This window comes from Mycobacterium sp. ITM-2016-00317, assembly GCF_002968295.1.
Taxonomy (GTDB): domain Bacteria; phylum Actinomycetota; class Actinomycetes; order Mycobacteriales; family Mycobacteriaceae; genus Mycobacterium.
On sequence record NZ_CP134399.1, the window covers coordinates 3,258,038 to 3,371,522 of the forward strand.

General features: G+C 66.8%; 110 protein-coding genes and 5 pseudogenes (2 of these 115 cut by a window edge). 44 read left to right on the top strand and 71 right to left on the bottom strand.

Features of this window, described 5'->3' with window-relative positions; genetic code table 11:
- From C6A87_RS15490 to C6A87_RS15515, 6 genes are all read right to left on the bottom strand, one after another.
- Positions 1 to 995, bottom strand: the 5' portion of a protein-coding gene (locus tag C6A87_RS15490) for a hypothetical protein (RefSeq protein WP_311113095.1). 106 nt of this gene lie to the left of the window's left edge; only the first 995 of its 1,101 coding nucleotides appear in the window; it begins with the start codon at positions 993 to 995; its stop codon lies off the left edge, out of view.
- 14 nt (positions 996 to 1,009) lie between these two features.
- Entirely contained in the window at positions 1,010 to 1,414 is a 405-nt protein-coding gene (locus C6A87_RS15495; protein ID WP_311113096.1) for a FixH family protein, read from the bottom strand.
- The gene (locus tag C6A87_RS15500) at positions 1,411 to 2,748 is read right to left on the bottom strand and encodes a hypothetical protein (protein ID WP_311113097.1); all 1,338 of its coding nucleotides are present in this window, start codon (positions 2,746 to 2,748) and stop codon (positions 1,411 to 1,413) included. Before C6A87_RS15500 ends, C6A87_RS15495 begins: the two co-directional genes overlap by 4 nt.
- A 448-nt stretch (positions 2,749 to 3,196) precedes the next feature.
- Positions 3,197 to 3,412 carry an alpha/beta hydrolase fold domain-containing protein gene (locus C6A87_RS15505; protein ID WP_311117952.1) on the bottom strand — a complete coding sequence of 72 codons (216 nt, stop codon included), beginning with the start codon at positions 3,410 to 3,412 and terminating at the stop codon, positions 3,197 to 3,199.
- Between the two features lie 663 nt (positions 3,413 to 4,075).
- Positions 4,076 to 4,792: an RES domain-containing protein gene (locus C6A87_RS15510; protein WP_311113098.1), complete on the bottom strand. Its 717-nt coding sequence runs from the start codon at positions 4,790 to 4,792 to the stop codon at positions 4,076 to 4,078.
- Positions 4,793 to 5,401 carry a hypothetical protein gene (locus tag C6A87_RS15515; protein ID WP_311113099.1) on the bottom strand — a complete coding sequence of 203 codons (609 nt, stop codon included), beginning with the start codon at positions 5,399 to 5,401 and terminating at the stop codon, positions 4,793 to 4,795.
- Positions 5,402 to 5,714: 313 nt separating this feature from the next.
- Here C6A87_RS15515 and C6A87_RS15520 point away from each other — a divergent pair.
- The 3 genes and pseudogenes from C6A87_RS15520 to C6A87_RS15530 all read left to right on the top strand — a co-directional run.
- A pseudogene (locus C6A87_RS15520) lies at positions 5,715 to 5,891 on the top strand (acetyltransferase); the annotation flags it as partial.
- Between the two features lie 533 nt (positions 5,892 to 6,424).
- Positions 6,425 to 7,948 (top strand): apolipoprotein N-acyltransferase, encoded by a 1,524-nt coding sequence (gene lnt, locus C6A87_RS15525; RefSeq protein ID WP_311113100.1) that lies wholly within the window; start codon positions 6,425 to 6,427, stop codon positions 7,946 to 7,948.
- The gene (locus C6A87_RS15530) at positions 7,945 to 8,148 is read left to right on the top strand and encodes a hypothetical protein (RefSeq protein ID WP_311113101.1); all 204 of its coding nucleotides are present in this window, start codon (positions 7,945 to 7,947) and stop codon (positions 8,146 to 8,148) included. The genes lnt and C6A87_RS15530 overlap by 4 nt, the downstream gene beginning before the upstream one ends.
- A 135-nt stretch (positions 8,149 to 8,283) precedes the next feature.
- Here C6A87_RS15530 and C6A87_RS29200 read toward each other — a convergent pair whose 3' ends face one another.
- A complete protein-coding gene (locus tag C6A87_RS29200) occupies positions 8,284 to 8,850 on the bottom strand; it encodes an alpha/beta hydrolase fold domain-containing protein (RefSeq protein ID WP_396836877.1) in 567 nt (188 codons plus the stop codon).
- A 96-nt stretch (positions 8,851 to 8,946) separates the two neighbouring features.
- On the opposite strand from C6A87_RS29200, the gene C6A87_RS15535 reads away from it, so the two are divergent.
- A complete protein-coding gene (locus tag C6A87_RS15535) occupies positions 8,947 to 10,299 on the top strand; it encodes an aminotransferase class V-fold PLP-dependent enzyme (protein WP_311113102.1) in 1,353 nt (450 codons plus the stop codon).
- Positions 10,300 to 12,080: 1,781 nt separating this feature from the next.
- Entirely contained in the window at positions 12,081 to 12,332 is a 252-nt protein-coding gene (locus C6A87_RS15540) for a tyrosine-type recombinase/integrase (RefSeq protein WP_396836878.1), read from the top strand.
- Positions 12,333 to 12,480: 148 nt separating this feature from the next.
- Here the strand turns inward: C6A87_RS15540 and C6A87_RS15545 are convergent, their stop codons facing one another.
- The 3 genes from C6A87_RS15545 to C6A87_RS15555 all read right to left on the bottom strand — a co-directional run bounded on the left by C6A87_RS15545 (position 12,481) and on the right by C6A87_RS15555 (position 15,856).
- On the bottom strand, positions 12,481 to 13,881 hold the full coding sequence (locus C6A87_RS15545) for a GntP family permease (RefSeq protein WP_311113103.1): 1,401 nt from the start codon (positions 13,879 to 13,881) through the stop codon (positions 12,481 to 12,483).
- Positions 13,882 to 13,950: 69 nt separating this feature from the next.
- Positions 13,951 to 14,913: a 3-hydroxyacyl-CoA dehydrogenase family protein gene (locus C6A87_RS15550; protein WP_311113104.1), complete on the bottom strand. Its 963-nt coding sequence runs from the start codon at positions 14,911 to 14,913 to the stop codon at positions 13,951 to 13,953.
- Positions 14,914 to 14,935: 22 nt separating this feature from the next.
- Entirely contained in the window at positions 14,936 to 15,856 is a 921-nt protein-coding gene (locus tag C6A87_RS15555; protein WP_311113105.1) for a sugar phosphate isomerase/epimerase family protein, read from the bottom strand.
- Positions 15,857 to 16,052: 196 nt separating this feature from the next.
- Between C6A87_RS15555 and C6A87_RS15560 the strand changes: the two genes are divergently transcribed.
- From C6A87_RS15560 to lerI, 4 genes are all read left to right on the top strand, one after another.
- Positions 16,053 to 16,724, top strand: a complete 672-nt coding sequence (locus C6A87_RS15560) for a GntR family transcriptional regulator (RefSeq protein WP_311113106.1) — start codon at positions 16,053 to 16,055, stop codon at positions 16,722 to 16,724.
- Between the two features lie 100 nt (positions 16,725 to 16,824).
- Positions 16,825 to 18,555 (top strand): L-erythrulose 1-kinase, encoded by a 1,731-nt coding sequence (gene lerK, locus C6A87_RS15565; RefSeq protein WP_311113107.1) that lies wholly within the window; start codon positions 16,825 to 16,827, stop codon positions 18,553 to 18,555.
- A 25-nt stretch (positions 18,556 to 18,580) separates the two neighbouring features.
- A complete protein-coding gene (locus C6A87_RS15570; protein ID WP_311113108.1) occupies positions 18,581 to 19,039 on the top strand; it encodes a ribose-5-phosphate isomerase in 459 nt (152 codons plus the stop codon).
- Positions 19,032 to 19,823: an L-erythrulose 1-phosphate isomerase gene (gene lerI, locus C6A87_RS15575; RefSeq protein WP_311113109.1), complete on the top strand. Its 792-nt coding sequence runs from the start codon at positions 19,032 to 19,034 to the stop codon at positions 19,821 to 19,823. The genes C6A87_RS15570 and lerI overlap by 8 nt, the downstream gene beginning before the upstream one ends.
- Positions 19,824 to 19,918: 95 nt before the next feature.
- Here lerI and C6A87_RS15580 read toward each other — a convergent pair whose 3' ends face one another.
- Together C6A87_RS15580 and C6A87_RS15585 are read right to left on the bottom strand one after the other, a co-directional pair.
- Positions 19,919 to 20,461: a hypothetical protein gene (locus C6A87_RS15580; RefSeq protein ID WP_311117954.1), complete on the bottom strand. Its 543-nt coding sequence runs from the start codon at positions 20,459 to 20,461 to the stop codon at positions 19,919 to 19,921.
- Between the two features lie 62 nt (positions 20,462 to 20,523).
- Positions 20,524 to 21,825 (bottom strand): TrpB-like pyridoxal phosphate-dependent enzyme, encoded by a 1,302-nt coding sequence (locus C6A87_RS15585; RefSeq protein ID WP_311113110.1) that lies wholly within the window; start codon positions 21,823 to 21,825, stop codon positions 20,524 to 20,526.
- A 372-nt stretch (positions 21,826 to 22,197) separates the two neighbouring features.
- Between C6A87_RS15585 and C6A87_RS15590 the strand changes: the two genes are divergently transcribed.
- Positions 22,198 to 22,827, top strand: coding sequence for a VOC family protein (locus C6A87_RS15590; protein ID WP_311113111.1), 630 nt, complete (start codon positions 22,198 to 22,200; stop codon positions 22,825 to 22,827).
- Positions 22,828 to 23,057: 230 nt separating this feature from the next.
- On the opposite strand, the gene C6A87_RS15595 is transcribed toward C6A87_RS15590, so the two are convergent.
- Positions 23,058 to 23,819, bottom strand: coding sequence for an IclR family transcriptional regulator (locus C6A87_RS15595; RefSeq protein WP_311113112.1), 762 nt, complete (start codon positions 23,817 to 23,819; stop codon positions 23,058 to 23,060).
- 169 nt (positions 23,820 to 23,988) lie between these two features.
- On the opposite strand from C6A87_RS15595, the gene C6A87_RS15600 reads away from it, so the two are divergent.
- Positions 23,989 to 25,266, top strand: coding sequence for a DUF6986 family protein (locus C6A87_RS15600; RefSeq protein ID WP_311113113.1), 1,278 nt, complete (start codon positions 23,989 to 23,991; stop codon positions 25,264 to 25,266).
- A gap of 8 nt (positions 25,267 to 25,274) precedes the next feature.
- A complete protein-coding gene (locus tag C6A87_RS15605; RefSeq protein WP_311117955.1) occupies positions 25,275 to 26,090 on the top strand; it encodes a bifunctional allantoicase/(S)-ureidoglycine aminohydrolase in 816 nt (271 codons plus the stop codon).
- Positions 26,091 to 26,099: 9 nt separating this feature from the next.
- Here the strand turns inward: C6A87_RS15605 and C6A87_RS15610 are convergent, their stop codons facing one another.
- Entirely contained in the window at positions 26,100 to 26,822 is a 723-nt protein-coding gene (locus C6A87_RS15610; protein WP_311113114.1) for an aspartate/glutamate racemase family protein, read from the bottom strand.
- Between the two features lie 9 nt (positions 26,823 to 26,831).
- Positions 26,832 to 28,337, bottom strand: coding sequence for an NCS1 family nucleobase:cation symporter-1 (locus C6A87_RS15615; RefSeq protein WP_311113115.1), 1,506 nt, complete (start codon positions 28,335 to 28,337; stop codon positions 26,832 to 26,834).
- Positions 28,338 to 28,560: 223 nt separating this feature from the next.
- Between C6A87_RS15615 and allB the strand changes: the two genes are divergently transcribed.
- Entirely contained in the window at positions 28,561 to 29,928 is a 1,368-nt protein-coding gene (gene allB / locus C6A87_RS15620) for an allantoinase AllB (RefSeq protein WP_311113116.1), read from the top strand.
- A gap of 54 nt (positions 29,929 to 29,982) precedes the next feature.
- Here the strand turns inward: allB and C6A87_RS15625 are convergent, their stop codons facing one another.
- Positions 29,983 to 30,969 carry a tetratricopeptide repeat protein gene (locus C6A87_RS15625; RefSeq protein ID WP_311113117.1) on the bottom strand — a complete coding sequence of 329 codons (987 nt, stop codon included), beginning with the start codon at positions 30,967 to 30,969 and terminating at the stop codon, positions 29,983 to 29,985.
- 425 nt (positions 30,970 to 31,394) lie between these two features.
- Here C6A87_RS15625 and C6A87_RS15630 point away from each other — a divergent pair, with 425 nt between their 5' ends.
- Together C6A87_RS15630 and C6A87_RS15635 are read left to right on the top strand one after the other, a co-directional pair.
- Entirely contained in the window at positions 31,395 to 32,819 is a 1,425-nt protein-coding gene (locus C6A87_RS15630; protein WP_311113118.1) for an SDR family NAD(P)-dependent oxidoreductase, read from the top strand.
- Between the two features lie 343 nt (positions 32,820 to 33,162).
- Complete coding sequence (locus tag C6A87_RS15635; RefSeq protein ID WP_311113119.1) at positions 33,163 to 33,906, top strand: nitroreductase family protein; 744 nt, start codon at positions 33,163 to 33,165, stop codon at positions 33,904 to 33,906.
- 47 nt (positions 33,907 to 33,953) lie between these two features.
- Here the strand turns inward: C6A87_RS15635 and C6A87_RS15640 are convergent, their stop codons facing one another.
- The gene (locus C6A87_RS15640; protein ID WP_311113120.1) at positions 33,954 to 34,943 is read right to left on the bottom strand and encodes a patatin-like phospholipase family protein; all 990 of its coding nucleotides are present in this window, start codon (positions 34,941 to 34,943) and stop codon (positions 33,954 to 33,956) included.
- A gap of 210 nt (positions 34,944 to 35,153) precedes the next feature.
- Here C6A87_RS15640 and car point away from each other — a divergent pair, with 210 nt between their 5' ends.
- The 4 genes from car to C6A87_RS15660 all read left to right on the top strand — a co-directional run bounded on the left by car (position 35,154) and on the right by C6A87_RS15660 (position 42,431).
- Positions 35,154 to 38,606 (top strand): carboxylic acid reductase, encoded by a 3,453-nt coding sequence (gene car, locus C6A87_RS15645; protein WP_311113121.1) that lies wholly within the window; start codon positions 35,154 to 35,156, stop codon positions 38,604 to 38,606.
- 27 nt (positions 38,607 to 38,633) lie between these two features.
- Positions 38,634 to 39,107: a hypothetical protein gene (locus C6A87_RS15650; RefSeq protein ID WP_311113122.1), complete on the top strand. Its 474-nt coding sequence runs from the start codon at positions 38,634 to 38,636 to the stop codon at positions 39,105 to 39,107.
- Between the two features lie 194 nt (positions 39,108 to 39,301).
- Complete coding sequence (locus tag C6A87_RS15655; RefSeq protein WP_311113123.1) at positions 39,302 to 40,243, top strand: MBL fold metallo-hydrolase; 942 nt, start codon at positions 39,302 to 39,304, stop codon at positions 40,241 to 40,243.
- Positions 40,244 to 41,132: 889 nt separating this feature from the next.
- Positions 41,133 to 42,431 carry an MFS transporter gene (locus C6A87_RS15660; RefSeq protein ID WP_311113124.1) on the top strand — a complete coding sequence of 433 codons (1,299 nt, stop codon included), beginning with the start codon at positions 41,133 to 41,135 and terminating at the stop codon, positions 42,429 to 42,431.
- Positions 42,432 to 42,466: 35 nt separating this feature from the next.
- On the opposite strand, the gene C6A87_RS15665 is transcribed toward C6A87_RS15660, so the two are convergent.
- From C6A87_RS15665 to C6A87_RS15675, 3 genes are read right to left on the bottom strand one after another with little or no spacing between them, the layout of a single operon-like run.
- Entirely contained in the window at positions 42,467 to 43,147 is a 681-nt protein-coding gene (locus tag C6A87_RS15665) for a GntR family transcriptional regulator (protein WP_311113125.1), read from the bottom strand.
- Between the two features lie 57 nt (positions 43,148 to 43,204).
- Positions 43,205 to 44,164, bottom strand: coding sequence for a PDR/VanB family oxidoreductase (locus C6A87_RS15670; protein ID WP_311113126.1), 960 nt, complete (start codon positions 44,162 to 44,164; stop codon positions 43,205 to 43,207).
- A gap of 59 nt (positions 44,165 to 44,223) precedes the next feature.
- Complete coding sequence (locus C6A87_RS15675; protein WP_311113127.1) at positions 44,224 to 44,922, bottom strand: hypothetical protein; 699 nt, start codon at positions 44,920 to 44,922, stop codon at positions 44,224 to 44,226.
- Positions 44,923 to 45,304: 382 nt separating this feature from the next.
- Here C6A87_RS15675 and C6A87_RS15680 point away from each other — a divergent pair, with 382 nt between their 5' ends.
- Positions 45,305 to 46,036, top strand: coding sequence for a cutinase family protein (locus tag C6A87_RS15680; protein ID WP_311113128.1), 732 nt, complete (start codon positions 45,305 to 45,307; stop codon positions 46,034 to 46,036).
- Positions 46,037 to 46,040: 4 nt separating this feature from the next.
- Here C6A87_RS15680 and C6A87_RS15685 read toward each other — a convergent pair whose 3' ends face one another.
- From C6A87_RS15685 to eltD, 9 genes and pseudogenes are all read right to left on the bottom strand, one after another.
- Positions 46,041 to 46,739: a VOC family protein gene (locus C6A87_RS15685; protein WP_311113129.1), complete on the bottom strand. Its 699-nt coding sequence runs from the start codon at positions 46,737 to 46,739 to the stop codon at positions 46,041 to 46,043.
- Between the two features lie 36 nt (positions 46,740 to 46,775).
- On the bottom strand, positions 46,776 to 47,258 hold the full coding sequence (locus tag C6A87_RS15690) for a ribose-5-phosphate isomerase (protein WP_311113130.1): 483 nt from the start codon (positions 47,256 to 47,258) through the stop codon (positions 46,776 to 46,778).
- A gap of 14 nt (positions 47,259 to 47,272) precedes the next feature.
- On the bottom strand, positions 47,273 to 49,024 hold the full coding sequence (gene derK / locus C6A87_RS15695; RefSeq protein WP_311113131.1) for a D-erythrulose 4-kinase: 1,752 nt from the start codon (positions 49,022 to 49,024) through the stop codon (positions 47,273 to 47,275).
- Positions 49,021 to 50,151: an ABC transporter ATP-binding protein gene (locus tag C6A87_RS15700; protein ID WP_311113132.1), complete on the bottom strand. Its 1,131-nt coding sequence runs from the start codon at positions 50,149 to 50,151 to the stop codon at positions 49,021 to 49,023. Before C6A87_RS15700 ends, derK begins: the two co-directional genes overlap by 4 nt.
- Positions 50,148 to 51,264: pseudogene (locus tag C6A87_RS15705) on the bottom strand (ABC transporter ATP-binding protein). The gene C6A87_RS15700 and the pseudogene C6A87_RS15705 overlap by 4 nt, the downstream one beginning before the upstream one ends.
- Positions 51,264 to 52,145 (bottom strand): carbohydrate ABC transporter permease, encoded by an 882-nt coding sequence (locus C6A87_RS15710; RefSeq protein WP_003932540.1) that lies wholly within the window; start codon positions 52,143 to 52,145, stop codon positions 51,264 to 51,266. The pseudogene C6A87_RS15705 and the gene C6A87_RS15710 overlap by 1 nt, the downstream one beginning before the upstream one ends.
- A gap of 3 nt (positions 52,146 to 52,148) precedes the next feature.
- Positions 52,149 to 53,105, bottom strand: coding sequence for a sugar ABC transporter permease (locus tag C6A87_RS15715; RefSeq protein ID WP_311113133.1), 957 nt, complete (start codon positions 53,103 to 53,105; stop codon positions 52,149 to 52,151).
- 14 nt (positions 53,106 to 53,119) lie between these two features.
- Positions 53,120 to 54,547 carry an extracellular solute-binding protein gene (locus C6A87_RS15720; RefSeq protein ID WP_311113134.1) on the bottom strand — a complete coding sequence of 476 codons (1,428 nt, stop codon included), beginning with the start codon at positions 54,545 to 54,547 and terminating at the stop codon, positions 53,120 to 53,122.
- A 14-nt stretch (positions 54,548 to 54,561) separates the two neighbouring features.
- The gene (eltD, locus tag C6A87_RS15725) at positions 54,562 to 55,650 is read right to left on the bottom strand and encodes an erythritol/L-threitol dehyrogenase (RefSeq protein WP_311113135.1); all 1,089 of its coding nucleotides are present in this window, start codon (positions 55,648 to 55,650) and stop codon (positions 54,562 to 54,564) included.
- A 92-nt stretch (positions 55,651 to 55,742) separates the two neighbouring features.
- Here eltD and C6A87_RS15730 point away from each other — a divergent pair, with 92 nt between their 5' ends.
- Positions 55,743 to 56,804: a sugar-binding domain-containing protein gene (locus C6A87_RS15730; RefSeq protein ID WP_311113136.1), complete on the top strand. Its 1,062-nt coding sequence runs from the start codon at positions 55,743 to 55,745 to the stop codon at positions 56,802 to 56,804.
- Positions 56,801 to 57,592 (top strand): glucose 1-dehydrogenase, encoded by a 792-nt coding sequence (locus C6A87_RS15735; RefSeq protein ID WP_311113137.1) that lies wholly within the window; start codon positions 56,801 to 56,803, stop codon positions 57,590 to 57,592. The genes C6A87_RS15730 and C6A87_RS15735 overlap by 4 nt, the downstream gene beginning before the upstream one ends.
- Positions 57,593 to 57,596: 4 nt before the next feature.
- On the opposite strand, the gene C6A87_RS15740 is transcribed toward C6A87_RS15735, so the two are convergent.
- A complete protein-coding gene (locus C6A87_RS15740; protein WP_311113138.1) occupies positions 57,597 to 59,078 on the bottom strand; it encodes an FGGY-family carbohydrate kinase in 1,482 nt (493 codons plus the stop codon).
- A 115-nt stretch (positions 59,079 to 59,193) separates the two neighbouring features.
- Between C6A87_RS15740 and C6A87_RS15745 the strand changes: the two genes are divergently transcribed.
- On the top strand, positions 59,194 to 59,970 hold the full coding sequence (locus tag C6A87_RS15745; RefSeq protein WP_311113139.1) for an SDR family NAD(P)-dependent oxidoreductase: 777 nt from the start codon (positions 59,194 to 59,196) through the stop codon (positions 59,968 to 59,970).
- Here the strand turns inward: C6A87_RS15745 and C6A87_RS15750 are convergent.
- The 27 genes from C6A87_RS15750 to C6A87_RS15880 all read right to left on the bottom strand — a co-directional run bounded on the left by C6A87_RS15750 (position 59,913) and on the right by C6A87_RS15880 (position 84,321).
- On the bottom strand, positions 59,913 to 60,728 hold the full coding sequence (locus C6A87_RS15750) for an urease accessory protein UreD (RefSeq protein ID WP_311113140.1): 816 nt from the start codon (positions 60,726 to 60,728) through the stop codon (positions 59,913 to 59,915). The genes C6A87_RS15745 and C6A87_RS15750 overlap by 58 nt on opposite strands.
- Positions 60,725 to 61,330 carry an urease accessory protein UreG gene (ureG, locus tag C6A87_RS15755; protein WP_311113141.1) on the bottom strand — a complete coding sequence of 202 codons (606 nt, stop codon included), beginning with the start codon at positions 61,328 to 61,330 and terminating at the stop codon, positions 60,725 to 60,727. Before ureG ends, C6A87_RS15750 begins: the two co-directional genes overlap by 4 nt.
- Entirely contained in the window at positions 61,327 to 63,033 is a 1,707-nt protein-coding gene (gene ureC / locus C6A87_RS15760; protein WP_311113142.1) for an urease subunit alpha, read from the bottom strand. Before ureC ends, ureG begins: the two co-directional genes overlap by 4 nt.
- The gene (ureB, locus tag C6A87_RS15765) at positions 63,030 to 63,692 is read right to left on the bottom strand and encodes an urease subunit beta (protein ID WP_311113143.1); all 663 of its coding nucleotides are present in this window, start codon (positions 63,690 to 63,692) and stop codon (positions 63,030 to 63,032) included. Before ureB ends, ureC begins: the two co-directional genes overlap by 4 nt.
- A gap of 8 nt (positions 63,693 to 63,700) precedes the next feature.
- Positions 63,701 to 64,366 carry an urease accessory UreF family protein gene (locus tag C6A87_RS15770; protein ID WP_311113144.1) on the bottom strand — a complete coding sequence of 222 codons (666 nt, stop codon included), beginning with the start codon at positions 64,364 to 64,366 and terminating at the stop codon, positions 63,701 to 63,703.
- Positions 64,359 to 64,805: an urease accessory protein UreE gene (locus tag C6A87_RS15775; RefSeq protein WP_311113145.1), complete on the bottom strand. Its 447-nt coding sequence runs from the start codon at positions 64,803 to 64,805 to the stop codon at positions 64,359 to 64,361. The genes C6A87_RS15770 and C6A87_RS15775 overlap by 8 nt, the downstream gene beginning before the upstream one ends.
- A gap of 1 nt (position 64,806) precedes the next feature.
- On the bottom strand, positions 64,807 to 66,213 hold the full coding sequence (locus tag C6A87_RS15780; RefSeq protein ID WP_311113146.1) for an amidase: 1,407 nt from the start codon (positions 66,211 to 66,213) through the stop codon (positions 64,807 to 64,809).
- Positions 66,214 to 66,228: 15 nt separating this feature from the next.
- Positions 66,229 to 66,426, bottom strand: coding sequence for a hypothetical protein (locus tag C6A87_RS15785; RefSeq protein ID WP_311113147.1), 198 nt, complete (start codon positions 66,424 to 66,426; stop codon positions 66,229 to 66,231).
- 42 nt (positions 66,427 to 66,468) lie between these two features.
- On the bottom strand, positions 66,469 to 67,824 hold the full coding sequence (locus C6A87_RS15790; RefSeq protein ID WP_311113148.1) for an amidase: 1,356 nt from the start codon (positions 67,822 to 67,824) through the stop codon (positions 66,469 to 66,471).
- 9 nt (positions 67,825 to 67,833) lie between these two features.
- On the bottom strand, positions 67,834 to 68,646 hold the full coding sequence (locus tag C6A87_RS15795; protein WP_311113149.1) for a dipeptide/oligopeptide/nickel ABC transporter ATP-binding protein: 813 nt from the start codon (positions 68,644 to 68,646) through the stop codon (positions 67,834 to 67,836).
- Complete coding sequence (locus tag C6A87_RS15800) at positions 68,636 to 68,950, bottom strand: hypothetical protein (RefSeq protein ID WP_311113150.1); 315 nt, start codon at positions 68,948 to 68,950, stop codon at positions 68,636 to 68,638. The genes C6A87_RS15795 and C6A87_RS15800 overlap by 11 nt, the downstream gene beginning before the upstream one ends.
- Complete coding sequence (locus C6A87_RS15805) at positions 68,881 to 69,516, bottom strand: ABC transporter ATP-binding protein (RefSeq protein ID WP_311113151.1); 636 nt, start codon at positions 69,514 to 69,516, stop codon at positions 68,881 to 68,883. The genes C6A87_RS15800 and C6A87_RS15805 overlap by 70 nt, the downstream gene beginning before the upstream one ends.
- Positions 69,516 to 70,457, bottom strand: coding sequence for an ABC transporter permease (locus tag C6A87_RS15810; protein WP_311113152.1), 942 nt, complete (start codon positions 70,455 to 70,457; stop codon positions 69,516 to 69,518). Before C6A87_RS15810 ends, C6A87_RS15805 begins: the two co-directional genes overlap by 1 nt.
- Before the next feature lie 5 nt (positions 70,458 to 70,462).
- Entirely contained in the window at positions 70,463 to 71,422 is a 960-nt protein-coding gene (locus C6A87_RS15815; protein ID WP_311113153.1) for an ABC transporter permease, read from the bottom strand.
- On the bottom strand, positions 71,419 to 73,011 hold the full coding sequence (locus C6A87_RS15820; protein WP_311113154.1) for an ABC transporter substrate-binding protein: 1,593 nt from the start codon (positions 73,009 to 73,011) through the stop codon (positions 71,419 to 71,421). Before C6A87_RS15820 ends, C6A87_RS15815 begins: the two co-directional genes overlap by 4 nt.
- Positions 73,012 to 73,205: 194 nt before the next feature.
- A complete protein-coding gene (locus C6A87_RS15825) occupies positions 73,206 to 73,913 on the bottom strand; it encodes a response regulator transcription factor (RefSeq protein ID WP_311113155.1) in 708 nt (235 codons plus the stop codon).
- A 143-nt stretch (positions 73,914 to 74,056) separates the two neighbouring features.
- Entirely contained in the window at positions 74,057 to 74,710 is a 654-nt protein-coding gene (locus tag C6A87_RS15830) for a hypothetical protein (protein WP_311113156.1), read from the bottom strand.
- A 646-nt stretch (positions 74,711 to 75,356) separates the two neighbouring features.
- Positions 75,357 to 76,055 carry a phosphonatase-like hydrolase gene (locus tag C6A87_RS15835; protein WP_311113157.1) on the bottom strand — a complete coding sequence of 233 codons (699 nt, stop codon included), beginning with the start codon at positions 76,053 to 76,055 and terminating at the stop codon, positions 75,357 to 75,359.
- Positions 76,056 to 76,155: 100 nt separating this feature from the next.
- Positions 76,156 to 77,265 carry a zinc-binding dehydrogenase gene (locus C6A87_RS15840; protein WP_311113158.1) on the bottom strand — a complete coding sequence of 370 codons (1,110 nt, stop codon included), beginning with the start codon at positions 77,263 to 77,265 and terminating at the stop codon, positions 76,156 to 76,158.
- Between the two features lie 17 nt (positions 77,266 to 77,282).
- Positions 77,283 to 78,590 (bottom strand): MFS transporter, encoded by a 1,308-nt coding sequence (locus C6A87_RS15845; RefSeq protein ID WP_311113159.1) that lies wholly within the window; start codon positions 78,588 to 78,590, stop codon positions 77,283 to 77,285.
- 25 nt (positions 78,591 to 78,615) lie between these two features.
- The gene (phnA, locus tag C6A87_RS15850) at positions 78,616 to 79,947 is read right to left on the bottom strand and encodes a phosphonoacetate hydrolase (RefSeq protein ID WP_311113160.1); all 1,332 of its coding nucleotides are present in this window, start codon (positions 79,945 to 79,947) and stop codon (positions 78,616 to 78,618) included.
- 116 nt (positions 79,948 to 80,063) lie between these two features.
- Positions 80,064 to 80,957, bottom strand: coding sequence for a LysR family transcriptional regulator (locus C6A87_RS15855; RefSeq protein ID WP_311113161.1), 894 nt, complete (start codon positions 80,955 to 80,957; stop codon positions 80,064 to 80,066).
- Positions 80,958 to 81,549: 592 nt separating this feature from the next.
- Positions 81,550 to 81,765, bottom strand: a complete 216-nt coding sequence (locus C6A87_RS15860; RefSeq protein WP_311113162.1) for an ester cyclase — start codon at positions 81,763 to 81,765, stop codon at positions 81,550 to 81,552.
- A gap of 136 nt (positions 81,766 to 81,901) precedes the next feature.
- Complete coding sequence (locus C6A87_RS15865) at positions 81,902 to 82,117, bottom strand: hypothetical protein (protein ID WP_311113163.1); 216 nt, start codon at positions 82,115 to 82,117, stop codon at positions 81,902 to 81,904.
- A 176-nt stretch (positions 82,118 to 82,293) separates the two neighbouring features.
- The gene (locus tag C6A87_RS15870) at positions 82,294 to 83,379 is read right to left on the bottom strand and encodes a M4 family metallopeptidase (RefSeq protein ID WP_311113164.1); all 1,086 of its coding nucleotides are present in this window, start codon (positions 83,377 to 83,379) and stop codon (positions 82,294 to 82,296) included.
- 132 nt (positions 83,380 to 83,511) lie between these two features.
- Positions 83,512 to 83,802 (bottom strand): protealysin inhibitor emfourin, encoded by a 291-nt coding sequence (locus C6A87_RS15875; protein WP_311113165.1) that lies wholly within the window; start codon positions 83,800 to 83,802, stop codon positions 83,512 to 83,514.
- Positions 83,803 to 83,928: 126 nt separating this feature from the next.
- Positions 83,929 to 84,321 (bottom strand): ester cyclase, encoded by a 393-nt coding sequence (locus tag C6A87_RS15880; RefSeq protein WP_311113166.1) that lies wholly within the window; start codon positions 84,319 to 84,321, stop codon positions 83,929 to 83,931.
- A 169-nt stretch (positions 84,322 to 84,490) separates the two neighbouring features.
- Between C6A87_RS15880 and C6A87_RS15885 the strand changes: the two are divergent.
- From C6A87_RS15885 to C6A87_RS15920, 8 genes and pseudogenes are all read left to right on the top strand, one after another.
- A pseudogene (locus tag C6A87_RS15885) lies at positions 84,491 to 84,793 on the top strand (winged helix-turn-helix transcriptional regulator).
- A gap of 88 nt (positions 84,794 to 84,881) precedes the next feature.
- Positions 84,882 to 85,841: an ABC transporter substrate-binding protein gene (locus tag C6A87_RS15890; protein WP_311113167.1), complete on the top strand. Its 960-nt coding sequence runs from the start codon at positions 84,882 to 84,884 to the stop codon at positions 85,839 to 85,841.
- The gene (locus C6A87_RS15895; protein WP_311113168.1) at positions 85,838 to 86,707 is read left to right on the top strand and encodes an ABC transporter permease; all 870 of its coding nucleotides are present in this window, start codon (positions 85,838 to 85,840) and stop codon (positions 86,705 to 86,707) included. The genes C6A87_RS15890 and C6A87_RS15895 overlap by 4 nt, the downstream gene beginning before the upstream one ends.
- Entirely contained in the window at positions 86,704 to 87,441 is a 738-nt protein-coding gene (locus tag C6A87_RS15900) for an ABC transporter ATP-binding protein (RefSeq protein WP_311113169.1), read from the top strand. The genes C6A87_RS15895 and C6A87_RS15900 overlap by 4 nt, the downstream gene beginning before the upstream one ends.
- Complete coding sequence (locus tag C6A87_RS15905) at positions 87,425 to 89,032, top strand: FAD-binding protein (RefSeq protein WP_311113170.1); 1,608 nt, start codon at positions 87,425 to 87,427, stop codon at positions 89,030 to 89,032. Before C6A87_RS15900 ends, C6A87_RS15905 begins: the two co-directional genes overlap by 17 nt.
- Positions 89,029 to 89,436 carry a ferredoxin family protein gene (locus C6A87_RS15910; protein ID WP_311113171.1) on the top strand — a complete coding sequence of 136 codons (408 nt, stop codon included), beginning with the start codon at positions 89,029 to 89,031 and terminating at the stop codon, positions 89,434 to 89,436. The genes C6A87_RS15905 and C6A87_RS15910 overlap by 4 nt, the downstream gene beginning before the upstream one ends.
- Positions 89,437 to 89,488: 52 nt before the next feature.
- A complete protein-coding gene (locus C6A87_RS15915; protein WP_311113172.1) occupies positions 89,489 to 89,782 on the top strand; it encodes a metalloregulator ArsR/SmtB family transcription factor in 294 nt (97 codons plus the stop codon).
- A complete protein-coding gene (locus tag C6A87_RS15920) occupies positions 89,779 to 90,168 on the top strand; it encodes a VOC family protein (RefSeq protein WP_311113173.1) in 390 nt (129 codons plus the stop codon). The genes C6A87_RS15915 and C6A87_RS15920 overlap by 4 nt, the downstream gene beginning before the upstream one ends.
- A gap of 13 nt (positions 90,169 to 90,181) precedes the next feature.
- Here the strand turns inward: C6A87_RS15920 and C6A87_RS15925 are convergent, their stop codons facing one another.
- Both C6A87_RS15925 and C6A87_RS15930 read right to left on the bottom strand, forming a co-directional pair.
- A complete protein-coding gene (locus C6A87_RS15925) occupies positions 90,182 to 92,179 on the bottom strand; it encodes a phosphotransferase (RefSeq protein ID WP_311113174.1) in 1,998 nt (665 codons plus the stop codon).
- 67 nt (positions 92,180 to 92,246) lie between these two features.
- Positions 92,247 to 92,666 (bottom strand): hypothetical protein, encoded by a 420-nt coding sequence (locus C6A87_RS15930; protein WP_311113175.1) that lies wholly within the window; start codon positions 92,664 to 92,666, stop codon positions 92,247 to 92,249.
- A gap of 163 nt (positions 92,667 to 92,829) precedes the next feature.
- Between C6A87_RS15930 and C6A87_RS15935 the strand changes: the two genes are divergently transcribed.
- Complete coding sequence (locus tag C6A87_RS15935) at positions 92,830 to 93,819, top strand: SDR family NAD(P)-dependent oxidoreductase (protein WP_311113176.1); 990 nt, start codon at positions 92,830 to 92,832, stop codon at positions 93,817 to 93,819.
- On the opposite strand, the gene C6A87_RS15940 is transcribed toward C6A87_RS15935, so the two are convergent.
- Entirely contained in the window at positions 93,816 to 94,628 is an 813-nt protein-coding gene (locus C6A87_RS15940) for an N-acetylmuramoyl-L-alanine amidase (RefSeq protein ID WP_311113177.1), read from the bottom strand. The genes C6A87_RS15935 and C6A87_RS15940 overlap by 4 nt on opposite strands.
- A 101-nt stretch (positions 94,629 to 94,729) precedes the next feature.
- Here C6A87_RS15940 and C6A87_RS15945 point away from each other — a divergent pair, with 101 nt between their 5' ends.
- Together C6A87_RS15945 and C6A87_RS15950 are read left to right on the top strand one after the other, a co-directional pair.
- Positions 94,730 to 95,218, top strand: a complete 489-nt coding sequence (locus C6A87_RS15945) for an SRPBCC family protein (RefSeq protein WP_311113178.1) — start codon at positions 94,730 to 94,732, stop codon at positions 95,216 to 95,218.
- The gene (locus C6A87_RS15950) at positions 95,208 to 96,815 is read left to right on the top strand and encodes an NAD(P)/FAD-dependent oxidoreductase (protein WP_311113179.1); all 1,608 of its coding nucleotides are present in this window, start codon (positions 95,208 to 95,210) and stop codon (positions 96,813 to 96,815) included. Before C6A87_RS15945 ends, C6A87_RS15950 begins: the two co-directional genes overlap by 11 nt.
- Before the next feature lie 8 nt (positions 96,816 to 96,823).
- Here C6A87_RS15950 and C6A87_RS15955 read toward each other — a convergent pair whose 3' ends face one another.
- Together C6A87_RS15955 and C6A87_RS15960 are read right to left on the bottom strand one after the other, a co-directional pair.
- Complete coding sequence (locus tag C6A87_RS15955) at positions 96,824 to 97,159, bottom strand: hypothetical protein (RefSeq protein ID WP_311113180.1); 336 nt, start codon at positions 97,157 to 97,159, stop codon at positions 96,824 to 96,826.
- An 11-nt stretch (positions 97,160 to 97,170) separates the two neighbouring features.
- Complete coding sequence (locus C6A87_RS15960) at positions 97,171 to 97,557, bottom strand: hypothetical protein (RefSeq protein ID WP_396836879.1); 387 nt, start codon at positions 97,555 to 97,557, stop codon at positions 97,171 to 97,173.
- Positions 97,558 to 97,595: 38 nt separating this feature from the next.
- Between C6A87_RS15960 and C6A87_RS15965 the strand changes: the two genes are divergently transcribed.
- On the top strand, positions 97,596 to 97,757 hold the full coding sequence (locus C6A87_RS15965) for a hypothetical protein (protein WP_311113181.1): 162 nt from the start codon (positions 97,596 to 97,598) through the stop codon (positions 97,755 to 97,757).
- Between the two features lie 3 nt (positions 97,758 to 97,760).
- Here C6A87_RS15965 and C6A87_RS15970 read toward each other — a convergent pair whose 3' ends face one another.
- The 3 genes from C6A87_RS15970 to C6A87_RS15980 all read right to left on the bottom strand — a co-directional run bounded on the left by C6A87_RS15970 (position 97,761) and on the right by C6A87_RS15980 (position 100,510).
- Positions 97,761 to 98,339 (bottom strand): hypothetical protein, encoded by a 579-nt coding sequence (locus C6A87_RS15970; protein WP_311113182.1) that lies wholly within the window; start codon positions 98,337 to 98,339, stop codon positions 97,761 to 97,763.
- A 19-nt stretch (positions 98,340 to 98,358) separates the two neighbouring features.
- Entirely contained in the window at positions 98,359 to 99,507 is a 1,149-nt protein-coding gene (locus C6A87_RS15975) for a zinc-dependent alcohol dehydrogenase (RefSeq protein WP_311113183.1), read from the bottom strand.
- A gap of 91 nt (positions 99,508 to 99,598) precedes the next feature.
- Positions 99,599 to 100,510 (bottom strand): manganese catalase family protein, encoded by a 912-nt coding sequence (locus C6A87_RS15980; RefSeq protein WP_311113184.1) that lies wholly within the window; start codon positions 100,508 to 100,510, stop codon positions 99,599 to 99,601.
- Positions 100,511 to 100,702: 192 nt separating this feature from the next.
- Here C6A87_RS15980 and C6A87_RS15985 point away from each other — a divergent pair, with 192 nt between their 5' ends.
- The 3 genes from C6A87_RS15985 (at position 100,703) to C6A87_RS15995 (ending at position 103,037) form a co-directional block, all read left to right on the top strand.
- Complete coding sequence (locus C6A87_RS15985) at positions 100,703 to 101,203, top strand: GAF domain-containing protein (protein WP_311113185.1); 501 nt, start codon at positions 100,703 to 100,705, stop codon at positions 101,201 to 101,203.
- A 73-nt stretch (positions 101,204 to 101,276) separates the two neighbouring features.
- Complete coding sequence (locus tag C6A87_RS15990) at positions 101,277 to 101,672, top strand: nuclear transport factor 2 family protein (protein ID WP_311113186.1); 396 nt, start codon at positions 101,277 to 101,279, stop codon at positions 101,670 to 101,672.
- A 78-nt stretch (positions 101,673 to 101,750) separates the two neighbouring features.
- Complete coding sequence (locus C6A87_RS15995) at positions 101,751 to 103,037, top strand: HNH endonuclease signature motif containing protein (RefSeq protein ID WP_311113187.1); 1,287 nt, start codon at positions 101,751 to 101,753, stop codon at positions 103,035 to 103,037.
- Positions 103,038 to 103,129: 92 nt separating this feature from the next.
- Here C6A87_RS15995 and C6A87_RS16000 read toward each other — a convergent pair.
- A pseudogene (locus tag C6A87_RS16000) lies at positions 103,130 to 103,344 on the bottom strand (alpha/beta hydrolase); the annotation flags it as partial.
- Between the two features lie 76 nt (positions 103,345 to 103,420).
- On the opposite strand from C6A87_RS16000, the gene C6A87_RS16005 reads away from it, so the two are divergent.
- Positions 103,421 to 103,708, top strand: a complete 288-nt coding sequence (locus tag C6A87_RS16005) for a hypothetical protein (protein WP_396837102.1) — start codon at positions 103,421 to 103,423, stop codon at positions 103,706 to 103,708.
- A gap of 39 nt (positions 103,709 to 103,747) precedes the next feature.
- On the opposite strand, the gene C6A87_RS16010 is transcribed toward C6A87_RS16005, so the two are convergent.
- The 4 genes and pseudogenes from C6A87_RS16010 to C6A87_RS16025 all read right to left on the bottom strand — a co-directional run.
- Positions 103,748 to 104,584, bottom strand: coding sequence for an acyl-CoA thioesterase domain-containing protein (locus tag C6A87_RS16010; RefSeq protein ID WP_311113188.1), 837 nt, complete (start codon positions 104,582 to 104,584; stop codon positions 103,748 to 103,750).
- A 54-nt stretch (positions 104,585 to 104,638) separates the two neighbouring features.
- Positions 104,639 to 105,157 carry a phosphate-starvation-inducible PsiE family protein gene (locus C6A87_RS16015; protein ID WP_311113189.1) on the bottom strand — a complete coding sequence of 173 codons (519 nt, stop codon included), beginning with the start codon at positions 105,155 to 105,157 and terminating at the stop codon, positions 104,639 to 104,641.
- A 13-nt stretch (positions 105,158 to 105,170) separates the two neighbouring features.
- Positions 105,171 to 105,653, bottom strand: coding sequence for a TspO/MBR family protein (locus C6A87_RS16020; RefSeq protein ID WP_311117958.1), 483 nt, complete (start codon positions 105,651 to 105,653; stop codon positions 105,171 to 105,173).
- A gap of 90 nt (positions 105,654 to 105,743) precedes the next feature.
- A pseudogene (locus C6A87_RS16025) lies at positions 105,744 to 107,123 on the bottom strand (purine-cytosine permease family protein); the annotation flags it as partial.
- Positions 107,124 to 107,281: 158 nt separating this feature from the next.
- Here C6A87_RS16025 and C6A87_RS16030 point away from each other — a divergent pair.
- Positions 107,282 to 108,763, top strand: coding sequence for an MFS transporter (locus C6A87_RS16030; protein WP_311113190.1), 1,482 nt, complete (start codon positions 107,282 to 107,284; stop codon positions 108,761 to 108,763).
- A gap of 13 nt (positions 108,764 to 108,776) precedes the next feature.
- On the opposite strand, the gene C6A87_RS16035 is transcribed toward C6A87_RS16030, so the two are convergent.
- On the bottom strand, positions 108,777 to 109,208 hold the full coding sequence (locus tag C6A87_RS16035; RefSeq protein WP_311113191.1) for an SRPBCC family protein: 432 nt from the start codon (positions 109,206 to 109,208) through the stop codon (positions 108,777 to 108,779).
- Positions 109,209 to 109,566: 358 nt separating this feature from the next.
- On the opposite strand from C6A87_RS16035, the gene C6A87_RS16040 reads away from it, so the two are divergent.
- From C6A87_RS16040 to C6A87_RS16055, 4 genes are all read left to right on the top strand, one after another.
- Positions 109,567 to 110,697, top strand: a complete 1,131-nt coding sequence (locus tag C6A87_RS16040) for an ABC transporter ATP-binding protein (protein WP_311113192.1) — start codon at positions 109,567 to 109,569, stop codon at positions 110,695 to 110,697.
- A gap of 62 nt (positions 110,698 to 110,759) precedes the next feature.
- On the top strand, positions 110,760 to 111,944 hold the full coding sequence (locus tag C6A87_RS16045; protein ID WP_311113193.1) for a spermidine/putrescine ABC transporter substrate-binding protein: 1,185 nt from the start codon (positions 110,760 to 110,762) through the stop codon (positions 111,942 to 111,944).
- A gap of 31 nt (positions 111,945 to 111,975) precedes the next feature.
- A complete protein-coding gene (locus C6A87_RS16050; RefSeq protein ID WP_311113194.1) occupies positions 111,976 to 112,851 on the top strand; it encodes an ABC transporter permease in 876 nt (291 codons plus the stop codon).
- On the top strand, positions 112,848 to 113,485 hold the 5' portion of the coding sequence (locus C6A87_RS16055) for an ABC transporter permease (RefSeq protein WP_311113195.1). The gene runs 220 nt beyond the window's last position; only the first 638 of its 858 coding nucleotides appear in the window; it begins with the start codon at positions 112,848 to 112,850; the stop codon falls past the right edge of the window. Before C6A87_RS16050 ends, C6A87_RS16055 begins: the two co-directional genes overlap by 4 nt.

The window sequence follows — 113,485 nt, forward strand, 5'->3', positions numbered from 1 at the left end:
CACGTCAGCAGGATGCTGCCCGCGTGCCCGCCGCCGTCCTCACCACCCAGGTCGACGCCGCCGGACCCCATGGAGCTGAGCAGCCAGGTGATCGCGATGACACCTGCCGCGCCGGCACCGGCCAGCAGCCAGGCGCTCGCGCCTCTCCACCGCAGCAGGAGTTCGACGACGACGCCGAACACGAAAACGATCGCGGGGATCAGCACCATGTCGATGGGGAAGCCCAACTCGACGAAGTCGCGAAGCGCCAAGTGCTGCAGATCGGCATACCAGCCGACCGCCCAGCTGGCGAACGACCACGTCGCCAGGTTCAGCACCAGTGTGAGCAGGCCGGTGCCGAGGGCGCCGCCGCGCGGCACGACTTGAGATCCGAGCAGCACGCAGACGAGCGGAATGGCCAGCCAGGTCAGGGTGGGCCAGTCGATGGTCGAACTCAGGTCGAGGTCTGCCAGCGCGCCGCTTTGGATCGAGGCGTACTGCCCGAACGCCGCAATCGCGATCATGAACCCCCAACGGCCCCAGCGGTGTTCGCGGGCCGCTGCGAAGACGATCGCAGTGCCGATCATGGTGACGCAGATCGACGTCAGCCAGCCTTGGTGTGGCGGCGACGCGACGGTCACGTCGAATCCGTACAGGCCGTGCCACCACTCGTCGTACAGCCCGTACAGCAGGAACGAGGCCGCGGCGATGCCGGCCACCAGGTAGCCGATCGGCGCGGCGAATACGCCGAGCACCTTGAACGCGCGACCGCCGACACCCGGATCGAGATCCTGGCCTTGGCGCTGTGCGGCGGTGGCCCGTAACACCATTACCAAGCTGGTGACGCCGGCGATCGCGCCGCCGGAGTAGATCAACAGGTGCGGCAGCGTGAAGAAGCTGTCCGGCCCGACGTCAAGGTGCCAGTCGACGTCCCAGGTCAACCCCGACAGCGAGATCAGGGTGCCTGCGAGCATCACGAACGCCGGTAACTTGCCGCGCGAATCAGCACTCGTCATGGCGGTGTGCCTTTCTAGCCGTTGGTGGTGACGCTCAGAACTGCTTCGTGTACTTGGCCGCCGGCGGCGATGCGGACCGTGATGTCCCATTGCCCGGGCATGGACAGATCCACGTCGGCACCGTACCTTCCGTCGCCTGTGGCCACGGCGGCCACAGGTGTTGTGGCATGGCCCATTTGGGGCATCGCGGGTTCGAAGGTGACTGAGTCCGGTGTGGGTGGCCGGCCCCCGTTGCCGGTTATCTCGACGGTGACCGGGCTGATTCCGGCCTTCGGCGACTCGCCGGTCAGCTGCACACGGTAGGTTCCTGCCGTCGCAGTGGCCGCGCTGTTCTCCATCGATTTCGGCCACAGCAACCAGATTCCGGCGCCGACGACGGCGGCGATCACGGTGATGACGACGAGGCGCTGGCGACTCACGGTTGGCGGACCTCGACTTCGGTTGGCGCGGTGAGGATGGCGTAGTCGCGTTCGGTCTGCACCCATACCTTGTAGCGGCCGGGCAGTGCGAACGAGTAGGTGAAATCGATCTCGGGCCCGTACCGGGCAACTGATTCGTCGGGCTGCCCGCCTGCGGCGCCGGGTGCGGGCGGCACCATGGCATGCGCATGCGACCAGACCGGCGCTGTCAGTGCGTGTTTGCCCACATCGGGGCCGTCGGGTAGTGGTCCTACAACCATCATGTGGCCGACCATCCCGAGCCACGGCTGCAGATCGGGGGTGTCCCCGAACCTGGCCCGGATGGTGCTCGGGCTACCCGCTGGCGCGATGGTCGCGGTGATTTCGCCCTGCGCCGGTGGCGCCGCGGTCGGTGGTGCGGCAGGGGATTGCCCGTCGACCGAGCCACGTAGCAGTTGCACCCCGCCACCGCGCCTGGCGATTTCGGCAGCCATCGCGTATGTCCCGCGTTCGGTGGTGTCGAACTTCGCCTCGTACCGTCCCGGCGCGACACGGACAGGATGCACGTGCGACATGGTGCCCGCAGGTGAGACGACGATGAGATGGATCAGCGCGCCGTGGTGGATCAGCAGGTCGTCGGCGGGTCGCCCGGTGGAGGAGTCGGTGAGGTTCAAACGTAGCGTGGACTGGCCGGCGGACACCGCCATGTTGACCGGCGGCCGCGAATAGTCGACCGCAGTCAGTAAATTGGCCGCAACGCGTGCGTAGGGGTCACGGATGTTCGCGAGGGTGGGGTCAAGGTCCTGGCCGGGCTGCGGAGGCGGCGGGGAGTACGCCGACAACGTCGCGCCGGTGACAGCCACCGTCAGCGCGACGATCATGCCGGTCGCCGGGACCAGCGCCATCCAGTTGCGGCGCGCGCGCAACGTCGCTGCCAGCGAGACGATCAGCAGCGCGCCCGCGGTGAAGAAGCCGTAGTCACTGGCTTTCTTCCACGGCGGAATCACCTGCGCGGGAACCAGAAACGGGATCCGCGCCGCAGTGTGGCCGTCGTCGACGATCAGTTCCCACGGCCCGGCCCTGTCGACGTTCAGTGTCGCCGAATAAATGCCGGGCGCGCCGAGCTTCACCTGCCCGCTGCTGGCAGTGGCTCCCGGTGACGACGCGGTGAGTTGCAGTGTGCCTGGGGCGTCGCCGTGATGTGTGACGACGTCGACGTGCAAGGGCCCGAGGACCGGGCCGACTCGCCGGATCGTGACCGTCAATTCGCGACCGCCGAGCGACTGGGCGACGTGCACATCTGCGTCCGATCCGCTGCCGTCGGCCCGCGCCACAGGCACGCCAACCAGTGTCATGACCAGCAGCATGCCGCTCAAAAATGCCAGTGTCAGGGGGGATAGCCCCCTACTTTGTCGCGCGGTGGTTGCGCAGGTCACCACGCCAACCAAGGTCATGACCCCAGCATGCCGCTCAGAAGTGCCAGTGTCGCCGGGAGTAACCCCCATTTTGGTGGGGGATAACCCCCCTTGGTCGCGCAGTGGTTTGGGCAGCTCACCAGGTCAAGACCCAGGTCAGCGTGTCGCCGGAACAGGCCAAGTCCCGTCATGGCGATGCCGACGGACAGCTATGGTCCGGCGATCATCCGGTTGCGCTGATGTTGGTCATGGCTTTCCCCTCTGGCTTGGCGCCGCCATTCGGATTCGTTGCCGCAACTTCACCAGGAGATGTGCGCTACCGATCCCGAGAATCGCTGGTCTGAGATGGCCAAACCACCTGGCAGTTGCAGGGGTCGCACGGGCGGTTCTAGAGCGCCGCGAGGCGCCTGACCCGGTTGTCGAGTGCGTGACGCGACACCAGTAGGTCGCCGGCCATCATCTCGAAGCCGTGCGGACAACCGGGGAAGACGTGCAGTTCCGTCGGCACGCCCGCCGCGAGCAAGCGGCGGGCGTAGTCGATGTCTTCATCGCGGAAGATGTCTAGGTCGCCGACGTCGATGTAGGCCGGTGGCAGACCAGCCAGGTCCTGCCAGTCTCATCGAGTTGGCGAATCGTCTGTACGCGCGCGGACGCGGGGGAGCACGACATCCGCTGGGTCCGCGGCTCCGGCGGGTTGCCCATGCCTGTCTGGTGAGCGACCCGCTCGGCGCACTGGCTCCGACGGGTCGTCGGCCCCTGCTGTCGCGGCTGACGGCCGGCTACAAGACGGGGCTCGACGGATCCCAGGTCCCTGTTGACCTAGCTGCTGGCACCACGCCTGGATGCGTCCAGCGCGCGGGGAGTGCGCAGTACAGTCGACGGCGTCGTTGCGGTTCGCTGCGTGTAGCCGAGGATGGCAGGGGCTTTGTTCGAACAGCACGCGCGGTGGCTTGAGGAACTGCGCGAGTACATCAGTCGGAAGGAGCCGGTCACCTGCCGTGCCGGCTACATCCCGCTGACCGCAATCACGCTGGAGATCACGGCCGCAGGCGCCGACCCCCGCCCACACGACGGCGTATACATCCACAGCTGGACCTCGATGGCCGCCGACTTGGCCACGACGGACGCTTTGGCACTTCATGTGCGCGGGCACTGCAGACCGATCGCTTTCACGGCTCGGGGACGATCTGAACAGTGCCCCCAGGCTCTGTCGGCGCAGTACCGGATCTTGGGAGGTGAGTAAGTGACCGTTGCGCCATATGAATGCTTAGTCCTCGATGTCGACTGTCGCCGAAAGACTTTCGGCGATCTCATCGACAAGGAGACGCCCAGGTCCCTCATACAGCGAGGACGCTCCTGGCCCGAACAGCTTCCAATGCCCACGACTCGTCGGGTACCGTTCGGCGCCGAAGACCACGATGACTTCGACCGGCTCGCGCCCGGCAAGCTCAGACCGGCGCGAGTGCCAGATGAGCCCGTGCAGCCCGCGGGCACCGCACCGCTGCCCGAGCGCGGTGATCGCTTGCCGACGCGTGCACGGGTAGTGCTCGGAGGTAGTGCTGACCAGGGCCTCCCGCGATACGCCGAGCCTCGCCAGTTCGGGATCGCGCACATCGCCCAGCCGCGCGGCCACCGGGGTGCGGACATGGGCGAGCAGCATGCCCCGCAGATCGCGTTCGTAGACGATCCGGGCGCTGCTCTGGTGAACGTCGTGGAAGACGGTTTCGAGAAGCGCAGCCGCGGGGGTCGCCGCCAAATACATGCTGGGGAGGCGATCACCGGTCTCGGGGTCGTCGATGGGGGAGAAGCGGGCGTCGCCATATCCAGGGTTGAACTCGTCGTAGCCCCAGGTTGCGCTGTAGACGCGGTACCACGGGGTGTCCGCCGCGATGGTCGTCGTCCGCAACGCCGGCAGCACGTCAATGACGGGGCAGCCCTGCGGGTCGGGGCAGGCGAGGTCCGGCGGGGGGTAGGTTTCGGGCATCTACGCGGCCGGCGCGGCGGTGAACCGCTCGGCGGCGCGCAGCACCCGGTGCGGCGCGGTGCGGGCGAGGCGCTCGGGCACCTCGCCAGAGAGAAGGCTCGTCGCCGAGGTCAGCCACGTCCACAGCGCCCATCCCTGCACACCGCCGGAGATCAGCGCCCGCAGAACGCGTTGCAGCTCCGGTCGGGGCTCCCCCTGTTCGTCGAGTTGGAACGCGGGGATCAAGGTGCGTCCGTTGTGGTTGACGGTGAATACGTCGCCCGCATCGCGGCGGCGCGACACCCAGGTCCGGGTGCTGGATTCGCGGGCGTCACCCCGCAGCTCCTTTAGCGTCTCGTACGTCAGGACGGGGGTGGCCAGCAGGGCGTCGCGGTGGGTGGCCAGTCGGCGCGCCTGAGCCACCGACGAGGGCGGAGTTAACGGAACGTGCGAGAGCATCAGGGTGTTGAGGAGGTCGCCGCGAACCGCGTCGGCACGCTCGGCCTGCACGGCGTGAACCTTAGCGAGCAAATCGAGCGCTTCGGCGACCTGGGCTCGGCTCACGCCCCGGACCTCGACCAGGCCGGGGCGTTCGGCAATTTCGTAATGCAACGACGGCTCGGCGGTCATGTAGCAATCGTAGCGCGGTATGCTGTCATGATACATACGCTACGTTGGAATCAGTCCCCGCTGAACTTGACGACCGGGGCGGACTCGAACACCACATTGCCCCCGAAGTCGACGACCACCACCGACCGTCATAGTTGCGTTTGCCCGGCCAGCTATAGGATTGCCGGATCGGCTGAGCGGTCTCCACAGCTACCCGCCGAGCGAAGCATCCACCGGCCAGCTCTCAACGCCAGCGCCCGGCAGTCTGACCAGGACCGCAGCGGTCTCGGTCATGTTCGTGGGCAGCTGGCCAGCCAACGCCGCTTCGAGGCCGAACCCTAGCGCCGCGCGAATCATGTTGGACCCCGACCACAGAAACGACGGCGCCCGCCGGGTGTGCGAATACGCGGGGTGTGTCTTTCTCGGCGAGCACGACATGGCCAACCGGCGGATGGCGCTCTACGCGTTGGCGCGCACCGCTGACGACGACTCCAAGCCGGTCGGCGCGTAGCCGTCGCACCGGCGGCCCATCCAGCGGCCATCGCGGACAGGACATGCCATACGCCGTGGTACTGCCAGAGACTGTCTGGCCGGCACATCGGTGAGCCGGAACGTCCCGCGACGTAGGCGATCAGGCCCACCGCGAACAACCCGGCCGCCGGCGCCCAGACCGAACGCCACTGCCGACCCCGGCTGCGGGCGAGAAGAGCGACATAAACGACGCCCGCCGCGATGATCGGCAGGTCGTGCGCCGGCTTGGCCCACGACGGCGCAGGCCCGTGGTAGGCGAAGCTGCCGATCCCGATGGCCACGAGCACCACGGCGGCGCCCCATGCGAGCGGGGACCTGCCCCACACCGCCCAGCAGAGCACGACCAACCCCGCGGCGACGTAGGCCAGACTGGTGACGGCCAGGACGGGCTGCGCCAGCGCTTCATCGACGATGCGCTCGCAGTCCGACTGGCCGAAACCTGGGGGAGCGGTAAGGAACCGCATGGTCGATCACCGTAGCGTGGGTGGCATCGCAGCTTGGGCGGTTGGTGGTGTGAGCACATTGTCGTGGAGGTGGGCCTGGCCAACCCTTGGGGCGGCGTTCGTCGCGGGCGCACTGCCGGCGCTGTCGTTCCCCGCTCTCTCGTGGTGGTGGCTGGCCTGGGTCAGCATCGCCCCGCTCCTGACGGTGGTGCGCACGGCACCGCGCGCCGGGGCCGCCGCCCTGAGGGCGTGGTGCGGGATGGCGGGCTACATCCTCGCCACCCAGTATTGGCTGCTGCCCAGTGCCGGACCGCTGGTGATCGTGCTGGCCATCGGACTGGGCGCACTGTGGGTGCCGTGGGGTGTGGCCGCGTACCTGCTTCTGGGCGAACCGGTCACGGTCCGCAGGACCTTCGCCGCCATCGCGGTGTTGCCGAGTGCGTGGATCCTGGCCGAAGCGGTGCGCTCCCTGCCCGGTCTGGGCGGTCCGTGGGCAGCGCTGGGAGCGACGCAGTGGAACGAACCGGCCACCCTGGCCTCTGCCTCCCTCGGCGGCGTGTGGCTGACCAGCTTGTTAATCGTCGCCACGAACACCGCGATCGTGGGGGCCCTCCTGCATCGGCATGTCGCTGTCCGCGTCGCTGCGGCCGCCGTGGCGCTGGTATGCGCGGCGCTCGGCCCGGTTTGGTTCTGGCTCGGACCGGTGCCGCCGGCCGGGCAGTCTGTCCGGGTGGCGCTCGTGCAGCCGGGCGATATCGACGACGCCGGGGCCCGTCAGGCGGCCAGCGAAGCGCTGACTCGCAACCTGCGAGGCCAGCGCCTCGATCTGGTCGTCTGGGGTGAAAGCAGCGTCGGAGTGGACATTACGGGCCGGCCGGAGGAAATGAGGCGCCTGGTGGACTTGTCGCGACAGGTCGGTGCGGACCTGCTGGTCAACGTCGACGCGCGCGATCGCACAGGCGCCATCCGCAAGTCGTCGGTCCTAATCGGACCCGACGGGCCGCGCGGTACGTATTCCAAGATGCGGCTGGTGCCGTTCGGCGAGTACGTGCCGCTGCGGCCGGTGTTGGGCTGGGCCACCCGGCACACGAAGGCCGCAGCGGAGGACCGGCAGCGCGGCCGCGGACTCGAAGTGCTCCATACCGGTCGGGGTATGGCCATCGGGCCGCTGATCAGCTTCGAGACCACGTTCTCCGATCTCCCACGCGAGCTGGTCCGGCGCGGCGCCCAGCTGGTGGTGTTCCAGAGCTCCACCTCGACGTATCAGGGGAGTTGGGCGCAGCCGCAGTTGGCCAGCACGGTCGCGGTACACGCCGCCGAGGTGGGCCACCCGGCGGTGCACACCGGGTTGTCCGGCGTCAGCTCCGCTTTCGACGCCCGTGGTCGGCGACTCGGCTGGTATGACGCCACGGACAGAGGAGTGATCGTGGTCGACGTTCCGCTCGGATCCCACGCCACCGAGTTCCAGCGGTTCGGGAATTGGGTACTGGCGACGGCGTTTTCAGTCCTCGTCTGCGCTGCCGCAGTAGCGGCCCTGCGGTATCGGTCAGCTCGTCGTGTGACACGCCGGACAGGGCGAGGTGCTGGGAGGTGAACCAGGGGCATCATGTGTCGCTGATGACCCCTTCGACCTCGGCGGACAGCGCGAATCGGCGATCCGCCGATGACCTGTCGGCCGAAAAGCTGGCCCGGCTGATCGCCATACTGGTCGACGGGCGCACCTATCTCACGCGCTTGTGGTCCGCCGACGGGCGTGACCGGGCAGCAGACGATCCGCGCGTAGTCAACTGGTAACCCGCCATATTCGATTCGGTCGTATTCCTCTTGGATCGAGCGGCGACCTAAGTGCGCCGGGCAAGACTAAAGCACACGATCCCGTGTGGCCACGTGGTTATATCGGTGATCCGAGACGGTCCGATTTGCGTATTTCTATCTTGTTGGGGTTTGCGAAGTTTTCGCAGGTAGCGCCGACGTGGAACCAGTGAATGGTGGGACTGAGCACCTGGTCGCCGCGGTCAAGCACGCTGCGTAGAGCGGAGGTGCAGCCCAGGGAAACATGGTCACGAGACCGTTCGGCGCGTTGCCGCCCCTGTCGAGCACCCGTCGTACCAGGGACATGGCCAGTCCACCTCCGGCGGATTCTCCGATGATGACCGTAGGCCGGTCGCGCGCTACTTCCGAGTAGACCGCCCACACATCATCGAGTGCCGCGGGGAAGGGATGCTCCGGCACAAGTCGGTAATCGACACTCACCAGTTCCGCACCGTTGGAGCGGACCAGCGCGCTGTGGGCGCGGGCCGCCAGCGAACTACCGGCGACGAACGCCCCGCCGGGGCGGCCTCCGAGACGCGGCCAAAAGGCACAATCGGCCTGCAATGCCCCTGCAGACGAGTATCCAACGCCATACTGCGTTAGCGGCATTGAGGCGATGACGGCGCGCCAAACCGGATGGCCCACCCTAGGGAAACCGCGTCCGCAACGACCTTCGGAACCCATGTGCACGGTATGAACTCGAGAACAAGGACATTGTCAATGGATGGTCATTCCACCCCGGTTCGAACCGACGACGTGTACGCGGCTCTGCCGAGGGCTTTGGAACTGGCGACCGATTACCTGGAGGGTCTGCCACACCGGCTCGTCGATGCGAGTACGAGCTACGACGAGGTCGTCGACGCACTCAGCGGGCCGTTGCCCGACCAAGGTACGAACTCGGTCGCGGTAGTCGAGCGGTTGGCCGCCACTCTCGGTCCGGCAACCATTGCGTGCGCCGGCCCTCGCTACTTCGGCCTCGTCGTCGGGGGATCGCTACCCGCGGCGCTGGCTGCCGACTGGCTGGTATCGACCTGGGACCAGACCGCGTACAGCCGGATGTCGTCGCCGGCCGGCGCTGCGATCGATGCCGTCACCGAGCGCTGGGTTCTCGAAGCTCTCGGGCTGCCCACACGCGCGGCCGTCGGGTTCGTCACAGGAGCCACGGCGGGAAACGTCGTCGGGTTGCTCTCCGCACGGCACGTTCTGTTAGCGCGGAGAGGCTGGGACGTCGAGGCCGACGGGCTCGCCCAGGCACCCCGAATTCGCGTACTCGTGGGCGACGAGGTCCATCCCTCCGTACTGCAGGCGTTGCAGATGATCGGTTTGGGATCGCGCAACGTCGAGCGCGTGGCGGTCGACCCACAAGGAGCGATGAGAGCCGACGCGCTCGCCGACGCGCTCGCCGCCGACTCCGACCCCGCCATCGTGTGCGCGCAGGTCGGCAACGTGAACTCCGGAGCGTGCGACCCGATGTCAGAGATCGTCGCGGCGACCCACGAGCACGGCGGCTGGGTTCACGTCGACGGCGCATTCGGGCTATGGGCCTGCGCATCGCCGCGACTGTCGGCACTTGTTCGAGGTGTCGAGCTGGCCGATTCCTGGTCGACCGACGCACACAAGTGGCTCAACGTCCCCTACGACTGCGGCCTGGCCATCGTTGCCGATCCCCAAGCTGCCCGCTCAGCACTAGGTGCCAACACGAGTTATCTGCCCATGAGCGCGGAGCGCGAACCCGGCGTCCTCGTGCCCGAGATGTCCCGGCGTGCACGCGCGGTACCCGTCTACGCAGCGTTCGCATCGCTGGGCAGGCAGGGGTTGCGACAACTGATCGAACGCTGCTGCGAGCATGCCCGCCGACTGGCCGAGATGATGCAAGCCACGGACGGCTTTACCGTATGCAACGACGTGGTACTCAACCAGGTCCTGATCCGTGCCGACGAAAGCAATGAGCGCACCTGGCGTGTAGCAGAATTGGTGCGACGCAGCGGAGAGGCGTGGGTCGCGGGAACCGAATGGCACGGTCGATCGGCGATACGCGTGTCCTTCTCCAACTGGACGACAGCAGACGACGACGTCGACCGTCTCGCCGAAGCGCTGCGGCAATCGCTGGCGGCGGCGCGTGGGGCTCAATAGGAGCAAGGACGAAGATCGCGGCTTGAGGGGGAGTGCACGTCCGTGAAATCAAGAGCCGTCGACAAGCGAACGCGAGCAGTAGGTTCCTGTCGATCCGGAAGTTCATCTCTGGGCTCGAGCTGCCATTCGCGAAACACTCGCGCCTCAGCGGTGGGTGGCTTCGAGGTGTTAGAGGTCCGACAAATCAGCACGCGATATCTGTGCCAAGACGAGCGCATCGATGGCCAGTCGACATCAGTCCATCGTGAAACGAACGTTGATAGGCGTGTGTCGCGACAACCACACCGGAAGGAGGTGGTGCGAGCCTGGCCCAATCCGTTAAACCTGTTGTTGTCGAGGCGCTTTGGACAACTCGACCTAACGCGGCGGGTGGGGGCCGCTCAAAGCGGCCCTGATTCATCCAATGAAAACGGCGACGTTTACTTGACATAATGTGGCTTATCGGCGAAACGATATATGCAGCCATTCTGGCGGCAGGCAGCTTGCATGACCCGGCTGTCCGATCCTGACCTAGTTGAGAGCAATCCGCGAAACCTGGGTGCTGCTGTCCGGGTTCTCGCCCATGTTCCAGAACCACCTGACAGCGCCACCCACCCATATCTCCGCCCATGCACCCGCGCCCATTCGGCCGGCGAACACCCTTGGCGCCGGGCCTGAATCTGCGACTACCTGACAGCGCCAGACTGGCACAATTGACGGCCCAGAACTACCGGACACCGACGGACGCTCGCGACCTCAAAGCCCTGCGCTCCGAGCCTATTTCGTCACCGTGACGTTACCGCCGTGGTGGAGCGTCTCCCGTTCGTCCAGCCCACAGCCGTGCAGATGGCAATAATGTGGGTACGTTGTTAGTCATCGCTCGTCTGCCAGGCTGATGGTGTGCCACACGAGCCAAGATGACGATCCCCCACATCGCCGCGGCCACTCGACAGGCCGCAACCCTTGGCGCCGAGGCTCGGCCGGCGAACCCATGGCGCAGCTCCTGAATCTGTGACTACCCGACAGTGCCCGACCGGGACGACTGACGGTCCAGAACTACCTGGAACCGGCGGACACTCGCGACCTAAAACCCTGCGCCGCCAGCCCAATTCGTCACTGTGACGTTAACACGGTGGTGCAGCGCCTCCGCAGACGGCAATCCCGAACGACTCACTCCAGCTGACATAACTCGCGTTCGATGCGTGCAGCGCTCGCGGCATTTGCCGCCGATCACGAAGCTGCCTCGATCCGGCGCTGCTGGTCCACATGGAATGTGTTGTGCACCTTTCTCTATACAAACCAACTATTGGCGGCCAATCCCCCATGCAGCTCGTTGGGCGCCCGAAGTTGAAGAAGCCGCTCCCGAAGGCGCTCCCCCGGACCGCTGTGGAAGCGCTACTATCCGCTGTCACGCAGGAATCCGACGCTCGCAGAACAGACTGGAAAGAAAGGGATCTCGCCCTTATTCTTACTGCACTTCTTGCTGGACTGCGGGCGGAAGAACTCTGCGTGGTCAACGTTGGAAATGTGCGGACGCTCGATGACGGCTCTGCAGTAATCAACGTGGAAGACAAAGGCCGCAAAGAACGCCACGTTCCTATTGAGGTTCGCTTTGGTGGCGGCGATCGGTACATATAGGGACAGTCGCGCCGCCCGGTTCCCTCAGAATCAGGATGGCCGGATACTGCACCGCTCTTCGTAGGTCGCGATGGTGAACGATAACGCGTGGCAGGCTGCAATCTCGCATCCAACGCGCGTTCAAGCATGCAGCTCCAGATGCACTTCCGGTACCCGGCGCATTGGTGCACGGTTTTCGCCACACCTATGCCACTGAGCTCGCGACGTCGAATGTCAGCGTGTATACGCTCATGAAGCTCCTTGGCCATGAGTCGATGACGACATCGCAGCGCTACGTAACGGCCCATGGCGCCGAAACCCCCAGTGCTGCAACAAAACGAGCTGCCGACTGCTTTCCGATCAGGGGTGATAAAGATGCGACCAGCCGAACGCCGATACCCATCGGATTGGCTACGGCTTGTCGGACATACCGTTGAATATGTCCGGGACAGCACCCAGCCCGGTCCAGCGTGTCAGGTGTTTACAGCAGATCTGGGGCACAGCCGAGACCTCGCGAACTCATTCTGGCGGAGGAGGTACTTTCCTATCTTCGGCCAGGACAAACTCCGGCAGAGCAGAGACGTGTCAGCTGGCGACGACGTAGACCACCGACGCCAGTGCGAAGGACAGGAAGCCGATGGCCGTGGCGATGACCGTCCATGTCTTCAGTGTGGTCACCGTATCGAAGCCGCAGAAGCGCCCGATCAGCCAGAAGCCGGAGTCGTTGACGTGTGAGAACGTGATCGAGCCGGCGCAGATGGCGACCACGACGGCCGCCAGCGCGATCGCACCGAGGTTCATCGACGTCACGGCGGGGGCCATGATCGCGCCGGCGGTCGTCGCCGCGACGGTGGCCGAGCCCTGCGCAACCCGGAACGCGATCGCGATCAGGAAGCCGGCGACGATGACCGGCAGACCGAAAGCTTCCAGGCCGTCGGCCAGGGTCTGGCCGATCCCGGTCTCGGTGAGCACCCGGCCGAAAGCGCCACCCGCCCCGGTGATCAGAATGATCGAGCAGACCGGCGCCAGCGCATCGTCGACGAGATTTTCCAACAGCCCGCCGATCGGCTCGCCGCGCCGCCGTCGTGGCCGCAGGTACAACAACACCATGGCCAGCAAGACGCTGATCAGCAACGCCATCGAAGTGGTCCCGATGAGGCGGGAAAGCTGATACCCAAGGTTGTCTTCGGTCACAGCGCCATCGGCTTCGAGCGTCGAGAACACCGTATTGAAGAAGATCAGCAGCAACGGCAGCAGTAAGACGAGGATGACGGTCCAGAAGCCGGGGCGCTCGTTTTCGGGGTAGTCCTTCGGTTCACCGAGCAGGGTCGGCACCGGCATGTTCGGGTAGCGCTTCGCGATGATCAGGCTGAGCCGGTAACCGGCGAGGTACCAGGTCGGCAGGCCGACGAGAAGCGCGACGATGACCACCATGCCGACGTCGGCGCCCATCACCGTCGCCGCGGCCGTGGGACCCGGGTGGGGCGGAGTCAGTGCGTGCATCATCAGGAACGCGCCGATGGACGGCAGCACGTACAGCATGAACGATCCGCCCAGGCGCCGAGCGACGGTGTAGATGATGGGCAACATGACGATGAAGCCGGCGTCGAGGAAGATCGGGAACGCGTAGAACAGCGAAGCCACGGCGAGGGCTAGCGGCGCCCTCTTCTCCCCGAACCTCTCCAACATCCGGTCAGCCAATGTTTGTGCGCCGCCGGTCATCTCGACGATACGTCCGAGTACGGCGCCGAAGCCGACGAGTAACGCGACCGTCCCGACGGTGTTACTGAAGCCGGCAATGACCACGCTGACGACGTCACCCATGCTGATGCCGGCGGCGAGTCCGGTCAGCACGCTGACCACGATCAGCGAGAAGAAGGCGTGGAGCCTGATCTTGATGATCAGGAACAGCAGCACCGCGATGGCGACGACGGCGATCACGATGAGCAGGGCGGCGGGCCGCTCCGCGAGAACTACTTCATCCATGGGTTTCCCTTCGGGGATGGCACACGCGGGAGGCGGTCATCAACCGAAGCCGCCGGAGGTTGGACGCTGTCAGGATCCCTTCGGCGCCGGCCCGAGTTCGCGCAGCAGATCACCCATGCGGGAATACGCCTTGTTCCGGTAGGCGATGACTTTCGCCTTCGTGTCGTCGTCGAAGTCGCCCGTCCACCCCTTGCCGTTCTTGGTGCCGTGGCGGCCGGCGTCGACGTTGTCCGTAAGGAGCTTGGGAGTGGCCATGCGTTCCCCGAACGCGTTCTCCAGGGTGCGGAATCCCTTGACGTACACGTCGAGTCCGGCTTGATCGGCGATGGCGAACGGACCGAAGAACCCCAGCCGGAACCCGAACGTGGTGCGCACGATGGTGTCGACGTCCTCCTTCGTGGCCACCCCCTCTTCGACGATGAGCGTCGCTTCCTTGAGCAGCGCGTACTGGAGGCGGTTCAGCGCCATGCCGGGGGTGTCGGCAACCTGCGCGCCCTCACAGCCGGCGCGGACGAGGAGATCCTTGATGGAGTCGATGACCTCTTGGGTCGTCGCCTCCCCGGCGACCAGCTCGACGCCGGGGATGAACGGTGCGGGGTTGGAGAAGTGCACCGTGAGGAACCGCTCAGGGTTGGTGACCGCCTCCACCAGCACTTTGACGGGGATGGTGGACGTGTTGGTGCCGATTATCGCGTCGGGGCGGGCGCTCGCGCAGATCCTCGCCAGCACTTCCTTTTTGACGTCGGGATCTTCGAAGACGGCCTCCATCACGAAGTCGACGTCGGAGACGGCGTCCTCCAGGCTATTGCCGGCAGTGAGATTGCTCATGATGGTCTCGGCGCTGCCCGTGTCGAACAGCCCTTGCTCCTCGAATTCCCTTGCCTCCCTTTCCAGCCGCTTGAGGGCTTCCTGGGTGGCATCGGCGCTGACGTCGGCGATCTGGACCTGAAACCCGTTCAGGGCGAGGACCTGGGCGATTCCACCGCCCATGTACCCGGCGCCGACGACTGTGACGGTGTTGATTCTGCGCATGCGAAGTCCTTCGAGTTGGAGGTCAGGCGAGTGCGGAAGTGAGAACCTGCTGGATGTACTCGCGGTTCTCGGCGCAGACGCCCAGGGAGTCGGAGCCGTAGTGCTCGCAGCAGAACGGACCCTGGTAACCGAGGTCGAGTGCGAGGCGGATCATCTGGCGGTAGTTGATGTATCCGTACTTGAGGGGCAGCGGGGCGGAGCTGTACGCGCCGGTCGCCGGGTCGTAGTCGCGTGAATAGTTCTTGATGTGCCAGAAGTTCGAGTAGGGAAGGACTTTGGCGTACATCTCACTGAAATGCGGCATGGGTCGATGCAGTCGGATCAGGTTGCCCAGGTCGGGGTTCAGGCCTACTGCGTCGTGGTCCACGTCGCGGATGAACTGCACCGCGTCATCCGGTGTTCCGATGTAGGTGTCCTCGTACATCTCAAGGCTGAGTTCGATGCCGTTGGAACGCGCATGGTCACCCAACTCGCGGACGCGTTCGATCGCCAGGTCACGCAACGCCGGATCGTCCACATGACCTTCCACCAACCAGAACCAGATCTGTTCGCTCTGCTCTTCGGTGATCGCCTGCATGAAACCGGTGTTGACGATCGTGGCACCGAATGACGGTGCCAGGTCGATGAGCCGGTGCGCGTCGGCGAGGTTCTGCACGCCGTTCGCCACGTCGACAACGGAGTTCCGGGTCATGGAGATCGACGAGATCGCCAGGCCCTCATCGCGCAGAACGCCCCGGAACTCCTCGACACGGCTGTCGGAGAGCGCAGCGAGCGGAACCCAGGCGTCGGTGGGGTCGATGTAGTCGAACCCCAACTCGCGGACCTGGCGCAGCTGCGCTGCCCACACGGCAGACGGAGCGTCCTTGATGTGGCCGCCGTCGGGCGCGCGGTTACCGAATCCGAGCATGTTGGCCGCAATGGGCCACGTGTCAGCGGAGTGCATCTGAAGTACCCGTAGTGGTGTGCATCACAATATAGGATATAGGGGTACCGGGGCCCGATGTCAATGGCAGGTAAGCTCCTGTTCCCCGGTCAGTGCGCCGTCTAAGGCGGCGGAGTGACCGCGATCGCGACGTGTCCGTCGGGGGTAATCCCGCGGGAACTCGGAAAGGCCTGGAGTGGGAGCGCACGAGTTCGGGATGCCGACACGCAACACGCTCGTCGACCAGGTTTACGAGCGTCTGATGGAGCTCCTGCTCGACGGCACACTCCGCTCCGGGGACCCGATAAGCATCGACGGAACCGCCCGTCACCTGGGGGTCTCGCCCACACCGGTGCGCGAGGCGCTGGCGCGCCTGGAGTCCACCGGCAACGTCGTCCGAGTGGCCATGCGCGGCTACCGAGTGCCCGAGATGCCGGATGCCAAGGAGATCGCCGACATCATGGACGCCAGGCTCCTCATCGAGCCCAGGCTCGCCGAATTGGCCTGTGAACGGGTCGACGCCGGTTTGCTCGACGCCTTGGAGGACGTGATCGCCGAGCAGGAACGCGCCCCTCACACCGCCGACGCGGCGGCGATCACGGAATACCACCGCGCGGATGAACGGTTCCATCGCCTGATCGCCGAACACGCGGACAACGCCGCGTTGCTGCGGGCCTATGACGCGCTCGGTGGCCACGGGCAGCGTTTCCGCCTGTTCATTGGTAGGGGTGTTACCGATTCCGCGCACGCCATCGCCGAGCACCGCGAAGTCGTGGCTGCCCTGCGGCGCGGTTTCGGCCCCGAGGTGTATCGGATCATGCATGGCCACATCGAAAGGGTGAAACAGCGGGCATTGGCCGAGCAGGCAGAGGCCGACCGCACGCGATAATCGCGGATGCGGCGCCGGATTTCCTATAGGATTGTGCGACCTACCCGGTCGCGGGACCGGCTCCTGCGTGCTGACCCGTTGCATGCCGAAGGACGGACCAATGACGTACCTCCTCAATTCCCCGGACGATTTCGCCGACGAGGCGGTTCGCGGCCTCGTTGCCGCTAACCCCGAACTCGTGGTCAAGGTGCCCGGCGGCGTGGCTCGATCGACACAGACTCCGCAGGGCCAGCCCGCACTCGTGATCGGCGGCGGTTCGGGGCACTACCCAGCCTTCGCCGGGTGGGTCGGACCAGGAATGGGCCATGGTGCGCCGTGCGGCAACATCTTCTCCTCGCCGTCGGCCTCCGAGGTCTACTCGGTGGTACGCAACGCCGAGAACGGCGGCGGCGTGATCCTGGGATTCGGCAATTACGCCGGAGATGTCCTGCACTTCGGGCTGGCCGCGGAGAAGTTGCGTCACGAGGGGATCGACGTCCGCATCGTCACCGTCAGCGACGACATCGCCTCCAACGGCCCGGAGAACCATCGCGACCGTCGGGGCGTGGCCGGCGATCTCCCGGTGTTCAAGATCGCGGGAGCCGCCATCGAAGCCGGTGCGGATCTCGACGAGGCCGAGCGTCTGGCCTGGAAGGCGAACGATGCCACGCGCTCGTTCGGATTGGCGTTCGACGGATGCACCCTGCCCGGCGCCGATGAGCCGCTGTTTCACGTCGAGAAAGGCCGCATGGGTGTGGGACTCGGCATTCACGGCGAGCCAGGTGTCCGCGACGACCGTCTCGGCAGCGCCTCCGAAGTCGCCGATCTGCTCGTCGACGAAGTCCTGGCCGAAGAACCGCCGAGGGGCGAGAACGGTTACAACGGCCGGGTGGCGGTGATCCTGAACGGGCTCGGAACGGTCAAATACGAGGAGCTCTTCGTCGTCTATGGACGTGTGGCGCAACGTCTTGAGGAGAAGGGCCTCACCGCCGTGCGCCCTGAGGTGGGCGAGTTCGTCACCAGCCTCGACATGGCCGGGCTGTCGCTGACGCTGGTGTTCCTCGACGAGGAACTTGAAAAGCTCTGGCTGGCACCGGTGGAAACCCCCGCGTATCGCCGCGGGGCGCTGCCGAACACCGCGCGCGCTCCGCGCACCAGCATCTGGGACGCGGCCGAAGCGGAGATCCCGCAATCGAGCGAGGACTCCCGAGCCTGCGCCCAGAAGATCACCGCCGTACTCGAGCTTTTCGAGCAGGTGTGCACCGAAAACGAGGCCGACCTCGGCCGTCTCGACGCAGTCGCCGGCGACGGCGATCACGGCCAGGGCATGACGTTCGGCTCCCGTGGCGCGGCGCGGGCAGCCCGCGCCGCCGCGAAACAGGATGCCGGTGCTCGGACGACGCTGTTGCTGGCCGGTCAGGCGTGGGCCGACTCGGCGGGAGGCACTTCGGGCGCACTGTGGGGCGCCGCGCTGACCAGCGCCGGAGGCGTCTACTCCGACACCGAGGGCGGCAGCGACCAGCACGTCGTCGATGCGGTCAGCGCCGGGATCGACGCCGTCGTCCGTCTCGGTGGCGCCAAGCCCGGTGACAAGACGATGGTCGACGCCGCGGTGCCGTTCCGCGACGCACTGTCTGAGGCCTTCGGTTCCGAGGCGTCCGAGGGCAGGGCAGGCCGGGCAATCGCCACCGCAGCCGCCGTGGCCCGCGAAGCGGCCGAAAAAACGGCCCATATTCCGGCGAAGCTGGGCCGCGCACGGGTACTCGGAGACAAGAGCCTCGGCACCCCGGATCCCGGCGCACGGTCGTTCTCGCTGCTGATGAAGGCGCTCGGCGAGCACCTGACCGGATGAACGAAACCCCAACGGAGGAGCAGAAATGGCATTGAGAATCGTGATCGGCGGCGACAACGCCGGATTCAACTACAAGCAGGCGCTGCGCAAGGACCTCGAGTCCGACGAGCGGGTGGAGATCGTCGACGACGTCGGTGTCGCAGACGTCGAAGACACCACGTCCTATCCGAATGTCGCCGTCGCGGCCGCCGAGAAGATCGCAAGGGGTGAGGCGGATCGCGCACTGCTGATCTGCGGTACGGGGCTGGGCGTGGCGATTGCCGCGAACAAGGTCAAAGGCATCCGCGCCGTCACCGCGCACGATCTCTACTCCGTGCAACGCTCGGTGTTGTCGAACAACGCACAGGTGCTGTGCATGGGCGAGCGGGTCGTGGGACTGGAGCTCGCTCGTGTCCTGGTGAAGGAATGGCTCGGCCTGCAGTTCGATCCGGAGTCTTCCTCCGCAGCCAAGGTCAACGACATCTGCGCGTACGAGGGTGACTGACACGGGAGCAGTTGGCGTAGGGCCCTTGTGGATCGGCACCAGTTGGAAGATGAACAAGGGCCTCGACGAGGCCCGTCGCTACGCTCGGGGCCTGTCCGACTACGTCAAAGCGACCGCCTTGCCGGGAGTGCAGCCCTTCATCATTCCGTCGTTCACCGCACTCGCCGCCACCCGCGACGAACTGGGTGCCGATTCGCCCGTTCTGCTCGGCGTGCAGAACGCGCACTGGGCGGATCACGGCGCTTGGACCGGCGAGGTGTCCGTCGTACAGGCGAAGGACGCCGGGGCCCAGCTCGTCGAGATCGGCCACTCCGAGCGTCGCGAACACTTCGGCGAAACTGTCGAGACCACCCGGCTCAAGGTGGCCGCTACGCTGGCCCACGGCTTGGTGCCGCTGCTCTGTATCGGTGAGAGCGCCGAGACCAAACGGGCAGGCGAATCATCGCGATTCATCCTGGACCAGGCCGCCGGTGCGCTCGACGGTCTCGACGAGGACCAGCTGCGTTGCGTTCTCATCGCGTACGAGCCCATCTGGGCGATCGGCGAGAACGGCCGTCCCGCCACGGTCGACGAACTGCAAGAGCCGTTTGCCGAGCTCGGGCGTGAATACGGCTGCCGCACACGAGGGTTGCTCTACGGCGGCTCGGTGAACACTGACAACGCCGAGGACCTGCTCGGCATCGACCACGTCACCGGGCTGTTCATCGGTCGGGCCGCCTGGCAGTTGCCCGGTTACGTGCGACTCCTCGAGATGGCCGCAGCGCACTCCAAAGCATCAGGCTGAGCGTCAGGTCGAGCGGCCGTTCCCAGACCATCTGCGGCTCGCCGGTCAGATCGACGGCGCGACCGTCGGCGGGGCATCGGCGCTGCCGGTTCGAGCTACTTCCGAAAGTGCGGACCCGCGCTCGGCGGCGGCCAGATGATCGTGTCGCCGCTCTCGCGGACACCCCACTTACGCTTCGAGGGCTGCCGCATGTCCGGGTGTGAATCCTCGACCGGGGTGATCGCGACCGCGACCCACACCGCCGTGAGCGTCGCCGCGGCCACCGCGGACACACCAGACGAAATCGCCAGGATCGGACCCGCCGAGCTGGTCTGGCACCACCAGAACGCGCCGACCCCGGCGACCGTCGACAACCCCGACAGGTAGGCCGCCGCAGCGCACCACCGGAATCGGCGACGCCTCAGCGTGACGACCGAGCAGACCGCGGCGCCGGCGGCCAGCACTGACGCGGCCAGCGGGACCGTCCCGACGTCGTGGCCTACCACCCATGTCGTGATCCCACACGCGACCAACACCAGGACAGCTACCCACGCCACGCGACGTGCCCACAGGGGCAGGTGAACGTCCTCGAGCACCCGGTGTTCGATCTGCTTGAGGGCCGCTTCGAGCGACCGGTCACGCTGCCGCAGACGGAACACCACACTCACCTCTTCGAGAAACTGCCTGGTGTCGAGGATAGTCGCGGGCACAAACCGCCTGGTCAGAACTTCCCGTCGAGGTACTCCGCGTAGGCAGGCAGATCCAGCTGGCCATGTCCGGACAGCCCGATGACCACCACCTGCTCCCGCGGATCGTCCGCGACATGCTTGGCGGCCGCCGCGATGGCGTGCGTCGCCTCCAGCGCCGGCACGATGCCCTGCGTGCGCGCGAACTGCACTCCGGCGGCGAATGCGTCGTGCTGCGAGATCGCCACGCCCTCCACCAGTCCGAGTTCGACGGTGTGGCTGAGCGCCGGCGCCATGCCGTGGTAGCGCAGGCCGCCGGCGTGAATCGGGTCCGGCACGAAATCCATACCGAGCGTGTGCATCTTGAGCAACGGGGTCAGCCCGGCCACGTCGCCGTGGTCGTAGCGGTACTCCCCCTCGGTGATCGACGGGCACGCGGCCGGTTCGGCGGCCACAATCCGCGGGTTCGACCGGCCGTGGATCTTCTCCCGCAGGAACGGGAACGACAGCCCTGCGAGGTTGGAACCGCCTCCGGCGCAACCGAACACGACATCGGCACCGTCGGCTTCCACCAGCGCCAGCTGCGCGACGGCCTCCTGGCCGATGACGGTCTGATGCAGCACCACGTGGTTCAGCACGCTGCCCAGCGCGTAGCGCGCCTCCGGGTCGGCCGCGGCGACCTCGACCGCCTCGCTGACCGCCATGCCAAGGCTGCCGGTGGTGTCCGGATCCCTGGCCAGGATCGCACGGCCCGACTCGGTGAGCGTCGACGGGCTCGAGTGCACCGTGCCCCCGTAGGTCCGCATCAGATGCCCGCGATACGGCTTGGACTCATACGAGGCGCGGACCTGCCACACCTCGATCTCCAGACCGAATTGGGCCCCGGCGAACGACAACGCGCTACCCCACTGGCCGGCGCCGGTCTCGGTGGTCAGCTTCCGCACACCGTCGACGGAGTTGTAGTAGGCCTGGGCCACCGCGGAGTTGGTCTTGTGACTGCCGACGGGGCTCACACCCTCGTACTTGACGTAGATATGGGCCCCGGTGTTCAGCGCCTTCTCGAAGCGGCGAGCGCGGATCAGCGGAGACGGACGCCACATCGTGTAGATCTCCCGCACCTCCCGCGGGATCTCGATGTAGGTCTCGGTGGCCACCTCCTGCGCGATCAACCCGCTGGCGAACAGCGGCGCGAGGTCATCCGGGCCGACCGGCTCCTTGGTGCCGGGATGCAGATGCGGCGGGATGGGCTCGGAGAGCTCGGCCGCCAGGTTGTACCAGTGCGTCGGCACCTGCACGGTGACGAGGTCCGGATGGGTGGCGCCGAGCTGTACGGTCATGCCGGACACCCTAACGGTCGCGTTTGCGGGGCTGAAATGTACTGGTCAGGCCGAAGTCGCCAGTAGCTCAGTGCTGTTAATTGCGCATTACGTGATTTCGGGCCCTGCGGTGGGCTGATGTTCGACCGCGTCGGAACTTTCCGACCGCTAAATCGATTGCGCCAGTTGATAGCCGACTCCCTGTTGGCTGATCGCAGCGTGCGATCCAATAGTGCACCGGCTGCTCATCGGACTCGGGCAGGAGGCGCCGACATGGCTCCCGATTAGTACGCGGCATGAGACCCTTGAGGCCCCACCAACGGCACTGACGGTCCACCGCGATCAATTGACCTGTACGTCGACGATTCACCGAACGACAAAGGGAGTAGCCAGATGAGTCAGGAAAGGGCGGCCCTGCCAACCGTGCTCAGCGAGTTCGCTATGGACAACAGCTTTCTGGGCAAGATCGTCGAAGTGTGTTTCGCCACCGAGGACGCTCAGCGCACCATGGAAGGTCTCGTGCGACTGGGCGTCGGCCCCTTCCGGGTCTATACCTTCACCTCCGAGACCGTCGCGGAGCAGACCTACCGCGGCGAGCCGAGCCCGTTTGCTCTCACGGTGTGCTTCGCCACCAACGACGATCTGACTTTTGAGATCATGCAGCCGTTGTCGGGGCGCACCGTCATAAGGGAATTCCTCGACCAGCATGGCGAGGGAATCCATCACATTGCCTTTGATTGCAACAACGCACCCTGGGAGACACGGTTGAAAATGTTCGCCGACCGCGGCTTTTCAGCGACGCAAAGTGGTCGTTGGCTCGATCAGAACTCATTTTCCTTCTTCGACACCGAGGCTGCGACCACCGCATGCTTCGAGACCTACCACTTCCCCGACGACTTCACCTACCCCGAACCCAACCAGTGGTATCCAGCCCCGCCGCCCATCAATGAAGGTTCGCTGCACGAGCTCCCTCCGCATACCGACAGCCGAACCGACGAGGCACGCCAATACACCGGTGACTGAAATGCCCAATCGGTCGAGTCAGCCGGCCGCGCTGCTCGAAAGAGGCGATGAGCGCGGCCAGCACCCCCACCACGCACCGTTCGACGAACAACACCTTCGATCGGGCTCGTCGCGAAACGGACTTGATATTTCCTATCGCCCCACTTCACAACGACATTGAGTGAAATCGACCTTCGGCGCAAACCAGACACAGGCACCAAATGGCGCTGCCGTCCGGAAGCTGCGAGCCGCTAGGCCTCCTTCGCCCCGATCAGGGCTTCGGAGATCACACTGGTCGCCCTCTTCAGCGCGGGAACAGCGCGGGCGATCACATCTTTGCCCATACGTCCCGACGGGCCGGAGATCCCGATCGCCATCGGAGTCGGAGCACCCGGCACCGCCATCGCGACGGAGCGAACGCCGATCTCGAGCTCCTCATCGTCGATCGCATAGCCGTCGGCGCGCACACGCTCGACGTTCGCAAACACCGCAGAAAGAGTCGACGCACTGTTCTTGGTCGGTGCTGGAAGTCCCGACTGCGTAACCAGTTTCAAAATACGGGCATCCTCTAATTCAGCCAGGACAGCCTTGCCCACGCCGGACGTGTGCAGACCGACGCGCTTGCCGACCTCATTGTTCGTCCGCATCGTCTGCGTAGAACGAACCTGCCCGGTGTAGATCACCATGTCGCCGTCGAGCACCGCGAGACTCGCCGTCTCCGACAGTTCGTCGACCAACGACTCCAGCACTGGGCCGGCGACGGCGCCGAGCTGGCGGTTGGCGACTTCGCCGAGCCGAATCAGCCGCGGGCCCAACGCATAGCGGCGATTAGGCAGTTGGCGCACGTAGCCAAGGCCGACGAGTGTGCGCAGTAGACGGTGGATCGTCGGCGGCGGCAACGGAGACTCCGCAGACAACTCTGTCAGCGAGCACTCCCCTCCCGCGCGTCCGATCAACTCCATCAATTCGAATGCGCGCTCGACCGACTGCACGCCGCCTGATTTCTCCGCCAACTGTCCACTCCTGGCCGCCGATGTGCATTCCATTCAACAGGTCCAAAATCTATTCCACAATACGGAATTGCCGCGCGGTCCGACAAAACGCTGCGTGTACATTTCACAGCTCGCGCTCTAAACTCCACAATGTGGAATTCCCGCCATACGTTCAGACAGCGGGCCAACCGTGACACGACGCCTCGATGATGCGGTGCTGGCCGACGTGGACCGCCGCCTCTCGACCGCCGATGCACAGCTGCTGGCCCGATACCCCGGCGACGACGGCCGTCGGCAGCCGGTCCACACCGTCTACATCCCCGGCAACCGGTACTCGGCGACGATGCCCGCCGACTGGGGATCCATCGCTCTGACCGCCGCGAAGGATGCCGGCGGACTCGACGCCGTGGCCGCACTGGTCGGCGCGAGCAGCGGCACGGATTGCGCACCCGAAACTCTCGCCTCCCTCGTCGAGAACAAGCTGACCACCGAGCCGATCGAAGACCTCCGCATCGACTTCGAGGACGGCTACGGCACCTTCGACGACGCGACCGAGGACGCCGATGTCGCACGGGCGATCGCCGCACTACGCAGTGCGCTCGACGCGGGCACCTCGACGCCCTTCGTCGGTACCCGCTTCAAGTGCTTCGAAGCAGGCACCCGTGCCCGCGGACTGCGCACGCTCGACATGTTCGTCAGCGGACTCGTCGACTCCGGCGGCCTCCCCGACGGCCTCACGCTCACCCTCCCCAAGGTGACGTCCGTCGACCAGGTCGAGGCGATGGTCGCGGTCGCCAGCGCCCTCGAAGGCGCGAACGGCCTGCCGGCCGGCCGCATCCGCTTCGAGGTGCAGGTCGAAACACCGCAGGCAATTCTCGGCGCCGATGGCCGCGCACCCGTTGCCCAGTTCATCCACGCCGGCCAGGGCCGCGTCAGCTCGCTGCACTACGGGACCTATGACTACTCGGCGTCCCTCGGTATCGCGGCCGCCTACCAGTCGATGGAGCATCCGGCAGCCGATCACGCCAAGAACGTCATGCAACTCGCGGTCGCAGGCACCGGGGTGCACATGTCCGACGGCTCGACCAACATCGTCCCGGCCGGTGACCCCGACAACGTCGCCGCGGCGTGGAAGTTGCACGCCCGACTGGTCCGCCGCCACCTGGAGCGCGGCATCTACCAGGGCTGGGACATGCACCCCGCCCAGCTCGTCACCCGATACCTGGCGACCTACGCGTTCTACCGTGGCGCCTTCGCACCCGCCGCGACGCGCCTGCGCAACTACGTTCACCAACTCGACTCGACCGTGATGGACGAGCCGGCCACCGCCCGCGCACTCGCCAACGTGATCCATCGCGGCAGCGTGTGCGGCGCCCTCACCGTCGACGAGATCGAGACCGCCATCGATCTCCCCCTGCCCACCGTGCGCGACATCGCGCTCGGCCGCCCACCAAGGAGCAACCAGTGACCCTCCCAGTGCCCGCAGCGTCGTACTACACGCCCCGCGGGGGCCTGCCCCCGCAGACCGATCTGCTGACCGACCGCGCCATCGTCACCGAGGCCTACACGGTGATCCCCCGCGGCGTGCTGTCCGACATCGTCACCTCGGTGTTCCCGGAGTGGACCGATACGCGCGCATGGATTCTCAACCGGCCGGTCGCCGGTGGTGCGACGACGTATTTCCAGGCGATTGTGGAGGTCAAGCCGGGCGGCGGGGCGCAACGACCCGAGCCCCAACCCGAGGTGCAGAGCTTCCTGTTCGTCACGTCCGGTGCACTCACCGTGGACGCCGCCGGCCAGTCGCAGACCCTCACCGAGGGCGGCTTCGCCTACCTTCCGGCGGGCACCGACTGGTCGGCCCGCAACAACGGCGACGCCGATGCGACGTTCGTCTGGATCCGCAAGCGCTATGAGGCCATCGAGGGGCACACCGCATCGGTCAAGTTCGGCAACGAGCAGGAGATCGAACCGTCGGCCATGCCGGGAACCGACGGCAAATGGCGCACGACGCGCATGCTCGACCCCCAGGACCTCGCGTACGACATGCACGTCAACGTCGTCACGTTCGAGCCCGGCGCGACCATTCCGTTCGCCGAGACCCACGTGATGGAGCACGGTCTGCTGATGCTCGAAGGCAAGGCCGTCTATCACCTCAACGGAGACTGGGTGGAGGTTCAGGAGGGCGACTTCCTGGCGCTGCGCGCGTTCTGCCCGCAGGCGTGCTACGCGGGCGGCCCGTCGAACTTCCGTTACCTGCTGTACAAGGACGTCAACCGCCAGATCATGCTGTAAGGCGTTGGCCTACAACTGAAATGGCCAGCCGATGACCTTCTTCTTGCGCGGGGTCGCGTAGGTGCGCACCTTGGAGGTGGACAAACCCATCCGGACCAGACCTTCGGCGATGGTGACCGCCGACCGGACTCCGTCGACGATCGGGACGCCGGTCGCGGCCTTCACCTTCTCTTCGAGTTCGGCCATGCCGCCGCAGCCGAGGCAGATCACTTCGGCGTGATCGTTCTCGACGGCCTCGCGTGCCTGCCGCACTATCGCCTCGACCGCACGGTCGGGGTCTGATTCGAGTTCGAGCACCCCGAGTCCGGACGCCCGGACCGACGCGCACCGTCCGTCGAGTCCCGCGAGCTTGAGCCGGTCTTCGATCAGTGGGACGGTGCGATCGAGCGTGGTGACGACCGAGTACTTGTGGCCGAGATACATCGCCGTCGACGCGGCCGCCTCGGTGATGTCGACCACCGGAACGTCGAGCAACTCCTGCAGACCTTCGCGTCCGTGCTCGCCGTAGCCGGCCTGGATCACGGCGTCGAACGGTTCGGGGTACGACGTCACGGCGTCCATCACAGCGATGGCCGCGAGATAGCTCTCGAAGTTTCCTTCGCACGACTCCGCGCCGAATCGCGGTGTGATGCCGACGATCTCGGTACCCGGTGCCGCGACACCGCGTGCCGACTCGGCGATCGCCTCGGTCATCGAGACGGTCGTGTTGACGTTGGCGACGAGGATTCTCACGGCGCTCCCCTAGTGCGTGCTGGCAACTGCGATGGGCTCACCGGACACATCGTTGAACGGGCCGCGCCGGTCCGCAACCGCCAGGTACACGATCGCACCGAGCCCTGCGCCGATGAACCAGGAGAACTCCGAGACAACCTTGAAGGCCGGAACGAACGCCAGCAGCAGCGCCACCACGGCGGTGACGGCGAGGGCGATCACGGCCCGCACGTTGACGCCCTTCGTGTAGTGGTACTCGCCGTTGGCATCGGTGGTGAACAGGGCGAGCACGTTGATCTTCGAATGACGCACCAGCCAGTAGTCGGCCATGATGATGCCGAACAGCGGACCGAGAATGGCTCCGAGTCCGCCGAGGAAGTAGTTGATGACCGCAGGCGTGTTGTACAGGTTCCACGGCAGGATCACCAGGCCGATTACGGCCGAGATGAATGCTGCACGACGGAAGTTCAGGTGCTTCGGGAACAGGTTGTTCAGCGCATAGATCGGGGCGACGAAGTTCGCCATCAGGTTCACGGCGATGGTGAGGATCAGCAGCGCGAGGGCGGCGAGCACCAGCAGCAGGGTGTTCGGCACCTCCTGAACGATGTCGGCGGGTGCCTCGATGATGCGGCCATCGATGCGGAACTGAGCGCCGGCCATGGTGATGACGATGCCGCCGAACACCAGCATGTTGAGCGGGATGCCCCAGAAGTTGCCCGCCACGATGGCCCGTTTCGATGTTGCGTTGCGGGTGAAGTCGCAGAAGTTGAGGACGAACGTGCCGTAGATCGCGACCCACAGGCTGGCGCCGCCGATGATCTTCAGCCACATGTCGAGACCTGTGAGCGAGTCCGGTGTACTCCAGGCGATGCTCCAGTCGGCGTTGTTGAGCATCCAGATCGCGAGAGCGATCATCGTGAACAGGATGACCGGACCGGCGAATGCCTCGTACTTGCGGATCATCTCCATGCCGTAGCTGACGATGACCACCTGGATCACCCAGAGCGCGACGAACGAGATCCAGCCGAGCGTCGACAACCCCAGGAAGCTGTTCGAGTCCAGGGTCTCGGCGGACGGCGCGAGCGCGATGATCATGATGCGCAGCACCACCGACGCGAGGTAGGTCTGGATGCCGAACCATGCGATCGCGACCGCGCCGCGGATGAGCGCCGGGATCTGCGCACCACGGACGCCGAATGCGATGCGGCTCATCACCGGGAACGGCACACCGGTCTTCTCCCCCATGAACCCGGACAGGTTGAGCAACAGGAAGAGGAAGACTCCGCCGAGCCCGAGGGCGAGCAGGATCTGCCACCCGCCGAGCCCGAGAGCGAACAGTCCGATGGCGAACGAATAGTTGCCGAGGCTGTGGACGTCGTTCGCCCACAGCGTGAAGATGTTGTACCCACCCCACCGTCGACCTTCGCGCTTGGTGGGCGCGAGATCGGGGTTGTACAGATCCGGACTCACGCCGGCGAACGGGGTTGCATCATCACGACTGGAGTCGCCGATCAGCCCGGTGGATCCTGTGCTCATGGACACGCCTGTCACGGTCGGAGCGCCGGCGCTCCGCGCCGCCGCTAGAATTCCACTTTGCGGAAGTAATATTCCACAGGTTCGCTAAGTAGCGCGCATCGGGACGCCACCTGTCAACCCTCTGGCGCGATTGACTGTGCTCATGCCCACATCTAGAGTCACCCCCACAGTGGAGTGTGATTTCCACGATGAGGAATTATCTCGCCAGCAACGGAGACTACGCATGACCGCCGATACCCGCGAGCAGTCGAACCACTCCGATCTCGACCTGGTGGTCCGCGGCAAGCGCACGCTGACGACGGCGGGAATCGTCGCCCGCGAGATCGGTATCCGCGACGGCCGCGTCGTCGCGATCGAGCCGCTGGGCAGCAACCTCCCCGGCACGGAGATCATCGAACTCACCGACGAGCAGGTCATGATCCCGGGCCTGGTCGATACGCACGTGCACGTCAACGAACCGGGCCGCACGGAATGGGAGGGGTTCGACTCCGCCACCCGCGCAGCGGCAGCCGGCGGCGTGACCACACTGATCGACATGCCGCTCAACTCGATTCCGCCTACGGTCAACGTCGACGCACTCAACGCCAAGCGCGCGGCCGCATCGGGCAAGCTACACATCGACGTCGGTTTCTGGGGCGGCGCGATCCCCGGAAATACCGGCGATCTGCGCGGCCTGCACGACGATGGCGTGTTCGGCTTCAAATGCTTCCTGCTGCACTCCGGCGTCGACGAGTTCCCGCATCTCGACGCCGACGAGATGGAGAAGGACATGCGGGTGTTGGCCGAGTTCGACTCCATGATGATCGTGCACGCCGAGGACTCCCGCGCCATCGATCATGCCCCCACTGCCGAGGGTGACCGGTACAGCCGCTTCCTGGCGTCCCGGCCGCGCGGCGCCGAGAACGTGGCCATCGCCGAGGTCATCGAGCGTGCGCGGTGGACCGGGGCCCGTGCGCACATTCTGCACCTGTCCTCGTCGGACGCCCTGCCGATGCTGGCGACTGCCAAACGCGACGGCGTCCGGATCACCGTCGAGACGTGCCCGCACTACTTGACGCTGCTCGCCGAGGAGATCCCCAACGGCGCGACCGCGTTCAAGTGCTGTCCCCCGATCCGTGAGGCGTCGAACCGGGAACTGCTGTGGCAGGGCCTGCTCGACGGCACGATCGACTGCATCGTGTCTGACCATTCACCGTCGACGATCGACCTGAAGGACGTCGAGAACGGCGACTTCGGCGTGGCGTGGGGTGGCGTCGCCTCGCTTCAGCTCGGCTTGTCGTTGATCTGGACCGAGGCAAAGCGTCGTGGTGTGGCACTTACGCGGGTGCTCGAGTGGATGGCGGCCAAGCCCGCCGAGCTCGCCGGGTTGACCAACAAGGGCAAGATCGCCCTCGGCTACGACGCTGATTTCGCGATCTTCGAGCCCGAGTCTGCGCAAGTGGTCGACGTGCACAAGCTGCACCACAAGAACCCGATCAGTCCGTACGACGGGCGTGCACTCGCCGGCGTCGTCACGGGTACCTGGCTGCGCGGCAAGAAGGTCGACTTCACGACCCCGCAGGGCCGGATGCTGCGGCGCGGCGGCGTGTAGCACCGTAGTTGTGGATGTCGGCGTGGTACGTGTTCCCGCGGACAACCGCAGCGGTTACCGCGAACCGGTCTGCAGATCAGAGCGCTGCGCAGAGACAGTGCTCGGCAGAGCACGCACGGCAGCCAGATGCTGCTTAGTGGTAATGGTTTTGGGGTGTTCGGAGCCCAAGCTGATCTCGAAAACGCATACGGCGCGGACGAACAGGTCGCGTGCCCGCCCATTGTCTCCCTGTTGCAGTGACAACATCGCCCAGTTGTGCAGTGTCACTGCGACATCCGGGTGATTGGGGCCCAACAACCCGATTTTGACCTCGTACGCTCGCTGATAGCACATCTCAGCCTGACCGTAGTTCCCACGTATAGCATGCACGGCGGCCAGGTTGTTGAGGATTACCGCTCGATCGTAACGGCATGGTCCGCTGCACTTTTCGAAGATGTTCAGAGCGCGTCTGTACAGCTCCTCGGCTTCGTCGAATCGTTGCTGTTCCTGCACCAGCGCCGCCAACGCTGCGATGTCTTCCGCGACGGCTACATGGTCCGGTCCCAGCGCAGCTCGACGGATCCGAACGGCACGCCGAGCAAAAGTCTCCCCGGTAGAGAAATTTTTCCTCGCGTGTTCGATACCGGCGAGGTTATGCCAGAGTGCGGCGACGTCGACGTGATCGTGGCCGCAGGCCGCTTCGACGATCGGCAGCGCTTGTAGGTACAGCGCTTCGGCCTCGTCGAACCGCGCGGCGTACTTGTACACCACCGCAAGATCATTCAGCAGCAGAGCGACCTCCACTGCGCCGGCACCGTAATAGCGCTCCGCGAACTCGATCGTGTGTAGATAGAGCCGCTCGGCATCCTCGAGTCTGCCCAAGACCCGGTGTATACGCGCGACGCTGGAGCGGACGGCTATTCCCACAGGCGTCAGCGCCTCGTCCCCGCCGTGGCCGTTGAGGATGGTGTAGGCGCGCTGGTAGGCGGTCTCGGCTCCGACGAAGTCATTCGACCCCTCGCGGATCGCTCCGATGTTGTGCCAAAGCACCGCAGCGTTCAAGGTCGACCGGCCCCGGCACACGACCAGGCCGAATGCCCTCAGTGTGCCGAGCCGGCGAATCCCGCGACGTACCGCGCCGCCCTGCGCGGAGCTACCCGAGCATGACCTCATTGTGGTTCGACGCCAACCTGGCATTGGCGATCGCTGTCGCAGGTCCGATCAGGGCCACGGTGGCTGTGGTCGTGACCAAGCCCACCCGAGTCAACAGTGCGCGGATCTGCGCGCGACTTTTTCCGTTCATCATTCCTCCTCTTTCAGGACTCCGACTCGATCGTCGCGCAGACGGGCAAGGAGGACCTCGGTAGCGCACTACGTGTTTTCAGGTCACAACGCCCGGGGTTCCTGAGCACGCCGATCGGCCGGTTTCCCGTCGAGCGCGTCGTATGAAGTTCGCCGATCAGCGGTGAGGTCCGTACCCTTCCCCCGTGAGCGCTATCGACCCCGACAAGCTGAGAACCTGCCTGCAGGTGCTGGCCGACATTGAGGCGTTGCCGCCCGAACACCCCGACGCCGTCGCCGTGCGCAGGGCCACGGCCGGCATCTTCAAGTCGGTCCGCAAGGCCCGCAGGCACGCCAAACGCGACGCCATCGCGGCCGCCGACCGCGCCGTCATCGCTGCCACCGCCACGGGCGCACCAGGCCGGATCGACGACGAGACGGCGGGGCTGCCCCTGGTGTCCAACGCCGACGGAGCCACCGCCGGCACGCTGCAGCGGTCCCGGGCCTGCTACGTCTGCAAGGCCCACCACACTGTGGTCGACGCGTTCTACCACCAGCTCTGCCCGAGCTGCGCGGCACTCAACAGGGCCAAGCGCGACGCCCGCACCGACCTGACCGGCCGGCGTGCCCTGCTCACCGGTGGCCGCGCCAAGATCGGTATGTACATCGCGCTGCGGCTGCTGCGTGACGGCGCGCACACGACCGTCACGACGCGCTTTCCGCACGACGCCGTGCGCCGCTTCGCCGCGATGCCCGACAGCGCCGACTGGCTGCACCGGCTGCGCATCGTGGGCATCGACCTGCGCGATCCCGCGCAGGTGGTCGCACTGGCCGACACCGTCGCCGCGCAGGGTCCCCTGGACATCCTCATCAACAACGCCGCCCAGACGGTGCGCCGCTCTCCGGGCTCGTACGCGGCGCTGGTCGAGGCCGAGCGCGCCGCGCCGACCGAGCTCGAACTCGTCGACGTCATCTCGTTCGACCGCGTCAGCGACGCCCACCCGGCAGCCCTCGCCGGGAGCCTGTCGGAGCATCACACCCCGCACGCGGTCACCGAGCTCGCGCTCGCGGCGCGCAGCGCCTCGCCGGAACGGATCGCTGCGGGCACGGCCATCGACGCGGGCGGGTTGCTGCCCGACACCGCACCGGTCAACAGCTGGACTCAGCGGGTGCACGAGATCGACGCGATGGAACTTCTCGAAGTCCAGCTGTGCAATCAGACGGCGCCGTTCATCTTGGTCAGCCGGCTGCGTCCCGCGATGGCCGCCTCGACGGCGCGACGCAAGTACGTCGTCAACGTCTCGGCAATGGAAGGGCAGTTCAGCCGGGCCTACAAGGGGCCCGGTCACCCGCACACCAACATGGCCAAGGCCGCGCTGAACATGCTGACGCGCACCAGCGCCGGTGAAATGCTCGAGCAGGACGGCATTTTGATGACCGCGGTGGACACGGGGTGGATCACCGACGAGCGCCCACATCCGACGAAGCTGCGCCTGGCCGACGAAGGATTCCACGCCCCACTGGATCTGGTCGACGGAGCCGCGCGCGTCTATGACCCGATCGTGCGCGGGGAGGCGGGCGAGGACCTGTACGGCTGTTTCCTGAAGGACTATTCGCCGGGCAACTGGTAGTGGGTTCTGCCCGCCCGGCGGCGGTGATCGGGATACTCGGCGCGACCACCTGATCACCAACGTCGCCAACGGTTCCCGCGGGTTACCGGCCGGCCTCGGGGAGCGGGATCGCGGTATCCGGTCATCGCGTGGGAACCGCTTGTCGGCTTCGTCCGGTACCAGGTTTCCACACGCGCTCCCCCCGCATCGGACCATGGTGCGGGAATCAATCTGATCCGGCCAACGCTGCTGGCTGTTGTGCCGGCGATGTCGATCGAGGCAGAGCACGCCACATTCATGCAAACCGATCTGCTGTCGACAGAGGCCCGGATCCCCCTCGCCGACAGCGTAGGAGGTGATCATCATGCCAACCTTCGACACTGGCGAGTATCCCGCCGAGAGCGGCACCCGCGCGAGCGATTCTGCGTCGTCGTCGGCGAAGTACCACCTGGGTCTCGACGCCGACGATGTGCTGACCACGACCCGTGCCGTGCGCAAGCGCCTCGACCTACACCGGCCGGTACCGCGCGAACTGGTTGTCGATTGCGTGCGGATCGCAACGCAAGCTCCGAGCGGACGCAACCGGCAGCGATGGGATTTCGTGCTCATCGACGACCCCAAGCAGCGCGCGGCGATAGCCGACATCTGGCGCCGAGGTCTACTCACCGGAGTGCCGGGCACCGGGGGCAGCTATGACGCCAGCCGCCGGCCGACGAGCGGACATTCGTGGCGCCGGATCGCTGCCAGCCTCGATCACCTCGCCACCCACCTGCACGAAGCGCCGATGCTCCTGATCCCGTGTGTGCGGGTGGATTCCCGCCGTGAACTGACCACAGTGCGCGGCCAGGCGGGTGCCTGGGGATCCGTACTTCCGGCGGTGTGGAGCTTCATGCTGGCTGCACGCGAACGCGGACTCGGAACCGCCTGGACCACATCTCATCTCAGCTATGAACTGGAAGCCGCTGAGCTTCTCGGTATCGACGCCGAGCACGTTGTACAGGCAGCGTTGACCCCGGTGGCGTTCACCCGCGGTACACAATTCCGGCCCGGGCCCCGTGCCGATCACCGCGAGTTCATCCATTGGAACACCTGGCACCAGACCCACTGATAGGCAAGCACCAGACGCCACTGCGCGACGGCAACTGCTCGCCGGGCTCACGCTTCTGCGTCGGCGGTAGCCGATGGCGCCTTCGGCGGCACAGGCCCACCGCGACACGCACGCAGATACGCCGGGTAGTCCCAGGTCCGCAGGAACTCCTCGGCGGCGCGCACCCCGCGTTGGTAGAGCGCGTCCCGTTCCTCGGCGCTGATGGTGAAATCGAGGGGACCGACATTCTCAGTGGGTACGAAGATCGTCCGCCGAACCGTGCACGGGTCGTCGATGTAGGCGGCGTCCTGGTCGCTGATCAACGTCTCCAAGGCCGCGAACGCCAACGACAGCGGACCATGGATCTCGTGCGTCGGCGCCCGCCCGGCCGGCGCCGAGAGTCGGATCCCGAAGGTCGGCCAACGCGGCTGGTCGTCGGAGCTGTCGAACAACTGGACCGGGAAGTTCGACAGCAGACCACCGTCGACCCACGTGGCCCCGCCGACCTCGACCGGCTGAAACGCGAACGGCACCGCCGAGGACGCGCGCACCGCCCGCGCGACCGGGAACTCGTCGGGATCCACACCGTAGTTCGGCAGATCCCACGGAATGCGGACCAACCGACGTCGTGACAGATCACTGGCGGTGACCACCAGCGACCACGCATTGCGCTCCGGCTCTTCGCCGGTACGCAGATCACCGAACGTGCGAACGCCCAACCCGCCGAGCAGCTCGGTCAGCAGGTTCTCCAGATAATCGCCTCGGTACAGCCCGTTGTTGGCGGCGAGCGACAATGCCGGGCCCACCACCGGAATCCGCGTGAGCAGCGTCGGGTCGGCGAACTTGGAGTAATCGATCTCCCGCGCGAGCTCGTCGAGACGCGACAGCGGTTCCCCGGCGGCCTGAAGTCCCGCGATCATCGAGGCCACCACCGAACCCGCGCTCGACCCAGCGACCCTGGGGAACTCGTAGCCTGCGGCGGCGAGCACATGCACGGCTCCGACCAGGCCGATACCGCGGACACCGCCGCCTTCACACACCAGATCCGCGCGGTTCATGTGCGCCTCCTTTCCGCACCTGATCCCAGGCTAGGCCGCCTCCGCCGCGAGCATGTCACCTCTCACCGCCTGCGGACCGCACATGTAGCGGCCGCCGAGCGACTCCACAGCACACTCCCAGCTCTACCCAGGACTACATAGCCTCCCTATGTTCGTTGTGCCGGGTGACGGCCTAACGCCGCCGTCCGAACCGATCGACGGGGAGACTTCATGCCCACTTCAAACAACGACCAGCTCCTTCGCCGCTTCGAGCAGCTGGTCTCCAGCGATGCCCAACTGGTTGCCGCCCAACCGGATCCGGCCGTCACTGACGCCATCAGCCCACCTGATGCGAGGCTCGTCGACGTCATGCGCACCGTGATGACCGGATACGCCGACCGGCCCGCTCTCGGGCAGCGCGCCGTCGAGTTCGTCACCGACGAAACGGGGCGTACCGTCGCCGAACTGCAGCCCCGCTTCGACACGCTCACCTACGGCGAGACCTGGGCGCGGGTCCGGGCGCTGGCGCACGCACTGATCGACCATCCCGTCCGTCCCGGGGACCGCGTCGCGACGCTGGGCTTCACCAGCGCCGACTACGCCATCGTCGATATGGCCGTGTCCCTGACCGGAGCCGTCGCAGTGCCGCTGCAGACCAGCGCCGCACTGACGCAGCTACAGCCGATCGTGGTCGAGTCCGCACCGACGGTGATCCTGTCCAGCGTCGGTGACCTCGCCGACGCCGTGGAACTCGCACTCACAGCCCATGCCCCGGAGCGGGTGATCGTGTTCGACTATCACCCGCAGCTCGACGAACACCGCGACGCCTTCGACGCCGCCGCCACCCGCCTGCACAACATTCCGCTGGAATCCCTTGACGACGTCATCGCCCGTGGCGCAGACCATCTCGACGAGTTGGAACCCGCCGGCGGTGCCTCTGACGACCTGCGTCTGCTCGTCTACACCTCGGGGAGCACCGGCGCCCCGAAAGGGGCCATGTACACCGACCGGCTGATGGCCAACTGCTGGCGCGGCTGGTTCTCCCCCGAGCGCGACGTCGACAACAGGTTCCCGGCGATCACTTTGGACTTCATGCCGCTGAGCCACGTGATGGGCCGCGTCGTCCTCTACGGCACCCTGGCTGCCGGCGGCACCGCCTACTTCACCGCGCGCAGCGACCTGTCGACACTGCTCGACGACCTCGCCTTGGTGCGACCGACCCGACTGGATTTCGTACCCCGCATCTGGGAGATGCTGTTCCAAGAGGTGCAGAACAGCGGCGGACAGAGAAAGGACCTCCTCGGCGGACGACAACTGTTCGCGATGACCGGGTCGGCGCCGATTTCCCCGGAACTGCGGCAGTGGGCCGAGGACTACACCGGCATACACATCATCGACGGCTACGGCTCCACCGAGGCGGGCATCGCCCTGGTCGACGGCGAGATCCAGCGCCCGACGGTGCTCGACTACAAACTGGTCGACGTGCCGGACCTGGGCTACTTGAGCACCGACCGGCCGTATCCGCGCGGCGAATTGTTCCTCAAGACAACGAATCTCATTCCGGGTTACTACGAGCGACCCGACGTGACCGCCGAACTGTTCGACGCCGACGGCTGGTATCACACCGGCGACGTGATGGCCGAGGTCGGACCGGATCGGCTCGAGTACGTCGACCGCCGCAACAACGTGCTCAAGCTGGCGCAGGGCGAGTTCGTCACGGTGTCCAAGTTGGAGGCCACCTACGGTGGCCACCCCTCGATCCGGCAGATCTTCGTCTACGGCAACAGCGCCCGCTCCTACGTGCTGGCCGTCACCGTTCCCACCGACGACGTGCTGGCCGGCGTCGGCGGCGACGTCACCGCGGTCAAACCGGTTCTCGCCGAGGCCCTGCAGGCCGTCGCGCGTGACGCCGGCCTGCAGTCGTTCGAGATCCCGCGCGACTTCCTCGTCGAGACCCAGCCCTTCACCCTGGAGAACGGTCTGCTCACCGGCATCCGCAAACTCGCCCGCCCGCAACTCAAACAACGCTACGGGCCCGAGCTCGAACAGCTCTACACCGACCTCGCCGAGGACCGGGCCGACGTGCTGCGCGAGCTGCGGCGCACCGGCGCGGACGGCCCCGCGCTGCAGATCGTCACCCGCGCCGCCGAGGCGCTGCTGGGCACCACCGGCGCGGCCCCGGACACCGCTTTCACCGACCTCGGTGGAGATTCGTTGTCGGCGTTGACCTTCGGTAACCTGCTGAACGAGATCTTCGACGTCGACGTGCCGGTCGGGGTGATCGTGAGCCCGGCCAGTGACCTCGCCGCCATCGCCGCCCACATCGAGGCGCAGCGCGCAGGCGGCGCCAAACGGCCCAGCTACGATGCCGTCCACGGCTCCGACGCCACCGAGGTCCACGCGAAAGACCTGACACTGGACAGGTTCCTCGACGAGGCCACGTTGGCGCACGCCCCCGAAATGCCTGGCCCCAGCGGCGAGGTCCGCACTGTGCTGCTGACCGGTGCCACCGGATTCCTCGGCCGCTACCTCGCCCTGCAGTGGCTGGAGCGGATGAACCTCGTCGGCGGCACGGTGATCGCGCTGGTCCGCGCCAAGGACGACGACGCCGCGCGGGCCCGCCTGGACGCCACATTCGACAGCGGTGACCCGAAACTGCTCGCCCACTACCGCGCCCTCGCGGCTGAACACCTCGTCGTGCTGGCCGGCGACAAGGGCGAGGCCGACCTCGGCCTGACCCGCGCGACCTGGCAGCGACTTGCCGACACCGTCGACCTGATCGTGGATCCCGCAGCGCTGGTCAACCACGTGCTGCCGTACCGGCAGCTGTTCGGGCCCAATGTCGTCGGCACCGCCGAGCTCATCAGAATCGCCCTGACCACCCGGATCAAGCCGTTCGTCTACGTCTCGACGATCGGCGTGGGCGACGGTATCTCGCCTGGCCGCTTCGTCGAGGACGCAGACATCCGGCAGATCAGCGCCACCCGCACGATCGGCGACAACTACGCCAACGGCTACGGCAACAGCAAGTGGGCCGGTGAAGTCTTACTGCGGGAAGCCCACGACCTGGCCGGTCTGCCGGTGTCGGTGTTCCGCTGCGACATGATCATGGCCGACACCACCTACGCCGGGCAGCTCAACGTCCCCGACATGTTCACCCGCCTGATGCTGAGCCTGGCCGTGACCGGCATCGCCCCCAATTCGTTCTACGAGCTCGACGAGGGCGGCAGTCGCCGGCGTGCCCACTTCGACGGTCTGCCAGTGGAATTCATCGCCGACGCCATCTCCACCATCGGCGCGCAGGTGGTTGAGGGTTTCGAGACCTACCACGTCATGAACCCGCACGACGACGCCATCAGCCTGGACACGTTCGTCGACTGGCTCATCGAGGCCGGCTATCCGATCATCCGCGTCCCCGGATACGCGGCCTGGCTGGACCGGTTCGACACCGCGCTGCGGGCGCTGCCGGAGAAGCAACGCCAGGCCTCGCTGTTGCCGCTGATCCACAACTATCAGCACCCCGAACACCCGATCAACGGCTCAATGGCACCGGCGGATCGCTTCCGCGCCGCGGTGCTGGAGGCGAAGATCGGACCGGACAAGGACATCCCTCACCTATCGGCGCCGGTGATCGTCAAATACCTCACCGACCTGGAGTTGCTCGGGCTGATCTCGTTCCCCTGACGGGCCGAGCGTCCTACCGTGAACCCCATGCCGGAAACCATCGAGGTCGCCCACCCACCAGAAGTGCTGCTCAACGTCGTCAACCCCACGCTGCGGTTCGCGCTGCGCACACCGCTGGGTGGTGTGCTGAAACAGTTCATGATCGTCAGCTTCACCGGCCGCAAAACCGGCCGCCGTTTCGCCGTGCCCGTCAGCGCCCACCACCTCGACGGTGACCTCTACGTCATCCTCGAGGCGGGCTGGAAGCACAACTTCCGCGACGGCGCCCCCGCCGAGGTCACCCACAACGGCAAGACGACACGGATGCACGGTCAGCTCATCACCGACCCCGCGACCGTCGCCGACATCGTGCACCGCGTCGCGGCGTCCTGCGGCGTCAAGAAGGCCCAACAGAGCATGGGCCTGAAGTTCAGCGGCGACACCGTCCCGTCGAGAGAGGAGTTCCAGTCGGCAGCAACGCGTCTCGGTATCGCCGCCATCCGGCTCACCCCGGCGACGTGACCGCGAGTTTTCGACCGAACTGTTCTGTAGTCTTGTTTCGGCGGCAGTCGATACGGATGGGTCGACCTCTGCGAGAGCCAATTCCGTGAAGTTCCTTGCGTCGACTCGCATGCTGCAGATCGACAGGAACAGTCAAACCAGTTCGGAGGATTCTGCGAAATGACCAGAACAACAGAGCATCTTAGAGTCAACTGATGAGCGGTTACGCTCCGGTGCAGAACATCGTGCTGGGTGACGTCGAGGTGATCCGTGCCATCGAATGGCATGAGCCGTTTTTGGCGACGACTGAGTTTCTTCCAGAAGTCGCCACCGAGGTGTGGACGCGCAACGCGAAATGGCTGAATCCGGACCATTGGCAGCCCGAAGATGACCGGATGGTCATCGCGCTCCAATCGTGGGTACTGCGAAGCGGCGGTCGGACCATCCTGGTCGACACCGGAGCGGGTAGTCGGCGCGAGCGACCGGGAATGGCGCCCTGGTTTCACCAGCGGGAGAGCGATCTACTAGCGGTACTGGCTGAAGCCGGAGTCCAACCGCGAGACATCGACGTTGTTGTCAACACCCATATGCACGTTGATCACGTAGGCGGGAACACCGTCGATGCAGGCGGTCACTGGGTGCCCGCGTTCCCCAATGCCCAGTATCTGATTTCCGCCGCCGACGACGCTCACTACGGTCCGAACAATGTGAGCGGAGAGGGGTTGGGAGAGGTCGATCGCCTGGTGTACGAGGACAGTGTCGCGCCAATCCACGAGGCGGGACAGGCCGTGCTGTGGGAAGGGCTGTACACCATCGACGAACACCTCACCTTGGAATCGGCGCCTGGCCATACTCCGGGTGCATCGATTCTCAGGCTTGCGTCTGGGGGTGATCGCGCTGTCTTCGCCGGAGATGTGGTGCACAGCCCGGTGCAGATTCTCGACCCTTGTTGCAGCAGCGCGTACTGCTATGCGCCGCAACAAGCGGAAGCCAGTCGCCGCCGCATACTGGAGCGGGCGGCCGATGAACGTGAGCTGCTCATCCCCGGGCACTTCGGTGGTGCGGGCGCACTGGAAGTTCGGCGAAGCAATGGCGGATTCGCCCTCGGCCAGTGGGCTACCTTCAGTCCGGGCTCGGGGAAGAGCGGAACCGACTGAACGGCTATTCCGCTAACGCCCGATGCCCCACCGCTTGTCAGGCACCCAGCGCTGCAATCACCGTCCAGCGGGTCTCGGCGATCACCGCGATGGGACTGGGAGTTGGTGGGCTGATGGATCCATCCGCCAAACAGGGCGCGGATCCGCTCAGCGAGGCTGCGGCGGACGCTGTGATCCCGTTCGGCAAACACGTGCGTGAGGGGGTTGCCGGCCGCAGTCGCCACCGCCCAGAGCTGCAGTACGGCCCGTGCTCCAGGGCCTCGGTCGACGAGGTCGTGAAGATACTTCCCGCACACTGTGCCGCCGCAAGGCCATCTGCTGCGCAGTGAACTTCAGGGTGACGGTGGCCTCCCCCCATGGCGCAGGCTTCGAAACTGTCGACGACAGCGTGTGCTGTTCCACGGTCCGACTCCGCGTGGCATGTCGGGTACTTCGTCCCGTTCCCCTGGGTGAGCATCTGCATGCGCGCTGCCATTTCGGCCCTCAGCTCTGATCCCATTGCAACACAGGGGAATAGAGCCAACAGAGATCCAAGCTGAGCAGGAAGGCCAACCTGGCCGCGGGTGAGCAGGCTGAGCGAGTTCGTCGCGACGCCCAATGCGACCTCACCTTCTGCGATTCGGAGCATGAATCACGTGGCTGTGCGGAACAGCGGGTTGAATTGCCCGCGTCGGACTCAGCGCGCAGCCGCAATGAGCTGTTAACAACCTCGACCAAGATCGGTAATGTTCATCGAACTACACTTTCGATAAGAATTTGAAACCGCCAATTATGCAATGTGTAGGCGCGCGAAGGGGAATGTGACTTTCCGCCACTACCGCGGTATCGGCGTGCCGTTCACTCTTGTCCGAACACCCAGCTCCAGCGCAAAGGGACAGAAAGGCTTCAGATGCTCACGGCTGCCAAAAAGGCCACGCTCGGAAGTTTTGTCGGCACGACAATCGAATGGTATGACTTCTTCATCTACGGCACGGCCAGCGCACTGGTCTTCCGTCATGTCTTCTTTCCCTCCCACGACCCTCTGATCGGCACCCTGCTCTCTTTTGCGACATTCGGCGTGGCGTTCGGCGCCCGGCCTCTCGGAGGGTTGATCTTCGGTCACTTCGGAGACCGTGTCGGCCGACGACCGATGCTCGTCGTGACACTGATCTCGATGGGTGTGACGACCGGTGCCATCGGTCTTCTGCCCAGTTACGACGCGATCGGCATTGCAGCGCCGTTGCTGCTCGTCGCACTCCGAGTGCTGCAAGGACTTTCGGTCGGTGGCGAATACGGCGGGGCTGTGCTGATGTCGGTCGAGCATGCACCGCCGGGTAGTCGTGGGTTGTACGGCAGTTGGGTCCAAGCAGGATCGCCGGCGGGTCAGATTCTCGCCAACGGTGTCTTCCTGATCACCACAGCAGTGATGTCGCAGGAGCAGCTTCTCTCGTGGGGTTGGCGCATCCCGTTCCTGGCGAGTTTTGTGCTCGTCGCGGTCGGTCTCATCATTCGACTGGCCGTGGAGGAGAGCCCAGAATTCAAACGGGTCGATCAGCGAAATGAAAAAGAGGCGAGCCCGCTCGTCACTATTCTGCGGCAGTACCGGAAGCAGGTGGTACTCATGGCGGGCGCGTACCTTGTCACCGGCATCGTCATTTATGGGGCCGCTGTCTATAGTCTCAGCTACGGAACAACCAATCTGGAGTTCAGTTACAGCCAGATGTTGTTGATGGTTCTGCTGTGCCAGGTGCTCACGTTCATCCTCATTCCGATTTTTGCTCGTACGGCAGACCGCGTGGGTATCAAGAAAGTGTTCATGATCGGGAACGTCGGTATGGGGCTGATGGGCGTTCCCTGGGTCCTTCTATTGGACACCGGAAATTTTGCATTAGCGGTATTCGGCTACTTTCTGATCTTTATCCCCTATGCAGCGACCTACGGGACGATGGCCGCCTTTTTCGCCAGCGTCTACGACGCTCGGGTCGGCTATTCCGGAGTTTCGATGGGCTATCAGCTCGGCTCCATCTTCGGTAGCGGTCTCACGCCACTGGTGGCGGCCGCACTCATCGCCTCGACCGGGACGGTGGTGGCCTTCGGCGTCTACATCTCGGTCGCTGCCGTGGTCTCAATCGTAGCGACGATCGGGCTCAACGCCTTCGAGGACAAGGTCGAGTCGCCGGCCCCATCTGTCAACAAGATTGCGGTATGAGTCTGGTGGACAAGACTATTCACAAACCCGTGAAGCTAACCGCTGTTCCCCGGCGAAGCCGATCCCCGAGGGGGATCTTCAGGGAGCTCCGCATAATCCCATTGATGCTGCCGGGCGAGATCACAGGCGACGTCGACGGCTCCGTTGAGCAGTGAGTCCAGCAGAACGCGATGATCGTCAGCAATCGTGACCAGCGCGGGGGCGGACGCCAACATCGTCACCGAGGTCCATGCCTCGATCTGGAGGTTCTCCCAGGAGCGTTTGATGAGGCCGTTGCCGGCCGCCTCGATGATGTGCCGGTGGAACGCCACGGTCTCCGACCCGACAGCCTCGACATCGTTTTGCTCGGCCGCACCGTACATTCTCGCGACGTCCTGTTGTAGTTGCTCGACAGGCACCCTGCCGGCCAGCAACACCAGACGGGTGGCTGTCTCCTCCAGCGCGGCACGGAGGACGTAGCTTTCACGCACGGTCTCTCGGATGAAGGACCGGACGAAGGTGCCGCGCCGTGGCCTTATCTCGACGAGACCGAACGCTTCCAGGTCGCGCAGCGCCTCCCGGACCGGAGCCTGACTGGTGCCGAACTGCGCCGCGACCTTGGTCTCTACCAGGCGCTCGCCTGGACCCAACTCCCCCGACACGATCTCGTGCACAAGCGTGTCTCTGATCTGGTGGCTGAGCGTTTGACGCAGGCTCGGCGGGGGGTGCGCGGGCATGTTCTGAAGATACGGACTCATCGTCGCCTTCTGGACGACTGGCCTGGTTTGTGACGTTCAGAGGTCGACGACGAGGACAGCGGACCTCGATCGGGAGACGCAGGGCAGGATGATCTCGCGCGATTCTCGCTCTGAATCGCTGAGTACGTCATCGTGGTGTTCCGGGATGCCGCCGAGGACCCGCACTTCGCAGGTGCCGCAGATTCCGGCCCGGCAAGAGTTGTCGATCTCGATGCCGGCGTCTTCGAGTACTTCCAGAAGTGTTCTGTCGGCCTGGACGCGCAAGGTCGTGCCTGTCCCGGCCAATTGCACCTCGAATTGGCCGTCAGGACCGAGCGCCGGAAGTTCTCTGGGTGTGAAGCGCTCCAGATGCAGTGCACCGGTCGGCCAACTGGCACATCGGAGTTCCACGGCGTCGATGAGCGAACCCGGACCGCAGCAGTAGACCGCCGTTTGCGGTTCAGGGCTCCCGAGGAAGCGGTCGAGGTCGAGAAGCCCGTGCTCGTCATGGGGCAGCACATACAAGTCGCCACCAGGTACCGTGCTCAATTCCTCCACGAAGGCCATCGAGCCGCGTGTTCGTCCTCCGTACAGAAGCGTCCACGGCTTCCCGCATCTGGCGACTTCGTGGACCATCGGCAGAATGGGCGTGATACCGATGCCCCCGGCTACGAAGAGGTAGCGGTCGGCGTCCACCAGTGCGAAGTTGTTCCGCGGCCATGATGCGGACACGACGCGGCCTGGCCGGAAGCTGTCGTGTATCAGCTCGGAGCCGCCGCGGCTGTCATCCTCCCGCAGAACCGCTATACGCCAGCGCTGGGCGTCGGCCGGTGTGCCGCACAGTGAGTAATGACGGACCAGCTTGTCGGCTAGCTCGATTTCGATGTGCGCGCCGGGTGTCCACACAGGTAGTGGTGCGTCGTCTTCTGAGCATAGTTCCATGCTCACGACACCTTCGGCTTCCTGCTGAATTGCAGAAACCTTCAGCCGTGCAGGCAATGTCGTTGCGCTGTTCAAACAGAACTCCAGGGCGTTGGGTGGGGCACGGAACATGCAGGACCGGGGACGCCCGGGAGTCACACTTGGGGCGCCATCAGTCGGGTGGCAGTCTCGGGCGTGAACATGTTCGCCGCGATGTCATGCATGCCCCGCATGGCCCGCAGGATTTCTTTGCGATCCTCATCCGTTTTCGCGTACCGCGCCAGCATCTGTCTGCCGAGTCCGACGTGGAACTTCTCGTCGATCTCGATCTTGCGATGCACCCGCACCACCTCGTCGAAGCCGTGGCGTTCTCCGGCGAGGAATGTCGGCTCGAGGCTCCCAGTCGCCGAAGTTTCCGACGCGTTCCACGCGGCAATTGCGGCAAGGGGGTGGCGATCGAGACAATCCCAGAGGAACTCACTCCATCTCTGAGTGTCCGGAGGGATCGTGGTGGGCGCCGTGCCGCCGAGCGATTCGACTGCGTTGCTCACCAGTTCGTAGTGCTCGGCCTCCTGGAACGCTTGCTTCGCCAGCAGGGTGATGTGCTTGCGCTCGAAACCCAGTCCATACCGGTGGATCTCGGCATTCAGCAGGAACACGTAATCGATCTCGCGCCACGCACGCGTCGCCAGCCACTCCGCCAGGATGATGGGCTTGGGGTCCCGACTGAAATTGTCGAAGAAGTCCTCACTGGTGCGTTTCGCGTTGGCGAAGATGGCGTCGAGAATCTCATCGACTTCTCCGATGATGGGATCGAGGCCTGCCCCTCCCCTGACATTGCGCACATCTACCACTGCTCGTCCCCTCCTCGGTCGCAACACTATCGATTATCGATTGTTATGCAGGGGCGTGGGACCGTCAAACGGAAGAGGACATCTCGCTCGTCGGTTGACGCCGGGCAGCCGCAATAAGTCGGACGTCTGCGACGGCGACAAGGGCTCCGTCTTGCGGCGCCGGGAGCCCGACGGGCCGACCCTGTCCAAATAACGAATCTGCTTGCGGTGGCGGACTTTTGCCGCCTGGCCAGCGCGTGTAACGCCTCCTCCAGCAGCGGCGATGAAGAGGACGGCGACGCCACGATTACGTCACTGTGACGGACGAGCGGATGAATCGCCAAAACGCCGCCGCCCGAATCCGGGCCTGACATAGTTCTGTGCAGAGTTGTGGGGGGAATGAATGACCGCTGGTCTGCGAACCGCCGGTCGCCTGGCAGGGGCGACCGCCTTGGCGTTGGCGGCGCTACCGATCATCATCCCGGTGGCGGACTCGCAACCGTGCCCCGACATCGGCGTGGTGTTCGCCCGCGGCACCGCCGAACCGCCCGGGGTCGGTGGAGTCGGCCAGAGGTTCGTCGACTCCCTGCGAGCGCAAGTCGGTCCGCGGACGGTGGGCGTGCACGCCGTGAACTATCCGGCCAGTAGCAATTTCAGCGGTGGGCCCGTCTTCACCATGAATGTCGTCGAGGGCATGCGCGACGAGACCAACCACGTGCGCGGCGTGGTTTCGGTCTGCCCGAACACCCGCATGATTCTCGGCGGCTACTCCCAGGGCGCCGTGGTGACAGCCCTGGCCACCTCCGGCGTGGTGCCCGCGGACGTACCGGCCGGAGCCGCTCCCCTTCCGATCCCCGGCGACGTTGCTGACAACGTCGCCGCGGTGGTGCTGTTCGGTATGCCGGCCGGATGGTCTGCGGTGAAGTACAACGCACCGGTCATCGATGTCGGACCGGCCTACGCGGCCCGAGCCCTCGAGCTGTGCGCCCTGGGCGACGCCGTCTGCTCCGGCGCCCCCGCCACCGGTTCCACTGCGGCACACCAGCAGTACGCGAACAACGGCATGGCCGACCAGGCGGCAACCTTCGCCGCCGGCATGCTGGCACAGCCCGCTCCCAATCTGACCCTCCAGTGAAACGTCAGGGCGTCGACTTGCCGGACAGGCCACCAGCCCCAGGCGCCACGCAGAAGTGATTTCCTTCTGGATCGGTCAGCGCGAGGGACGGCGGCCCGCAGATCGGGCAGCTCTCCCCCGCCTGACTGAGCCCACTATCCCTTAAGGCATCGGGCATGCCATCGAGCCGGAGGTGCAATCGGCCCTGGCTGGGTGGCATGTCCGGGCTGCGAACGAACTCCAACGCAGGCCCGCTGCCGCAACGCAACGATGAGTACTCGGAATACCTTCGCACAACCGGGTATTCGATGATCTCCGACCAGAATCTGCAGACCGCGGCGGGATCGGACACATCGGTCACCACGGCGGCAACCCGGTCCGAGCCGCGGTATTCGTCACGCGGTTCCAGAACGCAGAATTCGTTTCCCTCCGGGTCGGCCAGCACCACCCACGGCACGCTGCCCTGACCGATGTCGATGGGCCGCCCGCCCAGAGCGCACGCTCGCCGCACCAGCGCCTCCTGGTGCTCCTCGGAAACAGAGGCGAGGTCAAGGTGCAGGCGGTTCTTGGTCTTTTCGGCGTGGGAGCGGTGGACCACATCCAAGACAAGGCCGTGCCCGAGATCGACTTCGTCCGTCGGGCACGCGAGCAGCGCAGACCAGAACCGGCCTACCCGGGTCGGATCCTGCGCTTCGACAACCACTGCGCCGAGATGAACGGACACACCGCCAACGTATTCGACGCCGTCAAGACCCGCCCGTCAGCAGGCGTCCGCCGCCGACTCGTACGCGTCGATGGCCTCCACCTTGGCCGCCGACGCACTTTGCGGATCGAACTCGTAGCCGAGCCACTCACCCATGAGGCGGCGCGCCAACTCCAGCCCGATCACCCGCTGCCCGAAGCACAACACCTGTGCGTTGTTCGACAGCACCGAGCGTTCGACAGAGAAGCCGTCGTGCGCGGTGACCGCGCGGATGCCGGGCACCTTGTTGGCGCTGATCGCGACCCCGAGCCCGGTACCGCACACCAGCAGGGCGCGGTCGGCCTTCCCGTCGGCGACCATTCGCGCCGCCGCCACCGCTACGTGCGGATAGGCGGTGTTCTCATCGGCGCCCACTCCGGCGTCGGTGACCTCGGCGACGCGCTCATCGGCGAGTAGGTCACCTTTGAGCGCTTCTTTGTACTCGTATCCGGCGTCGTCGGATCCGACGACGATCCGTAGGCCAGTCGGCATGGCGGTCATGTCCCTTTCGGTGCTCAGGGGGTTGTTCTGGGGATGGATGTGAAGTTCTCGGCCGCTGTGCGCAGGCACATCGCCAGCGAGGTCGCGCCGGCGTCCGGGGTGCCCACACTACGCTCGGCGAGCGGTCGCGCCCGGCCCACCTTGGGTCTCAGATCGGCGGTCGCCTGCGCCGCCTCGGCCGCGACCTCGGTCGCCGACCGCCAGGCATCCTGCCACTCCTCGCCCTCGGCCACCCGCTTCTGCAGGTCTTCGACGAACGGGAGAAACGCATCCAGCATGGTCTTGTCTCCGGGTGCGGCGCCGCCGAGAGTGATCAACGCCTCGTAGCCGTCCCGCATTCCGGCCGCAACGGTGGTGGAGTCGGGTCGGCCGGTGTCACCGAGTCGCGCACCGACGGCCGACAGCAGCGCACCCCAGAGCACTCCCGAGGTGCCGCCCGCCTTGGCCGCCCATTCCTTGCCCGCCGCGGCCAGGACCGTACCCTGGCCGGCTCCGGCCTCGACCGCGCTCTGGGCGGCTTCGGACGCTGCGGTGGAGCCCTTCACCATGCCCCTGCCGTGGTCGCCGTCCCCGGCGACGGCGTCGATCCGCCCCAGCTCGGCTTCGGCGTCGGCGAGCATCGTGGCCATCGCGGCGAGCACCCGGGCGACAACCCGGCCGCCGCTGCGTCCGGCGTCGTCGGCACGCTCCGCCAGGGCCGCCGGGGTGGCCTCGGTGGTCAGCTCGGCGGCGGTACGCAGTTCGGCGGTACCCTCACCGGCCGCCTGCGCCGCGGCCCCCTTGCGGTAGGCCGGCGTGTCGGCAGGCGCGGTCCAGTACCGCTCAAGCTCGTCGTCGAGCCACATCACCGTCAGCGAGCAGCCCGCCATGTCGAGACTGGTAACCAGCTCACCGACCTCCGGTTCGACGATCTCGTAGCCGCGCTCGCGCAACAGTGCCGCCACGGAGCCCCAGACCACGAACAGCTCTTCGTACTTGGTCCGCCCCAGACCATTGAGAATCACCGCGATCCGCTTCGACGCCGTGGCCGGCTGGTCGGCAAGCACACCGTCGACCAGCTTCTCCGCCAGGGCCGACGCGGACGGCATCGGCTCGTCGGCGACACCCGGTTCCCCGTGGATGCCGAGGCCGACACCCATCATGCCCTCCGGGACGGTGAACAACGGGTGGTCAGCCCCCGGCAGGGTGCACCCGTCGAACGCCACCCCCAGCGTGCGCGTCGCGGCATTCGCCGATTCGGCGACCCTGACCACCCCGGCGAGGTCGAGACCGTCCTCGGCTGCCGCGCTGGCGCATTTGAACACCGTGAAATCGCCTGCGATACCACGTCGTTTCGCCTCCTCGCCGCGGGGGGCGCTGGCGATATCGTCGGTGACCGCGAAGTAGTGGGCATCGATACCCTCGCTGCGCAGCTGCGTCACCGCGAGCCCGAAGTTCATCACGTCACCGGCGTAGTTGCCGGTGGTCAACAGCACACCGGCGTCGCCGTGGGCAGCCCTGGCGACCGAGGCTGCCTCTTCCGCCGAGGGCGAGGTGAAGATGTTGCCGACCACCGCGCCGTCGGCGAAACCGACGCCGACCGTCCCGCAGAATGCGGGATAGTGACCGGAGCCGCCACCGATGACGACGGCGACCTTGCCCGGCCTGGTCCGGTGGGCGCGGACGACTCCGCCGGGCACCCCGGCGACATACCGCGCGTTGGCATCCAGGAAGCCGGTCAGCATGTCCTCGGTGAATCGGGCAGGGTCGTTGTAGAGCTTGGTCATCGCAGACGTTCTCCGGTCTCGGTGTCGAACAGGTACACCCGCTCGGCCGGGGCGGTCACCGTCACCTGTTGCTCGGGTTCGTGGCGCTGCTCGGCGGGGGTCTGGACCACCACACCCTCCTCGATTCCCGGCACGGTGCTGGTCGCCAGACCGAACTCCAGCAGGTGTTCGAAGTATGCCACCGTGGCGGCGACGCCCTGACCGTCACCACGGGCCGACAGTGCGCAGTCCTGCGGCCGGACGCCCACGGTGACCCTGGTCCCGTCGGGCACACCGGTGACCGTGGTGTCCAGCAACCCCGCTCCGGACCCGATCTCGACGCGTACCCGGCCGCCGTGGACCCGCGTGGTGCCCGGCAGCACGTTGATCGCCGGCTCACCGACGAACTCCGCGACGAACAGGTTCGCGGGATCGTCGAAAACCTCGTCGGGAGTGCCGAATTGCTGCACCACACCGCCGTCCATGACGGCGAGCCGGTCGGCCAGCGACAGGGCCTCGACCTGGTCGTGGGTGACCACGATGGTGGTGTATCCGAATTCCCGCTGCAGCACTTTCAATTCGCGGCGCACCCGGTTGCGGGCCGAGGCGTCCAGATGGCTGAGCGGCTCGTCGAGCAACAACACCGGTGGATTGCGCACCAGTGCCCGCGCCAGCGCCACCCGCTGCTTCTGGCCGCTGGACAATCCCGCCGGGCGCAGGCCGAGGAGGTCGTTCATCTCCAGGCGCTCGCAGATCGAGTCGACCATCTTCTCGGCGCCCTTGACCTTGCGCGCCTTCAGGCCGTACAGCAGGTTGTCACGGACCGACATCGGCGGGTACAACGCATAGCTCTCGAATCCGACACCGATTCCGCGTTTGGCCGCGGGCAGCTGGGAAACCTCACGATCACCGATCTTGATCGACCCGCTGGTCACCGTCTCCAACCCGGCGATCATCCGCAGGGTCGTGGTTTTACCGCAGCCCGACGGCCCGAGCAGTGCGACCAGCTCCCCCGCCTGGATCTCCAGGTTGATGCCCTTGACCGCGGTAACGCTGTCCCGGCTCCTCGACGCATAGGTCTTGACCAGGTCTGAAAGGGTCAAGCTCTGCGCCGTCTGCTGCGTGGTCTTGTCGATCGCGACGCTCACTGCACTGCCTCCAGGGTCTGGTCGCCGAGCCGCGCGGTGTCACCGTCGCCCGGCGTGAACACATGCACATCGGATTCGGCGATACGCATCGTGACGTTGTCTCCCTCGCCGACGCCGTGCCGACCCGAGGTGAGCGCGATCAGCTGCGCGCCCCCCACGTCGACGGTCAACTCGATGTTGCGGCCCAGCCGTTCGGCGAGCACGACACGTCCGTGCAGTGAACCCTCCCGGCTCGTGACATGGATGTCGCTGGGGCGCAGGCCTACTCGCACCCGATCCCCCCGTGCGCACTGCACGCCGGCCGGCACCGGAACATCCAGCGAGCCGTCACCGAGCCGGATCCGGCCGTCGTCGACGACGCCGTCGAGCAGGTTGATCTCGGGTTGACCGAGCGATCGCGCGACGAAGGTGTCGGCCGGTCGGCGCCAGATCTCGTCCGGCGTGCCGATCTGCATCACCCGGCCCTCTCGCATCACCGCGATGCGGTCGCCCAATGCCAGCGCCTCCTGGTAGTCGTGCGTCACGTAGACGGTCGTGGTGTTCGACATCGCGCCGAGCTGCTTGAGTTCGGCGCGCATCGACGCTCGCAGCTTGGCGTCGAGGTGGCTCAGCGGCTCGTCGAGCAGATAGGCATCGGCCAGGCCGGACCAGGACACGACCGAGCGCCACCCGCTGACGCTGCCCGTTGGACAGCTCGCGGGGCAGCCGGTTCTTGAGCGCGTTGATGCCCAGGGTCGTGGTGACCTGGTCGATCCGCTCAGCCTGCTCAGCCGCCGAATATTTGCCGCTACGACCGGATTTGAGCGGTGAGGCGAGGTTCTCGGCCACCGTCTTCTGCGGGTAGAGCGCGTAACTCTCGAAGGCCATCGCGACGTTGCGGTGGTAGGGCTCCACCGCGGTCATGTCGACACCGCCGATGGACACCGTGCCCGAATCGACGTCGACCAGGCCGGCGATGCTCTTCAACGTGGTCGTCTTCCCGGCCCCGCTGGGACCCAGGATGACGAAGAACTCGCCGTCGGCGATGTCCAGCGACAGGTCGTCGACCGCAGTGACCTTCTTCGAGGTCGCACCGTAGGTCTTGGTGACGTTGGCAATCGTTACCGTGGCCATCAGGCCTTCACCGCCCCGAATGACAGGCCCCGCACCAGATACCGCTGGATGGTCAGCGCGAGGATGAGTGGTGGCAACGCCGCGATCAGCGCCGCGGCGGCCGTGAGGTTGTAGTACGCCTGGCCGCCGCCGCCGAGGAACTTGGTGATGGCGACGGTCACCGTGCCGGCATTGCTGTCGGCCAGGATCAGCGGGAAGACGTAGTTGTTCCAGGCGAAGATGAACGCCAGCAGCGCCGCGGCGGCGATGCCGGGCCGCACGATCGGCAGCGCGACCATCAGGAACGCCCGGCGCCGGGTGTACCCGTCGAGCAACGCCGCCTGCTCGAGATCCTCCGGCAGATCCTGGAAGTAGGACCGCAGGATCCACACCACCAGCGGCATGGTGACCAGTTGCAGCACCCAGATCATGCCGACCTTGGTGTCGAACAGGCCGATCTGGTTGTAGATCACGAACAACGGCACGATGACCATGAGCTCGGGTGCGAAGCGGAAGGACAGCATGGTGAACATCAGGTCGTTGGAACCCTTGTACTGCCAACGGCCGGCGGCGTAGGCGGCGGGGATACCGATGATCAGCGACACCAGCACCGCGCCGCCGCAGTTGAGCAGGCTGGTCAGCAGCGAGGCCTTGAAATCCACGCTGGTCATCTGGGTGCCCCGATCGGACAGGACGGTGGCGAAGTTCGACCAGGTGGGACTGAACGAGAAGAAGGTGGTGGTCTGCTCCTCGGCGTTCTTCAGGGCCAGCATCAGCATCCAGAAGATCGGGAACAGCGAGAAGACGAACCAGAAGACCAGCCCGACATCGGCGGCGACGGCGCCGATGGACCACCGCTTCTGGCCCGGTTGAAGCTCAGTGCGGGACATCTTGAGTGCCATGGTCTATGACTCCGCTCCGGCAGCGCGGCGCTGCGCTTTTCCGAGCACGCTCACCAGGTAGCGCGCGGTGATGAACACGATGACCCACAGCAGCAGCATGTAGGTGCTGCCGCGCGAGTAGTCCAGGTTGATGATCGAGTCCTCGAAGGCGCCGATCTGCAGTGTCCGGGTGGCCACGCCGGGTCCGCCGGCGGTCAGCACGTAGATGTGGTCGAAGACCTTCAGGTTGTCCATGAACCGGAAGATCACCGCGACGAGGATGTAGGGCCACAGCATCGGCAGCATCAACTTGCGGAACATGTAGAACCACGAGGCGCCGTCGACTTCGGACGCCTCGAACGGCTCGCGCGGCAGCGATCGGATACCGGCGAGCACCAGGATGGCGACGAACGGCGTGAAGATCCAGATGTCAACCAGGATCACCGAGAACAGCGCATTGCGCGCCGACAGCCAGTCAAACGTGTTGCCCAGTCCCAGAACATGATTGAGCACCCCGAACTGCGGGTTGAACATCAGTTTCCAGATCACGCCGGCGATGACCGGAGCGATCATCAACGGCAGGATGAGCACCTTCTCGAAGATCTTGCCGATGATCGAGGAGCGATTGAGCAGCAGGGCCAGGCCGACGCCCAACACGGTCTCGATGAACGTCACCGCGAGCGCGAAGGTCGCGGTGACCTGGACGCTCTTCCAGAAGACCTGATCGCCGAGCACCGAGGCGAAGTTGTCGAACCAGACGAAATGCGGATCAGGGTTCACCGCAGCGTAGTTCAGGAAGGCGTAGTAGGCGCCGACCGCGAACGGGTACAGGATCCCGACCACGATCACCACGGCCGGCACCGACAGCAGGTAGGGACGCAGCCTGCGCCGCCAGGTCGGAACCTCGGGCAGGTCGCCCCGGCGCACTGCGGGCGGCCGGTCCGGCGACGTCGACGGGGCCTTGGAGGTCTGAGTTGTCATGAGTTCCACGGCTCCTAGAGATTGACCTTGGACGTGTTGGTCTTGGCGAGGCTGCGCAGGCGCGTCGCAGCGTCATCGCCGCCGTAGATGTCCTGCAGCGCGACCGCCCAGTTCTGCGTGGTGTCGAAGAACTTCTTCTGCGGGGTGAACTGGATCTTCGACTCTCCGATGACGGTCTCGAAGGTTTCGAGGTAGCCGTACTGGTCGGCCGCGACCCGCTTGAAGGTGGTGTCGAACACCGACTGCCGCACCGGATCCGCGTAGCTGCCGCCCTCGACGGCTTTGTTCATCGACTCCTTGCCGGTCACCCACTGGATGAACAGCCACGCCGGCAGCTTGTTGCGCGAGTTGGCGCTCATCGCCCAACTCCACGTCCACAGGTTGGTCTTGTAGTTGCCGTCCGGACCTGCCGGGCCGGGATACCACGCCAAATTGCCGGCCTCTTTGCTCGCACCCGGCTTGTTCTTGGGGTAGGTGGCGCTGTCGGCGTCAAACACCATCATCGCCGTGCCGTCACCGAGATCACCTGTGGCATTGGGATAGTCATAGGTCGTCCACGACGTGGGGCCGGCCTTGTGCTGCATCTCGATCCACTTCTTGGTGAAATCGATCGCCTTGTCGCTGTCCATCTCGGCCACCAGTTCGGAGCCGTTCCACGTGTAGTCGACCGCGCCCGCGCGGGTGTATTGCGTCATGAAGCCCGGATGGATGGTCGCCCAGGACTTCGACCCTCGGGTGGAGATGCCGTAGCGGTTCGCCGAGCGGTCGGTCAGATCCACCGCCAGCTGGATGAAGTCGTCGAAGTTGTCGGGCAACCGGGTGATGCCCTTCTCGTCGAAGATCCGCTTGTTGTAGGCGACCACATTGTTCTCGAAACCCCACGGGATGGCCCACTGTCCACCCGTCCCGAGCGGATTGCCGAGCGTGAAGTCCCACCGGGTGGATGTGCGCAGTCCGTCGAAGATGTCCTCGAAGTCGTACTCCGCACTGGTCGCCGAGGTGTTGCGCAGCCACGGGTCGAGATCCTCGATCCAGCCGGGTGGACCGTACTGCCAGATGAAGTAGGCGCCGAGCATGAACGCGTCGTGTTTGCCCGAGCCTCCGGCCAGCTCGGTGTTGAGCTTGGTGAAGTAGTCGGCCTCGGGCACCAGGTCGATGTTGACGTTGATGCCGGTGAGCTCGGTGAACTCCTTGAGCAACGGCTGGTACGAGAGCTGATAGGGATGCGGGGTCTGCAGGATGTTGATCGTCGATCCTGCGGCCTTGCGCCAGTCGAAGCCACCGGTGACGGCGTCGGCGCCGTTGGGTGCGCTCTTGCCGCCGCCGACCCCGCAGGAGCTCAGCACGGGCACGCTGGCCGCGGCCGCTCCCGCGACACCCATCGCCGCAAGCATCTGCCGGCGCGAGAAGTGCCGCCCGCGAGGCATGTTCGAGAATGTCATGTGCCGCCCTCCGTTCACGCGGGGATCAGGGAGACCTTGACCGATTCCTTGCCGCTGGCCACCAGGTCCAGCCCCTTCTGGAATTCGGCGAGCGGAAGCTGATGGCTGCAGATCTGGTCCATGGGCAGCACGCCGGATTCGATCATCTTGATCGCGGCCGGCCAGCAGTACGGCCCCAGGTGTGCACCGAGGACGTCGAGCTCTTTGTCGTCGCTGATGATGCTCCAGTCCACCGATACGTCACTGCCGAACACCCCGTACTCGACATAGCGGCCGAGCTTGCGTAACAGGTTGAGCCCCTGCGGGACTGCCGAGGGATGCCCGGTCCCCTCCAGGTACACGTCGGCGCCGTAACCGTCGGTGAGCTCTTTGACGATGGCGACGGCATCCTGCTCGGCGATGTTGATCGTGAGGTCGGCGCCGCAGCCCTTGGCGAGTTCCAGCTTCTCCGGTGCCATGTCGAGCGCGATGACCCGCATGGGGTTCTTGGCGCGGGCACCGGCGACCATGCCCAGACCGATCGGCCCGCAGCCGGCCACGACGACGGTGTCTTCGAAGGTGATCTGGGCCCGCTCCACAGCGTGCAGCGAGCACGACAAGGGTTCGGCGAAGGCGGCGTGGTGTGGAGCCACTTTGTCGGAGACTTTGTGCACCAGGGCTTCCGCCGGGTACACCATGTAGCTGGCCATCGCTCCCGGAGTACGGCGCTTGAAGCCGTACAGGTCGTGCGGCTGACACATGTGGTACTGGCCGCGCTTGCAGAATCGGCACTCCCAGCACGGCACGATCTGCTCGGAGACCACCCGGTCACCTACTTCGATTCCCCAGCGCGTCGCCGCCTGCTCGTCGAGTTCGACTACCCTGCCGACGAATTCGTGCCCCGGAATGACCATCGTCTCGGCCCATGCGGGCCGATTCTCGTCGCCCCAGAACTTCGCGGCCCCGTGGTAGCACTTGAGGTCGCTCGCGCAGATCCCGACCGCTTCCACCTTGATCAGCGCTTCACCGGGACCGCGTCGCGGGACGGCCACCTCCTCGAGTCGATAGTCATGGGGACCGTGGCAGACAACGGCCTGCATTTTCTCGGGAATTCCAGCGGACATGCGCATACCTCCATCTGTGTGCGCAGTCACAGTAGCGAGCGATGTGCACATCTGTCCAGAACGAATGTTCAGCAAAATTCTTTTCAGAGCAGATGTTCAATGCCATACTCTCTGCATGCCCCGGCCAGGCCCAGCCCACCCCCGCCGCTGCCAGCGCCGACGGCGCCGCAGCTGATGCGGAAGGCAGCCATTTCCCACCGTCGTTGCTCTACACGGCTTCTCGGCTCTACTACGAGGACGACGCCACCCAGGCCGAGGTGGCCGAGCAGTTGGGGACGAGCCGCGCCACCGTGAGCCGGTTGCTGGCCGAGGCCAAGCGCCTGGGCATCGTGCGTATCCAAGTGGTCCTGCCCGCCGAGGCGCGGCCCACCGAACTTGCCGACCGGCTGGCCCGCGCGCTGAACCTGCACACCGTCTACGTGTCCGCACCGCTACCGGCGCCGGGGCCCGGGCGTACGGTCATCGACGTGATGGGCCGCGCATTGGCACCCGTCACCGGGCGCGCGCTCAGCGAGGCGGGTCTGCTGCCAGGGGATGTCCTGCTCGTGTCATCGGGTCGCACCGTCTACGAGGTGGCCCAACACGAACTCACCCCGCTGCCCGGCGTGGTGGTGGCCCCGACCGTCGGCGGGAACGACCAGCCATACGAGTGGTACCAGACCAACGAGATCACCCGGCTGGTCGCGAATCGCGTTGGGGGCCGCGCCAATTACCTGTTCGCTCCGGCACTTCCGGGCCCGGGTCTCTATGGGTCGCTGCTCGATGATCCGAGCATTCAGCGCGTTATTCACCAGTGGCCGCACGCCAGGTGTGTGCTCATGGGGGTCGGCGCCCCACCCCTGACCCGCTCGGACGTGCCGCAGTTCGTGCCGGCCGCATCGTCGTCGCTGCGCCCCGCCGTCGGTGACGTATGCTCACGCTTCTACGACCGCAACGGCGAGCCCGTCGACTTCGACGGCGCGGACCGGCTGATCGCCCTAGAGCTCGACCTACTCCGTCACATCCCGGTGACCATCGCCGTCGCCGTCGGACGGGACAAGATCGACTCGATCACCGCCGGCGCGCGCGGCGGCTACTTCAACCGGCTGGTGACCGATCCGGCCACCGCGGAGGCACTGCTCAACGAGATCGACTCGACCAAGGAGGGTTCGTGACGACTGCGCTCGCTACCAGGTATGCCGGCGCGCAACGACTGGATGGCAAGCGCGCGTTGATCACCGGCGCGAGCAAGGGCATCGGAGCCGACATCGCCCGCGCGTTCGCCTCGGCAGGTGCACACCTGGTGCTCGGCGGCCGCGATCAGGGCGAACTCGACCGCGCGGGTCAGGCGCTGCACGAGGAGTTCGGCATCCGGACGTTCCCGGCCGCTGTCGATCTGGCCGATCGGGACGGCCCGACGACCCTCGCCCGGATGGCCGCAGACGCGTTCGGCGGCTTGGACATCCTGGTCAACAATGCCGGCATCTCGCACCCCGAAGCGGTCGTCGACACCCACCCGGATCTGTTCGACGCCACGATCGCCGTCAACTTGCGGGCGCCCGCACTGCTCGCCGCGCGGGTGGGAGCGCACATGGTCGAGCAGGGCACCGGTGGCGCGATCGTCACCGTGGCGTCCGCGGCTGCGCTCGCCCCGCTCCCCGACCACTACGCCTACTGCGCATCCAAGGCCGGCCTGGTGATGGCGACCAAGGTCCTGGCCCGTGAGCTCGGCCCGCACGGGATCCGCGCCAACTCGGTATGCCCGACGGTGGTGCTCACCGAGATGGGGCAGCGTGTGTGGGGCGAACCCGCCAAAGCGGCCCCCATGATCAACCGGATTCCGTTGGGGCGGTTCGCCATTCCCCACGAGGTTTCCGACGCGGTGGTGTTCCTGGCCTCAGACGCCGCCAGCATGATCAACGGCGTCGACATCCCCATCGACGGCGGCTACACGATGGGTTGACCGGTCAGACCGGCTCCACCTCGGCAAGGCGGTGCATCTGATCGCGGGTGCTGGGATACAACTGCGCCCATGTCCGGTACAGCTCGTCATATATCGCCTGGTTGCGCGGATCGGGTGTGATCTCGCGCGCGATAGTCGCCCAGTCCGTGTCGGCCGGTACCAGGCCGGCGCCGACGGCGGCCAGCAGCGCGCCGCCGTAGCTCGCTCCGATGGCCTGTTCGGGTACCAACTGTGAGCGCCCGGTCACGTCGCTGACCGCCTGCGCCCACACCGGACTCTTCAGCCCCCCGCCGACGGCGACGGTGCGGGTGCCCGAATGCGCGTCGTCGAAGCGTTCCAAGATCTGCCGGATCCCGAACGCGATCCCTTCGTAGGCCGCCCGGAACAGGTGCCCCCTGCCGTGCCGCAGGGTCAGGCCGGCCAGCAGGCCGCGAGCCTGCGGATCGAACACCGGGGTCCGCTCGCCGGCCAGGTAGGGAAGCATCAGCAAACCTTCACTGCCCGGCGGCACCGCCAGCGCCTCGGCGGTCAGCTCGTCGAAAGAGGCCCCACCGGTCAGGGTTTGAAGCCAACTGATCATGCTTCCCGCCGTGGAGGTGCCGGCGGCCAGCGCCAGGCTGCGCGGCTCCACGCCCGTGGTCGTCCACAGCGTCGGGTCGCTGTGGTACTCGTCGATCACCTGCACCAGGAACATGGTGGAGCCGTACATCAGCATCTGGTCACCTGGCCGGCGGACACCCACCGAATAGGCCTCGGAGTAGGCGTCCACGCTGCCCGCGACCACCGGCAGCCCCGCAGGCAACCCCGTCTCGCGTGCGGCGTTCGCCGATACCTCACCGACGATCTCGCTGGGCCAGACCAGCCGCGGAAGCGGCAGATGTCCGCAGATGCGGCCGGCCCACTCGCGGTTCCAGTCGAAATCGCGGGTGGCATAGAGCGGGTCACACTGGCTGGCGGTGTGGTGGTCCATCACGTATTCGCCGGTTAGCTTGGCCGCGATGTAGGAATTGGAGCCATACCAACCCCTCGCCGACTCGAACACCTTGGGCTCGTGCCTGCGCACCCATTCGATCTTGGGCCCGACCGCCTGGCTCGACAACAGGGTTCCCGCCCGATCGAGGATCGCCTCTTCGCCCAGTTCCTCGGTCAGCGAGACAATCTCGGCGTGGGCACGGGTGTCGATGCCGTACAGGATCGCCGGGCGCAGCGGACGCAGGTCCGCGTCGCACAGCAGCAGGCAGGGGCCCACACCGCTGACACACATCGCGGCCAGCCTCGCACCGGCGGGCACCTGCGCCGCCAGCGCCGCGCTGATGGCGCACACTTCCTGCCACCACACCGCTTCGGCATCCACCTCGGCCCAGCCCGGGCGGGGCAGATCCATCCCGTGCGGGATGGACTCGGACGCGATGACCGTGCCGTTCGTGTCGACCAGGACGCCCTTCGTGCTTCCCGTCCCCATGTCGATTCCGAGCAGCAAGTCCACTACTGCACCCTACGGTGCGACCGTGGCGATTCCCCCGGAAGCGACGGACCGGTGGTGGAGATCCGCACCTTCGGGCTTCTGATCAGGCGGATCACCGCTGATCTACACTCACGCCGTGGACGTCAAAGGAACTAGTGCAATTGTCACCGGCGGAGCATCTGGCATCGGCGCCGCGACTTCCCGGCTGCTGGCATCCAAGGGAGCCCGCGTCGTCGTAGCCGACCTGCAAGCCGACCGCGGTCAGGAGCTCGCACACGAAATCGGTGGCGTGTTCGTCAGCGTCGATGTCACCGACACCGGCCAGATCGAAGACGCCGTGAACACCGCAGTCGACCTCGGTCCGCTGCGCGTGCTCGTCAACTCGGCGGGGATCGGTTGGGCGCAAAGGACTATCGGCAAGGATGGCGAGTTCGCGTCTGCGCACAACCTCGACGCCTACAAGAAGGTGCTGGCCATCAACCTGGTCGGCACGTTCGACTGCATTCGGCTCGCGGCGACGGCGATGAGCCGGCTCGATCTCACCGAGTCCGGCGAACGCGGTGCCATCGTCAACATGACCAGCGTGGCGGCATTCGACGGACAGATCGGCCAAGCTGCCTACTCGTCGTCCAAGGGCGGCGTCGTCGGGCTGACCCTGCCGGTGGCGCGTGACCTCGCCGCTGTCGGAATCCGGGTGAACACCGTGGCCCCGGGCCTGATCGACACGCCGATCTACGGCGAAGGGCCGGACTCGGAGGCCTTCAAGGCCAAGCTCGGCGAATCGGTTCTCTACCCGCGCCGGCTGGGCAAACCGGAAGAGCTGGCGTCGATGGTGGTCGAACTGATCACCAACTCCTACATGAACGCCGAAGTGGTCCGGGTCGACGGCGGAATCCGGATGCCACCCAAGTGATCTAGCGCCGCGCCCAGGGCGCTCCGCAGTGCGCCGCCGTGGTCGGCGGCGAGTCGCACGACCCAGCCCGCCCCGTTCGGCAGGTCGCTCACTCCGGCCAGCGCCGGTGCGGCGGCAGCTTCGATGGCCGGGGTCGCCGCGGTCATCGCGGTGTCCAGGTCGTCGCCGATCACGAATACCGTCGCAAACGCCGTGGGAGCGCGCCGGACCCGGGGCATCGCGTCGAGCAGTTGCGCATCGAGCGCGAGCAATCCCCCGTCATCACCGAAGATCTCGACGGTGGACTCGTAGCTGCCGAACATGTCGTGGCTCAGGTCCGGGTGCAGCACCACGGCGTCGACGAGGACCGCGCGTCCGCCCGGCGTCACGCAGACCCGGGTGTGCTGACGGTAGTGCGCGTACGGGGTCAGGATGCGCGGCGAGGCGTCGAGCAGCAGCCGGCCGGTCGCGTCCACCCACACCTCGGTCTCCTCCGCGGCCGGCTCGCCGCCCGGGACGCCGGCGACCATCGTCGCGCCCTGACCGCGCACCACCGCCGACCCGCCGTCGCCCACACCGATCCGCTGGGTAACCACGTCGCCGGGGATCAAGGTCCCGGCCGCGTTCTGCACAGTCACCGATCCGACCGCCGGCTGCGCGCTGTCGGGGAACACCCGTCCGATCAGCAGCGGCCACCGGTATCGGCGGCGGGTCAGCGCGGTGCGGCCGCCGACATCGGCGAACTCCAGGTCCAGCGACCTGCGGGCGCTACCGGTCACACGAACAGCACTTCGCGTTCGAGCACGTCCATTACCGTGTCCAGCCCGTCGCCGCCGCGCGCGCTGATCGCGACGACGGGGCGGCCCGCCCGCACCTCGTCGGCCTCCTTCAGCATCAGCGGCAGGTCCACACCGACATACGGCGCGAGATCAACCTTGTTGACCACCAACAGATCACAACGCAACACGCCCGGGCCCCGTTTGCGCGGGATGTCGTCGCCACCGGCCACATCGATCACGAACAGCCAGTAGTCGACCAGGTCGCGGGAGAAGGTGGACGCGAGGTTGTCCCCGCCCGATTCCAGCAGGATCATCTCGGTGTCGGGGAACTCGGCCTCCAGCGCGTCGGCGGCGGCGACGTTCAGCGACGGGTCCTCCCGGATCACGGTGTGCGGGCACCCGCCGGCCTCGACGGCGCGGACCCGCCGCGGATCGATCAGCCCGGACCGGCGCACGCGTTCGGCGTCCTCGGCGGTGACCAGGTCGTTGGTGATCACCGACAGCACGCGTCCGCGGGCGGCGAACCCGGCCAGCAGCGCCTCGACGAGCGCGGTCTTGCCCGACCCGACGGGGCCGCCGATGCCGATCCTCGCGGCCCTCATCGCAGCAGGTACTTCCGCGAGAACGGCACGGTCGCAGCGGGTTCGGCGGTGAGCAGCTCGCCGTCGGCGCGGACGTCGAACGTGCGCGGGTCGACCTCGACGTGCGGCAGCGCGCTGTTGCGCACCATGTCACTCTTGCGCAGACCGCGGACCGAGGAGATGGGCAGCACGTTCTTGCGCAAACCGAGCCGCTGCGGCACACCCGCGTCGACGGCCAGCGACGACATGAACACGAACCCCAGCTCGGCGGCGGCGTCCCCGAGCGCGCCCCAGTTCGCCCGCTGGATCACCGGCTCCGACGACGAGATGGACCCGGCGGCGTCCCCGAGCGCGGCCCACGCGACGAACCCGTTCTTGAGCACCACCTTCGGTTTGACGCCGAAGAACGCCGGATGCCAGATGACCAGATCGGCGACCTTGCCCACCTCGACGGAGCCGATGTGCGCCGCCGCCCCCACCGAGAGCGCCGGATTGATCGTGAGTTTGGCGATGTAGCGCTTGACCCGTTCGTTGTCGGCGGCCGCGGTCGTCTCCTCCGGAAGCCGGCCAACCCGCTGCTTCATCACCGACGCCAGCTGCCAGCAGTTGGCAATGTTCTCCGCGACCCGGCCCATGCCCTGGGTGTCGCTGCCGAAGATCGAGATCGCGCCCATGTCGTGCAGGAAGTCCTCGGCGACCATGGTCTGCGGCCGGATCCTCGCCTCGGCGAACGCGACGTCCTCCGGGACGTCCCAATTCATCAGGTGCGCCAGCATCGTCATCGGCACGCCCTCGTCGAGCCCGCCGAGGGTGTACGGGTTCGTCGGGTTCGTGGTGCCCGGGATGACGTTGTCGTAGCCGACGCAGCGGATCAGGTCCGGCGCATGTCCCCCGCCCGCGCCCTCGACGTGGTACAGGTGGATGGTCCGGTCACCGATGGTGGACATGGTGGTCTCGGAGAAGCCGAACTCGTTGATCGAGTCGGTGTGCAGGTGCACCGCGAAGTCCGCGGAGTCCGCAGCCACCAGCGTCTGGTCGATGATCGCCGGTGACGCCCCGAAGTCCTCGTGGATCTTCACCGCGCCGGCCCCGGCAGCCACCATCTCGAGCACCGCGGCGGGATCCGAGGAGCCACGTCCGAACGGGACGTAGTTCATCGGCGTGTACTCGCCGGCCTTGAGGAACAGGCCGAGGTTGCGCGGCCCGCCGGTGGCGACCTCGAACGTCGGCCCCAGGGAGCCGCCGATCAGCGTGGTCGTTCCGGTCGACAACGCGTGCTCGGTCTGCTGCGGGGAGATCAGATGCGCGTGGGTCTCGATGGCGCCCGCGGTGACGATCATGCCTTCGGCGGGGATCGGCGTGGTCGCGGTTCCGACGACCATGCCGGCGGTGACACCGGGCATGGTGTCGGGGTTACCGGCCTTGCCGATGCCGACGATGCGCCCGTCGCGGATCCCGATGTCGGCCTTGACGATCCCCGTCACCGCGTCGATGATCAGCGCGTTCATGATCACGTAGTCCAGCGCCCCGTCGGCGACCCTGGTCGACGGCCGGTAGCCTTCGCCGTCCCGCACGCTTTTTCCCGCGCCGCTGAGCAGTTCGTAGCCCGGCACGGTGTGGTCGTGCTCGACCTCGACGAACAGTTCGGAGTCGGCCAGCCGGACCCGGTCGCCGGTGGTGGGGCCGAACGCGCGGGCATAGGCCTTACGGTCGATCGCGGTCATGACAGTCCACTCACCGCGTGCTCCAGCGCGCCGTCGGCGTCCAGGGGCCCGTCCACAGTGCCGGAGAACCCCTGGATGACGCGCGCGCCGGCCATCGGGACCAGGCGCACCTCGACGGGGATGCCGGGTTCGAAACGCACCCCGGAGCCCGACGGAATGTCGAGCTTGTGGCCCCACGCCGCACGCCGGTCGAAGTCCAGTGCCGCGTTGGTCTCGAAGAAGTGCGACTGGCTGCGCACCTGGATGTCGCGATCGCCGCGGTTGACCACGGTGAGCGCGATCCGCGGCGCACCGGGGAACAGTTGCACGGGTTCGTCGCCGACGATGACCTCACCGGGCCGGATCGCGTCCTGGCCCTGGGTGATCGGATCGATCAGCGTCACCAGTTTGGTCCCGTCGGGGAACGGCGCGTCCACCGCGACGATGCCCACCATGTCGGGGACCCCGGGCTCACACTGCGCGGCGCCGAGCAGCCCGGAGGCGTGGTCGATCACCTCGTCGTAGGCCAGGTTCTTGCGCGCGGCCAACAGCACCTCGTCGACCAGCAACGCCACCGCCTCCGGGTGGCTGAGCAGCACACCCTCGCGCAGGTTGCGCCGGGCCAGTTCCGCGGCGCTGAACACAGTCAGCCGCTCGAGTTCGGTGGGCGTCAGGTTCATCTCTCTCCTCAACTGGCGAACAGGCGCACGCCGTCGCCGCGACGTTGCGCGGCGATGTCGGCGTAGGCGGTGAACGGGGCGGGGGTGGTGCGCGGCCGCAGGGCCAGCACGTCGAGCAGATGCGGGGTCAGCGTCGTCGCGATCCGCTGGGCGCCGAGGTGCCCGATGATCCCCAGACGTAGTGCGGCGCCGGTGATTCCGGACAGCACCTGCCATATCGCCACCGTCTCGGCGGTGGCCAGGGTCAGTCCCGCGGCGCGCAGGCACACCGCCTGCACGACCGGCAGGTGCCCGGGAGCGGTGCCGGCCAGGACCCGGTCACGGTAGTCGGCCACCTCCCCTGCCCCGGCGCGGACGACCGCGGTGAACGTGGCCAGCGTGGCCGCGCCCGCCCGGCGGGAGGCTTCCCGCAGCACCGACATCGTGGCGCAGGCCTCGGCGAGCAGGTCGACTTCGGCCGGGTCGGCGGCCCACGCGCTGCGCAGCAGCACCCGGTCACAGTGGTGCCACCGGCCGTGCAGCTGCTCGGCGGTGAACGCGGTGACGTCGTCCTCGTCGCACACCAAGCCGTCGCGGTGCGATCCCTCCAGACCCGACGAGAACGCGAAGCCCCCTGACGGAAAGGCGCTGTCGGCGAACCGGATCGCCGCGAGCAGCTGTCCGGTGTCAGTCATCGACACGCTCGACGCGGCCGCTGTCCAGCAGATCGGCGATGCGGGCCGTGTAATCCGGCTCCGCGGACTCCAGGTGCACCACCAGCCTGTCGTCGTCCCGGTCGACCTTCCAGTGCAGATGCCCGGCGAGGAAGCCCAGCTGCAGCGCGGCCCCGACGTCGCAGGCCCGCAACGTCATCCGGGTCGGTGCGCCCGCACGCACCACGACGGCCCGGTCGGCCTCCAGCAGCAGCACCGCCCCGTCGGCGAGGCCGGTGTCACCGGTCAGCGCGACGGCATAGTCGACGCCCGCGTCGGAGGTCACCCTCAACCGCCTGCGATCCAGGTCGTAGACGTCGAGGTGCACGTACTCCACGGCATGCTGGTGGCGCAGCTCCTGCAGCCGGGAAGCGACGGCGTCGTCGTGGACCCACCCGACGACGCCGTCCAGCAACCGCACGTCAGGCCGCTTCTGCGGTGACCGGGGCGATCCGGCCGACGACGTCCGAGTTCTGTTCCAGCGCATAGCCGACCTGCAGGATCTCCGGCTCGGCGAACGGCTTGCCGAGGATCTGCACGCCGAGCGGGAGACCGCCGGAGGTGAAGGCGGCGGGCACCGACAGCGACGGCAGCCCGGTCACGTTGGCCGGCGCCGAGTAGCGCACGTACGCGGCCGTCGCCGCCTCGGCCGTGCCGTCGGGCCACGTGATGAACGGATCGGATCGCAGCGTCGCCGGGCCGACCAGGGTGGGTGCGAGCAGCACGTCGATGCTGTCGAACATGTCCCGCCACGCGCCCTGGATCAGGGTGCGCAGCCGCAGCGCGTTGACGTAGTCGGTGGCCAGTTCGGCGGCGCCGACCTCCAGCAGCGTGCGCACCTCGTCGGTGAACTTCTCCGGCGAGTGGCGCAGGTAGTCGTGGTGGTAGGCGGCGGCCTCAGGCATCATGATGGCCCACTCGGTCGGGATGATGTGTTCGGCCAGCGGGATCTGCACCTCGACCAGTTCTGCGCCCAACCCTTCCAGCAGCGCGGCCGCCGTCGCGGCCGCGGCGGCGGCCTCGGGGTCGATCTGCTGGGTGTAGTAGTTGGTCGGGATGCCGATCTTCTTGCCGGCGACCCCGGCGTCGATGCCGTCGGCCATGTCGGGCACCGGCCGGTCGACGGTGGCGGGGTCGCGCCGGTCGTAGCCGGACATCGCGGTCATGACGAGCGCGGAGTCGATCACGTTGCGGCTCAGCGGGCCGACGTGGTCCAGCGACCAGGACAGCGACGCCACCCCAACGCGGGAGGCCCGCCCGTAGGTCGGTTTCAGCCCGACGGTGCCGCACAACGCCGCCGGGATGCGGATCGACCCGCCGGTGTCGCTGCCCAGCGCGACGTGCACCACGCCCGCGCCGACTGCGGCACCGGATCCGCCGCTGGACCCGCCCGGGGTCCGGTCCGGCGCCCACGGATTCCCCGAAGTCGGTGTCGTTGCGCCGTAGGCGAATTCGTGCGTGTGGGTCTTGCCGATCAGGATCATCCCGGCGTCGAAGAGTTTCGCGACGGACACCGAGTCGGCCTCGGGGACATAGGTGTCCCGCTGCGCGGAGCTCGAGGTGGTCTTCACCCCGGCGGTGTCGTAGAGGTCCTTGACACCCAGCGGGATGCCGTGCAGGGGCCCGCGGTAATTGCCGTCGGCGATCTCCTTCTCGGCGATCTTGGCCTGCTCCAGCGCGATCTCGGGGGTGGTGGTGACGAACGCGGTCAGCGCGGGCTCGGTCTCCTCGAGCCGCTGCAGCGACGAGCGGGTGACCTCGACCGGTGAGACCTCCTTGGCCTTGATCTTCGCCGCGACCTCGATGAGCGGGAGTTCGTACAGTTCCATCAGTGTGTGCCTTTCTCAGTACCAGCCGGCGTTGAACCCGACCGCGGGGACGGTTTCGCCCAGCCCGTCGACCGAGGCACGGCGGATCAGCGCGAGGGTGGATGCGTAGGTCTCGTAGTGCTCGGCCAGCCGCTCCGGCGCGACGGTCAGGCCGGCGTACTCGAACACCGCGGAGATGTCCTCCGCGGACGGCTCGGGGGTGGTGTCGGACATGGGATCTCCTCGGGGTTGTGGTGGTACGTCACCTCGGCTGGGTCACGTCAAAACCGGCACACGGACGCCGCCGGCGAGCGTCTCGAAACTGCGCCCCGCACCGAGCACCGTCGCGTCGGCCCCGGGGCGGGCCATCAGCTGCAGGCCGATCGGCAGTCCGTCGGTGCCGAAGCCCGCGGGCACGGTCAGCGCCGGCATCCCGGTGACGTTCGCGGGCACGGTCAGCGCGTTGATGCCGTCGAGAATTCGCACGGTCGTGCCGCCAAGCTCGACCTCGGTCGAACCGTACGGCGGCGCGGTCATCGCAATGGTGGCCGACACCAGCACGTCGACTTCGGCGAACATCGCGTCCATGCCCGCGATGACCGCGGTCCGGGCGCGCAGCGCCTCCAGGTACTCGACACCGGTGTAAGCCGCGCCGACGGCCAGCGCCTGCTGGACGTCGTCACCGAACTTGTCGGGGCTCATGCCGGTCTGCGCCGCGTGCCAGGTGGCGGCCTCGACCCCGCAGACCACGTTGACCACGTGCGGGCACAACTCGACGTCGGTGAACTTCACTCGGCGGATGGTCGCGCCGGCGCGTTCCAGGCTGCGAACCGCGTCGTCGAAGGTCGCGGCCACGTCAGGGGCGAGCCGGTCGCAGAAGTACGGTTCGGCGACCCCGATGGTCAGACCGTCCAGGCCGCGGTCGAATTCGCTGCGGAAGTCCGGCACCGGCGCGGCGTTGCTGTACGGGTCGGCCGGGTCGTGGCCGGCGATCACCTCCAGCAGCGCGACGGTGTCCTCGACGGTGCGGCCCAGCGGTCCGGTGTGGTCGAGTGTGGAACTGAGTGCGCTGACCCCGCGCCGACTCACCGTGCCGAACGTCGGCTTGTGGCCGGTGACCCCGCACAGCGCAGCCGGGATGCGGATCGATCCTCCGGTATCGGTGCCCAGCCCGGCGGTCGTCACCCCCGCGGCGATGGCCGCGCCGGTGCCACCGCTGGAGCCGCCGGGGATGCGGTCCAGCGACCACGGGTTCCGCGTCGGCGGGGTGCAGACGCCGTAGGCGTACTCGTGGGTGGTGGTCTTGCCCAGGATGATCGCGCCGGCCGCCCGTATCCGCCGCACCGCCTCGGAGTCCTCCGTCGCCAGATGCTCTGGGGCGCCGAGCGATCCGTTGCCGGTGCGGTAGCCGCCGACGTCATAGATGTCCTTGACGACCACGGGGAGCCCGGCCAGCGCTCCCGCCGGGCCGGTCTCGCGCTGGCGCTGGGCCACGGCGAGCGCCTCGTCGGCGAAGACCGCGGCGAAGGCCTGCACCTTGTCCTCGGTCCGGGCGACCTGGGCCAGCGCGGCGCGTACCGCGTCGACGGGGTCGGGTGCGGTGGCGGGCTCGGCGGCGAGCACTTCGGTCATGGTGTCCTTTCAGCCGGCGGCCGCGGCCAGGTCCGGTTCGAGCACGGCGTCGACGAGCTTGCGGGTGATCTCGGTGCCGGGGTCGGTGAGCAGCTGGTCCACCGGGCCGGACTCGACGAGCCTGCCGTGGTCCAGCACGCCTGCGTGTTCGCACATGTGCTCGACGAGTGCCAGGTTGTGCGTGATCAGCAGCATCGTCAGCTTGCGTTCGCGCTGAAGGTCTTTGAGCAGGTTGAGGATCTGCGCCTGCACGGACACGTCCAGCGCCGCGGTGGGTTCGTCGAGGACCACGAACTCGGGGTCGGTGACCAGCGCGCGGGCGATGCCGAGGCGCTGCCGCTGCCCGCCGGAGAATTCGTGGATGTAGCGGTCGTAGTGCGACGGCAGCATGCCGACCCGGTCCAGCAGCTCCAGCGTCTTCTTGCGGGCCTCGGCGGCTGAGCCGACGGCACGGAACAGGGTCAGCGGGTAGGCGATCTGCGCGCCGACGCTGCGGCGCGGGTTGAACGCCGAACCCGAGTCCTGGAACACCATCTGGATGTGTCGGCGGTAGCGGCGCATGTCCAGGTCGGACAGGCCGACCAGTTCGTTGCCGTCGAAGGTCACCGACCCCGATGTCGGGGTCTCCAGCCGCATCACCATGCGGCCGGTGGTGGTCTTGCCGGAGCCGGATTCGCCGATCAAGCCGAAGGTTTCGCCCCGCTGGATGTCGAAGCTGACCGAGTCCACCGCGACGAAGTCGCCGCGTTTGCCGTCCTCCCCGCGCACGGAGAACACCTTGGTGAGATCGGTGACGCGGATCAGTGGTTCGCTACGCGACATCGGCGGTCTCCTTCGTGGTGTCGCCGTGGAACTCGAACAGCCGCCGGTCGGCGCGCGGCACCCCGCGGGTGGCGTCGTCGAGCCGCAGGCGGGGCACCGCGCGCATCAGTCCCTTGGTGTACGGATGTTGCGGCCGGTTCAGCACCTGGTCCACGGTGCCGGATTCCAGCACGTCCCCGCGGCGCATGACGGTGACGTCGGTGCACACGTGGGCCACGACGCCGAAGTCGTGGGTCACCAGCAGGATCGATGTGCCGAGTTCCCGGTTGATCTCGACGAGCAGGTCGAGGATCTGCTTCTGCACGGTGGCGTCCAGTGCGGTGGTGGGCTCGTCGGCCAGCAACAGTTCGGGCGGCACGACAGGGCGATCGCGATGACGACGCGCTGACGCTGGCCGCCGGAGAGCTCGTGCGGGTAGGACTTCATCCGGCGCTTCGGGTCCGGCAGGGCGACCAGGTCCAGCACCTCGAGCGCTTTCGCCCGAGCGGTGGCCTTGTCGACGCGCTGGTGCAGCCGGATCACCTCCATGAGCTGTGCGCCGATGGTAAATGACGGGTCCAGCGCCGACAGCGCGTTCTGCGAGACGAGGCCGATGTGCGGTCCTCGGATGGCACGCATCTGCTTGTCGGTCTTGTCCAGCAGGTTCTCGCCGCGGAACAGGATCTCCCCGCTGGTGATCCGGGCCCTGGTGGTGCCCAGCAGGCGCAGCACCGCCAGTGAGGTCACCGACTTGCCCGAGCCCGACTCCCCCACCAGCCCGAGGATGCCGCCGTCGCGGACGGTGATGTTCGCGTTCTTGACCGCGTGGACCACACCACCGTCGGTGTGGAACTCGACGGACAGGTTCTTGATCTCCAGTGCGTTGTGCATCAGCTGGTCTGCTTTCGCGGGTCGAGGGCGTCACGGATGCCGTCGCCGACGAGGTTGAACGCCAGCGAGACGACGAGGATCAGCAGGCCCGGGATCGTGGCCACGTGGTAGATGCCTTCCAGCAGAACGTTTTTCCCGTCAGCGGTCATGATCCCCCAGTCCGGGGTGGGTGGGATGACACCGACTCCGAGGAAGCTCAGGCCCGACGCCACCACGATCATCAGCCCGCACAGCGTGGTGGCGTAGACCAGCAGCTGGACCACCACGTTCGGCATCAGCTCACGGAACATCAGCAGCACCGGGTTGGCGCCGTAGGCGCGGGCGGCCTCGATGTAGTCCTTGGACGATTCCTGAACGGTGGCGGTGTAGGCGACCCGCGCCATGTACGGGATCAGCGTGATACCGATCGCGAGCATCACGTTGCCCAGCCCGGCGCCCAGCACCGCCGACAGCGCGATCGCCAGCAACACCAGCGGGAACGCGAACAGCACGTCGAGGATCCGCATCAGCGTCTCGCCTGCGCGGCTGCGCCGGTAACCGGCGAACAGTCCGATCATCAGCGCCAGCGGGAAGACCACGAGCACCGGGACCACCGCGACGGTCAACGAGTTGCGGCCGCCGTAGAGCAGCCGGGTCCAGATGTCGCGGCCCTGCCCGTCCAGGCCCAGCAGGTGGCCGTCGGTGCCGACGCCGGCCAGCCGGTTGACCGGGTCACCGGCCACCGGGCTGTAGGGCGTCAGCAGCGGCGCGAACACCGCAGCCAGCGCCACCAGGACCAGCACGCCCAGGGATACCACCGCCCACTTGTCGCGCCCGAATGCGCGTACCGCGAGACGCCACTGTGGCTGCGACGCATCGGATTCGGTGCGCATGTCGCCACCCGCGGGGGCGCGGCGGGCCCCGACCAGGGAGCGGCCCATCCCGACCGCGGCATCGGTCATTGCACTCATGCTGTGGCCTTCCTTCTGGTGCGCGGATCGAGCAGGCCGACCGCCGTGTCGGCGAAGAGGTTGATGATCACGAACGCCAGCGCGATGAACAGCACACCGGCCTGCACGACCGGGATGTCGCGCTGGGTGATGGAGGTGTAGAGCTGCTGACCCAGACCCGGCCAGCCGAACACGACCTCTACGAACACCACCCCGCCCAGCAGGTAGCCGACCTGCAGGCCGATCACATTGACCACCGGGGGCAGCGCGTTGCGCAGCGCGTGGCGCCACAGCACCGACGTCGTCGACAGCCCGGAGGCACGCAGGGTGCGGATGTAGTCCTGGGCCAGGATGTCGACCATCACGCTGCGCGTCATCCGCGCGATGACCGCGAGCGGGACCAGTGCGGCCGCGATGGCGGGCAGGACCAGGTGCGCGAGCAGATCGCCCATTCCGCCGGGAAAGCGCGGGTTGTACATGCCCGACGTGGGCAGCCACCCGAGCGTGATCGCGAAGACGCCGATCAGCAGCAGCCCGAACCAGTACACCGGGACGCTGGCGCCGGCCAGCGAGATGACCATGGAGGCGCGGTCGAAGATGCTGTACTGCTTGTGCGCGGCGATGACGCCGAGAGGCACGGCCACCACGATGCACAGCACCAGCGCGGCGCCGGTCAGGACGAGGGTGTTGGTGAATCTCGGCACCATGATGTCGGTGACGGGGGCGTTGACTGTCAGGGACCGGCCCAGGTCACCCTGCAGCAGGCCGCCGAGATACTCGAAGAACTGGACGGGCAGCGCGCGGTCCAGGCCCAACTCGGTGCGCAGCGCGGCGACGGTCTCCGCGGTCGCCCCCGTGCCCAGGATCGTCACGGCGGGGTCGCCGGGGACCATCTGCAGCAGCAGGAAGACGATCAGGCTGACGCCGAACAGCACCAGAGCTGTTGAGAGCAGCCGACTTCCGATGACACGGGTCATTGTTCGAGCCTCACTTCCGTCAGGTCGTACCACTCCTCGCTGGCCGACACGAAGCCGGAGACGTAAGGCGCCAGCACATACGGCGCCTTGTCGTTGACGATCGGGACCAGCGCGGCGTCGTCACTGACGATGTTGTTGGCCTCCCGCCACCACTTCTCGGCCTCCGCCGGGTCCAGCGCGGTGATCGCGTTGTTCATCGCCTCGTCCAGTTCGGGGTTGGAGTAGTAGCCGACGTTCGGACCGTTGGGCGCCTGCAGCTCCGAGGAGGTGACGATGTAGAGCCAGTAGGGGCTGGTCATCCCCCAGGACATCTGGGACATGCCGACGCCGTCCTGGGCTCCCCGGGCCCACACGCCCAGGTACGAGATCCATTCCTGGGTCTGGATGTCGAGGTCGACGCCGATCTCGGCCAGGTTCTGCTGAAGGTACTCGGCCATCTGCGCGGGCATGATCTGTCCCGAGCCGTCGGTGGAGGTGATCAGCGTCGTCTTGAACCCGTTCTCCAGGCCGACCGACGCGAGCAGCTCACGCGCCTTGTCGAGGTTGCGTTCGTAGACGTCTCGGCGCTCCACGTATCCGCCGGCCGAGATGGCCTGGACGCCGTAGGCGGGGGTGACCGATCCGCGCAGCAGGTCGCGTGCCATGCCGTCCCGGTTGACCGCGAGATTGATCGCCTGACGCACCTCGGGGATCGAGGTGTAGCGGTCCTTCATGTTGAAGGACAGGTACCAGGTGTGCGGCGGAATGCCCTCGGAGAGTTGATATCCCTCGCTGACGAGGTTGTCGATGCTGTCGGGGTTGGGTACCGCGATCATGTCGACGTCCCCGGAGCGCAGCGCGGCGGTGCGTGCCGACGGGTCCGGCAGCGGCCGGAACACGACACCGTCGATGTTGGGCACCTTGCCCCAGTAGTCGTCGTTGCGGACCAGATCGATGCGTTCGCCGCGGATGCGTTCTTTGAACTTGAACGGCCCGGTGCCCACAGGATGGTCGGCGATGTCGTCGCCGTAGGTCTGCAGCGCGGTAGGGCTGATGATGGCGGCGGAGCCGTTGCCGCCCTGGGTGAGCATCCGCAGGAACTCCGAGAACGGTTGCTTCAGACGGATTCTCAGCGTGTACTCGTCGAGAACGGCCACGGATTCGACGAACTTCCAGACGAATCCGGTCTGGCCGCCCGCGCGGGCCGAGTACATCGGGGACTCCTTGTCCCACATCCGGCGCACGTTGTACTCCACGGCCTTCGCGTCCAGCGCGGTGCCGTCGTGGAAGCGCACCCCCTGCCGGATGTGGAACGTGTAGTCCAGTCCGTCGTCGGAGATGTCCCACGATTCTGCGAGGCCCGGTTTCAGCGGCGGGATGGTCGCCTCGGCGGACGGGATGGTCAGGTCCTGGTCGACGAGTGGTTCGAAGATCTGCCGGTTGATCCGCCAGGTCACCCATCCGCCGGCGACCTGCGGGTCGAGGATGTCGGCCTCGGACTCGATCGCGATGACGAAGATGTTGCCTGTCTGTACGGGTTCCCGTCCGCAGCCGACGACAGCGGCGATCGTGAGCAGGGCGACGGCGCACACCGAGGCGAGCCGCTTCATCGCATGCCACCTGACGGTCGGTAGGTCATCTGTGGGCCTCCGGGTGTCGGAAGAGACGCACGCCGCGGTGGTGGACACTGCACCCCGGCGGGCAGTGACTGGCGGCGACTTCGAAACTCAGAGTAGGTGCGATCTGATCGGACCGATATCCGTCATCTGACGTATTTCGCTGGAGCCGAACGGTTTCCGGGACGTTACGGGGCGCCGAGTTCGAGTTCGGTGGCGTGCACGGCGGCGGCCACGCGATTGGCGACGCCGAGTTTGCGCAGCACCCGTTCGACGTGGGTGCTGACGGTCCGCGGGGACAGATAGAGCCGCTCGCTGATCTCGGCGTTGGACAGGCCGCCGCGCAGCAGCGCCAGGATGTCCTGCTCGCGCGGGGTCAGGTGAGCTCTCGCCTCGGCGCGTAACCGCGTGACGTACTTGGTGAACAGCGGGCGGGCCGTCTCGATCATGCAGCGGCTGCGCGCCGAGAACTGCGGGTGCTCCATGTTGGCCTGGCACATGCCGACGACATCGCCTGCGCCGTCGTGCAGCACCATCAGGAAACCGTTCGTGAAGCCCTCCGGGCGCAGAATCTCCGCGCCGCTGTAGGACTCGGCGAACTCGGGTACGTCGAACCAGTCGGTGATCCGGGTGTGGTCGGAGAACTGCGTCTGAAACTCCGGCATCGACTGGATGTCCGAACTCAGATACGTTGCCACGGAATCCGAATAGCCTACCGACTTCACCAGTGCGAACCCCGCGCTCTGCGGAGGCTTGTAGGCGACCAGGAAGGTGTCGCAGCCCGTCTCGACGCGCAGGAAGTCGATCGCGCCGCGGATGCGCACCTCGGTGTCGGTGGAGGCCATCGCCGTGGCGATGGCCGTGAAGTCAGGAGCATCGATGTCCGTGCAAGTCATCGGCGCCTCTCCGTCCCCGAGATCTGCGATGTCGGGAGACAGTGCACTACACGCGGGCGTCGGCGATGTTCGGTGACTGTTTCTTAGCTGTTACAGCCGTCGTGAGATGGGCCACACGACGGCGTGCGGGTCGCGAACCCGCGCTACCACTTCCCGTCCGTGACCGCGTCCGATCCGCCGACGCCCAGCGCGACCGCGTCCGCGGGGTCGACCGGCACGAACGGATCTTCCGCCACACCAAGGTTTTTGCCGACACTGGTGAGGTTCGCCAGGTTCTCCGGCGGGTCGAGGTCGCACATTGCGCGGCCGAGCACAGGTGCACGAACACCCGCCCGCCGGCCCGAGTCCCATGCCCGCAGCCGGCGCGCAACTGCACGCCCGTGGGTCTCCTGCCCGGTGACCTGTCCCTCGACGGTGGCTCCGGTGCCCAGCGGCACGGCGACGAACTGGCGGATGAACCTGTCTCCGGCGTTGATGCCGTCCAACCACGGATGCTTCGGCAACGCCACATAGTTCTGCGGCTGCCCGACAAGATGCTCGATCCACGGCAGGCCGCTGACCGCGCACACCTTGCCGGCGCCGACTTGCAATGCGGCGGGTTCGGACGCTTCGAACGACAGCCACATGGCCTCGCGCTGGTAGCTCGGTAGCATCACCCCGCCGCGCGACAGCCATTCGCTCGGTGCGGTATCCGGGTAGTCGGCGACTCTGCGCAGCGGAAACCGGCCCAGACCGGGCGGCAGCGGATGCAACCCCGACTCGGGCAGCCACAGTGTGCGCTGGGAGTCCACCGTCACCGGACCCAGTACCGCCGGGGTCCCCGTCGACTTTCAGCGGCTCCATGTCCCCATGCCTACCTCCGTGTCGATGAGTCGACTATGGATAGCAGCCGGCACTGACATCGCTGGTGTACCGCGGGCCCGGTGTAGCGTCGAAGGCATCCTCGTTGAGGGGGTGGGAAAGTGCCTGCGATCACCGGACCGCCGCGGCGGCCGACGGCGTTGCTCGTCGCGATGCCGGTCGTTTTGGCGATGACTGTGGGCTGCGGCGCGGCCTCCGACCCGCTCATCGTCTCCGACCAACCCGAAACCACCCTGCCTGTACCACCCCTGCCCCCGGTCCCGTTCCCCTTACCCAGCGATGTTCCGCCGGTGCTGCTGCCGAGTGCGGTCCCGCCGGTGCAGCTACCGAACGAGGTCCCACCCGTGCAGCTGCCGAACGCCATCCCACCGGTACCACTGCCGAGCGCGATCCCGCCGGTCCACCTGCCGAGCGCCATTCCGCCCATGCCGTTTCGGTAGCCGGTCGGAGTTGCGAAACCGCAGTTACCGCCGCCGACTGCGGCGGTGAGGGCAGCACAGAGAACGAAGACCCCCGAGATCGATGTCGTTGCTATGTCCGACGCCAACCCGGAGGTCTTCGCTGTTCCCGTGTTGCCAGTACCTAGTCGAGAGTGTCCAAAAGGGCCGGCAGCTCTGCGACACTGTTCAGGATGTGGGTCGCGCCCGCCGCGGACAGCTGCGCAGTGTCGTGCGCACCGGTGAGCACACCTATTGCCGCCCGCGCGCCGGCGCGAAGGCCACTGACGATGTCCGAGGACGTATCCCCGACGACAACCATCGAGCACACCGATTCGGCCTCAGCGCGCATCAACGCGGTGAGCGGCATGTCCGGGTGCGGGCGGCCGCGAACACCCGGGCCCGGGCACAAGACGACGTCGGCAAAGTTCTGCCAGCCCAGGGCATCGATGATGGCCGACTGAGTTTCGGCGGCGAAGCCAGTCGTCAACGCAGACTTGATACCGCGGGAACGCAATGTCTGCACGACGTCCTCGACGCCGGGGATGGGACTGCAGTTGCCCTCGGCAACCAGTTGCGCGTAAGCGCGCTCGAACTCCATGTTCGCCGCCTGCGCCTGCTGCTCGTTGCCGCCGGCCAAGTGCCGGAAAACGACGATCTTCGACTGCCCCATGGTCTCGGAGACATACCTCAGCATCTCCTCGCGGTCGGCGGGCGTCGCCGAGAGGCCGGCGTGCTCGTCGGCGGCGAGGAACGCTCGCTGCACCAGCCCGCTGTCCTCAACGGTCGTGCCTGCCATATCGAAGACAACCAGACTTATCGACCCGGTGGTGTTGTTGCTCATAGCTTTCCTCTCAATTAATTGGCGCCTCAACGGCGAGTTCGGCTCTTGCTTCCCGGGCTTGGCGCGACTGACTGGGGTCGCCGAGCCTTGCGGCGGGGTGTCACTGCATACACACAGCAACGCGCGGAGCGGCCCCGGCGCGGGCGGCCGCGACGGCGTCGTCTATCTGCTTCAGCGGATACGGTGCGGACACCAGATCGGCGAACAGACGCTGGCATTCACTCCGTTGCAGGAAGTCGACGGCTTCAGCGAGATCGCCCACCCGGTAGTTGTGGCTACCGACCAATGTGGTCAGGTTCTTCACGTAACCGCTCGGCTCGAAGGCGATCTCCGGAGAAGGCGACACCGAACCTGCCAGCGCAATCCGTCCGCCCATGTCGACCACTGCGAGTGCGCTTTGAACCGCCCTGTTGTTTCCCGAGAGCTCAAACACCACGTCGGCACCTTGTTCGGCCGCTGCCGCCGCCAGGTCGTCAGGGGCACAAGTGACTGTGGCACCGAACTCCCTTGCGGCTTCGCGACGGCCCGCATCGACATCGCAGGCCACGATGTTCTCGACGCCGAGATCACGGGCGTAGGCGACCGCGGTGAGACCGAGCATCCCACAGCCCAGGACGATCACGGCGTCCTCGGCGTTCAGGCCCACCCGCCGCGCTGCGCACACCACCGTGGCGGTGGCACAGTTCGCCGGAGCCGCAATAGACGCGGGAAGGTCATCTGGCACCCGCACCAGGCCAGTGCCGGCGATCAGATGACAGTGCGTGGCCAAGCCTCCGTTGAGGCGCCAGTGGTCGTCCATCGCTTCATGGCCGTACTTGCGCACTGTCAGGCACTTCTGGGGAATGCCGCGTAGACAGCGCCTGCATTGCCCGCACGCGGTCCCGATGGTCCACGTGATGCGGTCACCGATCCCGAGCTGCTGCCCGTCGTGTGCGGTGACGTTCCCGCCGGTTGCCACGATGGTCCCGACCGTCTCGTGTCCGAGCACAGTGGGCAGAGGTGTGGGCCGGTCACCGTTGATGGTGTGCAGGTCACTTCCACAGATGGTAGCCAGCTCCACATTCACCAGCACCTCCCCGCTCCGCAGGACTGGGAAGGGTTGGGGTTCAACCGAGAATCCCGCCTCCAGCCCTGACCAGACAGCTGCGGCAATGTTCTCGGCACCGACGGTGACGCGGTGTTCGTCACTGCCGTTGATGATTGCAGTCATAGTTTTCTCCTTCTGTGTCAGCGACGGATGGTCAGGGCCACACAGGCGCTGGCCACGCACGATGCGGCGACGATCGGGAAGATCAGCGAGGTGTTGCCTGTGTCATCCATGATGTAACCGACGAGTGGCTCGGCAGCACCCGCGAACAGGTAGGAGAAGAAGTTCACCACACCCGTTGCGGTGCCTGCCATCTTCTTGCCTGCGATGTCCGGGCACAGGGCCCAGAACGACGACTGCGGTCCGTAGACGAAAAAGCCGGTCAGGAACAGCACAATGATGCCGGCCACGGTACCCAGATTAGCGAGGTACATCGTCATCGCGGCAACGGCGCCCAGCAGCATGAACAGGATGATGGGCACATCTCGGCGCGATCCGAAGATCCGGTCCGACAGCTGGCCGTTCGTGAGTGCGCCCACGGCCATGCCGACCGGCAGTGCCACCGAGATCCAGAGCGGACTGATGCCCCCTTCGCTCTGCTTCCAGTCGGCGCCGAGGAAGTACACCGGGACCCAGATCAACAATCCGTAGCGTGCGGCGTTCTGAAAGCCGATCGCGACGCCTGTGGACCAGATTTTCGGATTACGCAGGACTGCCTTGTAACGCTCCAGTGAACGTCCCGGGTTGGCCTCTGCCACAGACTCTTCCACGTGCTCTTCATCGCGGGTGAACGAGGCGGGCGGAATGATGTTGGCTTCCTTGGGGTTGTCCCTGGCGACCAGGTAGAAAACCACGCCACCGACCAGCATCAGGAGTACGGGGATACGGAAGATCCACTGCCAGTCGAGTTCCAGTGTGTCCACCACGATGGTGGAGGTCACGAAGGCCAGGACCGACGCCATCCCTGCTGCGAAAGTGTAGAAGCCGAAGCTCTTGCCCCTTTCGTGGGGACCCCACCAGTTCGAGATGACCCGGCCGCCGCCAGGCCACCCCATGGCCTGAGTGAAACCATTGACCCCCCAGAACATGCTCAGTGACTTCGAGCCAACTGAGAAGCTGGTGCACCAGTTCATGAGGGTGGACAACACCGCACCCAGGCTCATCATCTTGCGCCCTCCGAACTTGTCTGCGAGGTTGCCGTTGATCATCTGCCCGACCGCGTAACACCACAGCATCGCGCCACTGATGGCACCCAATGTGGTTTTACTGAGGCCGAGATCAGCCTCGATTCCGGGGATGGCAAAGCCGAAGGTCTGCCTACCTGTGTAGAAGAATAGGTAACAGAACATGGCAGCCAACAACATTCGCCATTTCAAACGGGAGAACTTCGCCTCCGAAACGGCGAGCTGATCGAACTGGTTAATCGATCTTTCATGCGTGTCAGACATCTAGTCCACCAATCGGGTTGTGGGTCTACAGCGTTGAGACGGTCTGGGATTGCTGGGAGGCGAGTGTCGTTGCCACCCAGAAGGCGTCGTAGTTGTGCACGTATGCCGGTTCGCCGTAGGGCTCGTCCAGCGGGGCCGGACGCGGCAATCGACGGTTGACGATGAACGGAACCTGCACTTCACCGAGCGCTCCATGGGAGCGCAGCGGTGCGTCCAAACCGCTGAGGTCGTGCCACTCCGCGTATCGCCCCAGCGCAGTCCCTGCCTCGGCGAGTAGTACGACGTCTCCGATCCTGTCGGCCGGTAGCCGATAGCGTTCCGCAGCCTCGCGGCGGGTGTGCGCATGGGAAACCCCTGGCAGCATCCGTAATCGATCGATGACGAGCGCATGGTCCACACCGGCGGGCAGATAGACGCTGGCGAAGGAACCCAATGCTCCGTGGTGGGCCGTGTAGGGATCGGTGATCGGCAGGATCACACGCGCTCCGTCAACGCCGATGATGCGACGGACCTCGTCTTCGACATACAGGATGTTCGGCCTACCGTCGGCGTCGGTCTTGGCACTCATTCCGTGGTCGGCGGTGACGACGACCACCGCACCCAGGTCATCGAATCGCTTTATGTACGAATCGATCATCGCGTAGAAGGAGTTCGCTTCCTCGGTGCCCGGAGCATGCTTGTGCTGGACGTAGTCGGTCAAGGTCACATACATCAGATCGGGACAGCGAGTCTCATAGATGGCAGCACCTGCGGCCAGCGCGAACTCGGACAGCTCGGCTGAGTACACCGCGGGCAGGGGCTTGCCGACGAGTTCGAGCACGTCCTCAATACCGTTGGCTGCCAGGGTGACTTCGTCTGCCTTCTCCGCGGAGAAGCAGATGCCGGTGCGCCGAGGCTCGACCAAGCCTTCCCCGCCATCGAGAGGTGGCCCTTTGTCGACCAGTCCCGCCCCGAGCAGTCGCCGCAGTTTGTCCTTCGCCGTCACGACGACAACGTCAAGGCCGGCGGCGGTGGCGGCGGCGAAAATCGTCGGCGCACGCAGGAACCGGCTGTCGTTCATCAGCATCTCTGTCCCGGTCTCGGTGTCCAGGGTGTAGTTACCGCTGATGCCGTGAACACTTGGTGGCTGTCCGGTGGCGATCGAAACGTTGTTCGGATTCGTCAGCGCGGGCATTGCGCAGTGCCCGGGCCATGAGCTGCCATTGACATCGAGCATTCGGCTGAGCGAGGGCATCCGGCCGGCGCTCAACGCGGCTGCGTGATACTCGGGTTCGCTTCCGTCAATGCAAATCACGACCACCGGAGCGCCCGGCATCGTGTATGTACGGCCGTTTACACCGAATGAAGAAGAAAGCACGTGCGGGCTCCTGGTACGGGCGAGTGGAACAAGATCGCTCGTAACAGTGCAGGTGACGAACGCCACATAGAACCCCCGACTTGGCTATCGGAGCCATAACCGCACCAGCGGCACGGTCACACAGGCCAGCTCGCAAGCTTTCGGACCAAGGCAACGAACGCCTCCTCCGGAGGAGTCAGCACGCGATCAGCTCGCCGCACCAGATACGCTGTTCGGCTCGGCGGAGCCGGTTCCACTGACAACGCAGCCAGCAGCCCGAACTCCCGCTCGCGCGCGGTGGCGTGTTCCGAAAGTAGTGCCACCCCCAGACCCGCATGCACCGCCTCCTTGAGGGTGTCCGGCCCCCACAGATCCCATTGCTCAACGGAGCCCAGTCCCCAGAGTCTGAGGGCAGCTTCCTGCTGGCGCCGCGTCGCGGAGCCCATCTCGCGCATCAGGAACCGTTGCCCCGCTAGATCTTCGGCCTTCAGCTGCACTCCACACAACGGCGCATCAGGAGCTGCGACGAGAACCATCGCCTCTTCGAACATTGGCGTCGCGACCAACTGCTCCTCGCTTGGGAGCTCGGCGCATAATCCCAGCGCTACCTCGCCGCGCACCAGCCAGTTCTCTACCGCGTCCTCGTTCCCCACGCGAAGTTGGCACTCCACCCTGGGTGCCTGTTCGGTGAACTCAGCCACCAAGCGAGGCAGTAGGTAGGTGCCGAGAGTAGTGGTACCGGCCACCACCAGTCGTCCGGCCTGCAGCCCCTGCAGACCGGCAACGTGATGCTCCAAGCTCGAAAGCAGCTCGAACACCTTGCGGGCGTGCTCGATGACGACCTCGCCAGCCGTGGTAGTCCTGGCGCCCTGCGAAGTTCGCTGGACGAGCTGTATCCCGAGCGAATTCTCCAGATTCCGGACATGATTGGATACTGAGGGCTGACTCATGAAGAGGCGCTTGGCGGCGCCGGAAAACCCTCCGGACTCGGCCACAACGATCAGCACTTCGAGTTGCGTCAGGCTCAGCACACTGCATACATTATCCAACGGATATTGCGCTGATCCGTCAGCACCGCCGACGGAGCGGTCTGCACCTCAACAGCCCGCGAGATCTCGGCCTCGGTCGGACCGGCACCGATATCGTCGCGATGGTGTATTGCGCCGGTGGCACTTTGACGGCCGCTAGACCGCGCAGAACCTCACCGGTCGGTGCTGACGGCATCACCGCCGATACGTAGTTCCGTCACTGTGACGCGGCCTCGGATGCAGACGTGGAGAACGGCACCGGCACTCCGGCTCCGACATCGTTTCGCACGGCTACGGTGCCGCATCACTGGCACCTCGACGTCGGCGTGGTGCTCGGCCGCGGTACCGGGTGACCCGACCGGATCAGTGCTTGCGCGTTCCGTTGTACGTGCTGCCCCACGTGTTCGCGAAGAACTCGGAGTCGAAATACTTTGAAAAAAGGTGCGGTACAGCGTGAAACTCAAAGGGTACCTCCACCGATCGCCAGCCGATTCTGACCTCGGTGACGTTAAGCGCGTCGGCGTCCGCACACACGCGTAGTCGACTACCCCCGGTGCGCAGCGGCCTAGCTGTGCCCCGACCGCTTCGGTGTCGATCAGCGACCACACCTCGGCGATCCTGGAGTCGGGCGGAACCGGTAGAACACATGCTCGGTGAAAGAGATCTGCGCGCCGGTCGGTTCGAAGCTGCGAAACCGCTGCTCCGGTGTGCAGCGGAAGGGCAGCACGGCGCCCAGCACATCGTGCTGCGCGACGACGATCTCGGCGTGGAACTGCAGATCCGGTATCGCCGCGGTGTCCGATTCCAGCATCTCCCGGACCCGGCCAACCCCAGTGGTCGCCTGTTGTGGACCGCGTCGTCACAGACGAAGTGCCCCAGGTCCTCCCGTCGCCTCTCGTTGAGGCATTGCAGGTAGCGCCCGTAGGTCTCGGTCAGCGGCAGATCGTTCACGACTCCTCCTTCGAATTCGGTTTCTGTGCAGTGACGTCGTCAATGATCCGGCGATGTCCCACACCTGGGGGCAGCGTGGCCGGGTCGAGGGGGTTGAGGACGATGTCGGTGGCCCCGGCGTCGTAGTAGCGCTGCACACGGCGCCGGATCACACCGGCGTCGCCCACAGCGGCCAGGTCGGCGACCGAGTCGACGCCTTCGCGTTCGATCACCCTGACATAGGACGGAATCGCTCGTAGAACGCGAGTGCGCTGGCGGCGAAGCCGTGTCCGTCCTCGGGGTCCTCGGTGGGCAACACGGGCACCTGCGCGATGACTCTGGGTTTCGGTCGGCCCGCTTGCGCGGCGGCAGCCTCAATGACCGATCGCCCACGGCCGCACCAGCCGTCTCAGGACGCAGCCGCGGATGCCGACCCTTCTCCCCGCGAGCGCGCCACGGTGATGCCCACTTGGTCCCAGGCGTCGACGACCGCTTGCCGGACGTCAATTCCGAACAGCTGCTGGGCTTTTGCGCCGGTGGCGTCGGCGAACTGCTGGAAGTCCGTCCTCCTGCTCGACGCCTTGAGCGTCTCGTACCAGATGCGCCCGGGCGCCTCCCACGCCTGGCCGCCGATGTTCACCGCAGTGAGGTAGAACGCGCGATTCGGGATGCCGGAGTTGATGTGGACACCGCCGTTGTCGCCGCGCGCGGTATCCGGCAACACCACGAAGTCACGCATGTGCGCAGGTTGCGGATCCTTGCCCATCGTCGGGTTGTCGTAGGCGGTCCCGGGATTCTTCATGGATCTCAGGGCGTCGCCGGCGTGACTCGGCGTGAAGATGTCCGCACCGATGAGCCAGTCGGCGTCCTCCGCGGGCTGCCCGAGCGACCACTGCTTGACCAGCGACCCGAATACGTCCGAAATCGACTCGTTGAGCGCTCCCGGCTGGTTGTGGTACACCAGTGCGGCCGTCGTCTCGGTAACTCCGTGTGTCAGCTCGTGCCCGATCACGTCGAGTGCACCGGTGAAGTCGGCGAACAGGACGAGGTCGCCGTCACCGAACACCATGTGCCTACCGTCCCAGAAGGCGTTGTTGAATTCTTCGCCGTAGTGCACGTAACCGTCCAGCCGCATACCGGCTCCGTCAATCGAGTCCCGGTCGAGAACGTCTGCGTAGAACTGCCGGGTCCAGCCCAACCCGTCGAACGCCTGGTTCACCGCCACCTCCGACACCGGCGGCGCCTCCTCCGTGCGCACCAACACGGCGGTGGCGAGCGATTCCCGGTGTTCTGCGTCGAAGATCGTGCGCCTGCCCTGTGCCGGGGTGGCCAGATCGCCGGCGATCGCAGGGTGGGTCGACCGTGCACCCCGCAGGTGGGCGCTCGTGACGAGTGTCCGTCGTGCCGCCTCCCGCACCTGGGAGTCGTCGCAGTCCACCAGCCGGTCCAGGAGGTGCGGCGGCATGATGCAGTTGAGTTCGTGGAAGATGCTCATCGTCGACTTCAGTCCCTCCAGTTCATCGGCAAGCGGTCCCCGACGTGCCTGCCACCCTTGACGCTAACGCCGGGGCCGCGCTGACGCGTGTCGCGCAGTACGCGAGTCGGACCGTGGATGTCGATCCGCTGTCTACCGGCTCCGAAGCCAATCGCGCAGACGAGCGAATTCGGGGGGCACACTGCCGTCGGTCGCCTCCAGAGTCCTGGACGCGTCACCCTCGTGGATCTCGACGACGTAGGTCTGGGCGTCGCGCAGATTCTCATTCGTCGGACGTGGCGCCGCCAACGAGGCTTCGGCCGCGGCGATCAAACCGGCCAACGCCCGGCTGTTCTCGGGCGCAAGGGAATCGGTGTCGACGACGTGCTCGGGCCGACCGAGGCCGCCCAGTTGGCCGCCATAGGTCTGCAACGACACTCTCATCGCGCCTCTCCATGTTCCTGTGTCGCTCGGGACACCGTGTTGCAGATAAGACCCTGCCCGATGGGTCGGTCATCGGCATGAGTATTGGTGCACATCGAGTGGACATTCGATAGCGGCCGGCGGCGCTCAGCGACCGAGTTGCGCCGCGATGGCCTCGGTGTCGATCAGCGACCAGACTTCGGCGATCCGGGAGTCCCGGAACCGGTAGAAGACGTGTTCGCTGAATGAAATCTGCGCTCCGGTCGGTTCGAGGCCGCGGAACCGCTGCTCCGGTGTGCAGTGGAAGGTCAGCACGGCGCCCAGCACATCGTGCTGCGCGACGACGATCTCGGCGTGGAACTGCAGATCCGGTATCGCCGCGGTGTCCGATTCGAGCACTTCCCGGTACCCGGTCAATCCCAGTGGCCGCTTGTTGTGGATCGCGTCGTCACACACGTACTGCCCCAGGTCCTCCCACCGTCTGTCGTTGAGGCACCGGAGGTAGCGTCCGTAAGTCTCGGTCAGGGGCAGATCGTTCATGGCTTCTCCTTGGCGTTCGGCGTGTGCTGATGACTGTCGGTCAAGGGCCTGGCGTTGAGCATGACTCCAGCGGGCATCCGTCACTCCCTCATCCGGTCAGACCGCGTAGCGGATCCGATATTTTTTGGATACGAGGTGTCCGAAAGGCACTTCAACGAGACGAGGTTTCATGACCGATACCGCCGAAGCCTTCGACGGCGGGATCCTGATCTCCGCCCCGCATCGCGAACTGCTCGATCAGGTGCTCGACAAGTGGTCGCTGAGCGTGCTGAACCTGCTCTGCGAACAACCACGCCGATTCAACGACCTGCGACTCGCGATCCCCGCGGTGACCTAGAAGTCGCTGACCGCGAGCCTGGGCAGGACACTTCGTCAGCCGATCCTCGTTCTGCTCGACTGGGCCGAGGCCCACCTGCCGGAGATCGAACGGGCCCGTGCGACATACGACGCCGGCTCTTTCAGGTCAGACTGAGCCAAACTGTCGCTTCCTCCGCGCATCCGACATCTACTGGGGTCGATCCGTGTTTCTGACGCGATAACCCTTTCCCGGAGGCCCATCCATGTACCGCCACCTCGCGCGCACCGCCCTGACACTTGCCGTCCTGAGCTCGGCCGTGGCCTGTGGCAGCGGCGACGACGGATCCGGTGGTTACACATTGCGTATCGGCGCCACGTCTCCGACCGGCACTCCCGCCGGGTCGCTGGGCTGGGGCGACAAGCAGGGCATCCTGGCCGAGCAACTCAAGGACGCCGGCGTCGACAAGATCGAGTACGCGTTCTTCCAGTCCGGCAGTGACGTCGCATCGGCCTTGTTCGCCGGGGCCGTCGACGTCGCCGCCATCGGCGACAACCCGGCGCTGCGCGCTCGCAGCCGCGATCCGAAGGTCGTTCTGCTGACCCTCGACTCGATCAACGGCGATGCGTGGCTGGTCGGCGCCAAGGGTGGACCGACCGACATCGAAGGCCTGGTCGGCAAGTCGGTGACCGCGCCGCAGGGCACCATCCGCGACCGGGCGGCCAAGCAGCTGATCGACGCGGCCGGCCTGAACGGCAAGATCCAGGTGCGTGACGTGCCGACACCCGAATCGATCGCCGGTCTGAGCTCGGGCCAGATCGACGCCACCGTCGTCACCGGTGCCAGCGCTATCGAATTGCAGAGCAAGGGATTCCCGATCATCGACAGCCTGTCCCGACACGGCCTGGGCAGCACCGGCACCAACATCGCGCTGTCCACCTTCACCGAAGAGCACCCCGACTTCGCCGACGCCTGGCGCCAGGCCGTCACCGCGGTCAACAAGGACATCCGCGAGAACTTCGACCAGTACGCCGAATGGGTCGCCCAGACCGGCGGCACCGACATCGAGTTCGTCAGGGAGTCGACGCGGCCCGACGAGTTCAACACCGAGCCGTTCCCGGCGCAGGGTGTGGACCAGCTCCAGGCCGCCTACGACTTCCTCGAAGCCGACGGCTCCCTGGAAGGCCAGTACTCGGTTCGCGAGTGGGCCGGAGCGCAGTCGTGACCGTCGTCGACGCACCGGTTCGTCCGGAAAGGCCCGCACCGCAACTGATCGACGTCGTCGCCGGGCACCGCCGCCGGCGCGGGATCTGGGCGCGGATCCCCCGCCCGGTCCGCCGGATGGTCAGCCCGGTGCTCGTCCTGGCCGCGTGGACCATCGGCTCGGGCACCGGACTGCTCAACACGGATCTGTTCCCTCCGCCGTCAGATGTCGCCGTCACCGCATGGCGTCTGCTGACCGAAGGCCAGCTCGCGCTGCACATCGGCACCTCGACCACCCGGGTGCTGATCGGCACCGTGCTGGGGATCACCCTCGGCGTGCTGCTCGCCGTCTTCGCCGGCCTGACCCGCACCGGTGAGGACCTCCTCGACTGGAGCATGCAGATCCTCAAGGCCGTCCCGAACTTCGCGCTCACCCCGCTGCTCATCATCTGGATGGGCATCGGCGAGGGACCCAAGATCGTGCTCATCACCCTCGGTGTCGCGATCGCGATCTATATCAACACCTACTCCGGGATCCGCGGCGTCGACCAACAGCTGGTGGAGATGGCGCAGACCCTCGAGGTCCGCCGCACCACGCTGATCACCCAGGTGATCCTGCCCGGTGCGATGCCGAATTTCCTTGTCGGCCTTCGTCTCGGACTGTCCAGCGCCTGGCTGAGCCTGATCTTCGCCGAGATGATCAACACCACCGAGGGCATCGGCTTCCTGATGTCGCGCGCGCAGACCAACCTGCAGTTCGACGTGTCGCTGCTGGTGATCGTCATCTACGCGGTGCTCGGCCTGGCCTCCTACGCACTGGTGCGACTGCTGGAGCGGTTGCTGCTGTCCTGGCGCAACGGGTTCGCCGGATTCGAGGCCACGGTATGAGCGCTCCGGTGGTCACCGTGCGCGACCTGCGGCGTGCGTTCGGCGCCCAGCAGGTCCTCGACGGCCTCGATCTGGACATCGCCGACGGTGAGTTCGTCGCGATGCTGGGCCGCTCCGGTTCGGGCAAGAGCACGCTGCTGCGCATCCTCGCCGGGCTCGACGGCCAGGCCGACGGGTCGGTGATCGTGCCGCGCTCGCGGGCCGTGGTGTTCCAGAATCCGCGCCTGCTGCCGTGGCGCCGCGCGCTGGCCAACGTCACCTTCGCACTGCCCGATGCCGGCCCCGACGCACCGAGCAGGACCGCCCGCGGGCAGGCCGCACTCGACGAGGTCGGGTTGGCCGACAAGGCCCGCTCCTGGCCGCTGTCCCTGTCCGGCGGTGAGGCACAACGTGTCTCGCTGGCCCGGGCGCTGGTGCGGGAGCCCGACCTGTTGCTGCTCGACGAACCGTTCGGCGCGCTGGACGCCTTGACCCGACTCAAGATGTACCGCCTGCTGCACGATCTGTGGGCCCGCAGGCACATGGCCGTGCTGCACGTCACCCACGACGTCGACGAAGCCATCCTGCTCGCCGACCGGGTGGTCGTGCTCTCCGAAGGCAAGGTTTCGCTGGATCGTCGGGTGGAGCTGCCGTTCCCGCGCAGCCGCGGCGACGAGGGCTTCGACGAACTTCGCCGCACGCTGCTGGCCGAGCTGGGCGTGCAGGAGGAGGTCGGGCATGACCGCAGCCGGTGACGTCGACGTACATGTCACCGACGTCCTGGTGATCGGCGGCGGCCCGGCGGCCACCTGGGCCGCGATCGCCGCCGCCGAGTCCGGCAGCCGGGTCACCCTGGTGGACAAAGGGTACTGCGGAACCAGTGGAGCAACCGCCGCCGGCGGCAACAACCTGTGGCTGATCCCGCCCGGCCCGCGCCGCGACGAATCCATGCGGGAACGCGAGGCCGCCGCCGGGGGCCTCACCGATGCCGACTGGATGTCACGGGTGCTGTCCGCGTCGTGGGACCGCGTCGAGCAGCTCGCCGAGTGGGGCTACCCGTTCCCGGTCGGCGACGACGGACGGCAGCTCCGCGTCAGCCTGCAGGGCCCGGAGTACATGCGCCGGCTGCGGCGCAAGGCCCACCGCAGCGGGGTGCGCATCCTCGATCACCATCCCGCCACCGCGCTCGCCACCGATACCGATGGAATCGTCAACGGAGCCCACGGGATTGCCCGCCAGGACGGCGGCAGGCAGTGGCGCGTCACCGCCGGCGCGGTGGTACTGGCCACCGGCGGGACCGCGTTCCTGTCCGGGTCGTTCGGCACCAACGTCGACACCGGCGACGGCTACCTGATGGCCGCCGAGGTGGGTGCCGACCTGTCGGGCATGGAGTTCTGCACCGCCTACGCGCTGGCACCGGAATGGGGCATCCACACCAAGGGACGCATGCTGCAGTGGGCCAGCCTCTACGACGAGCACGGTCGGCCCTTCCCGACCGAACGCGGTCTGGCCGGGCGTAAAGACGCGCAACGGGCGCTGGCACGCGGGCAGCGGGTATTCGCCAGGCTGGACCGGGCGCCCGCGCACATCCGGCAGACCATGCGCGACGCCCAGCCCAACTACTTTCTGCCGCTGGACAAGGCGGGCATCGATCCGTTCGTCACGGCCTACCCGCTCCGCATGGTCTACGAGGGCTCGGTGCGGGGCACGGGCGGCCTGCGGCTGACCGGACCGGATTGTGCCACCACCGTTCCGGGTCTGTTCGCCGCGGGCGACGCGGCGACCCGGGAGTTGATCACCGGGGCGATCAGCGGCGGCGGCAGCCACAACGGATCGTGGGCGATCGCGTCGGGAACGTTCGCCGGGCGCGGCGCCGCCGAGTTCAGCCGTCGCCGCGCCGGAACCGAGGTCGCCGCGGCCGACGTGACCGGCCTGGTCGGCATGCGGCCGGGGCCGACCGACGCCCCGACCGTGGACGAGGTGGTGCGGGCCGCACAGGACCACGTGTTGCCGCCGACCCGCAGTCACCTCAAAGCACACGACAGGTTGACCGAGTCCGCTGAGGCCCTCAACGGGGTGTGGCGGGACATCGCCGGTGGGCTGGCGCCGGTGCCGGCGCGGGAGGCGTACAAGACCCGGCAGGCCGTGGCGCTGGTCGCCACGGCGCGGTGGATCACCGCGGCGTCGTTGACGCGCACCGAGACGCGGGGCCTGCACCGCCGTGAAGACCGGCCCGCCACCGATCACCGGCAAGCGCACCGCATGCTGGTCGGCGGATTCGACGAGGTGTGGACCGCGCCGGATCCGGTTTTGCCCCAATTGGTTTCGGCAGAGGCGGTGGCATGATCGAGATCGTCAGCGCCGCCGCCTGCATCGCCTGCGACGTCTGTGTCAAGGTCTGCCCCACCGACGTGTTCGACCGCGGCGAGGACGGCATCCCGGTGATCGCCCGGCAGTCGGACTGCCAGACCTGCTTCATGTGCGAGGCCTACTGCCCCGTCGACGCGCTCTACGTCTCCCCCGTCTCGGCGCCCGTCGACTCGGCCAGCCCGCATGCCGACGAAGCCGCGGTCAGTCGCGCCGGCCTGTTCGGCGGGTACCGGGAGATGGTCGGCTGGGGCCGTGGCCGGACCGCGGGCGCCCTCCGGGACCGCAACCCCCTCCTGAAAGCGGTTCCGCCGCTGCCGGAGTCGCGACTTCCTGCGCCTGCGAACCTCGCGGACACCCCCTGGAACCACACCGACGGCTGAGCGCCGCGGCCGCCCATTGACATGCAAGTATTTACTTGCCTATTGTCGAGTTGTGGGCGACGTCTTCAAGGCCTTGGCCGACCCCACGCGGCGCACCATCCTCGATGAGCTGACCGACCGGGACGGCCAGACACTCTTCGAGATCTGCGCACGGTTGGCGACCAAGCACGGCATCAGCGCGTCCCGCCAGTCGACGTCCCAGCACCTGGATGTGCTGGAGTCGGCGGGCCTGGTCGAGACCCGTCGCGACGGCCGCTACAAGTTCCACCACATCAACGTCGAACCGTTGCGCGACATCGCCGAGCGGTGGGTGACGCGCACCGACTCCGAGGAGGGGACGCCATGAGAATCAGCTACGCGAGCATTTTCGTCGACGATCAGGACAAGGCACTGCGGTTCTACACCGAGGTGCTGGGCTTCGAGAAGAAACACGATGTTCCGGTGGGCGGGCCGAGATGGATCACCGTCGTCGCCCCGGAGGATCCCGACGGCGCCGAACTGGTCCTGGAGCCTGACGGTCACCCCGCGGTGAGACCCTTCAAGGACGCGCTCGTCGCCGACGGAATCCCCTACACCGCGTTCGTCGTCGACGACGTCCGCGCGGAGTACGCACGGCTGCGCGACCGCGGCGTCCAGTTCACCCAGGAACCCGCCGACATGGGTCAGGTGACCACCGCGGTGCTCGACGACACCTGCGGCAATCTCGTGCAGATCCAGAGCACCACCGGCTAGGACGTCGCCCGCATCAGCCCTGGCTGCGGTTCCACTCGATCCAGCCCACCCCGGTGCGGCCATCCGTGGTGGTCACCGTCCCCCATGCGCGCGGGAACTGGCTGAGCCTGCCGTCTTTGGAGGTGAGCAGCACCGGGGCGTGCCCGCGGATGTCGATGGTGGCCGTGATGTCGCCCGGCGCGTAGTCGACCTCGGCCGAAACCGGTAGTCCGTTGTCCGAGAAGGTGGTTCGCGCGGTGACCTCGGTGAGCTCGACGAGCCCTTCCCCGTCCCGCTGGGCATAGCCGATACCAATCGGTGGTGTGCCGGGGATCAGGAGCTGCACCCCGTGCAGGTGGGTGCCGTCGTCGAGGTGCAGTGCGGTCCACACCCAGTCCATGCTCCACCAGTCCCGCGCCGCCCACGAGTGGTCACGCTGACCCGGGACGGCAGTGAACTCGTGGGTACGCCCGTCGGCCACCACGGTTCCCGTTACCGTGCAGGGGATCTCGTAACGTGGAGAGATGCGGTACTGATACGGCTGCCCGACCGTCGTCCAGGTCAGGTCCATCGAGACCTCGACCGGTCGGCCTGGCTCGCCGCGCAGTATCGCCGCGGCGTCGTCGTGGGCCTCTCCCCGTCCCCGTAATGCGACCCGGCAGGTGCGCAGCGGCGCCGGCACGTCGATGTCCAGCTCGATGCCGTCGGACCGGACGCGCGTGTGATCCTCGGGCAGCGGGGCGTCGAAGTCGAGCATGGCGATCGTCGGACCGCCCGGCACGCACAACAGGCCGTTGATCCACGCATGGTTCTCGTTCGGGATCAGTCCCAACCGGATCCAGCCGCCGATCTGCTGGTCGGGATCGACGAAGTCGAGGTACCAGCTCTCACTCCACAGCGGCTCGTCGGTGGGGTCGTGGCGGCCGTCGTCTTCCGGGTTGGGCTGCAACGGTTCCGGCGTGGTCGGGGCGGGCAGCAGGGCCAGTGCGTCGGTGTCCAGGACGTGCTGACAGTTGCGCGCGATCATCGCCATGAACATCTCGTCGCCACGCTCGGTCCGCTCGACGAGCATCGGCGACACGATGGCCATGAGCACACCGAAGAAACTCTGGCGGCGCACGCCCTCGCGAACCTCGTCGAGGCTCACCCCGGCCGCGCCACCGAGGGCGTCGTGGTAGACCGCCAACAACCGGTCGTAGTGCGCCCGGCGCTGGTCGACGGGCAGCGCGCAGCCGAGGAAGTACGCGACATCGGTGAACGCCGGGCCCCAGGTGACGGTCTGCCAGTCCACCACCGTCACCGGGCGTTCGGAACCCTCGGGTCCGAACAGCATGTTGTCCAGCCGGAAGTCGCCGTGCACGAGCCCGTGCCGCACGTCCGGGGCACCCTCGGCATCCATGAAGGCATCGAATGACGCGACGAACCGTTCGCACACATCCCGGTGTTCGGGCGCGAGCTGATCGCGGTAGCGGTCGAGGTACCCGGCGTACAGCGCGCTGATCAGACCTTGGTTCACCGGTGACTCGCGATTCAGCCACTGCGCGTCCTCCAGTGCCTGATCGCCGAGCAGACGACCGTGCACCACCCCGATCTGCCCGAGCGCCAGTGTCGCCTGTTCGACTGTGGCACCGCGGATCTCGTCACCGACCTGGGCGGGATCGGCGTCGCCGAGCAGGAGGTCGAACGCGCCGCTCGCCGGGTCGTAGGCTCCGTGATAGCAGGGTGCGACGGGTCCGCCGAGACCTGGTGCGATATCGGTGTAGAACCGGACCTCGCGTTCATAGAGTCCCATCGCCATGCCGGTCTGGCGGCTGCTCGGGTCGGCCGCCGCGACCTTGAGCACCACCGAGGCCGGACCGGAGCCGTCACCGTCGTAGCGCAGCGCGACGCGGTAGCACTCGCTCATCTGGCCGGTGCCGATGCGGTCGAGGGTGAACCCGCTGACGGTGCCCTGTCCGAGCACGGTGGTCAGCCATTCGGCGGTCAGGTCGGCGGGACGTTCGATCAACTGTGGACGCAACGAGGACTGCACGCGGCCAACCTATAGCAGCGTCCGGCCCCGGAAGACCGCATCGACAGAATTACTTGACGGACGTCAACTAGGGCTGGTCTGCGGACGTGCGGCGGCGCGGCGTGTCCAGCCATTTGGCGATCCGCGGTTCGAGGATCGCGATCAGCGCCGCAACGAAGAACCACATGACCGATAGGACAATCGTCGTGTGCCAGGCGTCATCGGATAACCCCTCGTCGTTCTCGGCGTGGAAATACGGCGTCACGATGAAGTACTGAATGGCGGGCGCGGTCGCGATACAGAACGCGAGACCGGTGGTGGCGCCGAAGGCCGCTCGCAGCAGCAGGGCGCGCGGAGTCCTCGTGGCAGGTGCGGCGATGTGGTGTGCCAGCAGGATGGACATCAGCATCACGCCGACGACGACGGCCAGCAGGTCCCATTCGCCCGGCCCCAGGATGAACGCCACCGCGCCCGCGACCGTCGCCAATGCCAACGCGCCCGGGTCCACCCGTGGTCGATCGAAACCTGTCGGCATTTCTGGATGCGCCCCCATGAGGTCACTGTAAAGCCTGACATGGCGAGCTCACGTGACAAGCAGCGCCGACGGCCGCCCGTACTGTGGACTCGGTCCGGGCGGTAGGGTCCGGCCCGACGGCGACGGAGGGGGACACATGAAGGTTCTGGTTACCGGCGGCACCGGCTTCGTCGGTGCGTGGACAGCGAAGGCCCTCCAGGAGGCGGGCCACGACGTGCGGTTCCTGGTCCGCAACCCCGACCGGCTGACCACCAGCGCCGAGAAGATCGGCGTCGACATCGGCGACCACGTCGTCGGCGACATCGCCGATCCCGCCGCCACCTCGGCCGCCCTGGAGGGCTGCGACGCGGTGATCCATTGCGCGGCAATGGTTTCCACAGATCCCGATCGTGCGGATGAGATGCTGCACACCAACCTCGAAGGCGCTCGAAACGTGCTCGGCGGCGCCGTACGGGCCGGCATCGACCCGATCGTCCACGTGTCGAGCTTCACCGCCCTGTTCCGTCCGGATCTCGACGTGTTGCACGCGGACCTGCCGGTGGTCGGTGGCAGCGACGGCTACGGCCGGTCCAAGGCCGCGGTCGAGGCGTACGCCCGCGGCCTCCAGGACGGCGGCGCGCCGGTGAACATCACCTATCCCGGCATGGTCCTCGGCCCGCCCGCAGGTGATCAGTTCGGCGAGGCCGCGGAGGGCGTGGAGGCGTCGGTGAAGATGCGCGGTGTGCCCGGCCGGAGCGCGGCGTGGATCGTCATCGACGTCCGGGATCTGGCCGACCTGCACGTGGCCCTGCTCGAGCCGGGTCGCGGCCCGCGACGTTACATGGCGGGCGGACAACGGGTTCCGGTCGACAAGCTGGCATCGATGATCGGCGCGGCCGCCGGCCAGACACTGCTCGTCTACCCCGTACCCGACATCGCGCTGCGCAGCGCGGGCAGGCTGCTCGACGTCGTCGGACCGTTCCTGCCGTTCGAGACGCCGATCAACTCGGCGGCGATGCAGTACTACACCCAGATGCCGGAATCCGACGACGAGCCCAGCCGGCACGACCTCGGCATCATCCAGCGCGACCCCGCCGAGACGATCGCCGACACCGTCGAGGGTCTCCGCCAGGTCGGCAGGCTCTAGCCGGGGCGCAGCCTCAGCGCCGCGGCAGTGGCCGGCCCGACGACGCCGTCGGCGGTCAGGACCGGTGTCCGACGCTGGAATTCCCTTACCGCCGCCTCGGTTTCGGCTCCGAAGACGCCGTCGATGCGCAGTCCCCCGGCGTACGCGGCGTAGGCATGCTTGAGCCGTCGCTGGAGTTCGGCGACGTGCGGGCCGCGGGAACCGCGACGAAGCAACACGGCGTCGCGGCCGGCGGCGGGGATGTCCATCCGACCGGCGATGTCACGGCGCAACCGGTCCATGTCGATAGCCCCCGGATCCCATTTGCCCTGTGCGCGGCCGGCGTACTCCTTGTGTCCGATCGCGCGGCCGGGCGGCCGGCCGAGGTGCCGGAGGATCGCCGCACAACTGTCGACCATCGCGAGGTACTGGGCATCGGGCCAGTTGCGTCGGTGCGGCGCGGCTGGACTGGTTCCGGAATTGGCACACTCGACGCCGATCGTGTGCCGGTTGCCGCTGTTCGCCGGCAGCCACGGGTAGTCGCCGGCCCCGGCGTGCCACGCCACCCCGGCCGCGACGACGGTGACCGTGCCGTCCCTGGCGATGTGCAGTTGCGACAGCGGGCCCGCCAGATCGGGAGACCCGAAGGCGACCGACGCCGCGGTGGCGGTGTCCGAACCGGTGTGGTGCACCATGACCCCACGGATGTCGGTGAAGTCGCCGTGGCCGCGCCGCCGCCAACCACGGAACTCGACGACGTCCAGCCCGGTAGCGCGCAGCACATCGGCCAGCCAGACCGGGTTACCGCGCCGGCCGACGGGTTGCGGCATGCGCAGACACCTCCGGAAGGATCGGTACGTTGGGGCCGGTCCCCCATCGAAGCACGCCGACGGCCGTGTTTGTCCGGCGGCCGGACGGGTAGCCGGTCCTCGTGTCGACTGCTTCCCATGAGCCCTCCGAGATCACCAGTGCGCCGATCGTCCGGCGCGAGACGTCGGCCTCTCGACAACAGGTCTGGGACGTCATCGCCGACGGCTGGACCTACTCCCAATGGGTGGTCGGCAACAGCCGCATGCGCGCCGTCGACCCGAAGTGGCCGCAGCCGGGCAGCACCATCCACCACTCGATCGGGGTGTGGCCGGCGCTGATCAACGACAGCACGCTCGTCGAGTCGTGGACCCCTGAGCACGAACTTGTGCTGATCGCCAACGGCCGGCCGTTCGGCAAAGCGCGAATCACCCTGCGCCTCCAGGATCTCGACGACGGCGGATGCCTCATCGAGATGGCCGAGGTCCCGGTGACGCCGCCGCTGAGTTGGTTGCCCGAGCGGGCGGCACTGGCCCTGGTCTTCCCGCGCAACCGTGAGACCACCTGGCGGTTGGCGGCCATCGCCGAGCGTCGCGCTTCGGATGACAGCTAGCCTCTCGCCCACCGACACCGCAGATGCTGTGGTGATCGGCGCAGGTCACAACGGTCTGGTCGCCGCCGCGTTGCTCGCCGACGCCGGCTGGGACGTCGTCGTCCTGGAGGCCCAGGATGAGCCCGGGGGCGCCGTACGCAGCGCCGAACTGGTGCCCGGTTACGTCAGCGACCTCTACAGCGCGTTCTATCCGCTGTCGGCGGCCTCGCCGGTGCTGCGGTCGCTGGCGCTGGAGGACCACGGACTGCGCTGGTCACACGCCCCGGCCGTGGTCGGGCACGCGCGCGCCGCCGACGACACCGACGCACCGGTCGTCTATCGCGACATCGACCGCACCGCAGCAGAACTCGATCGACACCACGCCGGCGACGGGCAGCGCTGGATCGATGCGTTCGAACTCTACAAACGGATCGACAAGCCCCTGCTGAACACGCTGTTCGCCCCGTTCCCGCCCGTGCGCGGGCCGGTGGGACTGCTCCGCGGGCTCGGCACCGCCGAAGCGCTGCGACTGGCTCATCTTCTGCTGCTGCCTGCCGGCGAACTCGCCCGGAACCTCTTCGGCGGGGAGGCCGCCCGCCTGCTGGTGCTCGGCAACGCGATGCACGCCGACGTGCCGGTGGACGCCCCCGGAAGCGGTGTCATGGGCTACCTGATGATGATGCTGGCGCAGGACGGAGGTTTTCCCGTGCCCGTCGGCGGCGCGGGACAGCTGACCCGGGCGCTGGTGAGCCGGGCCGTCGCTGCCGGCGCGCGCGTCGAATGCGGCCGTGACGTCGCCTCGATCGACGTGCGCGGCCGGCGTGCCACGGCCGTCCGGTGCACCGACGGGCGCGTGGTGCGGTGCCGCCGCGCCGTCATCGCGAACACCTCGGCCCCGGCGCTGTACCGGCACCTCCTGCCCTCCGACGTGCTGCCCCGGCATCTGCGCGACGGACCGGACAGATTCGTCTGGGACACCCCGGTGCTCAAGATCAACTATGCGCTCGACTCTGCGATCCCCTGGCGGTCCCCGGCCCTCGGCCAGGCCGGGACGGTCCACCTCGGGGCCGACCACGCCGGACTCATCCGGTGGATGGCCGACCTCAACACCGCGACACTGCCCGAGCAGCCGTTCCTGCTGTTCGGGCAGATGACCACCGCAGATCCCACCCGCTCCCCCGCCGGGACCGAAAGCGCCTGGGCCTACACGCATCTGCCCCGCGAACTGACCGACGACGGGTCGGCGGACAAGGTGGCCGCCGCCGTCGACGCGGTCGTCGAGAGCCATGCCCCGGGCTTCGCCGAGCGCATCGTCGGGAAGGTGGTTCAGCGGCCGTCGGACCTCCAGGCCAGTGATGCCAACCTGCACGCGGGGGCCGTCAACGGCGGCACCGCGCAGCTGTTCCAGCAGGTGATCTTTCGTCCGGCCCCGGGACAGGGCCGGGCACAGACACCGCTCGACAACGTCTTTCTCGGTAGCGCGGCGGCACCGCCCGGCGGCGGGGTGCACGGGATATGTGGGCGCAATGCGGCCCGCGCGGCGTTGGCCGCCGACGGCGCCCGCGGGTGGCCCCGTCGCCGGCTCAATCGCCTCGCTACCAAAGTCCTGCTCGGCTGAACCTCAGCTCACGGACGTCCACGCTTCGGGGTCTGGTTGGCCACCCCGTGCCGTAGCGGCGTGTTGGCCTCGGCGGCCGTCGACTCGCTGACCGGGGAACCGCCGGGGTTCGACTGCACGCCGGGCGCTCGACGCGGATCACCGGGCGACGGCTGCGCGCCGTCCTGCAACTCGCGCAGCCGTGCTTCCAGGATCTCCAGCACGGGGACCCTGGCCGCGTGCCCGGCCTCGTGCGTGAGCACCGTCTGCAGTTCGGCCTCGGTCAGCGACCGGATCCGATGCTGTAGATCGCCGGTGGTCAATTGGTCGTAGTCGGGCAGGGGCAGGTCTGCGGAAGTCGTCATCGGTATGCCTTTCACTCCACTACGGGGTACAGCGAGTCGCCGTCTTCCGGCGTGCCGTCGATCTGACCGGGATCCGCGACAAGGTCGACGGTGGCGTCGGCATCACGCGGGTCGACGTCGTCGGGCGTCACGTCGGGGACCTCCTCGGCCAACCGCTGGTCGAGCGTCTCGCCCTCCCGCTCCTCGTCGGCCGACATACCGAACTTGTCGGCCGCCACCCAGTCCTCGGGTGGATCCACCACCTCGTCGCCATCGGCGTTACGCACTTCATCAGAGTCGGTGGCCTCCATGGGGCTGAGCATGTCCTCAGCTCCGCCCAGGTCGTTGGCCGTGGCGCCGTCGGCGCCGTCGGTACTCACGCGCTCGTCTCCTTCCGTCCGAATGTCAGCACAATCCATAGCCACCGGCGCCGGGACTAAACCCTGCCCATGCGGGTATGCGGCACATCACGGAGGTGACCATGATGAAATCCGGCAACGGCCCCGAGGGTGTGGGTCAGCAAGATCCCGATGCAGATCCCGAGATGAAGACCTCGGGCGCCGGGCAACAGTCCGACCAGGCCGAAGGCGAAGACGACTCCGGCGAGAGGGGAACCTGACCCTCAGCGGCGACGCCTGCGCACCAGCCGTGTGACCAGTGCGCCGAGCACCAGCCAGGGTCCGACGATGACCACCGGATCCATCCATGCGTGTTTCACGTCGGTACGGCCGCGGCCGACCCGCGAGCGCCGGCCGCCACGGGTCAGTTCCGCGCGCACCCCGGTCTCGGCGATCATCCGGTCCGGCTTGAGCGTCAGCAGTGCCGTCACGCGGTGTTCGAGCACGTCGACGCGGTCGGCGTACAGCAGAATCAGCCAGTGCGCCGCACGGCCCTCGCTGAAGCGATAGGCGGCCCGCCGCAGCGCACCCGACAAGCCACGTAGCGGCTGAGCGGTTCCGAAAACCGGTGTCAGAAAGCGGTGTTCGATCGATCTTTCCCGCTGCCCGTGTTCCGGTTGGCGATCCGGAAACTCCCAGTGGGCGCCGGAATCGAGGTCGTGGCGCAACTTCGGTACCTGGGGGCGGTCCTTGGGATCCAGATCGGCGCCCCACCCGGGGATGCGGGCACGCAGCAGGGTGCTGTCGGGCGTCGGCGGATGCGCCGCGGTGTAGACGGGCACGTTGTTCGAGGGAGTGGCCATGAGGGTCTCCTGTCGGCTCTCAGTCGGGGTTGACGACGACGATCGGTTTGATGCAGTTGTCCAGCTTGGCGGAGAACATGTGGTAGCCCTCGGCGATCTCCTCCAGCGGAATATGGTGGGTCACAATGTCACTGGGATTGAGGTAGCCCTGTTGAATATGAGAGAGCAGACGTGGCCACTGTCGTTTCACCGGACACTGGTTGGCATTGATCGTCAGTCCCTTGTTCATCGCATCGCCGAACTTCACGGCGCTGAACATCGGGCCGTAGGCGCCCATCACCGACACCGTGCCACCTTTGCGCACCGAATCGATCGCCCAGTTGAGCGCGATGGGCGAACCGCCCTGCAGCTTGAGCTTGGCTGAGGTCACATGCATGAGCAGATTGCCGTCGGCTTCGGCGCCGACCGCGTCGATGACCACGTCGGCGCCGAGGAATCCGGTCGCCTTCTTCATCTCCACCACGATGTCGTCGCAGTGGGTGAAGTTGTAGGTCTCCGCGTGCGCGAACGTCTCGGCCTTCTCCAGGCGGTAGTCAAGGTGGTCCACGACGATGACCCGGCCCGCACCCATGAGCCAGGACGACTTCGCGGCGAACAGTCCCACCGGCCCCGCGCCGAACACGACAACCGTGTCACCCTCGACGATGTCGCCGAGTTGCGCACCGAAGTAGCCGGTCGGCAGCGCGTCGGTGAGCAGAACCGCATCGTCGTCGCTGAGCCAGTCCGGGATCTTGACCGGTCCGACGTCGGCGAACGGCACCCGCACGAACTCCGCCTGACCGCCGTCGTACCCGCCGCATGTGTGGGAGTAACCGTAGATGCCGCCGACTGCTGTGGCGTTCGGGTTGACGTTGTGGCAGTTCGAATACAGCCCGCGCGCACAGAAGTAGCAGGATCCGCAGAAGATGTTGAAGGGCACCATCACGCGGTCGCCGACGCTCAGGTTCTCTACGGACGGTCCGACTTCGTGGACCACTCCGATGAACTCGTGACCGAAGGTGTGGCCGACCCGGGTGTCCGGCATCAGCCCGTGGTAGAGGTGCAGATCTGACCCGCAGATCGCCGCGCGCTTGACCTGCACCACCGCGTCGTTGGGGTGCTCGATCTTCGGAATATCCTTTTCCTCGACCCGAATTCGGTACGGGCCCCGGTAGGTCATCGCCTTCATGTGGACATCAGCCTTTCTCGCTGCGTGACGAAGGAAGGGCAGCGCGGGGTGCTGCCTGGCCTCGGCAGCACCCCGCTCCTGCGGAGGTCGGTCAGGTCTTGTCGGGGTCTACCGCGTCCTTGAGTTTGCCCATCAACCCCTTCTCGGTTCCGAAGGCCGGCGGCCGGGGTTCGCCCATGGCTCCGTCGTAGGTGCAGTAGAGCTTCGGGTCCGGCGGCGGCCCGGACTGCAGGTCGCCGAGGGGTTGCGGATCGGCCAGGAAGCGGCCGGTGTGACGTCCGTCGGGCAGGGGTCCGTTGGCCCATCTGCCCTTGTCGGCGTCTGCCCCGTCGGACAGGTGCCACAGCGTGCTCGCGTGCTCCTCGAACTCCTCGTCGAACAGATCGTTCGGGGCCACCACGCCCTCCAGTCCGTCGGCCTGCAGCTCTTCGATCGCGGCGAGCCACATGTTCTGGTGATAGGTGTCGCGGGCCAGGTTGAACTTGAGCATCGCCTTGACGCCGGGATCGTCGGTCATGTGCCACAACCGGGCGGTCTGCACCCGTCCCTGCGCCTCGGCGGCGACGTTGGCGTAGAAGTCGGCCAGCAGGTTGCCTGACGCCACAATGTACTTGCCGTTCCAGGGCGATCCCTGGCTGTCGGACAGCGTCGGCGCACCACCGGAAATGATCGCCTGCTGCGGATCCATCCCTCCCATCACGGCGGCAACGACAGGGTCGCCGAGGGCGTTCTCGGTGGCATCGGTCGCGGGTGCGCCTTCGAGCAGTCGGGCGCACATCGTGGCGATCATCTCGACGTGACCGATCTCTTCGGTGGCCACATCCATGATCAGATCCTTGTACTTGCCCTTCATGCGGCAGTTCCACCCCTGCATCAGGTACTGCATGGTGACCGTCATCTCGCCGAACGCGCCTCCGAGCAACTCTTGGAGTTTGCGCGCGTAAACAGGGTCCGGCTTTTCGGGTTTCACGTCGAACTGCATGTAATCGGTATGGCGGAACATAACTCTCCAGTCGGCTAATAGGGTTCTCAGGACAGCCGGTCGGCACCGCAGCATCTACTCAGCCGGCGGCAGGACGGAAATACCCCACGGTGCCGGAATAAACCCCGATCGACGATTCGGGCTCACGAGTTTGAGTGGCGGCGGCGCGGGTATCGTCGCGAAACCTGACGACGTTCGCGAGATGAGGGACGGATGAGCATCACGACGGAGGCCCCGACACTGCCCGCGCTCCTGCGCGACCTCGCCGACACGTGCATCGAGGTGTTGCCGAAAGCCGATGGGTGCGGCTTGAGCATGCTGACCACCGACGGTCGGCGCATCACCTCGGTGGCCACGGACGTGACCGGTGAGCAGCTCAATGCGCTGCACGACCGCTATCGGGACAATCCGTGCGCCGAAGCGTGGCGGCATGCCGCCGTCGTCAAGGCGGCGACGTCGTCCACGGCCGGACGATGGCCACAGTGGATGACGCGGGTCCACGATCTCGGCGTCGGATCAGTGCTCACCACCGGACTGCACACGGCGGAGCGGCGGATCGGAACCGTCATGGTGTTCTCGTCGGAAGCCGGCGCATTCGGCGCGGCCGACGTGGCGTCTCTCTCGGTATTCGCCCGCACCGCCGCCGCACGTATCGATGCGCTCCAATCCGGCCGGACCGGCAGCGGCACAACAGTTCTCGGGGAGGCAAGCTAGGCGCCGCACGCCGCCGGGTCCTTAAGGGCTGCCCGTCGCACCGCGGTGCGCCGGCGGGCGCTAACGTCATGTCATGCATGCATTCAGGAAGGCCGTGGAGGCCCGCGACGAGGCCGCAATCGAGGCCCTGCTGGCCGATGACGTCGTATTCACCAGTCCGGTGGCGTTCAAGCCGCATCCGGGCAAACCGATCACGGCTGCGATCCTTCGTGGCGTCATGCGGGTTTTCGAGGACTTCCGCTATATCCGCGAAATCACCGACACCAACGGACGTGACCACGCGCTGGTCTTCGAAGCCACCGTCGCCGGCAAGGCGGTCACCGGTTGCGATTTCCTGCACGTCAACGACGACGGACTGATCGACGACTTCATGGTGATGGTCCGACCACTGTCGGGCGCCACCGCACTGGCCGACGCGATGGGCGCACAGTTCGACCGGATTCAACGCGAGGCGATCGAACGTAGCTGAGCAGCAACCGAAATTAGCTCGCGGTGAGCCGTTTTCGTGTGCCGGTTTTTTGTCGGTGGGTGGTGCGAGGATGGGGTCATGTCCTCGATGGCGCCGCCTGACACCGCCGATGTTTTGATGGGTCAGTCGGAGCGCCTGGACGGGTTTTTCGCCGAGTTGGCGGAGTTGGCGGGGCAGCGCAATGCCATTGACGGGCGGATCGCGGAGATCGCTGCGGAGATCGATAAGGCTCGGTTGTGGGGGTTTACCGGGGTGAAGTCGATGGAGGGGTTGATCGCGTGGAAGTTGGGCACCTCGCGGCGTAACGCCGAGACGATCGTGGCGGTGGCGCGGCGGATGACGGAGTTTCCCCGCTGTAGCGGGGGTTTGCGCGAGGGTCGGCTGTCGCTGGATCAGGTCGGGGCGATCGCCGAGGGTGCGGGCAAGGGCTCCGATGCCCATTACGCGGAGTTGGCTGCGCATTCCACGGTCAGTCAGTTGCGCACCGCGATCAAACAGGAACCCCGCCCCGAACCCGAACCTGAGCCATCTCCGGAACCCGAGCCTGAGCCTGACGTTGTGCCTGATCGGGGTGGTTTGGGGTCGATCTCCAAGACCAGCGACGGTGAGTTCACGTGTGGGCGGATCAGGCTTGCTGCCCCGGAAGCGGCGAAGTTCGAGGCCGCGCTGCACTCTCATCACGAGGCCTTGATCGCGCAGTGGAAGCACGACAGCGACGGTGCTGGTGTGGGGCGCCCACCGATGCCGGCTGCCATCGACGGGTTCATGGAGCTGGTCGATGCCGGCTGGGACGCCGAGGCCGCGCGTCGCCCGCACGGGCAGCACACCACCGTGGTGGTACACGTCGATGTCAAAGACCGCATCGCCGCGCTACATCTGGGGCCGGCGCTTTCGGTCGAGCAGCGCCGCTATCTGTCCTGTGATGCCACTTGCGAGGTGTGGTTCGAACGTGACGGGCAGGTCATCGGCTCCGGCAGAACGACCCGCACGATCAGCCGCCGGCTACGCCGGGCGCTGGAATACCGCGACCGCTCGTGTGTGGTGCCCGGCTGCGGGGCCACCAAAGGCTTGCATGCCCATCACCTGCAGCATTGGGAGGACGGCGGGCCCACCGACCTGGACAACCTGGTGCTGATCTGCCCGTTCCATCACCGCCTGCACCACCGCGGCGGAATCACCCTGACCGGACCGGCAGATCAGCTGGTCGTCACCGACCAGCGCGGCAGAACCTTGGAACCGGGCTCGTTGGCCCGGCCCCCGACTCAACCCCCACCCGAAGTGCGGCCTTATCGCGGACCGTCGGGCGAACGCATCCAATGGAAGTGGTACCACCCCTACCAACCCGAGCCACCAACGAGCAACTAACGCTCTGTGGGCCCTGAGGTCAGGACTGGATGGTGGTCGGCCTACCGTACGGGAAAACCTTGTAGGTCTTTGGGTTTCGTTCGGGAGCGGTTCGGCCGACAGCAGACCCGAATCGCCTTGGCCGCGCGACTCTCGCCGTGCGCGCCAGGTAGCGCACCACCTCACCGCCTCCGCTGGAGTGCCCCACGTGTACGGCGTCGTGGAGGTCGAGGTGCGCGACGACGCGAAAGCCCTTCTCCAAGAGGAACATCAGCTGGGAGTCCCGGTCGTCGGAGGACAGTGGCCATCCGTCGCTGAAAACGATCGGCTACCCCGCTATGCCGAAGTTCCGCTCACGCCGCGGGGTCTGCGCGGTACTATCCCGAATCGTGTCGACCACGCGGATGCTCCCGATGGGACTGATCCTGGCAACGCTGGGCCTGACCGCGCTCGCGCAGCCGGCAACAGTGAGCGCGGACGTGTGCGGGTCGGTCGGCGGACGCCACGTCTCGGTGAACGCGTGTGGCAACATCGCCGACGCGGTCGCCCCCTGGGTGCCGCCGCCGTCCGCGTATGCCCCGCTGCCCGAGGACTACAGCGCGGCACCGCCTCCGCCCCCACCACCTCCACCGCCGAATGTGACCGTGTGCGCGAACGTAGGACGGCGGATCTCCGTCAGCGGGTGCATTTAGGGACTACTGATCAGCGGTCTGTCCCGGATCGGCATGCCGTCATTCGTAGTTGATGTCGCCCGGGTTGAAACTCCGTGCAGAGAAGTCTATCTGGGCTGCCGGATTCGCGATGGCCGTCGTCAGTCCGGTTCCGAACGCACCCTCGCTGTCGTAGAGCGTCGCCGCGCCGACCGCCAGGCCCGCATGCGCGTGATGTGAATCGGCCTGGATACCGATCCAGTCGTCGACAGGAAGCCGGGACAGCGCCACGGTGAGATCGCCGTTGATGTAACCGACGCCCTCCGTGCCGAGATTGGTGACCAGGCTCGTCGCCTCGGCCACCATCACCGTCCGGACGAACGGTGAACTGTCCTCACCGGCCACCACCGGGATACCGTCGTTGAAAAACCGCTTACGCGAGACGTTTTGGTGCTCACCCGGCGACCGGGTCCAGCCGACCTCGTCGCTGCCGACGAACGGCTGGACGGCTCCGTCCGGCTCCGGGAACTCCGGCGCCGCCGACGCCGGCCGCCACAACTCCCCCGGTGGGGCCGCGGACGGCCGATACTGGATCAGGGTGGCGCGCGCGACCACGCGCCGATCCTGTACCACGTCGCACTCGGCGCTACGGACCCGACGTCCGTCGCGCACCACCCTGATGTCGAGCGTGGTGTGCGCGTTGCGGGCCGCACGGAACAGGTCGACGGTCAGCCTGGTCGGCTGGAACTCGGTCGATCCGCAGGACTTTTCGAGTCCGTATGCGACCAACCCGACGATCGCCGGTCCGTTGAGGTGGTCGGGCCCCCAGTGGCTCTGCGCGTACGGGGTCGGCGTGAATCCTGCGCCGGCGGCCAGGAAGTGGGCCGCCTCGACGGCCTCTGGTGTCTGCTGCTGCACGCTCTCAGTAGAACCCGTGAGCACCGGCCGTCCGGAACCGGGTTCCCACTGGCCTCACCGCCGGCTCGCCTCATCCTCCTCGGTGACGGCCCGTGCGCCGGGGTCCTCCCCGCCGGGCCGGCGCCCGCGCATGATCACGGCGGCCACCGCCAGCACCAGCACCACACCGCCGAGCACCCCGATCTCGACGACTGCGCGCGCGAAGTTCGGTCCGTTGTCGAGCAATGTCGCGGCCTCCACCGAGAGCACCACGATCTCCTTGATGCCCGCGAGGATGCCGACGATGAGGAACGGCTCCGCGACGATCTCGTGCGAACGCAGCGAGGTGCGTACCGCGTAGAGCAACTCGACGAAGATGAAGATCAGCAGCAGTCCGTCGAGGATCTCCAGCATGACGGTGTTGGCCGGGGCGCTGCGCAACCGCAGCATGGTGTTGAACTGGCTGATCAGCAGTGCGCCGGAGCCGATCACGAGCATCACCGCGATGGCCCAGTAGATCGCATCCTCCAGCACGCTCAGGATGCGATCGGCGACGCGCTGACGTTCCTCGGTCTGCTCTCCCGGTCTCGGCACCGACGTCGGCCCCTCAGCGATTCAGCTGCCAGATGCGTGTGGACAGCACCGTCGCGAACGTGCACCACAGTGGGTAGGGCGCCAGTGCGGCCCCAGCGGGGGCGTTCACCGCCCCGGCCCGGCGGGCGAGGTCCGCGCTGCTGACGGCCAGCGCACCTGCCACCACTGCGGCCGGGCCGAGCATGCGTCGATTGAAGAAGATCCAGCTCCAGCCGGCGTTCAGGACGAGATTCACTGCGAGCGCCCGTTCATAGGCACGAGCCTGCTCGGTGTCCCCGCGTTCGTCGAGTCTGTCGATCGTGGACGCCGACACCGCGGCGATGTCGCTGTACAACAGGTTCCAGACGATCGGGAACGCCGCGCTCGGCGGCTGAAAGTCCGGTTTCCGCAGTCGTCGGAACCAGGTCGACTGGACAGCGGGGCGGGTCGCCAGTGCTCCGACGGCGGCAGCGGTGAATGCCGCCCCTGCGGTCTTGGCGAGCGTCAACGGGCGCATGAGAGTCCTTTCCGGCGTGCGCGACGCGGCGGTGCGGCGCGCCTCGTGATCAGTACCCCGAGGACGCCGAGCCGAACCGGTCCGGCGCCGGCGGCCGCGCAGCGCGCGGTAGCCGCCGTAGAACACTGCGGCCACCGCGAAGTTCACGAAGTAGGCGATGTCGGCGCCGTGCCACGCCGCGGCCACCGGACCCTGGATCAGCGAGGAGTTCATGAACGGCACCGCGACGGCGTAGGACAGCACGAACACCACCAGTGCGGCGACCGCGTCCCGCCGGTCGGTGGTCTCGGTAGAGGGATCGAGCGTGCGGCGCCCCGCCGCGCGGTAGCGCCAGTCGATGACGACCACGGCGACGAACGCCGGGATCCAATAACTGATCAGCAGCAGCACATCCGTGAAGCGGGTCGCGGTGTCGGCCTCGTGCAACCACAGGACAAGGGCGAACGCCAGCACCGTGACGATCACCGCGGACACCGGCCGTCGGATCCGGACCCCGAGGGTCTGCAGCGCCAGGGAACCGCTGTAGTCGTTCATCACCCCCGACCCGACGGCAGCCACGGCGATCACCAGCAGCGCCAGGCCGCCGAGGAGTCCACCGCCCATCACCGTGCTGACGCCGTCGACGGTGTGCTCACCGACGGCACCCGCCGCGGCGATCCCGACACCCTGCACGAACACGTACCCGAGCGCGATGCCCGCGGTGGCGCAGCCGAACACCCGCGCCGGCGACACGTCGGTGGGCAGGTATCGGCTGAAGTCCGCCGCATAGGGCGCCCACGAGATGGCGAGGCTGAACGCGATCGTGACCTCCAGCACGAATGCCCCGGCCAGGTCGGGCCCGGAAACCGCGGCAGGCACCACGATCTCCTGGCCGCCGACGACCTTGACCGTGAACACCACGAACATGACGAACAGCACGACCGTCAGCACTGCCTGCACCCGGTGGATCAGCTCGTAGCCGAAGAATCCGACCACCCCCTGCACCCCGAGCACGATCGCCACCGCGGCCCAGAACGGGATGCCGAGCAGCGCGGCAAGCGCCTCACCACCGAACAACCCGACCAGCGCGTCCCATGCGATCGACGAAACCCATTGCAGTGCAGCGGGAACCACCACCGTGCCGCCGAAAGCCATGCGCGCGTTCGGAAGCTGGCCGGTGCCGGTGCGCGGGCCCCAGGTGGACAGATAGCCGACCACCTGCGCGCCGAGCAGCGTCCCGATCACCATCGCCAGTAGACCCAGCCAGAACCCGAGACCGAGCACGATGGCCAACGTGCCGGTGAAGACACCGGTCATGTTCACCTGCGGGGCGAACCACACAGTGAACAACCGGCCTGCGGATCCGTAGCGGTGGTCGGCGGGGACCGGCGCGATGCCGTGCGTCTCGACCGAGAGATCACCGGCGCCCGAGGGCCGGCGACCGCCGAACACGTCCCCGGCCAACGGGTCCGTCGAGGTTCCCTGCGACATGGTTCATTCGACCACGGCCGCCGCCGGCCGACCAGACGGAGCGCGGCGACAAACGGCGGGTCGTGACGCCCTCCGGGTCGCCTCGGTGGTGGCGCGACCGATTGGTCACGCTGCCGGGCCGGACTCCATAATCGGGAGAACTGAAGACCAGCTAACGAATGGAGCAGACCGTGGCGCACGCCGGCACCGGAGTACCCGGAGCTGCGCACGACACCCCGGTTCGCCGTCCACGCCTGCTGGTCGTCGGGCTCAGCATCGTCGTGCTCACGGTCGCGGTGCTGCAGACCGCGGTCGTCCCGGTGCTCGGCGTCATCGCCGACCAGCTCGACGTGTCGCTGGTGGCGGTCAGTTGGGCGGTCACCGCGAACCTGCTCGCCGCCGCGGCGGCCACCCCGCTGATCGGCCGCCTCGCCGACCTGTACCGCAAGAAGCGAGTCCTGCTCGCGGTGCTCGCGGTCGTCCTCGCCGGCTCGGTGCTGGCCGCGGTGACGTCGTCACTGGCTCTGCTGATCGTCGCGCGGGTGCTGCAGGCCGCGTCGTTCGCGCTGTACCCGATCTGCATCGCGATCCTGCGTGAGGAGTTGCCACCCGACCGGATGGTGTCGGCGATGGCGGTGCTGTCGGGCACGCTCGGTTTCGGCGGCGGCACCGGCCTGGTCGTGGTGGGACTGCTGATGAGCGGCGACGCGGGGTATCACCGGGTGTTCTGGTTGACCACGGCATTCACGGTCCTGGTGCTCGTCATCGTGGTCACGCTGGTGCCCGACCGGCGCCGCACCGCGGAGGGTTCGATCGACTGGCTCGGCGCGATCGGGCTGGCGGTGGGGCTGTCGTCGCTGCTGCTGGCCATCACGCAGGCCGGTGCGTGGGGCTGGGGTTCACCGCGCACGATCGGCGCTGCCTGCGGTGGCGTGGCGGTGCTGATCGCCTGGTGGTTCTGGGAGCGGCGGCTGACGCGCCCGCTGGTCTCGACCCGGATGCTGTCGCAGCGGTCGATGCTGTTCACCAATCTCGCGACGGTGTTCGTCGGGATGGGGCTGTACTTCGCGTTCCTGGGCCTGACCCAGTTCGTCCAGATCGACCGCGACACCGCGGGATACGGATTCAGCGCCGGGGTTTTAGAGGCCAGCGTGGTGTACCTGCTTCCCGGCGCGCTCACGGGCTTTCTCGTGGCGTTGATCAGTGGCCGGTTCATCGACCGGTTCGGCGCCCGGCCGGTGCTGATGGTCGCCGCGCTGGCCGGGATCGCCGGATTCCTGTTCATCGCGTTCGCGCACACCTCGCCGTGGCACGTGATCACCGCCAACATCCTGGCCAACGCCTACATCAGCCTCGGGTACGGCGCGCTGCCCGCACTGGTGGTCGGGGCCAGCCGGGCCGGCGAAACGGGCGTGGCCACCAGCATGAACGCGATCGCCCGCACGGTCGGCAGTTCGACCGCGGCCGCGATCGTCGCGCTGGCGCTGGCGCAGACCACGGTGGCAGGCACCCCGGCCGAGAGCAGTTTCACGCTGATCTTCTGCCTGGGCGCGGCGACGGCGGCCCTCGCGATGGTGCTGATCGCACTGTCGCGGCCGCGGGCGGTGCAGTCCGACGAGGCCCGTCTGGTGACCCGGGCCATGAATCACGAGTGGGGCTGACGGACCCGAGCGGTCAGCGCAGCTCGGCCAGATTGCACACCGAGCGGTGCACGTCGCCCCTGATCACCTTCGCGACGACGTTGCCCACCGGAGTGGACAGCAGCCCCCCGGACAGCTCGGCAGCCACCCCGAACGACGAACCTTCCGCGCCCGCGGGTTCCACCTGCAGCGTCAACGCGATGCGCACACCGCCGCGGCCGGTGCCCACCAGTTCGATCTCCTTGGGCTCGTCATAGCGGGTCACCCGCCAGTTGATGACGTTGCGGAACCCCTTGACCTTGATCAACGACGCCACCTGCGTGTCGACCTCGATCTCGGCGGGGACCGCGCTCTTCCAGCCGCCGAAGATCGTCAGCCATTCATCGAACCGCTTCAGGTCCGAGGCCAGCTCCCAGGCCTGTTCGGGACTCAGATCGGACGTCACGGACACATCGACAGTCGCCATGGGTGTTCACTACCCCACCAGGTCCTCGACGTAAACGGCGCCGAACCGCGAGGTCGAACTGCCAAACTCGTCACGGCGACGACGCCAGGCCGGCCCCTGCGCGGTTCCGGCGTCGGTACAGCGCGGCCTCTTGCGCGGATTCTCTCGTCAAGCCGGGGGTGTGACGAAGGAATCCATTGTGGAAATGTAAATTCGTTGCGGAATCACTTGCGAAGGCCCGCGCGATCCGCGAAGGTTTACCCACAGCCACGACGGCTGTCCCCGAGGAGGACCTGCCCTGACCGGCACACACACAACCGATGCGGACCGAACTTCAGGTGCGCAGGGAACCGCGGCTGCCCGCCCCAAGGGCGCCCCGGTGATCGAAATCGACCATGTCACGAAGCGCTTCGGCGACTACGTCGCCGTCGCGGACGCCGATTTCTCGATCGCGCCCGGAGAGTTCTTCTCCATGCTCGGCCCTTCCGGGTGCGGCAAGACCACGACGTTGCGGATGATCGCGGGATTCGAGACCCCGACCGAAGGGGCGATCCGCCTCGAAGGTGCGGACGTGTCGCGGACCCCACCCAACAAACGCAACGTCAACACGGTGTTCCAGCACTACGCGCTGTTCCCGCACATGTCGGTCTGGGACAACGTCGCCTACGGTCCGCGCAGCAAGAAGCTCGGCAAGGCAGAGGTCCGCAAGCGCGTCGACGAACTGCTGGAGATCGTGCGGCTGACCGACTTCGCCGAACGCAGGCCGGCACAGCTGTCCGGCGGACAGCAGCAGCGGGTCGCGTTGGCGCGGGCGCTGGTGAACTATCCCAGCGCGCTGCTCCTCGACGAACCGCTGGGGGCGCTCGACCTCAAACTGCGCCACGTCATGCAGTTCGAGCTCAAGCGCATCCAGCGGGAGGTCGGGATCACGTTCATCTACGTGACCCACGACCAGGAAGAGGCGCTCACGATGAGTGACCGCATCGCGGTGATGAACGCCGGCAACGTCGAACAGATCGGCAGCCCGACCGAGATCTACGACCGGCCCGCGACCGTGTTCGTCGCCAGCTTCATCGGGCAGGCCAACCTGTGGGCCGGCCGCGCCACCGGCCGCACCAACCGCGACTTCGTCGAGATCGACGTGCTCGGCTCGACGCTCAAGGCGCGTCCGGGCGAGACCACGATCGAGCCGGGCGGGCACGCGACCCTGATGGTGCGACCGGAACGCATCCGGGTCACGCCGGGCTCCCAGGATGCCCCGACCGGAGACGTCGCGTGCGTGCGCGCCACCGTCACCGACCTGACCTTCCAGGGTCCGGTGGTGCGCCTCTCGCTGGCCGCCCCGGACGACTCGACCGTGATCGCCCACGTCGGCCCCGAACAGGACCTGCCGCTGCTGCGCCCCGGCGACGAGGTGTACGTCAGCTGGGCCCCGGACGCGTCGCTGGTGCTTCCCGGCGACGACATCCCCACCACCGAGGATCTCGAAGAGATGCTCGACGACTCCTGAGTCACACTTCCCGATTGCCGACCCCACCCCCTTCCCTGGAGCCGACGAAAGGCACACCCCGCATGTCCCGTGAGATCGACCCCCAGCTGCTGGCCCGGATGACCGCACGCCGTACCTCGCGCCGCCGCTTCATCGGCGGTGGCGCCGCGGCCGCCGCGGGCCTGGCCCTCGGTTCGTCGTTCCTGGCGGCATGCGGCTCCGACAGCGGGACCTCAAGCACCACGTCGCAGGACAGTGGCGGCCCCGCCAGCGGCGCCCTGCGCGTCTCCAACTGGCCGCTCTATATGGCCGACGGTTTCATCGCAGCGTTCCAGACCGCCTCGGGCATCACGGTCGACTACAAAGAAGACTTCAACGACAACGAGCAGTGGTTCGCCAAGGTCAAGGAGCCGTTGTCGCGCAAGCAGGACATCGGCGCCGACCTGGTGATCCCCACCGAGTTCATGGCCGCGCGCGTCAAGGGCCTGGGATGGCTCAATGAGATCAGCGAAGCCGGCGTGCCCAATCGCAAGAATCTGCGTCAGGACCTGTTGAACTCGAGCATCGACGAGGGCCGCAAGTTCACCGCGCCGTACATGACCGGCATGGTCGGTCTCGCCTACAACAAGGCAGCCACCGGACGCGATATCCGCACCATCGACGACCTCTGGGATCCCGCGTTCAAGGGCCGCGTCAGTCTGTTCTCCGACGTCCAGGACGGCCTCGGCATGATCATGCTCTCGCAGGGCAACTCGCCGGAGAATCCGACCACCGAGTCCATTCAGCAGGCGGTCGATCTGGTCCGCGAACAGAACGACAGGGGTCAGATCCGGCGCTTCACCGGCAACGACTACGCCGACGACCTGGCCGCAGGCAACATCGCCATCGCGCAGGCGTACTCCGGTGACGTCGTGCAGCTGCAGGCGGACAACCCCGATCTGCAGTTCATCGTCCCCGAATCCGGCGGCGACTGGTTCGTCGACACGATGGTGATCCCGTACACCACGCAGAACCAGAAGGCCGCCGAGGCGTGGATCGACTACATCTACGACCGAGCCAACTACGCCAAGCTGGTCGCGTTCACCCAGTTCGTGCCCGCACTCTCGGACATGACCGACGAACTCGCCAAGGTCGATCCTGCATCGGCGGAGAACCCGCTGATCAACCCGTCGCCCGAGGTGCAGGCGAACCTGAAGTCGTGGGCGGCACTGACCGACGAGCAGACGCAGGAGTTCAACACCGCGTACGCCGCCGTCACCGGCGGCTGACGCGGTGGTAGTGCCGATGCGAGGAGCATAAATGGCAGGTGTCGCCACCAGCAGCCGTCAGCGGAGCAAGGTCGCTCCGTATCTGATGGTCCTGCCGGCGCTCGCATATCTCGCGATCTTCTTCGTGGTGCCGTTCTTCTCACTGGCACGCACCTCGTTGTCGGAGACCGGCGGCTCGGTGTTCATGCCGACGCTGACGTTCGCCTGGGACTTCGGCAACTACGTCGACGCGTTCACGATGTACCACGAGCAGATCTTCCGCTCGTTCGGCTACGCGTTCGTCGCCACGGTGCTGTGCCTGCTGCTGGCGTTCCCGCTGGCCTACGTCATCGCGTTCAAGGCCGGCCGGTTCAAGAACCTGATCCTGGGGCTGGTGATTCTGCCGTTCTTCGTCACGTTCCTGATCCGCACCATCGCGTGGAAGACGATCCTGGCCGACGAAGGCTGGTTGGTCACCGCGCTGGGCGCCATCGGGCTGCTACCTGACGAGGGCCGGCTGCTGTCCACCAGCTGGGCGGTCATCGGTGGACTCACCTACAACTGGATCATCTTCATGATCCTGCCGCTGTACGTCAGCCTGGAGAAGATCGACCCGCGTCTGCTGGAGGCCTCCCAGGACCTCTACTCGTCGGCGCCGCGCAGCTTCGGCAAGGTGATCCTGCCGATGGCGATGCCCGGGGTGCTGGCCGGGAGCATGCTGGTCTTCATCCCTGCGGTCGGCGACTTCATCAACGCCGACTATCTCGGCAGTACCCAGACCACGATGATCGGCAATGTGATCCAGAAGCAGTTCCTGGTCGTCAAGGACTATCCGGCCGCGGCTGCGCTGAGCCTGGGGCTGATGCTGCTGATCCTGATCGGCGTGCTGCTCTACACGCGGGCGCTGGGTTCGGAGGATCTGGTATGACCACCCAGGCCGGCGCCGCACTGGCCACCGCCGCCCAGCAGGATCCCACGCCGAAGAAGGTGCGCGCCCGCCGCCGTTGGGGCGACATGGCGCTGCGGGCCGCTGCGGTCTTCGTGTTGCTGTACCTGTTCCTGCCGATCTTCGTGATCGTGTTGTTCTCGTTCAACAAGCCGGCAGGCAAGTTCAACTACACGTGGCAGGGCTTCACGCTGGAGAACTGGCTGGACCCGTTCAAGTACCCGGCGCTGACCCAGGCGCTGAAACTCAGCCTCAACGTGGCAGCGGTGTCCACCGCCGTCGCACTGGTGCTGGGCACTCTGGTCGCGATCGCCCTGGTCCGGCAGCGGTGGCGCGGGCAGCGCGCCGTGGACACCTTCCTGGTGCTGCCGCTGACCGCACCCGAGGTGGTGATGGGCGCGGCGCTGCTGACACTGTTCCTGGACTTCAACACCTCCGCCGGTTACGTGACGATCGTGTTGTCGCACATCGCCTTCGAGGTCAGTTTCATCGCGATGACGGTGCGTGCGCGGGTACGTGGCTTCGACTGGACGCTGGAGGACGCGTCGCTGGATCTGGGCGCCGGGCCGGTGCGCACGTTCTTCAAGGTGACGTTGCCGTTGATCGTGCCCGGCAT

What these genes read in the sequence shown, in the direction of transcription:
- C6A87_RS15500 (WP_311113097.1), bottom strand. Translation starts at nt 2,748, where the DNA reads ATGACACTGGTTGGCGTGCCTGTGGCGCGGGCCGACGGCAGCGGATCG.
- C6A87_RS15510 (WP_311113098.1), bottom strand. Translation starts at nt 4,792, where the DNA reads ATGCCCGAAACCTACCCCCCGCCGGACCTCGCCTGCCCCGACCCGCAG.
- C6A87_RS15515 (WP_311113099.1), bottom strand. Translation starts at nt 5,401, where the DNA reads ATGACCGCCGAGCCGTCGTTGCATTACGAAATTGCCGAACGCCCCGGC.
- C6A87_RS29200 (WP_396836877.1), bottom strand. Translation starts at nt 8,850, where the DNA reads ATGGGTTCCGAAGGTCGTTGCGGACGCGGTTTCCCTAGGGTGGGCCAT.
- C6A87_RS15545 (WP_311113103.1), bottom strand. Translation starts at nt 13,881, where the DNA reads ATGGATGAAGTAGTTCTCGCGGAGCGGCCCGCCGCCCTGCTCATCGTG.
- C6A87_RS15550 (WP_311113104.1), bottom strand. Translation starts at nt 14,913, where the DNA reads ATGCGCAGAATCAACACCGTCACAGTCGTCGGCGCCGGGTACATGGGC.
- C6A87_RS15555 (WP_311113105.1), bottom strand. Translation starts at nt 15,856, where the DNA reads ATGCACTCCGCTGACACGTGGCCCATTGCGGCCAACATGCTCGGATTC.
- C6A87_RS15560 (WP_311113106.1), top strand. Translation starts at nt 16,053, where the DNA reads ATGCCGACACGCAACACGCTCGTCGACCAGGTTTACGAGCGTCTGATG.
- lerK (WP_311113107.1), top strand. Translation starts at nt 16,825, where the DNA reads ATGACGTACCTCCTCAATTCCCCGGACGATTTCGCCGACGAGGCGGTT.
- C6A87_RS15570 (WP_311113108.1), top strand. Translation starts at nt 18,581, where the DNA reads ATGGCATTGAGAATCGTGATCGGCGGCGACAACGCCGGATTCAACTAC.
- C6A87_RS15585 (WP_311113110.1), bottom strand. Translation starts at nt 21,825, where the DNA reads ATGACCGTACAGCTCGGCGCCACCCATCCGGACCTCGTCACCGTGCAG.
- C6A87_RS15590 (WP_311113111.1), top strand. Translation starts at nt 22,198, where the DNA reads ATGAGTCAGGAAAGGGCGGCCCTGCCAACCGTGCTCAGCGAGTTCGCT.
- C6A87_RS15615 (WP_311113115.1), bottom strand. Translation starts at nt 28,337, where the DNA reads ATGAGCACAGGATCCACCGGGCTGATCGGCGACTCCAGTCGTGATGAT.
- allB (WP_311113116.1), top strand. Translation starts at nt 28,561, where the DNA reads ATGACCGCCGATACCCGCGAGCAGTCGAACCACTCCGATCTCGACCTG.
- C6A87_RS15635 (WP_311113119.1), top strand. Translation starts at nt 33,163, where the DNA reads ATGCCAACCTTCGACACTGGCGAGTATCCCGCCGAGAGCGGCACCCGC.
- C6A87_RS15640 (WP_311113120.1), bottom strand. Translation starts at nt 34,943, where the DNA reads ATGAACCGCGCGGATCTGGTGTGTGAAGGCGGCGGTGTCCGCGGTATC.
- car (WP_311113121.1), top strand. Translation starts at nt 35,154, where the DNA reads ATGCCCACTTCAAACAACGACCAGCTCCTTCGCCGCTTCGAGCAGCTG.
- C6A87_RS15650 (WP_311113122.1), top strand. Translation starts at nt 38,634, where the DNA reads ATGCCGGAAACCATCGAGGTCGCCCACCCACCAGAAGTGCTGCTCAAC.
- C6A87_RS15655 (WP_311113123.1), top strand. Translation starts at nt 39,302, where the DNA reads ATGAGCGGTTACGCTCCGGTGCAGAACATCGTGCTGGGTGACGTCGAG.
- C6A87_RS15660 (WP_311113124.1), top strand. Translation starts at nt 41,133, where the DNA reads ATGCTCACGGCTGCCAAAAAGGCCACGCTCGGAAGTTTTGTCGGCACG.
- C6A87_RS15665 (WP_311113125.1), bottom strand. Translation starts at nt 43,147, where the DNA reads ATGCCCGCGCACCCCCCGCCGAGCCTGCGTCAAACGCTCAGCCACCAG.
- C6A87_RS15680 (WP_311113128.1), top strand. Translation starts at nt 45,305, where the DNA reads ATGACCGCTGGTCTGCGAACCGCCGGTCGCCTGGCAGGGGCGACCGCC.
- C6A87_RS15690 (WP_311113130.1), bottom strand. Translation starts at nt 47,258, where the DNA reads ATGACCGCCATGCCGACTGGCCTACGGATCGTCGTCGGATCCGACGAC.
- derK (WP_311113131.1), bottom strand. Translation starts at nt 49,024, where the DNA reads ATGACCAAGCTCTACAACGACCCTGCCCGATTCACCGAGGACATGCTG.
- C6A87_RS15710 (WP_003932540.1), bottom strand. Translation starts at nt 52,145, where the DNA reads ATGGCACTCAAGATGTCCCGCACTGAGCTTCAACCGGGCCAGAAGCGG.
- C6A87_RS15715 (WP_311113133.1), bottom strand. Translation starts at nt 53,105, where the DNA reads ATGACAACTCAGACCTCCAAGGCCCCGTCGACGTCGCCGGACCGGCCG.
- C6A87_RS15720 (WP_311113134.1), bottom strand. Translation starts at nt 54,547, where the DNA reads ATGACATTCTCGAACATGCCTCGCGGGCGGCACTTCTCGCGCCGGCAG.
- eltD (WP_311113135.1), bottom strand. Translation starts at nt 55,650, where the DNA reads ATGTCCGCTGGAATTCCCGAGAAAATGCAGGCCGTTGTCTGCCACGGT.
- C6A87_RS15730 (WP_311113136.1), top strand. Translation starts at nt 55,743, where the DNA reads ATGTTCAATGCCATACTCTCTGCATGCCCCGGCCAGGCCCAGCCCACC.
- ureG (WP_311113141.1), bottom strand. Translation starts at nt 61,330, where the DNA reads ATGAGGGCCGCGAGGATCGGCATCGGCGGCCCCGTCGGGTCGGGCAAG.
- ureC (WP_311113142.1), bottom strand. Translation starts at nt 63,033, where the DNA reads ATGACCGCGATCGACCGTAAGGCCTATGCCCGCGCGTTCGGCCCCACC.
- ureB (WP_311113143.1), bottom strand. Translation starts at nt 63,692, where the DNA reads ATGAACCTGACGCCCACCGAACTCGAGCGGCTGACTGTGTTCAGCGCC.
- C6A87_RS15770 (WP_311113144.1), bottom strand. Translation starts at nt 64,366, where the DNA reads ATGACTGACACCGGACAGCTGCTCGCGGCGATCCGGTTCGCCGACAGC.
- C6A87_RS15780 (WP_311113146.1), bottom strand. Translation starts at nt 66,213, where the DNA reads ATGGAACTGTACGAACTCCCGCTCATCGAGGTCGCGGCGAAGATCAAG.
- C6A87_RS15785 (WP_311113147.1), bottom strand. Translation starts at nt 66,426, where the DNA reads ATGTCCGACACCACCCCCGAGCCGTCCGCGGAGGACATCTCCGCGGTG.
- C6A87_RS15790 (WP_311113148.1), bottom strand. Translation starts at nt 67,824, where the DNA reads ATGACCGAAGTGCTCGCCGCCGAGCCCGCCACCGCACCCGACCCCGTC.
- C6A87_RS15795 (WP_311113149.1), bottom strand. Translation starts at nt 68,646, where the DNA reads ATGTCGCGTAGCGAACCACTGATCCGCGTCACCGATCTCACCAAGGTG.
- C6A87_RS15805 (WP_311113151.1), bottom strand. Translation starts at nt 69,516, where the DNA reads ATGCACAACGCACTGGAGATCAAGAACCTGTCCGTCGAGTTCCACACC.
- C6A87_RS15810 (WP_311113152.1), bottom strand. Translation starts at nt 70,457, where the DNA reads ATGACCGATGCCGCGGTCGGGATGGGCCGCTCCCTGGTCGGGGCCCGC.
- C6A87_RS15815 (WP_311113153.1), bottom strand. Translation starts at nt 71,422, where the DNA reads ATGACCCGTGTCATCGGAAGTCGGCTGCTCTCAACAGCTCTGGTGCTG.
- C6A87_RS15820 (WP_311113154.1), bottom strand. Translation starts at nt 73,011, where the DNA reads ATGAAGCGGCTCGCCTCGGTGTGCGCCGTCGCCCTGCTCACGATCGCC.
- C6A87_RS15825 (WP_311113155.1), bottom strand. Translation starts at nt 73,913, where the DNA reads ATGACTTGCACGGACATCGATGCTCCTGACTTCACGGCCATCGCCACG.
- C6A87_RS15835 (WP_311113157.1), bottom strand. Translation starts at nt 76,055, where the DNA reads ATGAGCAACAACACCACCGGGTCGATAAGTCTGGTTGTCTTCGATATG.
- C6A87_RS15840 (WP_311113158.1), bottom strand. Translation starts at nt 77,265, where the DNA reads ATGACTGCAATCATCAACGGCAGTGACGAACACCGCGTCACCGTCGGT.
- C6A87_RS15845 (WP_311113159.1), bottom strand. Translation starts at nt 78,590, where the DNA reads ATGTCTGACACGCATGAAAGATCGATTAACCAGTTCGATCAGCTCGCC.
- C6A87_RS15860 (WP_311113162.1), bottom strand. Translation starts at nt 81,765, where the DNA reads ATGCTGGAATCGGACACCGCGGCGATACCGGATCTGCAGTTCCACGCC.
- C6A87_RS15870 (WP_311113164.1), bottom strand. Translation starts at nt 83,379, where the DNA reads ATGAGCATCTTCCACGAACTCAACTGCATCATGCCGCCGCACCTCCTG.
- C6A87_RS15875 (WP_311113165.1), bottom strand. Translation starts at nt 83,802, where the DNA reads ATGAGAGTGTCGTTGCAGACCTATGGCGGCCAACTGGGCGGCCTCGGT.
- C6A87_RS15880 (WP_311113166.1), bottom strand. Translation starts at nt 84,321, where the DNA reads ATGAACGATCTGCCCCTGACCGAGACTTACGGACGCTACCTCCGGTGC.
- C6A87_RS15890 (WP_311113167.1), top strand. Translation starts at nt 84,882, where the DNA reads ATGTACCGCCACCTCGCGCGCACCGCCCTGACACTTGCCGTCCTGAGC.
- C6A87_RS15900 (WP_311113169.1), top strand. Translation starts at nt 86,704, where the DNA reads ATGAGCGCTCCGGTGGTCACCGTGCGCGACCTGCGGCGTGCGTTCGGC.
- C6A87_RS15905 (WP_311113170.1), top strand. Translation starts at nt 87,425, where the DNA reads ATGACCGCAGCCGGTGACGTCGACGTACATGTCACCGACGTCCTGGTG.
- C6A87_RS15910 (WP_311113171.1), top strand. Translation starts at nt 89,029, where the DNA reads ATGATCGAGATCGTCAGCGCCGCCGCCTGCATCGCCTGCGACGTCTGT.
- C6A87_RS15920 (WP_311113173.1), top strand. Translation starts at nt 89,779, where the DNA reads ATGAGAATCAGCTACGCGAGCATTTTCGTCGACGATCAGGACAAGGCA.
- C6A87_RS15935 (WP_311113176.1), top strand. Translation starts at nt 92,830, where the DNA reads ATGAAGGTTCTGGTTACCGGCGGCACCGGCTTCGTCGGTGCGTGGACA.
- C6A87_RS15940 (WP_311113177.1), bottom strand. Translation starts at nt 94,628, where the DNA reads ATGCCGCAACCCGTCGGCCGGCGCGGTAACCCGGTCTGGCTGGCCGAT.
- C6A87_RS15950 (WP_311113179.1), top strand. Translation starts at nt 95,208, where the DNA reads ATGACAGCTAGCCTCTCGCCCACCGACACCGCAGATGCTGTGGTGATC.
- C6A87_RS15955 (WP_311113180.1), bottom strand. Translation starts at nt 97,159, where the DNA reads ATGACGACTTCCGCAGACCTGCCCCTGCCCGACTACGACCAATTGACC.
- C6A87_RS15960 (WP_396836879.1), bottom strand. Translation starts at nt 97,557, where the DNA reads ATGGATTGTGCTGACATTCGGACGGAAGGAGACGAGCGCGTGAGTACC.
- C6A87_RS15965 (WP_311113181.1), top strand. Translation starts at nt 97,596, where the DNA reads ATGCGGCACATCACGGAGGTGACCATGATGAAATCCGGCAACGGCCCC.
- C6A87_RS15970 (WP_311113182.1), bottom strand. Translation starts at nt 98,339, where the DNA reads ATGGCCACTCCCTCGAACAACGTGCCCGTCTACACCGCGGCGCATCCG.
- C6A87_RS15975 (WP_311113183.1), bottom strand. Translation starts at nt 99,507, where the DNA reads ATGAAGGCGATGACCTACCGGGGCCCGTACCGAATTCGGGTCGAGGAA.
- C6A87_RS15980 (WP_311113184.1), bottom strand. Translation starts at nt 100,510, where the DNA reads ATGTTCCGCCATACCGATTACATGCAGTTCGACGTGAAACCCGAAAAG.
- C6A87_RS15985 (WP_311113185.1), top strand. Translation starts at nt 100,703, where the DNA reads ATGAGCATCACGACGGAGGCCCCGACACTGCCCGCGCTCCTGCGCGAC.
- C6A87_RS15990 (WP_311113186.1), top strand. Translation starts at nt 101,277, where the DNA reads ATGCATGCATTCAGGAAGGCCGTGGAGGCCCGCGACGAGGCCGCAATC.
- C6A87_RS15995 (WP_311113187.1), top strand. Translation starts at nt 101,751, where the DNA reads ATGTCCTCGATGGCGCCGCCTGACACCGCCGATGTTTTGATGGGTCAG.
- C6A87_RS16005 (WP_396837102.1), top strand. Translation starts at nt 103,421, where the DNA reads ATGCTCCCGATGGGACTGATCCTGGCAACGCTGGGCCTGACCGCGCTC.
- C6A87_RS16020 (WP_311117958.1), bottom strand. Translation starts at nt 105,653, where the DNA reads ATGCGCCCGTTGACGCTCGCCAAGACCGCAGGGGCGGCATTCACCGCT.
- C6A87_RS16030 (WP_311113190.1), top strand. Translation starts at nt 107,282, where the DNA reads ATGGAGCAGACCGTGGCGCACGCCGGCACCGGAGTACCCGGAGCTGCG.
- C6A87_RS16035 (WP_311113191.1), bottom strand. Translation starts at nt 109,208, where the DNA reads ATGGCGACTGTCGATGTGTCCGTGACGTCCGATCTGAGTCCCGAACAG.
- C6A87_RS16045 (WP_311113193.1), top strand. Translation starts at nt 110,760, where the DNA reads ATGTCCCGTGAGATCGACCCCCAGCTGCTGGCCCGGATGACCGCACGC.
- C6A87_RS16050 (WP_311113194.1), top strand. Translation starts at nt 111,976, where the DNA reads ATGGCAGGTGTCGCCACCAGCAGCCGTCAGCGGAGCAAGGTCGCTCCG.